This is a genomic window from Bradyrhizobium sp., from assembly GCF_052389815.1.
Classification (GTDB): Bacteria; Pseudomonadota; Alphaproteobacteria; order Rhizobiales; family Xanthobacteraceae; genus Bradyrhizobium.
Window position 1 is genome coordinate 1 of the sequence record NZ_JBQTHN010000006.1, and the last position, 112,772, is coordinate 112,772.

Annotated in this window: 104 protein-coding genes, 2 tRNA genes and 2 pseudogenes (1 of these 108 running past the window's edge); 57 read left to right on the forward strand and 51 right to left on the reverse strand. The window is 64.8% G+C overall.

Annotated features, from left to right (window positions below; translation table 11 throughout):
• Positions 1-148: 148 nt before the first annotated feature.
• Complete coding sequence (gene mutM, locus ACT4OC_RS02145; protein ID WP_444837361.1) at positions 149-1,030, reverse strand: bifunctional DNA-formamidopyrimidine glycosylase/DNA-(apurinic or apyrimidinic site) lyase; 882 nt, start codon at positions 1,028-1,030, stop codon at positions 149-151.
• Positions 1,031-1,120: 90 nt separating this feature from the next.
• On the opposite strand from mutM, the gene ubiE reads away from it, so the two are divergent.
• From ubiE to trxA, 14 genes and pseudogenes are all read left to right on the forward strand, one after another.
• The gene (gene ubiE, locus ACT4OC_RS02150) at positions 1,121-1,882 is read left to right on the forward strand and encodes a bifunctional demethylmenaquinone methyltransferase/2-methoxy-6-polyprenyl-1,4-benzoquinol methylase UbiE (protein ID WP_444837362.1); all 762 of its coding nucleotides are present in this window, start codon (positions 1,121-1,123) and stop codon (positions 1,880-1,882) included.
• Positions 1,879-3,453, forward strand: coding sequence for a 2-polyprenylphenol 6-hydroxylase (ubiB, locus tag ACT4OC_RS02155; RefSeq protein ID WP_444837463.1), 1,575 nt, complete (start codon positions 1,879-1,881; stop codon positions 3,451-3,453). Before ubiE ends, ubiB begins: the two co-directional genes overlap by 4 nt.
• Positions 3,454-3,516: 63 nt before the next feature.
• The gene (gene coaBC / locus ACT4OC_RS02160; RefSeq protein ID WP_444837363.1) at positions 3,517-4,923 is read left to right on the forward strand and encodes a bifunctional phosphopantothenoylcysteine decarboxylase/phosphopantothenate--cysteine ligase CoaBC; all 1,407 of its coding nucleotides are present in this window, start codon (positions 3,517-3,519) and stop codon (positions 4,921-4,923) included.
• A complete protein-coding gene (gene dut, locus ACT4OC_RS02165; RefSeq protein WP_444837364.1) occupies positions 4,920-5,378 on the forward strand; it encodes a dUTP diphosphatase in 459 nt (152 codons plus the stop codon). The genes coaBC and dut overlap by 4 nt, the downstream gene beginning before the upstream one ends.
• A 117-nt stretch (positions 5,379-5,495) precedes the next feature.
• Positions 5,496-5,894 carry an MAPEG family protein gene (locus tag ACT4OC_RS02170; RefSeq protein ID WP_444837365.1) on the forward strand — a complete coding sequence of 133 codons (399 nt, stop codon included), beginning with the start codon at positions 5,496-5,498 and terminating at the stop codon, positions 5,892-5,894.
• A gap of 187 nt (positions 5,895-6,081) precedes the next feature.
• On the forward strand, positions 6,082-6,759 hold the full coding sequence (locus ACT4OC_RS02175; protein WP_444837366.1) for a cupin domain-containing protein: 678 nt from the start codon (positions 6,082-6,084) through the stop codon (positions 6,757-6,759).
• A gap of 10 nt (positions 6,760-6,769) precedes the next feature.
• Positions 6,770-7,366 (forward strand): TetR/AcrR family transcriptional regulator, encoded by a 597-nt coding sequence (locus tag ACT4OC_RS02180; RefSeq protein WP_444837367.1) that lies wholly within the window; start codon positions 6,770-6,772, stop codon positions 7,364-7,366.
• A gap of 212 nt (positions 7,367-7,578) precedes the next feature.
• Positions 7,579-10,095 carry a PAS-domain containing protein gene (locus tag ACT4OC_RS02185; protein ID WP_444837368.1) on the forward strand — a complete coding sequence of 839 codons (2,517 nt, stop codon included), beginning with the start codon at positions 7,579-7,581 and terminating at the stop codon, positions 10,093-10,095.
• Entirely contained in the window at positions 10,092-11,618 is a 1,527-nt protein-coding gene (gene tsaE, locus ACT4OC_RS02190) for a tRNA (adenosine(37)-N6)-threonylcarbamoyltransferase complex ATPase subunit type 1 TsaE (RefSeq protein ID WP_444837369.1), read from the forward strand. The genes ACT4OC_RS02185 and tsaE overlap by 4 nt, the downstream gene beginning before the upstream one ends.
• Positions 11,619-11,704: 86 nt before the next feature.
• On the forward strand, positions 11,705-12,025 hold the full coding sequence (locus ACT4OC_RS02195) for a PilZ domain-containing protein (RefSeq protein WP_444837370.1): 321 nt from the start codon (positions 11,705-11,707) through the stop codon (positions 12,023-12,025).
• Positions 12,026-12,133: 108 nt separating this feature from the next.
• Entirely contained in the window at positions 12,134-12,856 is a 723-nt protein-coding gene (locus ACT4OC_RS02200; RefSeq protein ID WP_444837371.1) for a nucleotidyltransferase family protein, read from the forward strand.
• Between the two features lie 267 nt (positions 12,857-13,123).
• A complete protein-coding gene (gene addB, locus ACT4OC_RS02205; RefSeq protein ID WP_444837372.1) occupies positions 13,124-16,267 on the forward strand; it encodes a double-strand break repair protein AddB in 3,144 nt (1,047 codons plus the stop codon).
• Positions 16,261-19,762, forward strand: a pseudogene (gene addA, locus ACT4OC_RS02210) (double-strand break repair helicase AddA). The gene addB and the pseudogene addA overlap by 7 nt, the downstream one beginning before the upstream one ends.
• Before the next feature lie 65 nt (positions 19,763-19,827).
• Entirely contained in the window at positions 19,828-20,148 is a 321-nt protein-coding gene (gene trxA / locus ACT4OC_RS02215) for a thioredoxin (RefSeq protein ID WP_444837373.1), read from the forward strand.
• Between the two features lie 59 nt (positions 20,149-20,207).
• Here trxA and ACT4OC_RS02220 read toward each other — a convergent pair whose 3' ends face one another.
• The 10 genes from ACT4OC_RS02220 to cmk form a co-directional block, all read right to left on the reverse strand.
• The gene (locus ACT4OC_RS02220) at positions 20,208-21,551 is read right to left on the reverse strand and encodes a bifunctional folylpolyglutamate synthase/dihydrofolate synthase (RefSeq protein ID WP_444837374.1); all 1,344 of its coding nucleotides are present in this window, start codon (positions 21,549-21,551) and stop codon (positions 20,208-20,210) included.
• Complete coding sequence (gene accD, locus ACT4OC_RS02225; protein WP_444837375.1) at positions 21,548-22,489, reverse strand: acetyl-CoA carboxylase, carboxyltransferase subunit beta; 942 nt, start codon at positions 22,487-22,489, stop codon at positions 21,548-21,550. Before accD ends, ACT4OC_RS02220 begins: the two co-directional genes overlap by 4 nt.
• 105 nt (positions 22,490-22,594) lie before the next feature.
• The gene (trpA, locus tag ACT4OC_RS02230; RefSeq protein WP_444837376.1) at positions 22,595-23,431 is read right to left on the reverse strand and encodes a tryptophan synthase subunit alpha; all 837 of its coding nucleotides are present in this window, start codon (positions 23,429-23,431) and stop codon (positions 22,595-22,597) included.
• Positions 23,428-24,645, reverse strand: coding sequence for a tryptophan synthase subunit beta (trpB, locus tag ACT4OC_RS02235; protein ID WP_444837377.1), 1,218 nt, complete (start codon positions 24,643-24,645; stop codon positions 23,428-23,430). Before trpB ends, trpA begins: the two co-directional genes overlap by 4 nt.
• Positions 24,646-24,740: 95 nt before the next feature.
• Entirely contained in the window at positions 24,741-25,487 is a 747-nt protein-coding gene (locus ACT4OC_RS02240) for a phosphoribosylanthranilate isomerase (protein WP_444837378.1), read from the reverse strand.
• 54 nt (positions 25,488-25,541) lie between these two features.
• Positions 25,542-25,922, reverse strand: a complete 381-nt coding sequence (locus ACT4OC_RS02245) for a LapA family protein (protein ID WP_444837379.1) — start codon at positions 25,920-25,922, stop codon at positions 25,542-25,544.
• A gap of 89 nt (positions 25,923-26,011) precedes the next feature.
• Positions 26,012-26,317: an integration host factor subunit beta gene (locus tag ACT4OC_RS02250; protein WP_444837380.1), complete on the reverse strand. Its 306-nt coding sequence runs from the start codon at positions 26,315-26,317 to the stop codon at positions 26,012-26,014.
• A gap of 174 nt (positions 26,318-26,491) precedes the next feature.
• Positions 26,492-27,472, reverse strand: coding sequence for a signal peptide peptidase SppA (gene sppA, locus ACT4OC_RS02255; protein ID WP_444837381.1), 981 nt, complete (start codon positions 27,470-27,472; stop codon positions 26,492-26,494).
• A 307-nt stretch (positions 27,473-27,779) separates the two neighbouring features.
• Positions 27,780-29,489: a 30S ribosomal protein S1 gene (rpsA, locus tag ACT4OC_RS02260; RefSeq protein WP_444837382.1), complete on the reverse strand. Its 1,710-nt coding sequence runs from the start codon at positions 29,487-29,489 to the stop codon at positions 27,780-27,782.
• A 357-nt stretch (positions 29,490-29,846) separates the two neighbouring features.
• Positions 29,847-30,482: a (d)CMP kinase gene (cmk, locus tag ACT4OC_RS02265; protein ID WP_444837383.1), complete on the reverse strand. Its 636-nt coding sequence runs from the start codon at positions 30,480-30,482 to the stop codon at positions 29,847-29,849.
• A 228-nt stretch (positions 30,483-30,710) separates the two neighbouring features.
• Here cmk and ACT4OC_RS02270 point away from each other — a divergent pair, with 228 nt between their 5' ends.
• Positions 30,711-31,700 (forward strand): Bug family tripartite tricarboxylate transporter substrate binding protein, encoded by a 990-nt coding sequence (locus tag ACT4OC_RS02270; protein WP_444837384.1) that lies wholly within the window; start codon positions 30,711-30,713, stop codon positions 31,698-31,700.
• A gap of 13 nt (positions 31,701-31,713) precedes the next feature.
• On the opposite strand, the gene ACT4OC_RS02275 is transcribed toward ACT4OC_RS02270, so the two are convergent.
• Complete coding sequence (locus tag ACT4OC_RS02275) at positions 31,714-32,145, reverse strand: hypothetical protein (RefSeq protein WP_444837385.1); 432 nt, start codon at positions 32,143-32,145, stop codon at positions 31,714-31,716.
• A 19-nt stretch (positions 32,146-32,164) separates the two neighbouring features.
• Complete coding sequence (gene aroA, locus ACT4OC_RS02280; protein WP_444837386.1) at positions 32,165-33,502, reverse strand: 3-phosphoshikimate 1-carboxyvinyltransferase; 1,338 nt, start codon at positions 33,500-33,502, stop codon at positions 32,165-32,167.
• 143 nt (positions 33,503-33,645) lie between these two features.
• Between aroA and ACT4OC_RS02285 the strand changes: the two genes are divergently transcribed.
• Both ACT4OC_RS02285 and ACT4OC_RS02290 read left to right on the forward strand, forming a co-directional pair.
• Positions 33,646-34,056, forward strand: coding sequence for a TIGR02300 family protein (locus tag ACT4OC_RS02285; protein ID WP_444837387.1), 411 nt, complete (start codon positions 33,646-33,648; stop codon positions 34,054-34,056).
• A gap of 65 nt (positions 34,057-34,121) precedes the next feature.
• A tRNA-Ala gene (locus tag ACT4OC_RS02290) sits at positions 34,122-34,197 on the forward strand.
• A gap of 124 nt (positions 34,198-34,321) precedes the next feature.
• Here ACT4OC_RS02290 and ACT4OC_RS02295 read toward each other — a convergent pair.
• Complete coding sequence (locus ACT4OC_RS02295) at positions 34,322-34,792, reverse strand: MarR family winged helix-turn-helix transcriptional regulator (RefSeq protein ID WP_444837388.1); 471 nt, start codon at positions 34,790-34,792, stop codon at positions 34,322-34,324.
• 164 nt (positions 34,793-34,956) lie between these two features.
• On the opposite strand from ACT4OC_RS02295, the gene ACT4OC_RS02300 reads away from it, so the two are divergent.
• From ACT4OC_RS02300 to ACT4OC_RS02325, 6 genes are all read left to right on the forward strand, one after another.
• Entirely contained in the window at positions 34,957-35,385 is a 429-nt protein-coding gene (locus ACT4OC_RS02300; RefSeq protein ID WP_444837389.1) for an organic hydroperoxide resistance protein, read from the forward strand.
• A 149-nt stretch (positions 35,386-35,534) separates the two neighbouring features.
• Positions 35,535-36,737, forward strand: coding sequence for a CaiB/BaiF CoA transferase family protein (locus ACT4OC_RS02305; protein WP_444837390.1), 1,203 nt, complete (start codon positions 35,535-35,537; stop codon positions 36,735-36,737).
• A 446-nt stretch (positions 36,738-37,183) separates the two neighbouring features.
• Complete coding sequence (ugpB, locus tag ACT4OC_RS02310; RefSeq protein WP_444837391.1) at positions 37,184-38,500, forward strand: sn-glycerol-3-phosphate ABC transporter substrate-binding protein UgpB; 1,317 nt, start codon at positions 37,184-37,186, stop codon at positions 38,498-38,500.
• A gap of 148 nt (positions 38,501-38,648) precedes the next feature.
• Positions 38,649-39,530: a sn-glycerol-3-phosphate ABC transporter permease UgpA gene (ugpA, locus tag ACT4OC_RS02315; RefSeq protein WP_444837392.1), complete on the forward strand. Its 882-nt coding sequence runs from the start codon at positions 38,649-38,651 to the stop codon at positions 39,528-39,530.
• Positions 39,530-40,378 carry a sn-glycerol-3-phosphate ABC transporter permease UgpE gene (gene ugpE / locus ACT4OC_RS02320; protein WP_444837393.1) on the forward strand — a complete coding sequence of 283 codons (849 nt, stop codon included), beginning with the start codon at positions 39,530-39,532 and terminating at the stop codon, positions 40,376-40,378. The genes ugpA and ugpE overlap by 1 nt, the downstream gene beginning before the upstream one ends.
• 157 nt (positions 40,379-40,535) lie before the next feature.
• On the forward strand, positions 40,536-41,618 hold the full coding sequence (locus tag ACT4OC_RS02325; RefSeq protein WP_444837394.1) for a sn-glycerol-3-phosphate import ATP-binding protein UgpC: 1,083 nt from the start codon (positions 40,536-40,538) through the stop codon (positions 41,616-41,618).
• Positions 41,619-41,637: 19 nt separating this feature from the next.
• Here ACT4OC_RS02325 and ACT4OC_RS02330 read toward each other — a convergent pair whose 3' ends face one another.
• The 3 genes from ACT4OC_RS02330 to ACT4OC_RS02340 form a co-directional block, all read right to left on the reverse strand.
• Positions 41,638-42,174: a DUF2442 domain-containing protein gene (locus ACT4OC_RS02330; RefSeq protein ID WP_444837395.1), complete on the reverse strand. Its 537-nt coding sequence runs from the start codon at positions 42,172-42,174 to the stop codon at positions 41,638-41,640.
• Positions 42,161-42,403 (reverse strand): DUF4160 domain-containing protein, encoded by a 243-nt coding sequence (locus ACT4OC_RS02335; RefSeq protein ID WP_444837396.1) that lies wholly within the window; start codon positions 42,401-42,403, stop codon positions 42,161-42,163. The genes ACT4OC_RS02330 and ACT4OC_RS02335 overlap by 14 nt, the downstream gene beginning before the upstream one ends.
• A 423-nt stretch (positions 42,404-42,826) precedes the next feature.
• The gene (locus tag ACT4OC_RS02340; protein WP_444837397.1) at positions 42,827-43,891 is read right to left on the reverse strand and encodes a hypothetical protein; all 1,065 of its coding nucleotides are present in this window, start codon (positions 43,889-43,891) and stop codon (positions 42,827-42,829) included.
• A gap of 319 nt (positions 43,892-44,210) precedes the next feature.
• Here ACT4OC_RS02340 and ACT4OC_RS02345 point away from each other — a divergent pair, with 319 nt between their 5' ends.
• Both ACT4OC_RS02345 and ACT4OC_RS02350 read left to right on the forward strand, forming a co-directional pair.
• Entirely contained in the window at positions 44,211-44,636 is a 426-nt protein-coding gene (locus tag ACT4OC_RS02345) for an Hsp20 family protein (protein WP_444837398.1), read from the forward strand.
• 48 nt (positions 44,637-44,684) lie between these two features.
• Positions 44,685-44,945 carry a DUF1150 family protein gene (locus ACT4OC_RS02350; RefSeq protein ID WP_444837399.1) on the forward strand — a complete coding sequence of 87 codons (261 nt, stop codon included), beginning with the start codon at positions 44,685-44,687 and terminating at the stop codon, positions 44,943-44,945.
• Between the two features lie 262 nt (positions 44,946-45,207).
• Here ACT4OC_RS02350 and ACT4OC_RS02355 read toward each other — a convergent pair whose 3' ends face one another.
• The 12 genes from ACT4OC_RS02355 to ACT4OC_RS02410 form a co-directional block, all read right to left on the reverse strand.
• The gene (locus ACT4OC_RS02355) at positions 45,208-45,771 is read right to left on the reverse strand and encodes a hemerythrin domain-containing protein (protein ID WP_444837400.1); all 564 of its coding nucleotides are present in this window, start codon (positions 45,769-45,771) and stop codon (positions 45,208-45,210) included.
• Between the two features lie 144 nt (positions 45,772-45,915).
• Positions 45,916-47,604, reverse strand: coding sequence for a methyl-accepting chemotaxis protein (locus ACT4OC_RS02360; protein ID WP_444837401.1), 1,689 nt, complete (start codon positions 47,602-47,604; stop codon positions 45,916-45,918).
• A 103-nt stretch (positions 47,605-47,707) separates the two neighbouring features.
• Positions 47,708-49,420, reverse strand: coding sequence for a tetratricopeptide repeat protein (locus tag ACT4OC_RS02365; RefSeq protein WP_444837402.1), 1,713 nt, complete (start codon positions 49,418-49,420; stop codon positions 47,708-47,710).
• A 141-nt stretch (positions 49,421-49,561) separates the two neighbouring features.
• Positions 49,562-50,023, reverse strand: a complete 462-nt coding sequence (gene ptsN / locus ACT4OC_RS02370) for a PTS IIA-like nitrogen regulatory protein PtsN (protein ID WP_291611527.1) — start codon at positions 50,021-50,023, stop codon at positions 49,562-49,564.
• 233 nt (positions 50,024-50,256) lie between these two features.
• Positions 50,257-50,856, reverse strand: coding sequence for a ribosome hibernation-promoting factor, HPF/YfiA family (gene hpf / locus ACT4OC_RS02375; RefSeq protein WP_444837403.1), 600 nt, complete (start codon positions 50,854-50,856; stop codon positions 50,257-50,259).
• A gap of 59 nt (positions 50,857-50,915) precedes the next feature.
• The gene (rpoN, locus tag ACT4OC_RS02380; protein WP_444837404.1) at positions 50,916-52,562 is read right to left on the reverse strand and encodes an RNA polymerase factor sigma-54; all 1,647 of its coding nucleotides are present in this window, start codon (positions 52,560-52,562) and stop codon (positions 50,916-50,918) included.
• Between the two features lie 123 nt (positions 52,563-52,685).
• Positions 52,686-53,693 carry an LPS export ABC transporter ATP-binding protein gene (lptB, locus tag ACT4OC_RS02385; protein ID WP_444837405.1) on the reverse strand — a complete coding sequence of 336 codons (1,008 nt, stop codon included), beginning with the start codon at positions 53,691-53,693 and terminating at the stop codon, positions 52,686-52,688.
• 219 nt (positions 53,694-53,912) lie between these two features.
• Positions 53,913-54,623 (reverse strand): LptA/OstA family protein, encoded by a 711-nt coding sequence (locus ACT4OC_RS02390; protein WP_444837406.1) that lies wholly within the window; start codon positions 54,621-54,623, stop codon positions 53,913-53,915.
• Between the two features lie 8 nt (positions 54,624-54,631).
• The gene (lptC, locus tag ACT4OC_RS02395) at positions 54,632-55,360 is read right to left on the reverse strand and encodes an LPS export ABC transporter periplasmic protein LptC (RefSeq protein WP_444837407.1); all 729 of its coding nucleotides are present in this window, start codon (positions 55,358-55,360) and stop codon (positions 54,632-54,634) included.
• 145 nt (positions 55,361-55,505) lie between these two features.
• Positions 55,506-56,120, reverse strand: a complete 615-nt coding sequence (locus tag ACT4OC_RS02400) for a ribonuclease H-like domain-containing protein (protein ID WP_444837408.1) — start codon at positions 56,118-56,120, stop codon at positions 55,506-55,508.
• A 494-nt stretch (positions 56,121-56,614) separates the two neighbouring features.
• The gene (locus ACT4OC_RS02405) at positions 56,615-58,351 is read right to left on the reverse strand and encodes a GNAT family N-acetyltransferase (RefSeq protein WP_444837409.1); all 1,737 of its coding nucleotides are present in this window, start codon (positions 58,349-58,351) and stop codon (positions 56,615-56,617) included.
• 112 nt (positions 58,352-58,463) lie between these two features.
• A complete protein-coding gene (locus tag ACT4OC_RS02410; protein ID WP_444837410.1) occupies positions 58,464-59,531 on the reverse strand; it encodes a DUF2332 domain-containing protein in 1,068 nt (355 codons plus the stop codon).
• A gap of 179 nt (positions 59,532-59,710) precedes the next feature.
• Here ACT4OC_RS02410 and ACT4OC_RS02415 point away from each other — a divergent pair, with 179 nt between their 5' ends.
• The 3 genes and pseudogenes from ACT4OC_RS02415 to ACT4OC_RS02425 all read left to right on the forward strand — a co-directional run.
• Positions 59,711-60,604, forward strand: a complete 894-nt coding sequence (locus ACT4OC_RS02415) for an alpha/beta hydrolase family protein (RefSeq protein WP_444837411.1) — start codon at positions 59,711-59,713, stop codon at positions 60,602-60,604.
• A gap of 263 nt (positions 60,605-60,867) precedes the next feature.
• The gene (locus ACT4OC_RS02420; protein WP_444837412.1) at positions 60,868-61,923 is read left to right on the forward strand and encodes a hypothetical protein; all 1,056 of its coding nucleotides are present in this window, start codon (positions 60,868-60,870) and stop codon (positions 61,921-61,923) included.
• A 186-nt stretch (positions 61,924-62,109) separates the two neighbouring features.
• A pseudogene (locus ACT4OC_RS02425) lies at positions 62,110-62,328 on the forward strand (transposase); the annotation flags it as partial.
• A gap of 113 nt (positions 62,329-62,441) precedes the next feature.
• Here the strand turns inward: ACT4OC_RS02425 and ACT4OC_RS02430 are convergent.
• Positions 62,442-62,528 (reverse strand) — tRNA-Leu (locus ACT4OC_RS02430).
• Positions 62,529-62,674: 146 nt separating this feature from the next.
• On the opposite strand from ACT4OC_RS02430, the gene ACT4OC_RS02435 reads away from it, so the two are divergent.
• Complete coding sequence (locus ACT4OC_RS02435; protein ID WP_444837413.1) at positions 62,675-63,643, forward strand: complex I NDUFA9 subunit family protein; 969 nt, start codon at positions 62,675-62,677, stop codon at positions 63,641-63,643.
• Between the two features lie 140 nt (positions 63,644-63,783).
• Here ACT4OC_RS02435 and ACT4OC_RS02440 read toward each other — a convergent pair whose 3' ends face one another.
• Complete coding sequence (locus ACT4OC_RS02440) at positions 63,784-64,590, reverse strand: undecaprenyl-diphosphate phosphatase (RefSeq protein WP_444837414.1); 807 nt, start codon at positions 64,588-64,590, stop codon at positions 63,784-63,786.
• Between the two features lie 229 nt (positions 64,591-64,819).
• On the opposite strand from ACT4OC_RS02440, the gene ACT4OC_RS02445 reads away from it, so the two are divergent.
• The gene (locus tag ACT4OC_RS02445) at positions 64,820-65,512 is read left to right on the forward strand and encodes a glutathione S-transferase family protein (RefSeq protein ID WP_444837415.1); all 693 of its coding nucleotides are present in this window, start codon (positions 64,820-64,822) and stop codon (positions 65,510-65,512) included.
• On the forward strand, positions 65,461-66,681 hold the full coding sequence (queG, locus tag ACT4OC_RS02450; RefSeq protein ID WP_444837416.1) for a tRNA epoxyqueuosine(34) reductase QueG: 1,221 nt from the start codon (positions 65,461-65,463) through the stop codon (positions 66,679-66,681). The genes ACT4OC_RS02445 and queG overlap by 52 nt, the downstream gene beginning before the upstream one ends.
• 144 nt (positions 66,682-66,825) lie before the next feature.
• Here the strand turns inward: queG and ACT4OC_RS02455 are convergent, their stop codons facing one another.
• Together ACT4OC_RS02455 and ACT4OC_RS02460 are read right to left on the reverse strand one after the other, a co-directional pair.
• Positions 66,826-67,293 carry a nuclear transport factor 2 family protein gene (locus ACT4OC_RS02455; protein WP_444837417.1) on the reverse strand — a complete coding sequence of 156 codons (468 nt, stop codon included), beginning with the start codon at positions 67,291-67,293 and terminating at the stop codon, positions 66,826-66,828.
• A gap of 151 nt (positions 67,294-67,444) precedes the next feature.
• Complete coding sequence (locus ACT4OC_RS02460) at positions 67,445-68,245, reverse strand: alpha/beta hydrolase (RefSeq protein ID WP_444837418.1); 801 nt, start codon at positions 68,243-68,245, stop codon at positions 67,445-67,447.
• Positions 68,246-68,474: 229 nt separating this feature from the next.
• Between ACT4OC_RS02460 and infC the strand changes: the two genes are divergently transcribed.
• Positions 68,475-69,014 (forward strand): translation initiation factor IF-3, encoded by a 540-nt coding sequence (gene infC, locus ACT4OC_RS02465; protein WP_444837464.1) that lies wholly within the window; start codon positions 68,475-68,477, stop codon positions 69,012-69,014.
• A 94-nt stretch (positions 69,015-69,108) separates the two neighbouring features.
• On the opposite strand, the gene ACT4OC_RS02470 is transcribed toward infC, so the two are convergent.
• Positions 69,109-69,525 carry a hypothetical protein gene (locus ACT4OC_RS02470; RefSeq protein ID WP_444837419.1) on the reverse strand — a complete coding sequence of 139 codons (417 nt, stop codon included), beginning with the start codon at positions 69,523-69,525 and terminating at the stop codon, positions 69,109-69,111.
• Between the two features lie 264 nt (positions 69,526-69,789).
• Here ACT4OC_RS02470 and rpmI point away from each other — a divergent pair, with 264 nt between their 5' ends.
• The 6 genes from rpmI to ACT4OC_RS02500 all read left to right on the forward strand — a co-directional run bounded on the left by rpmI (position 69,790) and on the right by ACT4OC_RS02500 (position 75,359).
• Positions 69,790-69,990: a 50S ribosomal protein L35 gene (gene rpmI, locus ACT4OC_RS02475; RefSeq protein WP_008539890.1), complete on the forward strand. Its 201-nt coding sequence runs from the start codon at positions 69,790-69,792 to the stop codon at positions 69,988-69,990.
• Between the two features lie 67 nt (positions 69,991-70,057).
• Entirely contained in the window at positions 70,058-70,417 is a 360-nt protein-coding gene (gene rplT / locus ACT4OC_RS02480; RefSeq protein ID WP_291611553.1) for a 50S ribosomal protein L20, read from the forward strand.
• Positions 70,418-70,615: 198 nt separating this feature from the next.
• On the forward strand, positions 70,616-71,698 hold the full coding sequence (gene pheS, locus ACT4OC_RS02485; protein WP_444837420.1) for a phenylalanine--tRNA ligase subunit alpha: 1,083 nt from the start codon (positions 70,616-70,618) through the stop codon (positions 71,696-71,698).
• Between the two features lie 2 nt (positions 71,699-71,700).
• Complete coding sequence (locus tag ACT4OC_RS02490; protein ID WP_444837465.1) at positions 71,701-72,090, forward strand: ASCH domain-containing protein; 390 nt, start codon at positions 71,701-71,703, stop codon at positions 72,088-72,090.
• Positions 72,091-72,100: 10 nt separating this feature from the next.
• Positions 72,101-74,509, forward strand: coding sequence for a phenylalanine--tRNA ligase subunit beta (gene pheT, locus ACT4OC_RS02495; protein ID WP_444837421.1), 2,409 nt, complete (start codon positions 72,101-72,103; stop codon positions 74,507-74,509).
• Between the two features lie 73 nt (positions 74,510-74,582).
• Positions 74,583-75,359, forward strand: a complete 777-nt coding sequence (locus ACT4OC_RS02500) for a sulfite exporter TauE/SafE family protein (RefSeq protein WP_444837422.1) — start codon at positions 74,583-74,585, stop codon at positions 75,357-75,359.
• On the opposite strand, the gene ACT4OC_RS02505 is transcribed toward ACT4OC_RS02500, so the two are convergent.
• Positions 75,316-76,032: an ATP-binding protein gene (locus ACT4OC_RS02505; protein ID WP_444837423.1), complete on the reverse strand. Its 717-nt coding sequence runs from the start codon at positions 76,030-76,032 to the stop codon at positions 75,316-75,318. The two genes, ACT4OC_RS02500 and ACT4OC_RS02505, sit on opposite strands and share 44 nt — an antisense overlap.
• Positions 76,032-77,453 carry a flavin monoamine oxidase family protein gene (locus ACT4OC_RS02510; protein ID WP_444837424.1) on the reverse strand — a complete coding sequence of 474 codons (1,422 nt, stop codon included), beginning with the start codon at positions 77,451-77,453 and terminating at the stop codon, positions 76,032-76,034. Before ACT4OC_RS02510 ends, ACT4OC_RS02505 begins: the two co-directional genes overlap by 1 nt.
• Positions 77,454-77,642: 189 nt before the next feature.
• Between ACT4OC_RS02510 and ACT4OC_RS02515 the strand changes: the two genes are divergently transcribed.
• Positions 77,643-78,635, forward strand: coding sequence for a YiiX/YebB-like N1pC/P60 family cysteine hydrolase (locus ACT4OC_RS02515; RefSeq protein WP_444837466.1), 993 nt, complete (start codon positions 77,643-77,645; stop codon positions 78,633-78,635).
• Positions 78,636-78,718: 83 nt separating this feature from the next.
• Here ACT4OC_RS02515 and ACT4OC_RS02520 read toward each other — a convergent pair whose 3' ends face one another.
• The gene (locus tag ACT4OC_RS02520) at positions 78,719-78,994 is read right to left on the reverse strand and encodes a metal-sensitive transcriptional regulator (RefSeq protein ID WP_444837425.1); all 276 of its coding nucleotides are present in this window, start codon (positions 78,992-78,994) and stop codon (positions 78,719-78,721) included.
• A gap of 51 nt (positions 78,995-79,045) precedes the next feature.
• Between ACT4OC_RS02520 and ACT4OC_RS02525 the strand changes: the two genes are divergently transcribed.
• A complete protein-coding gene (locus ACT4OC_RS02525) occupies positions 79,046-81,478 on the forward strand; it encodes a heavy metal translocating P-type ATPase (protein ID WP_444837426.1) in 2,433 nt (810 codons plus the stop codon).
• On the opposite strand, the gene ACT4OC_RS02530 is transcribed toward ACT4OC_RS02525, so the two are convergent.
• Positions 81,475-83,688 (reverse strand): TonB-dependent receptor domain-containing protein, encoded by a 2,214-nt coding sequence (locus ACT4OC_RS02530; RefSeq protein WP_444837427.1) that lies wholly within the window; start codon positions 83,686-83,688, stop codon positions 81,475-81,477. The genes ACT4OC_RS02525 and ACT4OC_RS02530 overlap by 4 nt on opposite strands.
• Before the next feature lie 236 nt (positions 83,689-83,924).
• On the opposite strand from ACT4OC_RS02530, the gene ACT4OC_RS02535 reads away from it, so the two are divergent.
• Positions 83,925-84,674, forward strand: a complete 750-nt coding sequence (locus ACT4OC_RS02535) for a sulfate transporter family protein (protein ID WP_444837428.1) — start codon at positions 83,925-83,927, stop codon at positions 84,672-84,674.
• Between the two features lie 179 nt (positions 84,675-84,853).
• On the opposite strand, the gene nth is transcribed toward ACT4OC_RS02535, so the two are convergent.
• Positions 84,854-85,594, reverse strand: coding sequence for an endonuclease III (gene nth, locus ACT4OC_RS02540; protein WP_444837429.1), 741 nt, complete (start codon positions 85,592-85,594; stop codon positions 84,854-84,856).
• A 22-nt stretch (positions 85,595-85,616) separates the two neighbouring features.
• Between nth and ACT4OC_RS02545 the strand changes: the two genes are divergently transcribed.
• Positions 85,617-86,141, forward strand: coding sequence for a DUF2244 domain-containing protein (locus tag ACT4OC_RS02545; protein WP_444837467.1), 525 nt, complete (start codon positions 85,617-85,619; stop codon positions 86,139-86,141).
• A 54-nt stretch (positions 86,142-86,195) separates the two neighbouring features.
• Positions 86,196-87,095, forward strand: a complete 900-nt coding sequence (locus ACT4OC_RS02550) for a methylated-DNA--[protein]-cysteine S-methyltransferase (RefSeq protein WP_444837468.1) — start codon at positions 86,196-86,198, stop codon at positions 87,093-87,095.
• 133 nt (positions 87,096-87,228) lie between these two features.
• On the opposite strand, the gene ACT4OC_RS02555 is transcribed toward ACT4OC_RS02550, so the two are convergent.
• From ACT4OC_RS02555 to ACT4OC_RS02595, 9 genes are all read right to left on the reverse strand, one after another.
• Positions 87,229-87,852, reverse strand: coding sequence for a 2,3-bisphosphoglycerate-dependent phosphoglycerate mutase (locus tag ACT4OC_RS02555; RefSeq protein WP_444837430.1), 624 nt, complete (start codon positions 87,850-87,852; stop codon positions 87,229-87,231).
• Between the two features lie 26 nt (positions 87,853-87,878).
• Complete coding sequence (dapB, locus tag ACT4OC_RS02560) at positions 87,879-88,691, reverse strand: 4-hydroxy-tetrahydrodipicolinate reductase (RefSeq protein WP_444837431.1); 813 nt, start codon at positions 88,689-88,691, stop codon at positions 87,879-87,881.
• A 114-nt stretch (positions 88,692-88,805) separates the two neighbouring features.
• Positions 88,806-89,108, reverse strand: a complete 303-nt coding sequence (locus tag ACT4OC_RS02565; protein ID WP_444837432.1) for a DUF1330 domain-containing protein — start codon at positions 89,106-89,108, stop codon at positions 88,806-88,808.
• Positions 89,109-89,125: 17 nt separating this feature from the next.
• A complete protein-coding gene (gene pyrF, locus ACT4OC_RS02570; protein ID WP_444837433.1) occupies positions 89,126-89,833 on the reverse strand; it encodes an orotidine-5'-phosphate decarboxylase in 708 nt (235 codons plus the stop codon).
• Positions 89,834-89,839: 6 nt separating this feature from the next.
• Entirely contained in the window at positions 89,840-90,418 is a 579-nt protein-coding gene (locus ACT4OC_RS02575) for an NADPH-dependent FMN reductase (RefSeq protein WP_444837434.1), read from the reverse strand.
• A 51-nt stretch (positions 90,419-90,469) separates the two neighbouring features.
• Positions 90,470-91,072, reverse strand: a complete 603-nt coding sequence (locus tag ACT4OC_RS02580; RefSeq protein ID WP_444837435.1) for a class I SAM-dependent methyltransferase — start codon at positions 91,070-91,072, stop codon at positions 90,470-90,472.
• Between the two features lie 98 nt (positions 91,073-91,170).
• On the reverse strand, positions 91,171-92,298 hold the full coding sequence (gene dnaJ / locus ACT4OC_RS02585; RefSeq protein WP_444837436.1) for a molecular chaperone DnaJ: 1,128 nt from the start codon (positions 92,296-92,298) through the stop codon (positions 91,171-91,173).
• A 145-nt stretch (positions 92,299-92,443) separates the two neighbouring features.
• Positions 92,444-94,348 carry a molecular chaperone DnaK gene (gene dnaK, locus ACT4OC_RS02590; RefSeq protein ID WP_444837437.1) on the reverse strand — a complete coding sequence of 635 codons (1,905 nt, stop codon included), beginning with the start codon at positions 94,346-94,348 and terminating at the stop codon, positions 92,444-92,446.
• 143 nt (positions 94,349-94,491) lie between these two features.
• Positions 94,492-94,806 carry a hypothetical protein gene (locus ACT4OC_RS02595; RefSeq protein WP_444837438.1) on the reverse strand — a complete coding sequence of 105 codons (315 nt, stop codon included), beginning with the start codon at positions 94,804-94,806 and terminating at the stop codon, positions 94,492-94,494.
• Here ACT4OC_RS02595 and ACT4OC_RS02600 point away from each other — a divergent pair.
• Together ACT4OC_RS02600 and pncA are read left to right on the forward strand one after the other, a co-directional pair.
• Entirely contained in the window at positions 94,805-95,746 is a 942-nt protein-coding gene (locus ACT4OC_RS02600) for a hypothetical protein (RefSeq protein ID WP_444837439.1), read from the forward strand. The genes ACT4OC_RS02595 and ACT4OC_RS02600 overlap by 2 nt on opposite strands.
• A gap of 94 nt (positions 95,747-95,840) precedes the next feature.
• Complete coding sequence (gene pncA / locus ACT4OC_RS02605; RefSeq protein WP_444837440.1) at positions 95,841-96,557, forward strand: bifunctional nicotinamidase/pyrazinamidase; 717 nt, start codon at positions 95,841-95,843, stop codon at positions 96,555-96,557.
• Between the two features lie 76 nt (positions 96,558-96,633).
• On the opposite strand, the gene grpE is transcribed toward pncA, so the two are convergent.
• A complete protein-coding gene (grpE, locus tag ACT4OC_RS02610; protein WP_444837441.1) occupies positions 96,634-97,236 on the reverse strand; it encodes a nucleotide exchange factor GrpE in 603 nt (200 codons plus the stop codon).
• Between the two features lie 111 nt (positions 97,237-97,347).
• Positions 97,348-98,436 carry a heat-inducible transcriptional repressor HrcA gene (hrcA, locus tag ACT4OC_RS02615; RefSeq protein WP_444837442.1) on the reverse strand — a complete coding sequence of 363 codons (1,089 nt, stop codon included), beginning with the start codon at positions 98,434-98,436 and terminating at the stop codon, positions 97,348-97,350.
• 203 nt (positions 98,437-98,639) lie between these two features.
• Between hrcA and rph the strand changes: the two genes are divergently transcribed.
• The 3 genes from rph to hemW are packed head-to-tail and all read left to right on the forward strand — an operon-like array spanning position 98,640 to position 101,141.
• Complete coding sequence (gene rph / locus ACT4OC_RS02620; RefSeq protein WP_444837443.1) at positions 98,640-99,353, forward strand: ribonuclease PH; 714 nt, start codon at positions 98,640-98,642, stop codon at positions 99,351-99,353.
• Between the two features lie 8 nt (positions 99,354-99,361).
• Positions 99,362-99,997, forward strand: coding sequence for an RdgB/HAM1 family non-canonical purine NTP pyrophosphatase (gene rdgB / locus ACT4OC_RS02625; protein WP_444837444.1), 636 nt, complete (start codon positions 99,362-99,364; stop codon positions 99,995-99,997).
• Positions 99,987-101,141: a radical SAM family heme chaperone HemW gene (hemW, locus tag ACT4OC_RS02630; RefSeq protein ID WP_444837445.1), complete on the forward strand. Its 1,155-nt coding sequence runs from the start codon at positions 99,987-99,989 to the stop codon at positions 101,139-101,141. The genes rdgB and hemW overlap by 11 nt, the downstream gene beginning before the upstream one ends.
• 109 nt (positions 101,142-101,250) lie before the next feature.
• On the opposite strand, the gene ACT4OC_RS02635 is transcribed toward hemW, so the two are convergent.
• The gene (locus tag ACT4OC_RS02635) at positions 101,251-102,471 is read right to left on the reverse strand and encodes a penicillin-binding protein activator (protein WP_444837446.1); all 1,221 of its coding nucleotides are present in this window, start codon (positions 102,469-102,471) and stop codon (positions 101,251-101,253) included.
• Between the two features lie 210 nt (positions 102,472-102,681).
• On the opposite strand from ACT4OC_RS02635, the gene rsmI reads away from it, so the two are divergent.
• The 9 genes from rsmI to ACT4OC_RS02680 all read left to right on the forward strand — a co-directional run.
• Complete coding sequence (gene rsmI, locus ACT4OC_RS02640; protein WP_444837447.1) at positions 102,682-103,635, forward strand: 16S rRNA (cytidine(1402)-2'-O)-methyltransferase; 954 nt, start codon at positions 102,682-102,684, stop codon at positions 103,633-103,635.
• Positions 103,622-104,005: a YraN family protein gene (locus ACT4OC_RS02645; RefSeq protein ID WP_444837448.1), complete on the forward strand. Its 384-nt coding sequence runs from the start codon at positions 103,622-103,624 to the stop codon at positions 104,003-104,005. Before rsmI ends, ACT4OC_RS02645 begins: the two co-directional genes overlap by 14 nt.
• 91 nt (positions 104,006-104,096) lie before the next feature.
• Positions 104,097-105,044 carry a glutathione synthase gene (gene gshB, locus ACT4OC_RS02650; protein ID WP_444837449.1) on the forward strand — a complete coding sequence of 316 codons (948 nt, stop codon included), beginning with the start codon at positions 104,097-104,099 and terminating at the stop codon, positions 105,042-105,044.
• Between the two features lie 162 nt (positions 105,045-105,206).
• A complete protein-coding gene (locus ACT4OC_RS02655; protein WP_444837450.1) occupies positions 105,207-106,178 on the forward strand; it encodes an MBL fold metallo-hydrolase in 972 nt (323 codons plus the stop codon).
• Positions 106,179-106,494: 316 nt separating this feature from the next.
• Positions 106,495-106,692: a hypothetical protein gene (locus tag ACT4OC_RS02660; RefSeq protein ID WP_444837451.1), complete on the forward strand. Its 198-nt coding sequence runs from the start codon at positions 106,495-106,497 to the stop codon at positions 106,690-106,692.
• Positions 106,693-106,772: 80 nt separating this feature from the next.
• On the forward strand, positions 106,773-107,669 hold the full coding sequence (locus tag ACT4OC_RS02665; RefSeq protein ID WP_444837452.1) for a DUF3800 domain-containing protein: 897 nt from the start codon (positions 106,773-106,775) through the stop codon (positions 107,667-107,669).
• Between the two features lie 1,128 nt (positions 107,670-108,797).
• A complete protein-coding gene (locus tag ACT4OC_RS02670) occupies positions 108,798-110,336 on the forward strand; it encodes a YifB family Mg chelatase-like AAA ATPase (RefSeq protein WP_444837453.1) in 1,539 nt (512 codons plus the stop codon).
• 100 nt (positions 110,337-110,436) lie between these two features.
• Positions 110,437-110,901: a hypothetical protein gene (locus ACT4OC_RS02675; RefSeq protein WP_444837454.1), complete on the forward strand. Its 465-nt coding sequence runs from the start codon at positions 110,437-110,439 to the stop codon at positions 110,899-110,901.
• Positions 110,902-111,031: 130 nt separating this feature from the next.
• Positions 111,032-112,772, forward strand: partial view of an ATP-binding protein gene (locus tag ACT4OC_RS02680; protein WP_444837455.1) — the 5' portion only. The gene runs 506 nt beyond the window's last position; only the first 1,741 of its 2,247 coding nucleotides appear in the window; its start codon is at positions 111,032-111,034; its stop codon lies beyond the right edge, outside the window.

Here is a 112,772-nt window from a genome sequence, read left to right on the forward strand (position 1 = left end):
GTCGTCGGGATAGGGCCACGGCACCACCGTGGCGAGCGTCCTGATCACGTTCCAATTGTTGAAGTGACGTTGAATCGCCGCGGCGTCCGACAGCGCAAGCGGCCGCAGGATCAGGCGCCGCGTCTCGATGCGTGGCGTCTCGAACATGTTACTTCTGGCACTTCGGGCACCAGAACGTGGAGCGGCCGTTCTGGGTGAAGCGCTTGACGATGCCCCCGCAACCCGATGTGCGGCAAGTCTCGCCTTCGCGGTCGTAGACCTGGAACGAATGCTGGAAGTAACCGAGATCGCCGTTGGTCAATCGATGGTCGCTGATCGAGGAGCCGCCGGCTTTGATCGCCTTGTTGAGCACCGAATGGATCGCATCGAAGAGACGTTTGGCGTGGTCGGTGGGCTCGGCTTTCTTCGTCGCAAGCGTCGCGGCCAATCGCCGCGGCGACAGATGCGAGCGAAACAGCGCCTCGCAGACATAGATGTTGCCAAGTCCCGCCACCACGCGCTGATCGAGCAGCGCGGCTTTGAGACTGGTCTTCTTGTTGTGGCAGGCGCGCGCCAGCATCCCCGCGTCGAACTCATTGCCGAGCGGCTCGGGGCCGAGCCCGGCCAGCAGCGGCTCTTCTTCCAGGTCGCCCCGGGCGATGATCTTCATGTAGCCGAAGCGGCGCGGATCGTTGAATACGACGGAAGCGCCCGAGGACATGTGAAACACGACATGGTCGTGGGCGCGGTCCTCGCTGCGGGGGTAGTGGAATTCGCCGGGCACCGAGCTCCCCTCGCCCTTCAGCACGCGGAACGAGCCGGACATGCCGAGATGCATCAGCAGCACGTCGCCGGAGGTGAGGTCCGCCATCAGATATTTGGCGCGGCGGCCGAGCCCGGTGACGATCTGGCCGGTCAGGCGGGCGGTAAAATCCTTCTGGAAGGGGAAGCGCAAATCCTTGCGGCGGGCCTCCGCTTTAAGGATTTTCGCGCCTTCCATGACCGGTTGCAGGCCGCGACGGACGGTCTCGACTTCGGGTAATTCGGGCATGGAGGTCATTCACCTTATGGAGGGCGTGTGATAGCCCCATTGCGGCCGGCGCGCTATGGTCCGCCGGGTGAGGTTTAAGTGAGTACCGTGATGGCTCGGCCGGACCAAACCACGCATTTCGGCTTCAGGGACGTGCCCCTGGGCGACAAGCAGACGCTGGTGAACGAGGTGTTTCACAGCGTGGCTTCGCGCTACGACCTGATGAACGACCTGATGTCCGCGGGCCTGCACCGGGCCTGGAAGGAGGTCATGGTCACCACCCTCAATCCACCGAAGGACGACGCGCCCTTCCGCCTGCTCGACGTCGCCGGCGGCACCGGCGACGTATCCTTCCGCGCGGCGAAGGCCTCGGGCGCGGGCTTCCGCGCCACCGTGTGCGACATCAACGTCGACATGCTCGAGGTCGGCCGCAACCGCGCCGCCGCACAGCATCTCGACGACCGCGTCAGCTTTGTCGAGGGCAACGCCGAGACCTTGCCTTTTCCCGATCGCGGCTTTGACGCCTACACCATCGCCTTCGGCATCCGTAACGTGCCGCGGATCGATCTCGCACTGAAGGAAGCCCACCGCGTGCTGCGCCCAGGCAGCCGATTCCTCTGCCTCGAATTCTCGACCGTCGACGTGCCCGGCCTCGACAGGCTCTACGACATGTTCTCGTTCCGCGTCATCCCGCAGCTCGGCGGCGCGGTGACCGGCGATGCCGAGTCCTACCGGTATCTCGTCGAATCCATCCGCAAGTTTCCCAAGCCCAATGCATTTGCCGACATGATCCGCGCCGCCGGCTTCGCGCGCGTCAAATGGCAGAGCATGTCGGGCGGCATCGTGGCGCTGCATTCGGGCTGGCGTTTGTGATCTCCGCAGTCACTCACATCGCACGGCTTGCCCGCGCCGGTTTCGTGTTCGCGCGCGAAGGCGTGTTCGGCGTCATCGATCCCGGCCTGGTGCCGCCGCCGGCACAGCTTCTGATGAAGCTGGCGCGGCTGGTCGAGCGGCCCGGCGCCAAGTCCGGCCCGCGGCTGTCGCGCGCGCTGACGCGGCTGGGGCCCGCCTATCTCAAGCTCGGACAATTCCTGGCGACGCGGCCCGACGTCGTCGGCGTCGTGATGGCGCGGGACCTCGAGAACCTGCAGGACCGCCTGCCGCCGTTCTCGCAAGTGGAAGCCGAGGCTGCCGTCGCACAATCGCTGGAAAAGCCCATATCGCAGGCCTATGCGAGCTTCGGCCCGTCGGTCGCCGCCGCTTCCATCGCGCAGGTGCATCGCGGCGAGGTGATGCGCGACGGCGCGCGTCAGCCGGTGGCGGTCAAGGTGCTGCGCCCCAACGTCGCCTCGCGTTTCCGCCGCGACCTCGGCGATTTCTTCTTCGTCGCGCGCAAGGCCGAGCAGCATTCGGCGGAAGCGCGCCGGCTGCGCCTGATCGAAGTGATCAACACCATGTCGCGCTCGGTCGCGATGGAGATGGACCTGCGGCTGGAGGCAGCCGCGATGTCCGAGATGGCGGAGAACACCCGGAACGATCCGGACTTCCGCGTGCCGGTCATCGACTGGGACCGCACCACGCATAACGTGCTGACCATGGAGTGGATCGACGGCATCGCGCTGAACGATCATGCCCGGCTGGCGCAGGCCCATGTCGACCTGCCCGATCTCGGCCGCAAGGTGATCCAGAGCTTTCTGCGCCACGCGCTGCGCGACGGCTTCTTCCATGCCGACATGCACCCCGGCAATCTCTTCCTCGACGACGCCGGCCGCCTCGTCGCGGTCGATTTCGGCATCATGGGCCGGCTGGGATTGAAGGAGCGGCGCTTCCTCGCCGAGATCCTGCTCGGCTTCATCACCCGCGACTATCGCCGCGTCGCGGAAGTGCATTTCGAGGCCGGCTACGTGCCGGGCCATCACTCGGTGGAGAATTTTGCGCAGGCCATCCGCGCCATCGGCGAGCCGATCCACAACCGCACCGCCGAAGAAATCTCGATGGCCAAGCTGCTGACGCTGCTGCTCGAGGTCACCGGCCTGTTCGACATGCAGACGCGGCCGGAGCTGATCCTGCTGCAGAAGACCATGGTGGTGGTGGAAGGCGTGGCGCGCGGCTTCGACCCCAAGCTCGATATCTGGAAGGTCGCCGATCCCGTGGTGCGCGAATGGATCGAGCGCAATCTCGGCCCGATCGGCCGTATCCAGGGCGCGATGGCCGGCGCCGGCGAGCTCGGCAAGGTCGCCGCCAGCCTGCCGCTGATGGCCGGCCGGGCGGTGGCCGTGCTGGAGCACCTGGAGAAGATGGTGCGCGAGGGCGTGACGCTGTCGCCCGAAACCATCGCCGCCTTCAGCCGTGCCGAGGCGCGCAAGGACCGCTGGCGGACCGTGGCGGTCTGGATCATCGCGGTGACCTTCATCGGAATTCTCTGGGCCGTACGCCAACTGTGATTGCAGCGCAGTCATAGGTATGCTAGCATTGCTAGCATACCTGTTCAATTCTGAGGGCCGCCCATGGCCAATCTCACCATCCGAAAGCTCGACGACGCCATCCGCGACGAATTGCGGCTGCGCGCCGCCCGCAACGGCCGCTCGGTCGAGGACGAGGTGCGGGTGATCCTGCGCGAGGCCGCGCAGCATCAGGCGCCTGCGCCCGCCCTGCCCGCTCCCGTCGAAAGTCTGGCCGCTGATGCCGGCAAGCGCCTGGCGCGGGTCACCCTGATCATCGGCGGCGGCATCGCCGCCTTCAAGTCGCTCGAGCTGATCCGCCGGCTCAAGGAGCGCCGGATCGAGGTGCGCTGCGTGCTGACCAGGGCCGCGCAGCAATTCGTCACGCCGCTGTCCGCCAGCGCGCTGGCGCATGAGCGCGCCTACACCGACCTGTTCGACCCCCAGAGCGAGTTCGATGCCGGCCACATTCGCCTCGCGCGCGACTGCGATTTGATTGTGGTGGCGCCGGCCACCGCCGATCTGATGGCAAAGATGGCGCACGGCCTTGCCGACGATCTCGCCAGCGCCATCCTGCTCGCCGCCAACAAGCCGATCCTGCTGGCGCCGGCGATGAATCCGCTGATGTGGAACAACGCCGCGACACGCCGCAACGTCATGCAGCTGCGCCGCGACGGCATCCACACCGTCGGACCCAATGCCGGCGAGATGGCGGAAGCCGGCGAAGCCGGCGTCGGGCGGATGTCGGAGGCCACTGAGATTGCCGCCGCCGCGGAGCATCTGCTGCGGCCGCCGCGACCGCAGCCGCTTGCGGGCAAGCGCGTACTGATCACCGCAGGGCCCACGCACGAGCCGATCGATCCCGTGCGCTACATCGCCAACCGCTCCTCCGGCAAGCAGGGTTTTGCCATCGCCGCTGCGGCGCAGGCGGCCGGCGCGGATGTCGTGCTGGTGACGGGCCCGGTCGACTTGCGCGATCCTGCCGGCGTCACGGTGATCCATGTCGAATCCGCACGCGACATGCTGCACAAGGTGGAAGCGGCGCTGCCGGCGGATATCGCGATCTTCGCCGCCGCCGTCGCCGACTGGCGCGTCGTCAGCGAAGGCGCGCAGAAGCTGAAGAAGACGCCCGCCGGCATGCCGACGCTGCAGCTCGTGGAGAATCCCGACATCCTCGCCACGGTATCGAAGCTCAGGGATAGGCGCCCGCCGCTCGTCATCGGCTTTGCGGCGGAGACGGAACATCTGATCGACAACGCCAAGGCCAAGATCAAGCGCAAGGGCTGCGACTGGATCGTCGCCAATGACGTATCGCCCGCGACGGGGGTGATGGGCGGCGACCGCAACACCGTGCATCTCTTGACGCGCGACGGCGCCGGGATCGAGGTCGATTCCTGGCCGGTCATGAGCAAGGAACAGGTCGCGACCAAGCTGGTAGCGCGGATCGCGCAGCAAGTCGGAGCAGAATCGTGAGCGGCAGCGTCAGGGTCGACATTCGCCAGTTGCCGCACGGCGAAGGGCTTTCGCTGCCGGCCTATCAGAGCGCGGATGCCGCCGGGCTCGACCTGCTCGCCGCGGTGCCGGAGGACGCGCCGCTGATCCTGGCTCCCGGCAAACACGCGATGGTGCCGACGGGATTTGCGATCGGATTGCCGCCGGGATTTGAAGCGCAGGTGCGCCCGCGCTCGGGGCTCGCGGCGAAACACGGCGTCACCGTGCTCAACTCGCCCGGCACGATCGATGCGGATTACCGCGGCGAGATCAACGTCATCCTCATCAACCACGGCGAGGCGCCGTTCGCGATCCGCCGCGGCGAGCGAATCGCGCAGATGGTGATCGCGCCTGTGGTGCAGGCGCAGCTTATGCCCGTCGTCGCACTAACCTCCACCGAGCGGGGAAGCGGCGGGTTCGGCTCGACTGGACGTTAAACCGCTATTCCTACGCACATTTTTGGCTTGGCCCGCGGAACACGAATCGTGACCATTGACTCTACCTACTAATAGGTAGATAGACGATGCTTTCTTCCCAGCGCGAGGATCACTGCTGTGACAACCGAACTCTTTTGGCTGACGCTGACTGCCCTGATGACCGCCCTGTTCTGGATGCCCTACGTACTCAACCGCATCGCGGTGAGTGGACTGGGCGGCGCGCTTGCCGGCACGTCGCCGACCGACAAAAGCCATTCCGCCTGGGCCAACCGCGCTATCAGGGCCCACACCAACGCGATCGAGAATCTCGCGATCTTCGCGCCGATCGTGCTCACGGCCCATGCGCTGAACATTTCCAACGGCGCCACCAAGGCGGCGGTCGTGGTCTTTTTCTTCGCGCGTCTCGGGCACTTCGTCGTCTATTCGGCAGGGATCCCCGCCGCGCGCACGCTCGCCTTCACCGCCGGCTGGCTAGCGCAGATCGCCATCATCGCCAGCATCCTGCGCTGGATCTGACCTTGCGATCGTGAGCGGCATTGTCGAAGCCAGGTGCACGGCAATCGCCGGTGGCGCGGGCGGGCCGTGACATCGCGCTCGACGGCCCGCTCGGCGAGGCGCAGACTTAGCAACGACTTGGCGTCTCGTCCGTGGTCACATGAGATGGACCTGCGCCCGTTCTCCAAGCGCTTTTGAGGAGGGCATCATGTCGAACGAACTCGTCAACGCCGACTTCACCCGGCGCATCGTGGTCGCGACCGACACGCTGCCCTGGATGCCCTCGCCGCAGCCCGGCGTGGAGCGGCGCCTGCTCGACCGCATCGGCGGCGAGGTCGCGCGCGCCACCTCGCTGGTCCGCTACGCCAGGGCTTCCGCGTTCCCCGCCCATCAACACGGGCTGGGCGAGGAATTCCTGGTGCTCGATGGCGTGTTCTCCGATGAGCACGGCGACTACCCAAAGGGTACCTATGTCCGCAATCCGCCCGGCAGCCGACATACGCCGCGGACGGAACCGGGCTGCATCATCCTGGTCAAGCTTCGGCAGATGGAGCCGACCGAGACGGCGCGTGTCGTAATCGACACATCGGCCGCCAGGTGGCCGGAAACCGACTCCCCCGGCCTCCTCCGGCTGCCGCTGCACGAGGCGGCCGATACCGGCGAACGGGTGGCGCTGGAACGGCTCGGCCCCGGCGCCTGTCCTCCCGGCTTGGATTGTCCCGGCGGTGAGGAGATTTTCCTGTTGTCCGGCGTGCTCCGGGACGAATATGGACATTACGGCTCGGGCACCTGGATCAGGAACCCGGCCGGATTCCGGCGCAGCCTCCAGTCGCCCGAGGGAGCAACCTATTGGGTGAAGCGAGGTCATCTGCGCGCGATGCCATGATGGGAACGCGATGACGGCGGCGACCAAGCAGCGATCGGAGACCGCCGAACAGATTCTCGATCTCGCCGAGACGCTGATCCAAACCCGCGGCTACAGCGCGTTCTCCTACCAGGACATCGCCGACGCGCTCGGCATCCGCAAGGCCAGCATCCACTACCATTTCCCGTCCAAGACCGATCTCGGCGTCGCCGTGGTCAACCGCTACATCGAGCGCTTCGACGCCGCCCTGACCAAGGTCGCCGGCGACGAGCGGCTGTCGTCGATGGCCATGCTGGATCACTACACCCAGCCCTACCTCGCATTCGCCCGAGCCCCGGACCGGGTCTGCCTGTGCGGCGCGCTGGCCGGCGAGATGCTGGCGCTGCCGGCCGGCATGCGCGAGCGGGTCGACCATTTCTTCAGGAGTCATCAGGCCTGGCTCGCCAAACTCCTGGCGCGCGGCGTCGAGCGCGGCGAGTTCCACTTGCCGGCACCGACGGCAAAGATCGCGCGATCGATTTTTGCCGCCCTGCAGGGCGCGCTGCTGGTCAAGCGTGCGACCGGCGATGTCTCGCAGATCGACGACGTCATCGCGGTCATCAAGCTGCAGCTGGCTCGCCCGGGTTGAGCTCACAACAGTTCGATTACGGACAGTTTAGACTGCGACGCAATTTTCCACGGCCGGATTCACGTTCACGGTCTGGACTCTTACCCCCCGAGTCACGTTGGGACTATTCTCTTTTGATTCGGCACGGCGGGGAGAGCGCCGGGCCTGAAATCCTGCGTTCCGGTCTGGCGTTCGAGTTTGGCGTTCGAGTTTGGCGTTCCTTGGGGCAATTCATGTCGGGCGTAGTCGCGACAATGCGTCGAACCCTGCTGTCGTGCACCTCACTGGCGCGCAACGGCCTGACGGGACTCGCCTTTTCGGTCCTGCTGCCCGCAGCCTCCGCCTCTGCCGCCGAGATCGCGATCTCTGAAGCCATCGCCGACTGGCTCGATCTCAATCACCAGGAATTCGCCGTTCTCGCCACCGCGATGGCGCTGCTCGGCTTCTCCGTGGTCTCGGCGATCCTGTTGATGCGCAACCGCACCCGCGCGGCGCGGAACGAGAGCAAGCTGCGCGCCGAGATCAACGAGCTCGCCTCGCAGACCGACCGGCTGAGCGCGCTGCTGTTCGCCGAGCCCCAGGTGCTGATCTCGTGGCCCGCCGGCGACGACCGGCCGCGGATCAGCGGCGACATCTCGCTGCTGGTGCCGGAAGGCCTGCAGCAATCGCCGCAGCGCATCCTCGCCTTCGGCGCCTGGCTCCCGCCGGAGCCGGCGCTGCAGATGGACCGCGCGGTCGATGCGCTCCGCGAAAAAGGCGAGGGTTTTCTGCTCAACCTCGCCACGTCAGCCGGACGCGCGGTGGAGGCGATGGGCCGCGCCATCGGAGGCCAGGCCATTGTACGGATTCGCGAGCTTTCCGGCGTGCGCCGGGAACTCGCCGAATCCAGTACGCGTTACAAGACGCTGCTGGAGGAGACCGAGCTGCTCCGCGACTTCGCGGGCGCTGCGCCCTGGCCGATCTGGGCCAAGGACTCCCGGGGCATGCTGCGCTACGCCAACGCGGCCTATGCCAGGGCGACAGAAGCCAGGAGCGTCGCCGACGCCATCCATCGCAATCTCGAATTGCTGGAAAGCGACCAGTGCGCCGATATGAGCCGCGCGCTCAACGACAATGCCGCCTATTCGGCGCGGCTGCCGGTCGTGCTGAGCGGCGAGCGGCGCACCTATGACGTGCAGGCGATGCGATTCGACAGCGGCAGCGCGGCGATTGCCGTCGATGCCAGCGAGGTGGCCCAGCTGAAGGCCGCGCTGATCCGGATGGCGGAAGCGCACCGCCGCACCCTCGACCAGCTCTCCTCGGGCGTGGCGGTATTCGATGCCGACCGGCGGCTTTCCTTCTACAACGAGTCGTACCGCAAGCTATGGGGCCTCGACCAGGCCTTCCTCGACGGCCATCCCGACGATTCGAGCGTGCTCGATCGGCTCCGTGCCAACCGCAAGCTGCCGGAACAACCGGACTTCCGCGCCTGGAAGGCCAAGCTGCACGAAGCCTATCGCGCCGTCGAATCGGAGACCTACACCTGGTTCCTGCCCGACGGCCGCGCCGTCGCTGTCGTGACCACGCCCAATCTCGAAGGCGGCGTCACCTATCTCTTCGACAACGTCACCGAGAGCCTGGACATGGCGCGCCGCTTCGACGGCCTGATCCGGGTGCAGCGCGAGACGCTCGACAATCTCACCGAAGCCGTCGCCGTGTTCGGCAGCAACGGCCGCGCGCAGTTGTTCAATCCGGCCTTCGCCAGGATGTGGAAGCTGTCGCCGGACGTGATGCGCGAGCAGCCGCATATCGAGACGGTCGAGGAGCTGTGCAGGCCATTGTTCGACGATGCGTTGACCTGGCGTGCGCTGCGCGAGGCCATCACCGCGATCGAGAACCGCGCCCAGGTCGCACAGAAGATCGAGCGCCGCGACGGCAGCGTTCTGGAATGCATGACCATCCCGCTGCCGGACGGCGCGACCATGCTGACCTTCCAGGACATCACCGACACCGAGAATGTCGAGCGGGCGCTGCGCGAGCGCAACGAAGCCCTGGAGGCCGCCGACCAGATGAAGGTGGATTTCGTCCACCACGTCTCCTACGAGCTGCGCTCCCCGCTCACCACCATCATCGGCTTTGCGCATCTGCTCAGCGACCCCTCGACCGGCCCGATGACGCCGAAGCAGGCCGAGTATGTCGACTACATCACCAAGTCGACCGACGCGCTGCTGGCGCTGACCAACAACATCCTCGATCTGGCTACCATCGACGCCGGCGCCATGAAGCTCGAGCTCGGCCCTGTCGACGTCCGCAAGGCAATCGCGGCCGCCGCGCAAGGCATCCAGGATCGCCTCGCCACCGACCGCATCACGCTCAACATCGACGTCGGCAGCGACATCGGCAGCTTTACCGCCGATTGGTCGCGGGTCGTCCAGGTTCTCTATAACCTGCTGGCGAATGCCGTCGGCGTCGCGCCGCACGATTCGGTCGTCGTCATCAGCGCGCGGCGAACCGATACCCATGTCGTGTTCAAGGTGGCGGATTCCGGGCCGGGCATTCCGCCGGAAGCCAAGGACAAGGTGTTCAACTGGTTCGAGACCTACGCCAGCGGCTCGCGGCACCGCGGTGCGGGCCTCGGCCTGTCGCTGGTGCGCTCATTTGTCGAACTGCATGGCGGTGAGGTACGCTTCGATCCTGCTGTCACCAAGGGCACGACCGTGATCTGTGAGTTCCCGCTCGACCGAGCCGCCCAGCGCCACGCCGCGGAATGACTTCGTCAGCCATCTTCTCCCTCGCACTGCCGAACGAGACCGCGACCGCCCATCTGATGGCGGACCTGGCGCTGCTGACCGGCCCCGGCGACGTCATCACCCTGTCGGGCGACCTCGGCGCCGGCAAGACCGCAGCGGCCCGCGCCATGATCCGCTATCTCGCCGATGACGACGAGCTGGAAGTGCCGAGCCCGACCTTCACGCTGGCGCAGACCTACGAGCTGCCGTCGTTCCCGCTGATCCACGCCGACCTCTATCGGATCAACGACGCCTCCGAGCTGGAAGAGATCGGCCTTTCGCCGTTGCCGGAAGGCAATGTCGCGCTGGTCGAATGGCCGGAACGCGCCACCGGGGCGCTGCCGGCCGACCGCATCGACATCGCGCTCAGCCATCGTCCCGCGCTGGGCTCGACCGCGCGCGCGGCCGAGATCACCGGCCATGGCAAATGCGCCGCGACGGTCGAGCGGCTGCAGGCGCTGCGCGCTTTCCTCGAAGGCGCGCGGTTCGGCGAGGCGAAGCGCAAGCGCATGGCGGGCGATGCCTCAATCCGATCCTATGCGCGCCTGGTCCGCGACGACGGCGTGTTCATCCTGATGAACTCGCCGAAGCGGCCGGATGGACCTGCGATCTACAACGGAAAGTCCTACAGCGCTGCGGTGCATCTGGCCGAGGACGTCAAGCCGTTCGTCGCCATCGACAACGGACTGCGCGCGCAACAGCTTTCGGCGCCGGCAATCCACCACGCCGACCTCGACGCCGGCTTCCTCATCACCGAGGATTTCGGCACCGAGGGCGTGATCGAGGGCGATCCGCCCGCGCCGATCGCCGAGCGCTACGAGGCGGCGGCCGACATGCTGGCGGCGCTGCACCGCGAGGCTTTGCCGGACACGCTGCCGCTCGCCCCGCACATCACCTACACCATTCCGCCCTTCGACACCGAGGCGATGCTGGTCGAGATCGGCCTGATGGTGGAGTGGTACATGCCCGACCGCGGCGCCGGGCTCTCCGCCGATCTGCGCACGCAGTTTACCGGCATGTGGCGCGAGCTGCTCGACAGAACGCTGGCATCGGCGCCGAAGACCTGGGTGATGCGCGACTTCCATTCGCCCAACATCATCTGGCTGGCGGAGCGCGAGGGCATCAAGCGGATCGGCATCATCGATTTTCAGGACACGGTGCTGGGGCCCGGCGCCTACGACCTGGTGTCGTTGCTGCAGGATGCCCGCATCGACGTACCCGAGCAGCTCGAGCTCGCCTTGCTCTCGCGCTACATCAAGGCGCGGCGCGCCGGCGACGACAATTTCGACGCCGCCGGCTTTGCCGAGCTCTATGCCGTGATGTCGGCGCAGCGCAATACCCGGCTGCTCGGCACCTTTGCCCGGCTCAACCGCCGCGACGGCAAGCCGCATTATCTGCGCCACCAGCCGCGGATCTGGACCTATCTCAACCGCTCGCTGGCGCACCCGGCGCTGGCCGATTTCCACGCGTGGTATGCGGCCAACGTGCCGCCGCCGGGTTCCTGATTTACGGCTTGTTAGCCCAATCCCCTTAATCTGGCGGCTGGTGCCGCATGCCGGCGTGCGGCCTTTCCGAGAGCGGGAAACAAGTCATGGCGGTGACGGTCGAGCGACGCAAGGGCGAACGGGTCGTATTCGAGCGGGGCATCCCGGCCCACATGATGGCCATCGACGGCACCTGGCGCCGCGACTGCACGATGGAGGACGTCTCCGAAACCGGCGCCAAGCTGACGGTCGAAGGTTCCGTCGAAGGCCTGCATCTGAAGGAATTCTTCCTGCTGCTGTCGTCCACTGGGCTGGCCTATCGCCGTTGCGAGCTGGCCTGGGTCAATGGCGACCAGATCGGCGTCAATTTCCTCAAGCAGGGCGACAAGAAGAAGGCTGCGCGGCGCGGCGCCCCGGCAGAGGCCTGAAACGCCGTCGCACGGCCGTCATATCCGGCCACTATGGCCTGACGACCACACTTGGCGCCGAATCCACGTGATATGATCCGGCCAGCGAATTCGAGACCTTTCCGACCGATGTCCGTCCGTCCCACCAAGGCCATGGTCCTCGCCGCCGGTTTCGGCGTGCGCATGCGCCCGCTCACCGACAAGATGCCGAAGCCGCTCGTGCGCGTGGCCGGCCAGCCGCTGCTCGACCATGTGCTGGACAAGCTCGCCGGCGCCGGTGTTTCCGAAGCCGTCGTCAACGTTCACTACCTGCCCGACCAGATCATCGAGCACACGAAGTCGCGCAAGAAACCCCGCGTCATCATCTCCGACGAGCGCGACCAGGTGCTGGGCACCGGCGGTGCCGTCGTGAAGGCGCTGCCGCTGCTCGGCGATGCGCCCTTCTTCCACGTCAACGCCGACACCATGTGGATCGACGGTGTGCGGCCGAACCTGACGCGGCTTGCCGAGGCATTCGATCCGGCACGGATGGACATCCTCCTGCTGATGGCGCCGACCACCAGCAGCATCGGCTATTCCGGCCGCGGCGACTATTCGATGCTGCCCGACGGCGCGCTGCGCAAGCGGCGCGAGCTGCAGGTGGTGCCGTTCGTCTATGCGGGCGCTGCGATCATGTCGCCGTCGCTGTTTGCCGACGCGCCGAAGGGCGAGTTCTCGCTGACGAAGATGTTCGACCGCGCCAACGAGCAGGAGCGGCTGTTCGGCCTCCGCCTCGACGGCGTCTGGATGCATGTCGGCACCCCCGACGCCGTGCAGGCCGCGGAAGAGGCGGTTCTGGAGAGCGTGGCTTAGCTGTCACCGCAAACCCGCCTGTCGTCCCGGCGAAACCCGGGACCCATAACCACAAATGCGCGTTGCTGGAAAGCGCTGGAGCTCCAGCGCGTATCAAAACTCAATCCTGTGGTTATGGGTCCCGGATCGCGCTTCCGCCTTCGCTCTTCGAGCTTCGGCGGACAGGCGCTACGCTCGCTTGTCCGGGACGACGATGGCTGAGTTCGCCCCATGACCAACCCGAATTAGCTCCCTATATTGGGCCCCCGATCGCGAATCAGGAAGCCCATGCGCGTTTTCAGCGTTCCCCTTTCCGTGCCGTTCCTGCGCTCCGTCATCGCGGCGCTGGTCGACGGCGCCCTGATCGAGGGCTTCGAGGCGCGCACGCGGCCGGAACGGCTGGCAAGCGCAACGCTGTATCTGCCGACGCGCCGCGCCGGGCGCCTGGCGCACGGCATCTTCCTCGACGTGCTCGGCGCCGATGCCGTGATCCTGCCGCGCATCGTCGCCCTCGGCGACATCGACGAGGACGAGCTTGCCTTCTCGGAAGAAGCCGAACCCGGCGGCATCGCCCCGCTCGACATTCCGCCGAAGCTCGGCGAGCTGGAGCGCCGGCTGGTATTGGCCCATCTGGTGGCGGCGTGGGCAAAGATGCCCGCGACGTCGCCGCTGGTCGTCGGCGGTCCGGCTTCGACGCTCGCGCTCGCCACTGACCTGGCGCGGCTGATCGACGACATGGTGACGCGCGGCGTCGACTGGAACGCGCTCGACAGCCTGGTCCCGACCGAGCTCGATGAATACTGGCAGCATTCACTGAAATTCCTGCGCATTGCGCGCGAGACCTGGCCCGCCTTTTTGGCGGAGCAAAACAGGATCGAGCCGGCCGCACGCCGCGACAAGCTGATCGACGCGGAGGCCACGCGGCTCGCGCGGCAGCATGACGGGCCAGTGATCGCGGCAGGCTCCACCGGTTCGATGCCGGCCACAGCCAGATTCTTGCATGCAGTGGCGAAACTTCCGCACGGCGCCGTCGTGCTGCCGGGCCTAGACACCGACCTCGATGACGGGGCGTGGGACCTGATCGGCGGCATCAGAAGCGGGCAAGGTGGATTCCTGACGCCGCCGGCGTCGAACCATCCGCAATACGCCATGCACGCACTGCTCGACCGCCTCGGCATCAGGCGGCGCGACGTCGAGATTCTCGGCGCGCCTGCGCAAGGCGGCCGCGAAGTCCTGATGTCGGAGGCGATGCGGCCGTCGGGCGCCACTGCGCAATGGCACGATCGCCTGCGCGAGCCCGCGATCGCGGCGCGCATCGCCGCCGGCATGCGGGATCTTGCCGTGGTCGAGGCGACCAATACCGAAATGGAGGCGCTTGCGATTGCGATTGCGATGCGTGAGGCGCGGCATCTCGGCAAGTCGGCGGCGCTGGTAACGCCGGATCGCGCGCTGGCGCGGCGGGTGGGTGCGGCGCTCGATCGCTGGAAGCTCGAATTCGACGATTCCGGCGGTGACGCGCTGACGGAAACGTCCGCCGGCATCTTCGCCCGGCTGGCGGCGGAGGCAGCGACAAGGGGGCTGGAGCCGCCGACCTTGCTGGCGCTGCTCAAGCATCCCCTGATCCGGCTCGGCGGCACGCATGGCGCGCACAAGCGCGGCATCGAGGTGCTGGAGCTGGCGCTGTTGCGTGGCACCCGTCCTCAGGCCGGCACCGGCGGCCTTGCGCGCGACTTCGCGCGTTTCCGCGACGAGCTTCGCAAATATCGCGCAGGCGAGGTGTCGTCGCTGCATAGGCGAGAGCCGCGTGCGAAACTACACGACGGCGAGCTCGATCGGGCGGAAGCGCTGATCAGGGCGTTGCAGGCAGCGCTCGCGCCGCTGGAAAGCATCGCGCCGTCCGAGCCCCATGACTTCGCCGAACTGGCGCAGCGCCATCGCGAGATCATCGGCAATCTGTCGGCCGACGAGAACGGCGTAGTCGTCGCCTTCGACGGTCAGCAGGGATCGGCGCTGGCCTCGGCTTTCGACGACCTGCTGGCGAGCCAGAGACAGAACGGGCTCACGGTCCGGCTCGGCGACTATCCGGAGGTGTTCCAGACTGCGTTCGCCGACCGCATGGTGCGGCGTCCGGAAGCCGGCGGCGCGCCGCTTCATATCTACGGCCAACTCGAAGCGCGCCTGACCGAGGCCGACCTCGTCATCCTGGGCGGCCTCGTCGAAGGCGTCTGGCCGCCGGCGCCCCGGCCCGATCCCTGGCTGAGCCGGCCGATGCGGCATCAACTCGGCCTTGATTTGCCGGAGCGCCGCATCGGCCTCTCCGCGCACGATTTCGCACAATTGCTCGGCCATCGCGAGGTCATCCTCACCCATTCGACCAAGGTCGGCGGCGCACCTGCAGTCGCCTCGCGCTTCCTGCATCGACTGGAGGCCGTCGCAGGCGAAGCGCGATGGGACGCCGCGAAAGCGGCCGGCGGAAGGTACGTCGCCTTTGCCGGAGAACTCGACCAGCCCGACGAAGTCAAGCCGATCCCGCAACCGGCGCCGAGGCCGCCGCGCGCGATGCGGCCGACGCGGCTTTCAGTCACCGCGGTCGAGGATTGGTTGCGCGATCCCTACACGATCTATGCGCGCTACATCCTCAGGCTCGCGCCGCTCGATCCCGTCGACATGCCGCTGTCCGCCGCCGATCGCGGTTCGGCCATCCACGCCGCGCTCGGTGAATTCACGCAAACCTATGCAAAGCAGCTGCCCGCCGATCCCGCCATCGCGCTGCGCGAGATTGGCCGCAAATTCTTTGAGCCATTGATGGAGCGGCCGGAAGCCCGCGCGCTGTGGTGGCCGCGCTTCCAGCGCATCGCCAAATGGTTTTCCGAGTGGGAGATCGCCCGCCGCAGCAATGTCAGCGCGATCGAGGCCGAGATCGAGGGCGACATCAAGATTCCGCTCGACAATGAGCGCATCTTCACCCTCTCCGCCCGCGCCGACCGCATCGAGCGCCGCAGCGACGGCAGCTATGCGATCCTCGACTACAAGACCGGCCTGCCGCCGACCGGCAAGCAGGTGCGCATGGGCCTGTCGCCGCAGCTGACGCTGGAGGCCGCCATCCTGCGCGAGGGCGGCTTCAAGGATATCCATGCCGGCTCGTCGGTGAGCCAGCTCGTCTATGTCAGGCTCAGCGGCAACAATCCGCCGGGCGAACAGAAGACCGTGGAGCTGAAGATGCGGCCGAGCGAGACGCCGCAACATCCCGACGTCGCCGCAGATTACGCCCGCGCGGAGCTGGAGAAACTGATCCGCAAGTTCGAGGACGAGGGTCAGGCCTACACCTCGCTGAACCTCTCGATGTGGGCCGCCCGCTACGGCGACTACGACAACCTGGCGCGCATCAAGGAGTGGTCGGCGGCCGGCGGGCTGGAGATCCCGGAATGGTGAAGGCGCCGCGGCCCATTCCCGACGCCGTTCGCGCCACGCAGGCGCGCGCGTCCGATCCGACCGGCTCGGCTTTCGTCTCGGCAAATGCCGGTTCCGGCAAGACGCATGTGCTCGTGCAGCGGGTGATCCGCCTGCTGCTGTCGGACGTGCCGCCGGAAAAAATCCTCTGCATCACCTTCACCAAGGCGGCCGCCGCCAACATGGCCGAGCGCGTGTTCACCACGCTCGGTCACTGGGTGACGCTCGGCGACGACGCCCTGAATGAGGCGATCCGCGAGGCCGGCATCGCACAGCCGACCGTAAAATTGCGCAAGACGGCCCGCGAACTGTTTGCGAGCGCGCTGGAGACCCCGGGCGGCCTGAAGGTGCAGACCATCCACGCGCTCTGTACGCGGCTGCTGCAGCAGTTCCCGTTCGAGGCCAATGTGCCGGCGCGCTTTGCCGTGCTCGACGACCGCGACCAGAACGAGATGATGGAGCGCGCCAATCTCGCGGTGCTGCTGGAGGCCTCGCGCGATCCCGAGAGCGTCGCGGGCCGCGCGCTCAACACCGCGATGGCAAATGCCGCCGACGTGACCTTCAAGGACGTCGTTCGCGAGGCCTGCCTCAGCCGCGATCAGTTCCTGGCATGGACCAGGGCGGCGGGCGGCGCCGCGGCCGCCGCCAGCCAGATGTCCGCGGCGCTCGGCGTCGATGCGAGCGACCGCATCGAGGACATCGAGCGCGACATGGTAGACGGCCCCTATCTGAAGCGTGCGGGATGGGCCGACATCGCGAGCGCCCTGGATACGGGCAGCAAGTCGGATCAGGACCAGTCGGCGCAGCTCCGCGAAGCGCTATCTTCGACGGGTACCGACCAGGTCGAAAAATATCTCGATGTATTCCTGACCACCGACAGGACCCTTCGCAAAATGGTGGTGACCAAGGGTTTTGGCCGCGACAATCCAGCCATCGGCCGGCTGTTCGAAGCGGAAGTCAAGCGCATCTGGCCTTTGATAGAGAAGCGCCGCGCCGTCATCATCCGCGACCGCACCGAGGCCCTGCTGCATATCGCGACCGCGGCGGCGGAGAACTATCACCGCGAGAAGCTGGAGCGCGGCCTACTCGACTATGACGACCTGATCGACAAGACGCTGGCCATGCTCGACAAGGTTTCCGCCGGCTGGGTGCATTACAAGCTCGACCGCGGCGTCGATCACGTGCTGATCGACGAGGCGCAGGATACGAGCCCCCGGCAATGGGACATCGTCGAGCACCTCATCGCCGAATTCACGACCGGCGCCGGCGCACGCGACGGGGTGGTGCGCACCATGTTTGCAGTCGGCGACGAAAAGCAGTCGATCTTCTCCTTCCAGGGCGCTGACCCCCACGAGTTCGACAAGCGCCGCAAGGCGCTGCAGAAGAAATTCGAGGACGCGAAGCTGAAATTCGACCGCGTCCCCTTCACGACCTCGTTCCGTTCGGGGCCGGCGATCCTGCAATCGGTCGACTATGTGTTCCGCGACGAGGTGATCTACGGCAGCATTCACGCCGAAAACGCCTACCCCGTGCACGAATCGCTCGCCGATGCCGGCCCCGGGGTGATCGATCTCTGGGAGCTGGCCGAGCATGACGACAAGCAGGACATCGAAGGCTGGCGCGCGCCGTTCGACGGCGTCTCGGTGACCAGCCCCGAGGTAAAGCTCGCAAAACGCGTCCAGGCCGAGATCAGGTCATTGATCCAGTCCGGCACCATGACCGGACGCAGCGGCGACCGCAGGCGCCTTACCTATGGCGACGTGCTGGTGCTGGTGCGCCGCCGCGGCAACCTGTTCGACGCCGTTATCCAGGCACTGAAGCACGCCGGCATTCCCGTTGCGGGCGCCGACCGGTTGAAACTCACCGAGCACATCGCGATCATCGACCTGATGAACCTCGCGGACGCGCTGCTGCTGCCGCAGGACGATCTGGCGCTCGCGGTGGCCTTGAAGAGCCCGCTGTTCGGCCTCGATGACGACGACCTGTTCCGCCTGGCGCGTGACCGCAAGGGTTGCTTGCGCGACCAGCTCAACGCGCGGGCGGTGGGCGATGCAAGGCTCGCACACGTTCTTGCACGCCTCGACCAATGCGAACGTCGCTTCCTGAACGAGACGCCATTCGCCTTTTTTGCCTGGCTGCTCGGCGGCGACGGCGGACGGGCGCGCATCCTGAAGCGGCTCGGACACGAGGCGAACGACGCGCTCGACGAGTTCCTCGAGCTCGCGCTGTCCTACGAGCGCAAGGCACCGGCCTCGCCGCAGGGATTCATGGCATGGCTGCGCACCGCCGACCTCGAGGTGAAGCGCGACATGGAAATCTCGCGCGACGAGGTCCGGGTCATGACCGTGCATGGCGCCAAGGGGTTGGAAGCCCCGGTGGTGTTCCTGACGGACACCACGACATCGCCGCAGGACACGCAACGGCTTCGATTGATCGATCTGCCCGACGGCAAGGGCGGCGAGGTCATGGTGTGGGCCGTGAGAAAGAACGAGGATCCGCCGGCGGTGGGCAATGCGCGCCAGGCAATGCTCGACGAGATCGAGGATGAATATCGCCGCCTGCTCTATGTCGCGATGACACGCGCCGCCGACCGCCTGATCATCGGCGGCTGCATGCCCGGCAACATGAACCGCGTGCGCACCAATTCCTGGTATGACCTCGTCGGCAAGGGCCTTGCCAATTCCGGCTTGCAGCTCGAGGAGATTCCGACGCCGGCGAACGGCATCATCAAGCGCTACACCCGTCCGCAGGACGGGCCGTCGGCCAAAGCCGCCGCCGAAGCGGCAAAACCGGTCGCGCCGATGCAACTGCCGGACTGGCTGCTCACCAGGGCCGCCCCCGAAGCGGCTGCCGTGGGCCGGCTGCGTCCCTCCGATCCCGGCAAGGACGAGGGCAAGGTTTTTCGCAGCGGCGAATCGATGGCGCTACGCGCCCGGGCCCTGCAGCGCGGCGTGCTGGTGCATCGCCTGCTGCAATCGCTGCCCGACGTCGCCGCCGAGCGCCGCCGCGAGCTTGCGATCGGCTATCTCGCCCGCAACGCCGAGGCCTGGACCGAAGCCGAGCGCGAGGCGCTGGCGGAAAAGGCGCTGGCGTTGATCTGCAACCCGCGCTTCGCTCCGGTGTTCGCAGCCGGCAGCCGCGCCGAGGTGCCGATCGTCGGCCGGCTGGAGGGACGACTGGTGTCGGGCCAGATCGACCGGCTGGTGGTTACCCCGGCCGAAGTCCTGATCCTGGACTACAAGACCAACCACATGCCGCCGGCGACGGCGGCAGAAGCCCCAGAAGGTTATGTCCGGCAGCTCGCTCTGTATCGGGCCGTTCTTGCCAGGCTTTATCCCCAGCGCCCCATCCGGGCTGCGCTGCTATGGACCGAAACGACTGATTTGATGGAGATTTCGGCTCCCGCGCTGGACGCGGCCCTGGCATCCCAATCATCTCGACGTGAGCCTGCTTGACCCGGCGGGGGCGCGTTCATAGGTTCAGCCCATGCTGTTTGGGCGCGATTCCCGCGCCCTTTATCATGTAACCGAACGAGGTATCTCATGGCCGTTGGCAAGGTTTCTGACACCGATTTCGAAGCCGAAGTGCTCAAGGCGAGCGGCCCGGTCGTGGTCGACTTCTGGGCCGAATGGTGCGGCCCCTGTCGCATGATCGCCCCCGCGCTCGACGAGATCGCCGGCTCCATGGGCGACAAGGTCAAGATCGTGAAGCTCAATGTCGACGAGAGCCCGAAGACGGCGTCGAAGTACGGCGTGATGTCGATCCCGACCCTGATGATCTTCAAGGGCGGCGAGATGGCCTCCCGCCAGGTCGGCGCCGCGCCGAAGGCCAAGCTGCAGCAGTGGATCTCCGCTGCCGTCTGACCGGCTTCGATGTATGAATGACGAGGCGGCCGGCGATCAGCCGGCCGTTTTTGTTTTGCTCAGCCCGGCGGCGTGCCGTTGAGCGCCAGCACGTGGCCGGCGAGATAAAGCGAGCCGGCGATCAGGATACGCGGCGGCGTCTCATAGGCGAGCTTCGCCAGCGAGCGCAGCGCGGCCTCGACGCCGTCGGCGATCTCGACGCGCATGCCAAGCTGGCGCGCGGCGTCCGCCAGGCGATCCGGCGGCATCGCGTTGTCCATATCCGGGATCGGCACCGCGATGATGTGACGGGTCTGGCCGGCGAAATTGGCGAGGAACCCGCCGGCATCCTTGTTGCCCATCATGCCCGCGATGATGACGAGCTGGCGCGGCACGCGCTCTTCGAGGTCGCCGAGCGCCGCCGCGACGACGCGGCCGCCTTCGGCATTGTGGCCGCCGTCGAGCCAGATTTCCGAGCCGGCCGGCGCCTGCTCGATCAGGCGGCCCGACGACAGCCGCTGCATCCGCGCCGGCCATTCGGCACCGAGGATGCCGGCCTCGAAGGCGGAGTGGCCGATCTTGAACGCATCGGTCGCGCGAAGCGTCGCGATGGCAAGGCCGGCATTATCGAACTGGTGGCGGCCGAACAGTCTTGGCGCAGCGAGGTCCATCAATCCGCGGTCGTCCTGATAAACGAGGCTCCCGCGCTCGACGCCGGCATGCCATTGCTGGCCCGCGGCAAACAGCGGCGCGCGCATCCGCTGCGCCTGCGATTCGATCGCCGCCATCGCCTCGTCGGCCTGTTCCGCGCAGACCACGGGCACGCCGCGCTTGATGATACCGGCCTTCTCGCCGGCGATCGAGGCGAGCGTGCTGCCGAGAAAATCCGTGTGATCCATGCTGACCGGCGCGATCACGCTCGCCAGCGGCTGCTCGATGACGTTGGTGGAATCCAGCCGCCCGCCGAGACCGACCTCGAGCAGCAATGCGTCGGCGGGGTTTTCCGCAAACAGGCAGAAGGCCGCCGCCGTCTTGCTCTCGAACACCGTGAGCGGCGCGCCGGCATTGGCCGCCTCGCAGCGCTCCAGCGCGCCCGTCAGCTCATCGTCGCCCACGAGCACGCCGCCTCCGGCGCGGCCGAGGCGGAAGCATTCGTTGACCCGCACCAGATAGGGCGAGGTGAAGGTGTGGACCCGAAGGTTCGCGGCCTCCAGGATCGCGCGCAGGTAGGCGATCGTCGAGCCCTTGCCATTGGTGCCGGCGACGTGGATCACCGGCGGCAGCTTGCGCTCGGGATGATCGAGCCGATCCAGCACGCGGTGCATGCGCTCGAGGCCGAGGTCGATCTTGACCGGGTGCAGCGCGGACAGGCGCGCGATCACCTCGCCAAGGGGCGCCGACGGTGTGGCCGCAGGCGCGTTCACGCGTGCGGCGCGGCCGGCACCGATTCCGGAGCCGTTACGATTTGCGTGGGGTCGGTGACCTCGGGCGCCGGTTTCGACTCGGTCTCCGGCGCAGGCGACTTCATCAGGAGGCGGCAAAGCCGCGCCAGCGTCGGACGCATCTCATGGCGATGCACCACCATGTCGACCATGCCGTGGTCGCGCAGATATTCGGCGCGCTGGAAGCCCTCCGGCAGCTTCTCGCGGATGGTCTGCTCGATCACGCGCGCGCCGGCGAAGCCGATCAGCGCGCCGGGCTCGGCAATGTGGACGTCGCCGAGCATGGCATAGGAGGCAGTGACGCCGCCGGTAGTCGGATTGGTCAGCACCACGATGTAGGGCAGCGTTGCCTCGCGCAGCATCTGCACCGCCACGGTGGTACGCGGCATCTGCATCAGCGAGAGGATCCCTTCCTGCATGCGCGCGCCTCCGGAGGCGGCGAACACGATGAACGGCGATTTCTTCTCCAGCGCCAGCTCCATGCCGCGCACCATGGCTTCCCCCGCGGCCATGCCGAGCGAGCCGCCCATGAAATCGAAATCCTGCACGGCGACGACGACGGCCGCGCCCTCGAGCTTGCCGTAGCCGACCTTGACCGCGTCGTTCAGCCCGGTCTTGGCGCGGGCATCCTTGAGGCGGTCGACATATTTGCGCTCGTCGCGGAACTTCAGGGGATCGGCGGTCACCTCGGGCAGCGCGATGTCGTACCAGGTCTCGTTGTCGAAGATCGACTTCAGCCGCGCCACCGCGCCCATGCGCATGTGGTAGTTGGAGCCGGGGATGACGAACTGGTTGGCCTCGACGTCCTTGTAGAACACGAGTTGCCCGGAATCCGGACACTTGATCCACAGGTTCTCCGGCGTCTCACGCCGCAGCATGTTGCGGATCTTCGGCCGGACGACATTGGTGAGCCAGTTCATGGTTCGCTCCGAAATGCGGGTGGTTACGCACTCGCCTGGATTATATGGCGGCCCGAATCACGCCGGGCAAGCCGCCTTTCAGCTCAATTGGCAGCCAATTGTGACCTATTCTGCCGCCTGCCTGGCGCCGCGGACACCCTGCGCCAGCGACGCCACGAGATCGGCTACGGCGGCCACGGTCTTGGTGGTGGCCTGCCCCTGCGTATCCAGGCTGTCGCGCAGCGCATCGACCAGCGCCGTGCCGACCACGGCGCCGTTGGCCTTTTCGGCAATGGCGCGCGCCGCCTGCGGCGTGCGGATGCCGAAACCGACGCAGACCGGCAGCTTGGTGTGCCGCTTGATGCGTGCCACCGCATCGCCGACGGCCTTGGAGTCGGCCGCGGCCGCGCCGGTAATGCCGGTGATGGAGACGTAATAGACAAAGCCCGACGTGTTCGCGAGCACCGCCGGCAGGCGCTTGTCGTCGGTGGTCGGCGTTGCGAGGCGGATGAAGTTGAGCCCGGCCTTCAGCGCGGGGATGCACAGCTCATCGTCTTCCTCCGGCGGCAGGTCGACGATGATCAGGCCGTCGACGCCAGCAGTCTTGGCGTCGGCCAAAAACCTGTCGACGCCATAGATGTAGATCGGATTGTAGTAGCCCATCAGCACCAGCGGCGTGGCGTCGTCGTCCTTGCGGAAGCCGCGCACCATCTCCAGCGTCTTCGTGAGCGTCATGCCGCCCTTGAGCGCGCGCAGGCCGGCGGCCTGGATCGACGGGCCGTCCGCCATCGGATCGGTGAAGGGCATGCCGATCTCGATGATGTCGGCGCCCGCCTTGGGCAGCGCCTTGATGATGTTCAGCGAGGTCTGGGGATCGGGATCGCCGGCCATCAGGAAGGTGACGAATGCCGAGCGGCCTTCTTTCGCAAGTTCGGCAAAGCGTGCGTCAATGCGGGTGGTCACTGCTTCCTGCCCTTCAGAATTTCCGTGATCTGCGGGATGTCCTTGTCGCCGCGGCCGGAGAGATTGACGACCATCAGATGGTCCTTCGGACGCTTCGGCGCGAGCTCCGTCACCTTGGCGATCGCATGTGCGCTTTCCAGCGCCGGCGGGATGCCCTCCAGCCGCGACAGCAGCATGAAGGCATCGAGCGCTTCGTTGTCGGTCGCCGAGAGATAAGTGACGCGGCCGGTCTCGTGCAGCCAGGAGTGCTCGGGGCCGATGCCGGGATAATCGAGGCCCGCGGAGATCGAATGCGCGTCCTGGATCTGGCCGTCGGCATCCATCAGGAGATACGTGCGGTTGCCGTGCAGCACGCCGGGACGGCCGCCGGCGATCGAGGCCGCGTGCAGCTGCGTCAGCCCGTGGCCGGCCGCCTCGACGCCGAAGATTTCGACCGAGGGATCGTCGAGGAAGGGATGGAACAGGCCCATCGCATTTGAGCCGCCACCGATGCAGGCGACCAGCGAATCCGGCAGGCGGCCTTCGGCCTCCATCATCTGCTTGCGCGTCTCATCGCCGATCACGGACTGGAAGTCGCGCACCATCATCGGATAGGGATGCGGGCCCGCCACCGTGCCGATGCAATAGAAGGTGTTGTGCACATTGGTGACCCAGTCGCGCAGCGCCTCGTTCATGGCGTCCTTCAGCGTGCGCGTGCCCGACTGCACCGGCACGACCTTGGCGCCCAGCATCTCCATGCGGAACACGTTCGGCGCCTGCCGCGCGACGTCGACCGCGCCCATATAGACGACGCATTCGAGGCCGAAGCGCGCGCACAGCGTGGCGGTAGCGACGCCATGCTGGCCGGCGCCGGTCTCGGCAATGATGCGCTTCTTGCCCATGCGCCGCGCGACCATGATCTGGCCGAGCACGTTGTTCACCTTGTGCGAGCCGGTGTGGTTGAGCTCTTCGCGCTTCAGATAAATCTTCGCGCCGCCGAGATGCTCGGTGAGACGCTCCGCGAAATAGAGCGGCGACGGCCGGCCGACATAGTCCTTGAGGTAACCGTTCATCTCGGCATGAAAGGCCGGATCGGCCTTGGCCACGGCATAGGCCTTTTCCAGATCGAGGATCAGCGGCATCAGCGTTTCCGCGACAAAGCGGCCGCCGAAATTGCCAAAATGCCCGCGCTCGTCGGGGCCGCTGCGGAAAGAATTTGGAAGTCTTGGATTCATCGAACCGTCAATTCTTGTTCTGCCGTTTTACTTCCTCCCCGCTCTCTTGTCCGCCGAAGCCTTGGCGAAGGCGGGGAGAGGGTTGGGGTGAGGGGCTAGCCCCGCAAATTCGTCGAGTGTTGAGTGCGTGGAGACTCCCCCTCACCCGGATCGCTGACGCGATCCGACCTCTCCCCGTAAACGGGGAGAGGTGAGGAAAGTTGTGTCGCGCGCGCGGCGCGGATGAAGTCGCGGATCATGTCGGGGTCCTTGACGCCGGGCGTGCGCTCGACTCCCGAGGAGACGTCGACGCCGCCGCATCGCGTGACACGGACGGCTTCGGCGACGTTGCCGGCATGCAGCCCGCCCGAAACCATGAAGGGCAGATTGAGATCGAGACTTTCCAGCACATGCCAGTCGAAGGTTGCACCCAACCCGCCCGGACGCGTGGCGCCCCTGGGCGCGCGGGCGTCGAACAGGATGCGGTCGGCTACTGCGGCGTAGCCGGGCAGCGCCGCCAGATCGGCCGCCGTCTCCACCGGCAACGCCTTCATCACGGGCAGGGCGAATTTCTGCCTGATGTCGCGCACCCGGGCGGTGGTCTCCTTGCCATGGATCTGCAGAATGTCGGGCTTCAGCGTCTCGATGATGTTCTCGAAGGTCGCATCGTCGGCATCGACGGTCAGCGCCACCTTGGTCGCACGGTCCTTCGCCGCGCGGCCGAGCTCGCGCGCCGTCTCCAGCGACAGGTGCCGCGGCGAGGGCGGGAAGAACACGAAGCCGACCATGTCTGCGCCAGCCGCCAGCGCGACGTCGAGAGTCTCGCGCGTGGACAGGCCGCAAATCTTGACGAGCAGGGACATGGTTCCTTCGGACCGCAACAAAGACCGAAATTTGGCCGGCAGACGGGGCGGGTTCTACAACGTCGCGCTCTGCTTGTCTCGCCCGGCGGACCCGTAAATGCCACCCTGCGGAAGCGCGGGATAGCGCTGTTCCCGGGCGTTCTGGGTGCGCAGGTCGGCCAGCTGGGCCCGCATCTGGCGGGCTTCGGCCTCATGCTGGCGGGCCGAGCGGCGCCAGCGGCCCTGGCGGAACCAGGTCGCCATGCCCCCGGCGAGAACGCCGAGCATGGTGAAGGCGATGATCACCACGAACAGCGGCAGCGTCACCGCAACCGTCGGCGTCACCGAATTGAAGGGGTCGAACGAAACCGTGACCAGGTGTCGGTTGGCGACCGCGAAGATGACGAAGAAGACGCCAAGGGGAATGACGACCAGCGCGGTAAGGAATTTTCGCATGACCATCTTCCGTCTGAATCGAGGCCGGGAATCGCGCTTTTCCCTGCGGGTCCGGCGTAACCGCCGGCAGGCTTACCGGCTGAAAACGCTCAATTGCCGCTCTCGGGCGTCACGGGCTCGCGGTTCAGCCGCTCGCGCATTTCCTTGCCGGTCTTGAAGAACGGCACGCTCTTCTGGTCGACCGGCACATGGGCGCCGGTGCGCGGATTACGCCCCGCACGGGCCGGACGGTGCTTGACCGAGAAGGCGCCGAAGCCGCGCAGCTCGACCCGGTCGCCACGTGCCAGCGCGGCCACGATTTCGTCGAGGATCGCATTGACGATGTTCTCGACATCCCGCTGGTAGAGGTGCGGGTTGTGCTCGGCGATGCGCTGAACGAGTTCGGATTTGATCATCGAGGAATACGTCCGGGACCGTTTAACTGAGCCATTTCCGTGAAAATGCCTTGAACTGTCAAGACGCTAAATCAATTTTGGGCGGCGCGAAAAGGCGTGACAAACGGCCCGGGGCCGGTCTGTCACGATGCAAGCAATGCGAGTGCGGCGCGGGAGAGGGGCGGATTCCGCCCCTCAGTTGGCGGTGGCCGGCTGCCAGAGCGCCAGCATGCCGTCCATCGACAGGCGATCCACCGCCTGGCCGACGCCGGACTGCTCGACATGGCGCGCGATCGTGGAAAGGCCGACCGCATCCAGGGTGATCGAGGCCGCCGCGCGCAGGAAGGTCAGGTCGCCGAAGCGCGGCTGCAGCTTGTAGTCGCGCACGGGAAGGCCCTTCTTGACGTTCTTGTTGGCCTCGAGCCAGGCCACCGCCGTCTTCTCGTCGCCGAGCGCGTCGATCAGCTTCAATTCGACCGCCTGGCGGCCGGTGAAGACGCGGCCATCGGCCACCTTTTCGATCTGCCCGTCATCCATGCCGCGGCGCTCTTTCACGAGGCCGCGGAACCAGGCGTAGGAATCCTTCACCAGCGCGTCGATGGCGGCGCGCGCCTCGGGGCTGGTCGGCTCGAAGCCGTTGGGCGCGGCCTTCAGAGGCGAGGACTTTATTTCCTCGACCTTGACGCCGACCGTCTTCATCAGCTCGGTGAAATTGGGAAACTGGAACAGCACACCGATCGAGCCGACCAGCGAGCTCTGCTGCGCGACGATATGGTCTGCGGCAATCGCAGTGATGTAGCCGCCGGAAGCGGCGAGCCCCTCGACCACGACCACGAGCGGCTTCTTCGCCTTCAGCCGCATCAGCGAGTCGTAGAGCTGCTCGGAGCCGGCGGTGGTTCCGCCGGGCGAATTGATGTGCACGATGACGGCAGCGGTCTGCGACTTCTCCAGCCGCTCCAGCGCCTCGACGCGGTCATGGTCGCTGCGGATCAGGCCGTCGATTTTCACGCGCGCAATCGAGCTCGTGACGGCAAGCGAGCCGCGGCCGCCCGGCGTTGCGATAATGCCAACGACGACGACAGCAAGGATCACCACCAGCGCGGCGGCGACGCGCCAGAAGGTCAGCTTGCGGCGAATCCTGCGGCGATCGACGATGATGTCCGAATCCAGCGACATCGAAAGCTCCTGAAGACGTGGCGGCGTTTTGCCTGCGATAACGTAATTATCGGCTTATCTGATTACATCAATTGCGGCCTATTTTGAAGAAAACAAGGCCCGGCTGCCGTCGTCCCTGCGAAAGCAGGGACCCATAACCACCGGGTATAGTCGTTGGAGCGAGCTGTAGCCCCAGTCTTCGCAAAACCACGCCCTGTGGTTATGGGTCCCGGCTCGCGCTTCGCTTGGCCGGGACGACTGAAAATAAAAAAAGCCCCGGTCGAAACCGGGGCCTTCTGTTCGCTGCGATGCAGATACCCCGCGCCGCTTACTTGTTCTCGCCGCGATTCTTCAGCGCGGTGCCGAGGATGTCGCCGAGCGTGGCGCCCGAATCGGAGGAGCCGTACTGCGCGATGGCTTCCTTCTCCTCGGCCACTTCCAGCGCCTTGATCGACACCTGGACCTTGCGGGCCTTCTTGTCGAACTGGATGACGCGGGCATCGACCTTCTCGCCGACAGCGAAGCGCTCGGGGCGCTGGTCGTTGCGGTCGCGCGCCAGCTCCGAGCGCTTGATGAAGGTGGTGAAGTCGGTGCCGGCGATCTTCACGTCGAGGCCGCCTTCCTTCACGTCGGTGATTTCGCAGGTCACCACCGCGCCCTTCTTGACATCGCCCGGCTCTGCGAAGGGGTCGCCTTCGAGCTGCTTGATGCCGAGAGAGATGCGCTCCTTCTCGACATCCACGTCGAGCACCACGGCCTTCACCATGTCGCCCTTCTTGTAGTTGTCGATCACCTGCTCACCCGGCTGCTTCCAGTCGAGATCGGACAGATGCACCATGCCGTCGACGTCGCCGTCGAGGCCCAGGAACAGGCCGAACTCGGTCTTGTTCTTGACCTCGCCCTCGACGGTCGAACCGACCGGGAACTTCTCGACGAAGACTTCCCAGGGGTTGCGCATGGTCTGCTTGAGACCGAGCGAGATGCGGCGCTTGACGGAATCCACTTCCAGCACCTGCACCTCGACTTCCTGCGAGGTCGAGACGATCTTGCCGGGGTGCATGTTCTTCTTGGTCCACGACATCTCCGAGACGTGGATCAGGCCTTCGATGCCCGGCTCCAGCTCGACGAAGGCGCCGTAGTCCGTGATGTTGGTGACGCGGCCGGTGAAGCGCGCGTTCAGCGGATACTTCGCCTCGATGCCCTGCCACGGATCGTCCAGCAGCTGCTTCATGCCGAGCGAAATGCGGTGGGTCTCATGGTTGATCTTGATGATCTTGACCTTCACCGTCTGGCCGATGGTCAGCACCTCGGTCGGGTGATTGACGCGGCGCCAGGCGATATCGGTGACGTGCAAGAGGCCGTCAATGCCGCCGAGGTCGACGAACGCACCGTAGTCGGTGATGTTCTTGACGACGCCGTCGATCACCTGACCCTCTTCGAGGTTCTGCACCAGTTCCTGGCGCTGCTCGGCGCGGGTCTCTTCAAGCACCGTGCGGCGCGACACCACGATGTTGCCGCGGCGGCGATCCATCTTGAGGATCTGGAACGGCTGGGTGTTGTTCATCAGCGGCGCGACGTCGCGGATCGGACGGATGTCGACCTGCGAGCGCGGCAGGAAGGCCACGGCGCCGTCGAGGTCGACGGTGAAGCCGCCCTTGACCTGGTTGAAGATGATGCCGCTGACCTTCTCGTTGTTCTGGAAGGCCTTCTCCAGCTTGCCCCAGCTCTCTTCGCGGCGCGCCTTGTCGCGCGACAGCACGGCTTCGCCGAGGGCGTTTTCGATGCGGTCGAGGAACACCTCGACTTCGTCGCCGATCTTGAGATCGCTTTCGCGGCCGGGGCCGGAAAATTCGCGCAGCGCCACGCGGCCTTCGGTCTTCAGGCCGACGTCGATGACGGCCATGTCCTTTTCAATTGCGACGACCTTGCCCTTGACGACGGAGCTTTCCTGCAGGTTTCCGCCGCCGAAGGATTCGTCGAGCATCGCCGCGAAATCGTCGCGGGTGGGAGTGAGGGAAGAAGCGGTATTCGAAGCCATATGTTCTCCAGATGCGGGGTACTTGCCGGCCGTTCGGGTTGATGGGCGCATCGGATGGACAGTGACGGGCTCCGCAAAACCCGACGACCGCTGGTCGCTAGAGGCGCAACAGCGGGCCGGCAGCATGGCTGCCCAAACGATACGTGATGTTTCCGGGGCCCTGGACGTGCCGGCCTATCGTGCCGGCGTGCAAGACGGGGAGCGGGCTTTCCTCCAATGACGGCAGGGTGTCGAAATCCCTGAACCGGCCCGCTCGGACGGCCCTGATCGCATCGGGGGCAGCCCGGACGGCGGTGGTATAGCCCTCACCACCCCTGCGGGCAAGCGGGAAATGGCCCGTTTTCGGCCGTTAAGGCCTCACTTCCGGCGCGCTGCGCGGACCGCCTCGACGATATCGATGGCGGCACGGACACCGGCCTCGATGTCGAGGTTGGAATTGTCCAGCGTGTGCGCGTCCGCAGCGGCCTTCAAGGGAGCGACGGCCCTGTTGCGGTCACGCTCGTCCCGCTTGAGGATATCAGCCAGCACGGCGGCTTCATCGGCCGCTTCGCCGCGCGCGCGGGCTTCCAGCGTACGCCGCCGCGCCCGCACCTGCGGATCGGCCACCACGAAGATCTTCACGTCGGCATGCGGGCAGATCACCGTGCCGATGTCGCGGCCATCGAGCACCGCACCGGGCGGATCGGCGGCGAACTGCCGCTGAAAATTGACCAGCACCTCGCGCACCTTGGGAATGGCCGAGACCACCGAGGCGGCTTCGCCAACCTTTTGCGTCTTCAGGACGGGATTGCCGAATTTTTCCGGATCGAGTTCGAGCGCCGCGGCGACCGCCAGCAGCTCGTCGCCGGGATCGGCGCCGGCCTCGATCAGCGAGAAGGCCACCGCGCGATAGATCACGCCGGTGTCGAGATGGCGATAGCCGTAGTGATGGGCGAGGCGCTTGCCCAATGTGCCCTTGCCCGAGGCGGCCGGTCCGTCGATGGCGATGATCATGAGCAGCCATGTGCGACACAGCGGCCATCACGGTCAAGGCCGTTATTTCGGCTCCCGGAATGGCAACGCCGCCATCGAGCTGACGCGCGCCAGGCAAACGCGACCGATGCGTCCAAATGTCCAAGCGCGAGGCCCCGGACCGCCTCTATTCTGCGGTCAGTCCTGAGAATGCCATCCATTGATCTGCAAAACGCCCGTTCGAATGCGAACGGCGAATGGGGAGAAAAGATGAGCGCCATTTCACGACGTCGTTTCATCGGCAGCGCTGCGGCCGTTTCCGCAATTCCGCTGATCGGCTCTTCGGCCCGCGCGCAAGCCGACTGGCCCAGCAAGCCGATCAAGATCATCGCCGGCTATCCGGCCGGCGGTCAGACGGATCTGTTTTCGCGCACCTATGGCGAGTACATCCGGGCCGAGACGGGCCAGAGCGTGACCGTCGAAAACAAGGCCGGCGCCTCGGGATCGGTGGCGGCGGCCGAAGCCAAGCGCGCCGCGCCCGACGGCCATACGCTGATGTTCACCATCACCACGACGATGATCATGAACCGCGTCCTGATCAAGGACATCCCCTACGACGCCGAGAAGGATTTCGTCATCGTCTCGATCATGCCGGCGGGCAGCCTGCCCTTCGTGGTCGGCGAGAAGACCGGCGCCAAGACCTTCGCCCAGTTTATCGAGTACGCGAAGAAGGCGGACAAGGTGAACATCGGCACCTATGGCGCGGGCTCCTACGCGCACATGGCGATCGCCGAGATGAACAAGGCCTATGGTCTCAAGATGGAGGCTGTCCATTATCGCGGCGAGGCGCCGATGTGGACCGATCTTGCCGGCGGCTTCATCGACGGCGCCCATGGCAGCTACGGCGCGGCGCTGTCGGTCCTGCAAAGCGGCCGCGGCACCGCGGTCGCCGTCTCGCGCAAGCGCATGTCGACGTTGCCGGATGTTCCCTCCTTCGCAGAGCTCGGCGCCAAGCCGCGCCTGTTCCAGCTGACCGGCTTCCAGTGCTGCGTCGTGCCTTCGGGCACGCCGCCGGAGGTCATCCAGAAGCTGTCGAAGCTCCTGGTCGCCGCCGGCAAGACGGAGAAGATCCAGAAGCTCATGAAATCATTCGGCATCGACGATACGGCGATGACTTTCGAAGAGACGCAGAAGCTCTACAAGGAAGAAGCGCCGGTCTGGCTCGAGGCGGTGTCGAGCCTCGGGCTGGCGCCGTCGTGAGCGGCGGTCGGGTCTATGATTGAGCCGAACGTGGACCGCGCGCCCGCCGCAGCGACGCCGCGTCGGTGAAGATATTGTGCGAGGCGAATTCGGCGGGACTTGCAAAGGTCAGGTACTCGCGCATGCCATCCGTCAAAAGCTCACGCTTCCAATCAATGAACATTGAACTCGTGTGCCACGGATGATCAAGGTAGCGAGCCGACCCGGAGACCCATGCAGGCACGCGGCCAAGCTTGTACTGTTTGGCTAGGTATTCCGCCAATGCGCCAACCATTGCGTTGAATCGCTCGTCTTTCGACAACGCCGGCTCCTCTTCAATAAGAGCGAATCGAGCTTCGTCGTTGAGCGCGACGTCAAACGCACGGACGAACGCGGCGAGCAGATCATGCGAAGAGGCCCCGTCCTGAATTTCACAAATGGCTTCAGAGAGCTTAGCGGATCGCATCGAAATTTCCCGAGAGACGCTACGAAAACTCCGCGCCGAGCGAGCGCATCATCGGGATGAAGTCCGGAAAGCTCGTGGCGATGAAGGCGGTGTCGTCGACCTTGACCGGCTTGTCGGCGGCGCAGCCCATCACCAGCGCGGACATCGCGATGCGGTGATCCATGTGGGTGGCGACCGTGCCGCCGCCGGGGACATGGCCGCGGCCCTCGACGATCAGGTCGTCGCCGGAAATCTCCACCTTGACGCCGTTGACGCGCAGCATGTCGGCGGTCGCGGCGAGGCGGTCGGATTCCTTCACGCGCAATTCCTGCAGGCCGCGCATCACCGTCGTGCCTTCGGCGAAGGCGGCGGCCACCGCCAGCACCAGATATTCGTCGATCATCGAGGGCGCGCGCTCCGGCGGCACTTCGACGCCGCGCAGTTTCGAGGCGCGCACGCGAAGTTGCGCCATCGGCTCGCCGGCATCGCCGCGCACGTCGCTCTCTTCGATGGAAGCGCCCATCGCGCGCAGGGTCGTCAACAGGCCGGTGCGCAGCGGATTGGTCATGACGTCCGAGAGCACGATGTCGGAGCCGGGGACGACCAGCGCCGCCACGATCGGGAATGCCGCCGAGGAGGGATCGGCTGGCACGATCACCTCTGCGCCGTGCAGCTCCGGCTCGCCGGTCAGCGCAATCCTGCGGCCGTGGGCGCCTTCCCCGGTCGAGACGATGTCGGCGCCAAAATGCTTCAGCATCAATTCGGTGTGGTCGCGGCTGGCTTCAGCCTCGATCACGGTGGTGACGCCGGGTGCGGCGAGGCCCGCCAGCAGCACCGCGGACTTGATCTGCGCCGAGGCCACCGGCGTACGATAGGTGATCGGAACCGGATCGCGTGCGCCGTGCAGAGTCAGCGGCAGGCGGCCGCCCTCGCGGGCCTCGCCGGCTTTCGCGCCCATCAGTTCCAGGGGATCGAGGATGCGCCGCATCGGCCGCGAGCGCAGCGAGGCGTCGCCATCGAAGGTCGCCGTCACCGGGCAACCCGCGACCGCGCCCATCACGAGGCGACAGCCGGTGCCGGAATTGCCAAAATCGAGGGCTGCGGCCGGTTCCGCAAAGCCGCCGACGCCGACGCCGTTGACCTTCCAGGCAAACGGGCCCGTCCGTTCCACCCTGGCGCCGAGCGCGCGCATGGACTTGGCGGTGTTGAGGACGTCCTCGCCCTCCAGGAGACCCGAAATCCGGGTTTCCCCTACCGCCAGTGCGCCCAGGATCAGCGCCCGGTGCGAGATCGACTTGTCGCCGGGCACGCGCACCTTGCCGGAAAGGGGGCCGCCGGCGCGGGACTCAAGGGGGGTGGCGGGTCCGGAATGGGTCAAGTTTGTGTCCTTTCGCGCAGGGGCAGTAACACATGCGCCGGATGGCGTCACGGTGCCCAAAATTGCCTGCAAACCGCTATTGACAGCAGCCCCCCAACTAGCCAAGTGAAGCTCCGTTTTTCAGACATTCCCAGGATCCGCACGTGGCCAAATCCGACCTCGGAACCAAGCGCATTTGCCCGACGACGGGTAAGAAATTCTACGACCTGAACAAGAGCCCGGTGATCTCGCCCTATACGGGCGAGGTGGTGCCGATCGCGCCGGTGGCACCGCCGCGGGCGACGCGCGGCGCTGCCGCTGCTGCGCCCAGCATGGCGGCCGATATGCCGGAGCCCGCGGAGACCGAAAACCTGGTTTCGCTCGAGGAAGCCGACGCCGAGGAGAACACCGGCAAGGTCAAGACCGCCGTTCCCGAGTCGGAGGACGATATCGAGGTCGACGAGACCATCGAAGGCGACGATGACGATGATTCGACCTTCATCGCCGACGAAGAGGAAGGCGACGAGGACGTCACCGACATCATCGGCGACGTCGGCAACGACGAAGAGACTTGAGATAAACCCCGAACTGTGTTTTGGGGTTCTGTCGCGCGTCGCCCAAGGCGCGCAGATTCGGCTACGGGGCCATAGCTCAGCTGGGAGAGCGCTTGCATGGCATGCAAGAGGTCGGCGGTTCGATCCCGCCTGGCTCCACCAGCCTTCGCTCGCTTCGCGAGCTACGGCTCGGCAGGCCCGGTCCCCTCTCACGTAGCGAAGTGAGCGAAGGCTGTCGCGCCGGAGTCCGACAGGGCGGAGGCGGACTGGTAGTCCCGTCGCGAGCTTACACTTCTACCTTCTCCGCCAACGCCGCGTTCAGCTTGTCGCGCAGTGCTTCCACTTCCTTCTTCAGCGCCGCGAGCTCCGCCACCGAACATTCCGACGCGGCGAGTATCGACAGCGGCAGGCTGCGCGCTTTCTCCTTCAAGCCCTCGCCCTGCGGCGTCAGCGCGATGATCACCTGGCGCTCGTCTTCGGTCGAGCGGGAGCGCTTCACCAGGCCTGCCGTCTCCATCCGCTTCAAGAGCGGCGTCAGCGTGCCCGAGTCGAGAAACAGCCGCTCGCCGATCTCCTTCACCGACAGGCCGTCCTGCTCCCACAGCACCATCATCACGAGGTACTGCGGATAGGTCAGGCCGAGCCGGTCCAGCAGCGGCTTGTAGAAGCGATTGAAGGCATGCGCGGTGGAATAGATCGCAAAACAGAGCTGGTTGCCGAGCAAGAGCGGCTGATCGCTAGCGGATTTGCGGACCATGAACTTTCTCATCCCCATGGAATTGGTTGGACATTCTGGGGCGCGTCGCGCCGGAATTCAATTGCGCACAATTAAATGTGACCCGCTATTTTTTCTATTGTGTACAATTCGATTGTGTGCAATTTATCTGCCGCAACCTGTAAACCCCCTGAAGGGAGACCACCATGTCCGTGAAAGTGCTCTACAAGACCACAGCCAAGGCCACCGGCGGCCGCGATGGCGCCGCCGAAACGCTGGACGGCGCGCTCAGCGTCAAGCTGGCGACCCCCAAGGAGCTCGGCGGCGCAGGCGGCCCAGGAAACAACCCCGAGCAGCTGTTCGCGGCCGGCTATGCCGCCTGCTTCATCGGCGCGATGAAAGCGGTGGCGGCCCAGGGCGGCGGCGTGAAGGTCCCGGCCGACGTTTCCGTGACCTCGACGGTCGGCATCGGTCCGCGCTCGGAAGGCGGATTCGGCCTCGACATCGACCTTGCGGTATCGCTGCCGGGCCTCGCCAAGGCTGATGCCGAGGCGCTGGTCGCAAAGGCCCACCATGTCTGCCCCTACTCCAACGCCACCCGCGGCAATGTCGACGTCCGCCTGACCGTCGTCTGACGAACGCGCATCCGGAAGCCGACGGCCCGTCGCATCCCACGCGGCGGGCCGTTTTCGCGTGTGGCATACGCCCGTGCGCCGGGAGGCATTGCTGCCTTGCGCGAAGCCCGTTAGCTCTGGCTCGTCCCATCCAAGCCAAGGTTGACTTCATGAATGCCCCATCCACCGGCGCGATGACGGGCCTGCGCGTGATCGATCTCACGCGCGTGCTCGGCGGCCCCTATTGCACGCAGATCCTCGCCGACCACGGCGCCGACGTGATCAAGGTCGAGCCGCCCGCGGGCGACGAGGTGCGCGACTGGGGCCCGCCCTTCCACGAGGAAGACGCGGCCTATTTCGTCGGCATCAACCGCAACAAGCGCTCGATCGGTCTCGACCTTGCTTCCGAGGGCGGGCGCGAGGTGCTGATGAAGCTGCTCGAAACCGCCGACGTGCTGATCGAGAATTTCAAGCCGGGCACGCTCGACAAATGGGGCATCGGCAACGACGTGCTGCGCCAAAGATTTCCACGTCTCGTGCATGCCCGCATCTCCGGCTTCGGCGCCGACGGCCCGCGCGGCGGCAATCCCGGCTACGACGCCATCATCCAGGCCATGACCGGCATGATCGCGGCCACCGGCTCGCCCGAGAGCGGCCCGATGCGGATCGGCGTGCCGCTGGTCGACATCACCACCGGGCTTTATGCGGCGATTGGCATTTTGATGGCGCTCTCCGAGCGGCATCGCTCGGGACTCGGCCAGTTCCTGGAAACGACGCTGTACGAGACCGGCCTCGCCATCATGCACCCGCACACCGCGAATTACTTCATGCACGGCAAGCCGCCCTCGCTCACCGGCAACGAGCATCCCAATCTCGTTCCTTACGCGATCTTCCCGACCAGGACCGACAACATCTTCATCGGCGTCGGCAATGACGGCACCTTCCGCAAGCTCGCCAAGGAAATCGGCAAGCCCGAGCTCGGCACCGACCCGCGCTTTGCCCGCAACAAGGACCGCATCGCCAACCGCGAGGCGCTGCGTGCGGAGCTCGCCGCCGTCTTCAGCCAGCACGAGGCCGAACCGCTCTGCAACCGCCTGCTCGCCGCCGGCCTTCCCGCAGGTCCCGTGCAGAAGATCGACCAGGCGCTGACCAATCCGCACACCCTCCACCGCGGCGACGTCATCGCGAAAGACTGGTACAAGGGGGTCGCTTCCCCGATCCGGCTGGAGCGGACCAAACCCAGCCTGCGCCGCACGCCGCCGAAATTTTCGCAGCACACCGCCGAGGTACTCGGCGAGTTCGGCTACTCCAGAAGCGAAATCGAGGCGCTGGTCGCCAAAGGCATGGTCTGCGGGACGGAGCGGAAGCGCTGAGACCTGCGGCTAGCGGCAACCGCATCATTCTGCCTGCGAATTCACGGTGATCACCCTCTCCCCTTGTGGGTCCCCTTGTGGGAGAGGGTCGCTTCGCGCAGCGAAGCGGGGTGAGGGGTCTCTCTCCGCGAGCGCATCTTTCTCGTTCTGTGCCTGCGGATAGAACCCCTCATCCGGCGCTTCGCGCCACCTTCTCCCACAAGGGGAGAAGGGAAGCACGTCGGTCGGCTAGTCCAAAAAATCCGGCCCTAGGAGGCGTCCGCGGCGGCAGTCTGTCCGCGACCACCCCGGATAGCGTTGCGGTGCACATCACGCCCGCGTCGAAATTTCCCTTCCCCTAAGGTTCACTTCCCCCCTACGATTGGCTCGCTTATACGGTCATTTACACGTCATACGCGGCTGGTAGCGCAACCGAGATGATGACGGTTCCAACCGGGAGGAATTTGATGGCTCTTCGACAATTCGGCACGGCTGCGGCCGTTGCGGGCTCGCTGGCAAACGCCGCCACGCCCGCGCACGCGGCGACCGAGATCCAGTGGTGGCACGCCATGACCGGCGCCAATAACGACGTCGTCAACAGGCTAGCCACGGAATTCAACGCCAGCCAATCCGACTACAAGGTCGTGCCCTCCTACAAGGGCAACTACCCCGACACGATGAATGCCGGCATCGCCGCGTTCCGCGCCGGCAACGCGCCGCACATCATGCAGGTGTTCGAGGTCGGCACCGCGACCATGATGGGCGCCACCGGCGCCATCAAGCCGGTCTATCAGCTGATGAAGGACGCCGGCGAGCCGTTCGACCCCAAGGCTTACCTGCCGACCATCACCGGCTACTACTCGACGTCGAAGGGCGAGATGCTGTCGTTCCCCTTCAACTCGTCGTCCGCTGTCATGTGGATCAACAAGGACGAATTGAAGAAGGCCGGCATCACGGATATCCCGAAGACGTGGCCGCAAGTGTTCGATGCCGCCAAGAAGCTGAAGGCGGCCGGCCACAACACCTGCGGTTTCTCCAATTCGTGGGCGTCCTGGATCCATATCGAGCAGTTCTCAGCCTGGCACAACGCGCCGATCGGCACCAAGGCCAACGGCCTCGACGGCTTCGACACCGTGCTGAAGTTCAATTCGCCGCTGCATGTGAAGCATCTGCAGAACCTCGTCGACCTGCAGAAGGACAAGACCTACGACTATGGCGGGCGCACCTCCACCAACGAGGCCCGTTTCGGCTCCGGCGAATGCGCGATCTTCCTGACCTCGTCGGGCTATTACGGCACGGCGAAGGCCACTGCCAAGTTCGACTTCACCTCGGTGCCGATGCCGTATTATCCGGACGTGGCCGGCGCACCGCAGAACTCGATCATCGGCGGCGCCTCGCTGTGGGTGATGGGCGGCAAGAAGCCGGAAGAGTACAAGGGCGTCGCAAAATTCTTCACCTTCCTGTCGGATACCGGCCGCCAGGCCAGGCTGCATCAGGAGTCCGGCTATCTGCCGATCACCAAGGCGGCCTACGAGAAGACCATCAAGGATGGCTTCTATGAGAAGAACCCGGTCCTGCAGACGCCCCTGAAGGAGCTGACCAACAAGGAGCCGACCGAGAATTCGCGCGGCCTGCGCTTCGGCAACATGGTGCAGATGCGCGACGTCTGGGCCGAGGAGATGGAAGCGGCGCTGGCCGGCAAGAAGACCGCCCAGCAGGCCCTCGATGACGCCGTCGCCAAGGGCAACGCCATGTTGCGGACTTTCGAGAAGACTGCAAAATAGGGCGGACATCTCGGGGGACGTCATTGCGAGCCAACCGGTCGGCGCGAAGCGCCGCCGGATGGCAGGCGCCGCGAAGCAATCCATAGTCCGGCATCCGGGCAGGTGGATTGCTTCGTCGCTTCGCTCCTCGCAATGACGGCAGGGTTGCATGGAAAAGTCGACCGTATTCAACAACAGGCTGCTGCCCTATTTCCTGCTGTTCCCGCAGCTCGTCATCACCATCGTGTTCTTCTATTGGCCGGCCAGCCAGGCAGTCTGGCAATCCTTCCTGCGCGAGGATGCGTTCGGCCTCGTCTCCGAGTTCGTCGGCCTCGAGAACTACCAGGCGCTGTTCGTCCAGCCCGCCTATTATGCATCGATGCTGACGACCGCGATCTTCTCGACGCTGGTCGCCGTGCTGTCGCTTTCCATTGCGCTGTTGTTCGCAACGCAGGCCGACAAGAGCCTCAAGGCCGCCGGCGGCTACAAGACGCTGCTGATCTGGCCCTATGCGGTCGCCCCCGCAGTGGCCGGCGTGCTCTGGTTCTTCATGTTCCAGCCCTCGCTGGGCCTGCTGTCGCGCCCGCTGCGCGGCATGGGCGTCGACTGGAATCCCCTGCTCAACGCCGACCACGCCATGATCCTGGTGGTGATGGCCTCGGTGTGGAAGCAGATCTCCTACAATTTCCTGTTCTTCCTCGCCGGCCTGCAATCGATCCCGAAAAGCGTGATCGAGGCCAGCGCGATCGACGGCGCCCGGCCGATGCGGCGCTTCTGGACCATCGTGTTCCCGCTGCTGTCGCCGACCACCTTCTTCCTGCTGGTCGTCAACGTCGTCTACGTCTTCTTCGACACGTTCGGCATCATCGACGCCGTCACCGGCGGCGGGCCTGCCGGCGCCACCACCACCATGGTCTACAAGGTCTATGCCGACGGCCGGCTCGGCGGCGACCTCGGCGGCTCGGCGGCGCAGTCTGTCGTGCTGATGGTCATCGTGATCGCGCTGACCGCGATCCAGTTCCGCTACGTCGAACGCAAGGTACAGTACTGATGGTCGAGCACCGCCCGCTCAGCGATTTCATCGCCTACGCCATCCTGACGCTTGGCATATTCATCGTCGTCTTCCCGGTCTGGCTCGCCTTCGTCGCCTCGACCCACGATGCCGCGACCGTGGTCGGCGGCAACATGCCGGCAACGCCGGGCACGCAGGCGCTGGAGAACTACTACCGCGCCATCTTCATCGGCGGCTCGCGCACCAGCCGCGAGCCGGTCGCCAACATGCTGATCAACTCGTTCGTTTCGGCGATTGGCATTGCGCTCGGCAAGATCTTCATCTCGATCCTGTCGGCCTATGCGGTGGTCTATTTCCGCTTTCCGTTCCGCAAGACCGCGTTCTGGATCATCTTCATCACGTTGATGCTGCCGGTCGAGGTGCGCATCTATCCGACCTACAAGGTGGTCGCCGACCTCAAGATGCTAGACAGCTATGCCGGCCTGATCCTGCCGCTGATTGCCTCGGCCACCGGCACGCTGCTGTTCCGCCAGTTCTTCATGACCGTTCCGGACGAGCTGTTGGAAGCCTCGCGCATCGACGGCGCCGGCCCGTTCCGCTTCTTCAAGGATACGCTGCTGCCGCTGTCGGTCACGACCATGGCGGCGCTGTTCGTGATCCAGTTCATCTATGGCTGGAACCAGTATCTCTGGCCGCTGCTGATCACCACGCAGGATTCGATGCAGACCATCGTGATCGGCATCAAGAAGATGCTGGTGGCGCAGGACGAACTCGCCGAATGGCAGCTCGCGATGGCGACCGCCGTGCTCGCCATGCTGCCGCCGGTCGCGGTGGTCATCTTCATGCAGCGGCTGTTCGTGCGCGGCCTGGTCCAGACGGAAAAATGAGAGAGGCGAATGGCGAGTAGCGAATGGCGAATCGGGATTTCTCCGTCATTGCGAGCGAAGCGAAGCAAACCATCTCTCCGCGCAAGGAAAGCTGGATTGCTTCGTCGCTTCGCTCCTCGCAATGACGTCACCCAACGATTTGGGGTTTGGTGAGACGATGGCCAACGTAACCCTACGCGACGTCCGCAAGACCTATGCCGGCGGCTTCGAGGCCATCAAGGGCATCGACTTCGAGGTCGGCGACGGCCAGTTCTGCGTGCTGGTCGGCCCCTCCGGCTGCGGCAAGTCCACGCTGCTGCGCATGGTGGCGGGGCTGGAGACCATCACGGGAGGGCAGATCGACATCGGCGGGCGCGTCGTCAACGACGTCGAGCCGGCCGACCGCGACATCGCCATGGTGTTCCAGAATTACGCGCTCTACCCGCACATGAGCGTCTACAACAACATGGCCTATGGTCTGCGCAACCGCGGCATGCCGGAAGCCGAGATCAAGACGCGCGTAGGCGAAGCCGCGCGCATCCTCGAGCTCTCCACCATGCTCGAGCGCAAGCCGCGCCAGCTCTCCGGCGGCCAGCGCCAGCGCGTCGCCATGGGCCGCGCCATCGTGCGCCAGCCGAAGGCGTTCCTGTTCGACGAGCCGCTGTCCAATCTCGACGCCAAGCTGCGCATCGCCATGCGCGTCGAAATCCGGAAATTACAGCGCCGGCTCTCCACGACGTCGATCTACGTCACCCACGACCAGCTGGAAGCGATGACCCTTGCCGACATCCTGGTGGTAATGAACGTCGGCCGCGTCGAGCAGATCGGCAACCCCCTCGATATCTACCAGAAGCCCGCGACCACCTTCGTCGCCTCCTTCATCGGCGCCCCGCCGATGAACCTGATGCCGCTGCAATCGGACGAGCTGAAATCGCAGCTTCCCGCGAGCGAAGCCGGCATCCTCGGCATCCGCCCCGAGGACTTCGTCATCACCAGCGAGAACGTTTCCGGCGGTGTCGCCCTCGGCCTCACGGTGGAGGCTATCGAAAAGGTCGGCGCCGAAACCTTCGTCTACGGCTCGCGCCAGGACGTCACGCAAGGCGTTGCCGCCAACCCCGGCGACCTGCCGCCCGGCGAAGTCATCGTCCGCATCCCCGGCGCCGTCGGCCCCGCCATCGGCGAGCGGATTCGGGCGGTCGCCACGAGGGACAAGCTGCATTTGTTCAGCGCGGATGGGCGGAGACGACTGGAAATCGTGTGACATCAAGTAGCATGGCCAGTCAGCTGTCGGCCGACGCTCGGCGACGGACTGGGGCGGGTTGCGGGTTGATGCCGTCGGAGCCTTTCAAGAACTTATCTCGCCGCAGAGATTCGAATCCATAACAGGCGAGCGCAACAACGCGTGGGATAGGGCCTCTTGTCACGTAATTCGCAATTTGTCGTCGACTTCTGCCGAGGAGCGCGGCTGCAGCTAACTGAGTGAGTTTATTCCGCTCTAAGAATGCTACGAATTCCGACGGCGTCCAACTTTCCTGCGCGAGAGATTGAATCGCATCGGCGGACATTGTGAGATCATCGCTACCCCACGTCACGGCATCACCGTCTTCGGCAATGGTGCATTTCAAGAAGAGGTGCTCGTCTCTCAAAGGACGATAAATTTTGTAGCTGAAGATTGCGGGACTAACGTCAACCAAGTCTTCGCGGCCTTTACGAGGGCCCTCTGCCCATCTAACCCGAAGCACAAAGTCATCGAGCGGTTGGACATTCGCCATCCGCGGAAGCTCAATTCCGCTGTCAACGATGTCATTCACGCTCATTGAGCCTTCTCCACTCCGATACTAAGACAGCCAAGTTTTCTGGCTTTGCGGCCCATTCTTTGACTTCGGCCAAATCCGCCCGCGATGCCTTTCCAGCAATAATTTCCAAAGTCACCAAATCGATCGAAGCCCGAGAATTGGGCCCTTTCAGATGAAAGTGCGGAGGATTGTGGTCCCCCGGATAAATGTAGATCTTACAGTTGCTTAGGGGAGCATTTATGCTCGCCATACTGGCCTACAATAGGCTCTTAGTGCAATAGTTGCACACATTCAACAAAAAAGTGTGAAATAGTTGCACTGGTGTGAATTTTCGGAGATCGCAGCCTGACGCTCTGGAATTTCACTTCTTAAGAGTGAGTACTGGCCACTAAAGTCCCCAACTGGACGTAAGTGTGTGATTCTGATATATAAAAAGCGTGGACCGGTTGGGGATTGGACCCAAGCCCGCGCAGGTGGAAATCCGGCGAGCGTCTCCAGACCCGGCCCCCCATGTTGAAGCGACCAGCCCCGCTGCAACGGGACCGATTGCCTCAACGGTGGCTCGATAGCTTTATGTTGTCATGTACCACCTACCTTTCGACCCGCCTTCAACGGGTGCCATACTTGGTTCGAGAGACCGGGGCCGAAAGGCCCCGGATTCGTTTTGAGACCATCACCCAAAAACGTCGGACGATCTCTGATTTGGCGAGAGTGAATCTTGAGCCCGGCCGCTTTCCGCATTCTTCACGGCCTTTGGCACACCAGCCGCGTCCGCAACTTGCCGCCACTTCCTACGGAATTCTGAGCCAATCCAAGGTAGGCGAGTTTTCTCGTTGACGATCATTGGGCCAAGACGATTCCAAGGAGGGATTCTGTTCAATTCCTCCATGATCATCGGACAGTCCTTTAGATCGACTACAAGTTCTCTTTGCTGGTTCTGCCGGCCGCTAGTCTGCATTCTTCGGAGAGTCATTTGCTCTTGATTGATCTCGGACCACCTGAGACCACGTAGCCACTTTTCCTTCCCCTTAGTGATGTCTGAGGTGCCTGGTTCGCTGAGCGGGACCCACTCCCCAATTACATCCATCTGTCGCAGTTGCTGGATATCGAACTGGAAGGCTTGAGCCAGCGCTATTGAACCCAGTTGACTTGCGTGAGCTTTCTCCCGAATTGCTCGTGCATGTTCGGCCGTAAGCGGCTCAGCGCTCGACCTTGGAATCTGGAACCTCATGTTGCCCAAAATCGCACTAAGACGAATACAGGCATCGTTATTGAGCGTGGTTGAACCGTACGTGCAAAGCAGGCGTAGCTTCCCGACCATGCTGTGGCCCATATGGAGTTTGCCATTTGCTGCCCAACTACTGTCGTAGACATTCCTGATACGCTGAGCATTCCAGTCACCCACCAACTCATCGCCCACATCCTCAATGAGACGATTGAACAGCGCATCGTAGTTGTTGCGCACGTTGTGTTTGAGTTGGCGATACGGCGACCGTTCATCGGTGCGATAGCAATGAACGAGGCCCGCGAAGGTCCCGTCAAATTCGAAACTGAGCGGCTTGGCATCAACAACAGCAGAAGTGGTTGGGAGCGGGCCGGTTGAGTTGGCTGGGACGGATAGAGGAATCTGAAGTTCCTGAGCGAGTTGCTTAAAGACAGCAAGTTTCGCCAGTCGCTCGCGCAGACGAGCCTCCTCCAGCTCGATCGCTTCCAGATTGAGGTTGGGTTCTTGGTTCAAAGGATCTTTCCGGTCCCATGTCGATTTAGGGCGGGAACCATATACCGATTCCGCGTTCTCAACAAGAATGCAAAATTCGCGTTCTTGCGCACTCTTTCAGGAGTGAGGGCAGTTTCTACTCATCCCATTGGTATTATTAGCAATTTGTCATTTTCGCGGAGTAACTTGCGCCCGATGTGGGGGCTCCAGAGCCACTTGAACCCCCACCCCACCAACGCCATATTGTTCCTGTCCGGCGGCGAATGAATCGCCTCCCGGACATGCGCCGAGGGTGCCGCAAGGGCCCGAGGCGTCAAAGTCGCTTCGAGAGGACTTTGTAATGTCACGTGTTCCTTCGCTCTCCAGCCCGTTTCTGCTTGGATTCGACGAAATCGAGCGGGCGCTTGATCGCGTCGTGAAGGGCGCCGACGGCTATCCTCCGTACAACATCGAGCGGTTCGAGCGCACCAACGGCCAGCCCGAACGGTTGCGCATCACGCTGGCGGTGGCGGGTTTTACCCGCGACCAACTCGATGTGACTACTGAGGAAAACCAGCTCGTCATCCGCGGCCGCCAGCAGGACGACAAGACCCGGCAGTACATCCATCGCGGCATTGCCGCGCGCCACTTCCAGCGCACCTTCGTGCTGGCGGAGGGGATGATGGTGCTGGGTGCGGACCTGAAGAACGGGCTGTTGTCCATCGACCTCGCCAGGCCGGAACCTGAAAGGGTAATTAAGACAATAGCCATCAATGAGCACGAATAATGGAACGAGGAGCGGACTCGACCGCTTGTCTCATAAGGAGTCGAGACCATGAGTGATGTGAGTGCGACGACCGAAAGGGTGTCATTGGAGGCGCTGGCCCATCTTGGCGAAGGCCATATCGCCTATGTGAAGCAGGTTCGTTCCGAGGACGTGCCTGATCTCTTCCCCCAGGCCCCGAAGATCGCGCCGGGCCTCAAGCTCTTTGCGCTGCATGCCGCCGACGGCACGCCGATCATGCTGACCGACAGCCGGGAAGCAGCGGTGGCGAATGCGTGGAGCAACGAGCTGCAGGCCGTCAGCGTGCACTGATCCCGCGTTTGCGGTGTCATTGACGCGGCTGGCTGCGCTCAAGCCAAGCAGGTTTCTCGCGGCAGAAAGTCGCCGCTGGATAGATTCAACCATACGCGGGTGCGTTTTCCGGATGCGGAGAACCGCCCGCGTATTTTCTGAAGTTGGCGCTGCCGGAAAAACAAGATTTCGCTAACGGTCAATCCGATGCCCATCGTTGCGCGCGCTGGACGTCCTCGCCAATAAGGTTTGGCACTCAAAATCGAGCGGGAAAGAATCTCCACTATTTTCGCTGATCTTCTGCCTCTTGCTCGAGCCGCTGGATATGCGCGCGGACCTTATCGAACCGCTCTTCGGCGGCATCGCTGAACAGCGGATCCTTGCGACTGGTCAAGGCCGAAGCGATCTCTGTCCAGTCTTGGGGCTCTAGCGCCTTGAGGGCCGCGGGAAAGAAGTTGCGATCTTCCATCATCATGTGGCGCCGCTCGTGCTCGACGAAATCGCGAATGATGGCATCGACATCTTGCCTAAGGATTTCGCGATCAGCGAGAACGTTGTCGACAGCGTGGGCGACGCGGCGCAGGCGTTCGGCCCCTTTTTGGTGTTCAAGAGCGAGATCGCCGACCTTCGCGGCTGCGGCAGGATCACGCATTCTCAGTTTTGCAAAGACCAAGTCTTCCTGGGGATGATGGTACACCTCCGGGTAGACTTCGAAATAGCTGAGAATCGCGCGAATGACCTCGTAGTCAGGGCGGTCCCCGCGGTCGAAAACCTCAAGTTCGCTCTCGAGGATGGCGAGCAGCCTCTCGATATTTCGATGTTCTTGGGATAAGCGCTCAATGATCATGGCAGCGCTCCACAGAGTAGATCGTAAAAAACCTACTCTCTGGCGCGGTACTTTTTTTGCGCCAGATCAACCGCCTCATATGCTACCGGTCAGATTCGCTGACGTGTTCGGGGCCGGCGTGACGACGAGTCGTGAGGGTCGCGCTCAAGCCGCGCGCACGGTGGAGAGGAATTTCTCGACCTCGCCCTTCAGATGATTGCTCTGTCCCAAGAGCGATTGCGCCAGCCCGTGGACGTGCGTTGACGCGGCCCCGGTGTCGGCGGCGCCGCGGTTGACGTCGGTGATGCTGCCCGCCACCTCCGAAGCGCCCTGCGCCACGCGCTGCACGTTGCGCGAGATCTCCTGGGTTGCGGCGCCCTGCTCCTCGACGGCCGCCGCGATCGCCTGCGAGATTTCCGCGATGCGGCCGATCGTGCTGCCGATCCCGCGGATTGCCGCCACCGATTGATCGGTCGCCGCCTGCATCTGGCTGACCTGCTCGCTGATTTCCTCGGTCGCCTTCGCGGTCTGCGTGGCGAGCGCCTTGACTTCGGAGGCAACGACCGCAAAGCCGCGTCCCGCTTCGCCGGCACGGGCCGCCTCGATGGTGGCGTTGAGCGCCAGCAGATTGGTCTGCTCGGCCACCGCGCTGATCATCTTCACGACCTCGCCGATCCTACCTGCGGACTGCGCCAGATCGGCGACGCGCGCATTGGTCTCTTCGACCTGGCCGACCGCTTCGCGCGAAATTCGGTGCGAATCGTTGACCTGGCGGCCGATCTCCGACACCGACGAGGCCATCTCTTCGGCGGCGGCCGCCGCCGACTGCGCGTTGACGGAGGATTGCTCCGATGCGGCCGCGACCGTGGCCGAGAGCGACTGCGTCACTTCCGCGGTCTTGGTCAACCTTCCGGCCGAGGATTCCAGTTCCGAGGACGCCGTCGAGACGGCCTGGACGATCCTTCCGATCACGGAATCGAATCCGTTCGCCATCGCCAGCATGGCGGCCTTGCGGTCCTCGTCGGCCCTTCGCTTCAGTCCCGTCTGTTCGGTTTCCATCGACCGGACGCGCTGCGCGTTTTCCTTGAAGACCTGGACCGCGCGGGCCATCGCGCCGACCTCGTCGTCACGGCTCAACGCCGGAACGGCGACGCCGAGATCGCCGCCGGCGAGACCCTTCATCACCCCGGTCATTTGGGCGATGGGGCGGATGACGCCGAATGCAACGCCGAAGATGCCGGCGCCGATCACGAGGAACACCACGGCGGAAACGCTCCATAGCAATAGCGTGAACGTGGAGACGCGCCCGGTCGCAGCGACTTCCGTCGCCGCATTCCGATCGTTGGTCTGCTTGACGATGTCGTCGATAATGGCGCGGTGCGCCGTATAGCGTGCCGAGATTTCCGCATAGGCCCTTGCCGCCGCGGCGGCATCGCCCTTGGCCAGCGCCGGCAGCATGCCGTCCTGCAGCGCCGACCAGAACCGCCGCACCTCGGAATCGGACTTGTCGACCAGCTTGGCCTTGAGCACGGGATCGAGGTCGGACTTGATCCAGAACTCGCGCCGCTCATCATACTCCTTCTTGAGCTGCGCCAGCCGGTCGCGATGCACGGAAAGCCGCGACGGATCTCGCAGGGCGAGGGTCGCCTCGAGATAGGATTCGATGATGTATTCCGGCGGCGGCAGGATGTCGGCGATCAGGTCGTTGCCGAGCTTGATCTGGTTGTAGAGCGGGCCGCCGACCTTGAGCTGGGCGATGCCATAGACGCTGGTGGCGATGACGGCGCCGAGGCCGGCTGCGGTGATCAGGCCGAAAATCAGTATCGCGCGAGAAATCGTCAAACGCAGCGTCATCGCAATCTTCTCCAGACGCGGAAAATCAAGCGCCTGAAAATAGCGGTGATTTAGCTTAAGATTGCGTTTATCCCGGCGTAACTATCTAACGTTGCCTATTATTTCATCTTGTGGCGACGAAGTAGAAGTCCTGCCGGCCCGAGATCGATCCGTAGCTGAACGGTTTTTGTGCACGATTGGTCGCTTCCATGACGTCGTCGCGCACCACGTCGAACAGCCGGCGCACTTCGAGACCGGGCTTGCGCATGTTGGTCACGAACGCCGTGGCGAACGGGCTGTTGCTGCCCTGTCCGTCGAGCGCCATTTCGCCGTCCTTGGCGGCATACACCACCAGCGTGCCCGCCTCGGGCTCGATGGCCGCAAGACCGCGAGACACCGAGCGCGACGCCAGCGTCATGGTGCGCTTCATCTGGTTGGCGAAGGGATTGTCGCGGCATGCATCGAGGATGACGAGGCGGAGCCTTTTGGCGCGTTCGGCCGCGTTCATCACCTGCTCGAGCGCCACCGCTTCGAAGCTGACGTCGCGATCGGAGACGATCCTCGCGTCGATCGGAATCAGATAGTTCACGCCGCCGACCTCCATGCCGTGACCGGCGTAGTATACCATGGCCCAGTCGGCGGTTTCCGCCTGTCGTGCAAAGTCGCGCAGCGCCGCCGTCAATGCATCCTTTCGCAGATCCGTCTGCAGCGTGACGGAATCGAAGCCCGTGACCTTCAGCGCCTCGGCTACCAGCGCCGCGTCGCGCGCGGGGTTGGCAAGCGCTGCGACATTCTCGTAGGCGGAGTTTCCGATGACGAGCGCTATGCGCTTGTCGTTGCTGCCTGATGGCCCGGGGAGCGTGATGACCGCCGTTGAGGTGGTTGCCGGCGGCTTTGCGGAAGTGTCGGAGAGCGCGGCGACCCGTTCCCTGGCCTTGTCCTGCGCCTGTTTCGCGCCGTCAAGTTTCTGCGGGCCGGAAAGCGCTGCGTCAAAATCGGCACGCGCCCTGGCAAGATCTGCGGTCCTCTCATACGTCAGCCCACGATTGACGAGCGCCGCCGTGTATTGCGGTTCGATGCGCAGCGCCTCGTTGTAATCGGCAAGGGCACGATCGGACCTGCCTTGCTGACGATAGACATTGCCACGGTTGACATAGGCAACCGCGAGCCTGGGACTGATCCGGATCGCTTCGCTGAAATCAGCTACGGCGCGCTCGGTATTGCCGTTCTGTTGCAGGGCCACTCCACGATAATTGTAGGCCATCGCAAATTCCGGATCGATGCGGATGGTTTCGGAGAAATCTTCGATCGCCCGGCTGAAATATCCCTTGTTGCCGAACAGGCGCCCACGATTGTAATAGGCGAACTTGAATTTCGGATTGACGCGGATCGCCGTGTTGAAATCGGCAAGCGCGCGCTCGGCGTCGCCGGTGGCGACATAGGCCATGCCGCGCTCGTTGTAGGCGTCCAGATTCTTCGGATCGAGCCGGATGGCTTCGCTGAGGTCGGCGATGCCGCGTTCGAATTCGTTCTTGCGAACGAGAACGAGGCCGCGGTCCCTGTGAGCCAGCGAGAATTTCGGATTGATGCGGATGGCTTCATTGAAGTCGGCAAGCGCCCGATCGTAGTCACCCTTGTTACCGTATTCGGCCCCGCGGTTGTCATAGGCCCAGGCGTCGCGCCTGCCGCTCTTTTCGATCACCCGCGAGCAGGCCGCGATCCGGTCGTCGCTGCCGCGCTGCGCGCAGGTCGATCGGTCGTCCGCGGCCGCAGGCCCGGCCGACGCGAGACTGATGAAGGAGAAGAAACTGAAAGCCAGTGCAATCCGATTCCGCATGGTCGCCACCCTGCTTGCCGGTCCGGCCCTCTTGGCCAATGGTATGGCCGCCAGTATGGACGGAGAGACCGGCCGGACCTGTGACTTCCGTCACGGAGCCCGTTGTCAGGGGTGCGGCTTCTTGCCTTGGTGGTGGACCGTTCAGGCCGCGCTGGCCGGCGGCAGCGCCAGCACCGAGTAGATCGCCTGCGCATCGCGCGAGGCACGCAACTTCTTGGCGACGTCCTGGTCGCGCAAGAGGCGCGCGATCCGGGCCAGCGCCTTCAGGTGATCGGCGCCGGCGCCCTCCGGCGCCAGCAGCAGGAAGATCAGGTCGACCGGCTGGCTGTCCATCGCCTCGAAGTCGATCGGCCGTTCCAGCCGCGCGAACAGTCCGAACAGCTTCTCCAGCTTCGGCAGCTTGCCGTGCGGGATGGCGACACCATAGCCGACCGCGGTGGTGCCGAGCTTCTCGCGCTGCAGCAGCACCTCGAACACCGAACGCTCGTTCTGCCCGGTGAGGCTGGCTGCCTTCGCCGCCAGCTCCTGCAGCGCCTGCTTCTTGCTCGAAACCTTCAATGCCGGGAGAATCGCCTCTGGCGCGACCAGATCGGTAATCGTCATAGGGGCGTCCGGGGATGAATTGAGCCGTCAGGTTGCGAGATAGTCTTAAGGCGCGTGGCGTCAAGAAGTTGAGGCGGGAGGCGGGCTTAGGCCCGGGTCCCGATTCCGGGGGCTTCTACTCCAAAGCATTTTCGGTGCCAACTCTTAAGCGCCGGTTCCGTAGTCCTACCCCCTTAAGGGCGGCGGACCATAAGGGCGGGCAATGTCGGGCGTCAATGTGCCGCGGCATATGGTCAGGGGGTAACCGCGGGCGGATCGACCCAGCCGACATTGCCGTCGGCGCGGCGGTAGATCACGTTCACCCGGCCGCTGGAGCCATGCTGGAACACCAGACAGGTGGCGCCGGTGAGATCGAGTTCCTGGACCGCCTCGCTGACCGAGAGCCGTTTCAGCGATTTGGTGGTCTCGGCGATGATCACCGGGTTGTAGGTGGCGTTCTCCTCGTCATGGGCCGGCGCCTCGATGACGTAAGCCGGCGCGTCCAGCACGGGCGCTTCCATCTCGGCAAAGGCGGCGTTGGCGGCGTGCGCCTTGCGCGCCGAGCGGTCCTTGAGCCGGCTCTTGTAGCGGCGCAGCCGCTTTTCGATCATCAGCAGGGCCTGGTCGGCGCTGGCATAGGCGTCCGCCGCGCTCGAATCGGCCTCCAGCACGACGCCGGAATCCAGATGCAGCGCGCAGTCGGTGCGGAAGCCGAAGCCATCCTTCGACAGTGTGATGTGCCCCGAGTAATTCCCGTCGAAATACTTGCGCAGGACTTCATCGGTCCGGTCGTTGACGCGGCTGCGCAGCGCCTCGCCGACGCTGATGCTTTTTCCCGAGATGCGAAGAGTCATGGACGATGCCTCGGATATGTCAGGGGGATTGAGCCTATTACGATTTGGCGCCGATGCAATCAGGCCGGCGCGGTATCGCGGGACCGGTCGGAGTTGGCGGCGGAAGCCGAGAGGGCGTGTCCGATCATGCTCTGCTTGTCGCGGCGGCGCTGCACCGAGGAGGGAATCCGCATCGCCTCGCGGTACTTTGCGACGGTGCGGCGTGCGATATCAATGCCGGAGGCGCGCAAGCGTTCCACGATGGTGTCGTCGGAGAGGATCGCAGCCGGGCTCTCGGCGTCGATCAGCTGCTTGATGTGGTGGCGCACGGCTTCGGCCGAATGCGCTTCGCCGCCGTCGGCCGAAGCGATCGAGGCGGTGAAGAAGTATTTCAGCTCGAACACGCCGCGATTGGTCGCCATGTATTTGTTGGCGGTGACGCGCGACACCGTGGACTCGTGCATCTGGATCGCATCGGCCACGGCCTTCAGGTTCAACGGCCGCAAATGCGCCACGCCATGGGTGAAGAAGCCGTCCTGCTGGCGCACGATCTCGCTCGCCACCTTCAGGATGGTGCGGGCGCGCTGGTCGAGCGCACGCACCAGCCAGGTCGCATTCTGCAGGCAATCGGTGAAATAGGACTTGTCGCCGTCCTTGCGGATCGTCTTCGACAGCTCGGTGTAGTAGGTCTGGTTGACCAGCACCTTCGGCAGCGTGTCGCTGTTCAGCTCGACGTGCCAGCCGCCGTCGGGACCGGGCCGCACATAGACATCGGGCACCACGGTCTGCGTGCGAGCGGAACCGAACTTCAGGCCCGGCTTGGGATCGAGACGGCGGATCTCGCCGATCATGTCGGTGATGTCCTCGTCGTCGACGCCGCAGAGCTTGCGAAGTGCGGTGACGTCGCGCTTCGCCAGCAGGTCGAGATTCTCCACCAGCGCCTGCATGGCGGGGTCGTAGCGGTTGAGCTCGCGCAGCTGGATGGCGAGGCACTCGCTCAGGGTTCGCGCGCACACGCCGGGCGGATCGAATTTCTGCAAGACGGCGAGGACTTCCTCGACCGCCTGTCCGGATGCCCCGAGCCGCTCCGCGGCCTGTCCGAGATCCTGCGGCAAATAGCCCGCCTCGTCGACGAGATCGATCAGGTACTGCCCGATCATGCGCTGGGCCGGCGCCGACACGGCGACCGCAAGCTGCTCGGCGAGATGGTCTGATAGCGTCACCTCGGCGGCGACGAAGGCTTCCAGATTGTAGTCCTCGTCGCTGGAAGCACCGCCGCCCCATTCGGTGTAGGCGGTGGGCGCGGCATCCTGGGCGGCGCGCGCGGCGGCTTCCGCCGGCTCCTCGGTGAAGACGTTGTCGAGACGGGTGTCCAGCGTCTGCTCGATCTCGGCGCGGCTGCCGAGGTCGCGGTTCATCCATTCTTCCTGGCCGGGCTCGAAACCCTCCGACGAACCGGCGGAATACTCGCCAGCGGAATACTCGCCGCTCGCGTCCTCGGCGCCGCCCGTATCGGCAAACGGGGCCGGCTCGATCGCCTCGCCCGCCACCGGCGGCTCGGGGCCGTCATTAGCGCGCTCCAGCAGAGGATTGCGCTCCAGTTCCTCCTCGACGAAGGTCGACAGGTCGAGATTGGACAGCTGCAGCAGCTTGATCGCCTGCATCAGCTGCGGCGTCATCACCAGCGACTGCGACTGGCGGAACTCTAATCTCTGTGTCAGCGCCATAGGGGCAAGAAATCGTCCAGAACTTGGTCCGATTCTTGCTTAAACTAGTCCAGAGCCCTTGTACACGGCTTGACGTAAGCAAAATTTGGGCTAACGGCGCGATGGTTACCGCACCGCAACAGGCTAGAGCCGAAATTCCTCGCCCAGATACAACCGACGCACGTCCGGGTTGCTGACGATCTCGTCGGGGCTGCCTTCGGTGAGAATCTCGCCGGCATAGACGATGTAGGCGCGGTCGGTCAGGCCGAGGGTTTCCCGCACATTGTGGTCGGTGATCAGGACGCCGATGCCGCGATTGGTCAGATGGCGGACCAGGTCCTGGATGTCGCCCACCGCAATGGGATCGATGCCGGCAAACGGCTCGTCGAGCAGCATGTAGTTCGGACGCGTGGCGAGTGCGCGCGCGATCTCGACCCGGCGGCGCTCGCCGCCGGACAATGCGATCGACGGCGACTTGCGCAGCCGCGTGATGTTGAACTCGTCGAGCAGCGCGTCGAGCTCGCGCTCGCGCTTCTTGCGACTGGACTCGACGACCTCGAGCACGGCGCGGATGTTCTGCTCCACGGTGAGGCCGCGGAAGATCGAGGCTTCCTGCGGCAAATAGCCGATGCCGAGCCGGGCGCGCTGATACATCGGCAGCTGGGTGACGTCGTGGCCGTCGAGCTCGATGGCGCCGCGATCAGCCTTGATGAGTCCGGTGATCATGTAGAACACGGTGGTCTTGCCGGCACCGTTGGGGCCGAGCAGGCCGACCGCCTCGCCGCGGCGGACATAGATGGAAACGCCGCGCACCACCTGGCGGCTGCCGAAACTCTTTTCCACGCTATGCACCGCCAGGAACCCGGGCCGCCGCAGCAATTGCGGGCCGCCGCCATTGCTCTTCCTGGGTTTGGCGGCCGGCTTCGATTTGTTCGGCGCCAGCGGGTGCGGCGCGCGCGCCGGTTCCGCCAACGGCAGGCCGACGGCGGGCGCCGAGCCGTCGCGGGCGATCGGCGGGGCGTCGCGCACCGGGTTCGAGAGCAGGTCGCCGAAGGAGTCGCCGAGCGCGGTGATGTCCTCGCGCGAGCGGGCAAAGCCGGTGGGCTTCCCCTTCGCCGGGCGACGCCGGAACATGCCGAGTAAATCCACCATCGCCGCTTCGCTCAGCCTTTCACGGTGACGCCAGCGCAAACGCCCGCGGCGAGATTCGATTCGCCCTCATGCGAACCATGAATGAATGGATGCCCCTTGCCCAGCGGATCGCGCCCCTAACAGGCGCTTCCCCGTCCGCCAGCCGCCGCCACGCTAGATACAGGCTGAAGCCGCCCGCTTCAACCTCGCGTGCCCTAGCGAATTCACAAGTGATTGATTCTACTTCTGTTTGCCCGGGATTAGCGAAGGAATCCCGGGCGGCGGGGCTGGCGCTCCGCCCTTGGACGGCCCTCCGCAGCCCTCGGAGCCCTGAATGAACAGGGCCTGCACACGGGTGTCGGATTCCACCCGCGACACGCCGGTGGTCATGTCCACCACGAGGCGGTCGCCGCGCAGCACGTTCTTGCACTGGGTGAGCACCACGCCGCCGGACATGGTGATCGAATTGGCCCTGGTGTCGAACACCGCCAGATCGCCGGTGACGACCTGTTCTTTTTGCGTGACCACCACGCTGCCGCGCGCCTCCAGCCGCTTGATGGAGGAGCTGCCGCCGGGCCCGGGGGTCGCCGACTGCATCGGCGCGCTGGCCGCGGCCTTCGCGCCCTTTTTGGGCGCGGCCGGCTGCTGCTCGGGCGGCGGGCCCTGGTCGTAGAACACCACCAGCGACCTCGAGCTCATGGTGGTGTCGCCCTGCACCACCTTCACATTGCCGGAGAAGGTCGCTTCCTTTTTCTTGTCGCGCACCTCGAGCGAAGCCGCCTCGATCTGGATCGGCTTGTCGCGGTTCTGCGAAAAACCCTGCATCGCATTGGGTACGCCCTGCATCGAATTCTGCGCGCGCGCCTCCAGCGGCGCCAACGCAGCCAGCAGAAGCGCCGCGCACAAGCCGCGCACAAGCCATCGATCGAAGCTGAGGGAGAAAAGCTGCATCGCAGGAATCACTTCGCGCCGGCCGGCCTGGCGCTACTGCCGAGCGAGCGCGTCTTCGGCGGCTCGGCGGGCTCGGCCGGCGGGGCCTCCGGCTGGTCCATCATCAGGTTCATCCTGACATTGCCCTCGAAACGCACGATCTCGCCGCTGTTGACGATCTTCAGCCCGTCGGCCAACAGCGTGCCGTTGAGCAGCTTGACGTCGACCGGCTCGTTCGACGTCACCAGGCCCTTGTTGATGTCGAGCGTCGCCTGGGAAAGCCTGGCTTCATAGCCGGTGGAGGACTGCAGGAAGATGTCCTTCTTCAGCTCGAGCAATTGCTGCCTGTTGTCGAACAAGCCGGTGCGCGCATCGAGCGTCACGGTCGAGCGGTCTTCCATCATCACCTTGGCGCGCAGCGTGCGCAGCTCGACATTGTCGGGCTTGGCGAGATCCTGGATCGCCGCCTTGGCCCGCACTTCATAGGGACGCCGGTCGGCGGAGAAGCCGGCGAGATGCGGATTTTCCATGGTGATCTTGCTGCCGGAGACGACGAGGTTGTCGATCTGGACCGGCAGCTTCGGCATCAGGATGCGGAACGGGTTGAAGATCGACACGGCGACCACGCCCGTCATCGCCAGGATCACCGCCGCCGGCACGGCGATGCGCAGGACGCGCACCATGCGGCTGTGACGCGCCGCGGCCGCAAAGCGCGCCTCCAGCGTCGCATCGAAGGTCTGGTTCTGGACGAAGTTCACCGCGGCTCCAGGGGCGGCCCATTGCCCGCCCAAAACATGGCTCGAATATCCGGGTCATTGTACCCGTATTCGCCGGCCATTGCAGCCCGCCTTCATTCACCACTGTGACCGAAACAGGGCCGATCTACCGCTGCGACGCCTCACCTCACGAATGCGCAAAGATGTCCTCGGCCTCCCACCCCTGCAAATCGAGGATGGCGCGGGCCGGCAGGAACCCGAAGCAGGCCTTGGCGAGCTCGGTGCGCCCCTCGCGCGCCAGCATCGGATCGAGCCTTTCGCGCAAGGCATGCAGATGCAGCACGTCGGAGGCGGCGTAGGCGAGCTGCGCTTCGCTCAGATTGTCCGAGCCCCAGTCGCTCGACTGCTGCTGCTTGGACAGATCGACGTTCAACACCTCGCGCACGAGGTCCTTCAGCCCGTGCCGGTCGGTATAGGTGCGCGACAGCCGCGAGGCGATCTTGGTGCAATAGACCGGCTGGGGCATCACGCCGAAAGTGTTGTAGAGCGCGGCGAGATCGAAGCGCGCGAAGTGAAATATCTTCGTGACGTTCGGGTCCGCCAGCAGCTTCTTCAGGTTCGGCGCGTCGCGATGGCCCTTCGGCACCTGGACGATGTCCGCCGAGCCGTCGCCATTCGACATCTGCACCACGCAGAGCCGGTCGCGATGCGGATTGAGCCCCATGGTCTCGGTGTCGATCGCCACCGAGTTGGTATAGCGCGAAAGATCGGGCAGGTCGCCGCGATGCAGGCGGATGGTCATGTTTTCCAAAAACCTCTCGAATCGATCGTCACCAAACTATCGCCCAATGCCGGTCCGGGCGAGCGCTCGCAGGGCATTTACATCAAATCGGGACCGGCGGGACAAAGCTCCACGTGCCAGCTTTGCTGGTTTGTCCGGCTTTTGAACTTTCCCGGTGACAGGTTGTGTACCGGCTTTTGTGCCCCCGAAACAACCCTGGCCGCAGCCGTGATATGCTGTTCCCATGTCTGGAATCCGAACGGGCTACTGGCTCAAGGGCGCTGCGCTTGCTCTCCTGGTCATTGCCGGGTCGGAGTACTTTGGCCTGGGTCCCTGGATCCCCGTGCTCTTAGTGGGCTTGTTGCCCGTCCTCTTCGTTCTGAGGTGCTGCTATGGGCACTTGAACCGATTGCCTGAAAGCGCGGTTGGGGCAGCGAGGGACGCCTCACTCGCTATCTAACCCGCCCGCGTTTCGAGGACGAGAGCCGCCGTACGAGTCAGTAACCGCTTCGGTGTCAAACCTGAGCGTTCTTCAGGATGTTGTCCCGTTGTGTGATCGCGAAAGCATAATCGGGCTTGAGCGCGATGGCCGAGTCGAAGCTGGCCAACGCTTCCTCCCGCCGGCCGAGGTGCATCAAGGCAAGTCCTCGATTGTAGTGGGATGCGGCAACATTCGGCTGAAGGCGGATCGCCAATCCAATCTGCCTTTCCGCCGATTCGAATTTGTGCTGCTGCAGGAAAACCAGGCCCAACAGATAGGAAGCTTCGAAGTGGTTCGGATTTGCCTTCAGGATCGCGCGATACGCGTTCTCCGCCTCGGCGATCTGACCCCGTTGATGAAACTGCTTGGCCGAGGAAAGAGCGGCCGGCAGCGCCCGCTGCATCTCGGCCTCAAGTTCATTCAGCAGCCGCCGCGCATCGGCGTGGCCCGGATCGACCTCCAGAATCTGACGGCAAGCCTGAGCAGCGTCGGCAAGTTTGCCATCCCACCGCAGTCCTAGAGCACGATTTGCCGCGGCGGTCTCTACCTGCCGCAGGAGAGCCTCGGCCTCGGCGTTATCAGGCGCTGCCGCAAGGACCTGCTTGCACCCTATTGCGGCGAGATAGAACCTGCGCTCGGCCAGCAACCTTCGTATCCAGGAAAGCGCGGCAGGCAAGGATCGCCGATCGAGGCGCCCGCCCAGATTGGTTCCATCTTTCGTGAGAACGCGTACTCCCTCGACCAGCCGCTCCCTGGAGCCGAAACGGTACTTGTAGGAGAAGTCCCCGGTACCGAGGTCGTAAGTTCTGAAGCCGTTCTCGATGGCCCACCGAATGCTGAAGGCATGCAAGACGAGGCCGGGCGGCGGCTTTTTCACCGAGGTATCGCGACCGACCAGGAAGCAGACAAGCGAGCGCTTTTCCCGGTCTATGAAGGCGACATGCACGCCAATGGGGACATCGCCCTGCCAGAGAACGGGGACGAAAAGCCGGCCAGCCTGAGCGCAAGGGGGAAGCATGTTCCGGCAGTTGCCGAGTATAGAGCGAGCGTACCCTGGCGCCTTGGCTTCCCACTGAGCGGTCCAGAAACGGACGAACGTATCGAGGGCGTGCTCTGTGGTCGAGGAATCGGCGACCGTGATCCGGAAGTCGTCAGCCGCGTCCGCTTTGCGCAAGAAGTTGCGCACATCCCGTCGCGTCCTGGGGCCCAGCTGGCTGTCGAGATATTCTTCCCAGCTGTCCGGGAGGTCGACGTAAATATAGACGTCGTGATCTATGTCTTCTCCGATGGACGTGAAGTGCCTATGCCTGACGATCTTCTCGGCAACGAAGCCATCCGCTGCAAATGCATCAAGAAACAGCTTTCGTCGACGCTCCGCCGCAAACAGATCATCGAGATGCAGCCGAGTCCAATTCAGCGTTTCCTGTATTCGGCTGGCAAAAGCAGGCAGTGCCTCTGCCTCGTTCTCCGGTAGGCAGAGGAATCCCGTGTACACGGCGAAATAAGAGGCGCCCATGCGAATGCTGTTGTAGAGGCCTCTCTTTTCGTCGAGCTCGGTTCGCAGGTGCAGCGGAAGAAAGGCTACGAAGGGACCCTCCTCGTCCTCCCTGGCGGCCAGCACCACCCAGGGAAAGAGAGCCCGATGCAGCCAGTTCGATATCCAGATCCAACTGAGAAAGAACTGCCCTTCAGGGTCAGCGCCATAAACGCGCTCCCAGTCGTCCTTGAGCCGCGACAGGTCTTCGCGACGCTCGATGACATCGACTTGCATGGGCGCTCTTTCCAGAGACACTCATTCCGCACGGGCCCACCATGCCGGAGAATTACGGATTTGCCCGCTTACCGCCGTATCCCGCCCGCGTGCTGTCCTGGTCCCGCCCGAGTTACCCCTTCCACTCCATCGAAAGTCCGTGAGGGTCACAAACGGCCAGCGTTTTGACCTGTCGCTCGCCCTTGAAATACCTGCTGACTTTCAGAGGGTTGAATGTTTCGGTCGGGTTGGGCTGCGCGACTTCCCCTTCCACCGTTACGCGCCAGACAGGCGCCGTCTTGCTCGCCTCAAACAATATCTCGTGGATACGCTTGTGTTGCTCGCCGGAGAGTTGATAGGCCATTACCGTGTGATACACGCACCGCACGTGACCGGACGGAATCTCTGCCAGAGCAGCGGTCAAGTTCGACACGGCGTCACCACCTCTGGCAGGCGGCGGCGGGTGCAGGGCGGCGACCTTCAGCGCACCATCCAGTTTCGCAAGTCGATCGAGTCGCTCCGGCCAAACAAGTGCCTTGAGCCAACGCCGCTCGTTCGGATCGCTGACATCGGTTGGATAGAGTTCGAGGCCAATTCGCGATCCAACGGCAGGCGGCCGCTCTCCCAATTGGGGAGCGCCCGCTCCCTCCAGGACGCAGGAGAGGAGAAAGGGTGCGTCGGTCCACCGCTCGAGCTTGGCGGCACCCTGCGCGTCCGTGTATCGATAGCCGTAACGGTCGAAATTCAAATTGAGGCCGGCGCTGGATCCGATCTCCACGATACCAAGCGGGGCGCCGGTTCCCCGCGCGAGGAAGTCGAATGCCGGTAGCAGCAGTGCGCTGCGGCCAACCTCGTTGGTGTTGGTGGCACGCCGCGAGATTATGTTCACGATTTCCGCTTCGTGGGCGATGCAGAAAGCGGCGAACAGCCCAAACGCCCGATCGTCAACCGGGCGCGTGCCACCAAGGCTCGGATAGTAGTCCTTGAGGGGATCATCGATATCGCCAAGCAGGAGATATTGTACCGCGCCGAAAAGGAGATTGGCCGACGGTTGACCTCTCCTGCGCCGCGCCGTCAGGCTCTGAAGCGCCGGACTGTCCGCGATCCCAAGCGACAGCTTTTCATAGAGAGGCGATCCGCCTCGACGCGACTCGTTGGCAAAGAAGCGGTAATAATGAGCGGTTGTCTCAAAGACCACCACGGTACGCCCCCGCAAACAACGCAAACAACAGATGTCTTGGCAGTGGCTCGCAATCTCGTTTTTTTAGAGCTTGCGGCCTGTTCGGTCAAGGAAGCAGGCGCGGTGGGCTCTTTCAGAGGCGAATTTGCCCCCCGACCGACAGACGAAGTGAAGCCATGGATCAAGCCTCAGGACACACCATGACCGAGGGCGTGCTGCGCGACGAAAACCGCGACCGCACAGTGCCTTACCGGCTTTATGCCCCTGCTTCTGTCGAGGGAACCTACCCGGTGATCGTCGTCTCGCACGGCGTCGGCGGATCGCGCGAGTCGATGCCCTACCTTGGGCGGCGCCTGGCCGAAAGCGGGTACGTGGCGCTGCACTTGCAGCATCCGGGCACAGACAGCTCAGTCTGGCAAAGCGCGACTTCTCTCCCCGAGGTTTACCGCTCGCTTCGCCAAGCCATGTGGAATGCCGAAGCAGCGCGGCTACGGGCGCAAGATGTACCTTTCGCGCTGGACGAGATCGCACGCATGAATCGTGAAGGCCCACTGGCCGGGCACCTCGATCTGGTCCGGATCGGAATGGCCGGGCACTCTTATGGCGGCGTTTCAACGATGGTTGCCGCAGGTCAAAGGATGGGACCGGGCGGACGATGGTCGTTCAGGGAGCCCAGAATCAAGGCGGGCTTGGTGATGAGCCCGAACGTGCCCATTCAAGGCGGCGACCTGGCGGCGCTTTATCGCGATATCGAGATCCCGCTTTTTCACATCACCGGTACGGCGGACGGCAACGCCGTCCCCGGCAACAAGGAGTTCGATCCCATACAAAGAACCGTTCCGTACGAAACCCTGGCGATCCCGCATCAATACCTGCTGGTGCTTGACGGCGCCGGCCACAACGCATTCTCGGGCCTGGCGCACGGACCGCACGCACATGGTCCGGAACGGCTCACCCGTTACACGCGCATAGTGGAGGAGGGAGCCGTGTTGTTCTTCGATGCTTATCTGAAGGGCGAGAAGGAGGCCCTGGCAGGCCTGCGCGGAGAGTTTCGGTCCAAGCTGGAGTCAGCTGACCGATTTGAGTGGAAGTAGCACCCGGTAAAGGGTGCGGCCCGCGCTTTATACCTACGCCGGACCGGCGGCCTGTCGTTCCGTCCGCGGACCTGAAGGCCGAATATGCGGATATCACGCCGCAGTAACCGCCGTGTCACTTCAGCGGAGGATGGCGCGCGGCACCTAACGGTGCTAGCCTATTTTCAATGGAGAGGGGGCAATTGGCAGCAATGGCTGTTACCCCAGCCTGATGCCCCCGGGAAGATCCCTTCGCTTTTTAAAAGCGGAACCAGGGGGCCGAAATGCAGATCTCGAATTACCTGCTGAGCCCTAGTCGGGAAGAACGGGCCGAAACGCATGTTCTGTTTCTCGCGAAACATGCGCTCGATTCGAGCCCGGAACGCAGGGCGAAATATGGTTATCACGTCGTCTATCATGCCTTGCTGCTCAAGGCTCTCCGTGACCTTGGTTTCAGGGTTACGCCTGCGGCTGAGCACAAGGTGCTGTTTGGACCGCTCGGCTTCGATTTCCTCTACGCGATCCATTCTCACGCGATATTCGACGGGCACGAACTCCTCGCGCCCGCGATTGCGGCCTATCACGGTGTCCCCTGCCTTGGATCATCGGCGACGACGCGGGCGCTGTCTGAAGACAAGGTGCTCGCCAAGCACGTGGCTGCTTCACTCGGCATCGCGGTCGCCAAACACAAGGTGATAAGCCGCTCCGACCTTCAGAACAGAGATTTCAGCCTGCCTGGCTCATGGATCGTCAAGCCGAGAGGCGGTATCGCCTCCGATGCGGTCATGAAAGTAGACAATGACGCCGATTGGCGGAACGCGCTCGCAGCGATTGCGGATCCGCGCCATGAAGGGCGCCAATTCATTGCCGAAGAGTTCGTGCCGGGCCTCAATCTGACGGTTCCGGCCGTGGAGGGCTTTCCAGTAGGCTCGTTTCCGCCCTTCGAGGAGCACGGGCGCCCGGGCGACAATGTGCTGACCAACGAGGGGAAGCGCGGTCTCGACAATACCTACAAATCTGGCCCCTATCAGGGACCCGGCGCCCAGGAGGTCCTGCAGGCGACAGCTCGGATGGCGGCGGCGATATCTCCGTTCGACTATGGGCGGTTCGATTTCCGCTATGATCCCGAAACTCGCCGGGCAGTCTTCATCGAGGTCAATATCGCCTGCAACATGGCTCCGGCGTCAACGATCTACCGTTCGGCTGCATTGCACGGGATCAAATATGAAGAGCTGGTGGGGCATGTATTGACGTACAGCCTGAGGCGGCAGAACGCCAATCGGCGCGGAATGGGTACCCCGGATCAGCGTGCAAAAGGAGTTCTAACGCACTCTCAATAGAGGTCGGGCTCGGCTGAGAAAGGTCCACGTGGTCGTGTCCCCAGTGAGGGTGTAGCTCGGTAGATCAAAGCCGTCCGCACGCGCGCCCCCAACAGCGCCGTAGCGGGCGGGCGGCTTTGCGGTGGTCACCGATGATTCGTCGGTAAGGTTTGGGTTGCGACACCAACCTGATTCGAGGAACCACCGATGACCGACGATATGATGAACCTGCGCACGCTCGTGGAGAAGACCCCTGATGCCGATCTGTTGCGCGAGATGATCGGCTTTGCGGCCCCGCGCCTGATGGAGCTGGAAGTGGAAAGCCAGACCGGGGCAACCTATGGCGAGAAGAGCCCCGAGCGTCTGGCCCAACGCAACGGCTACCGCGACCGGACCTGGGAGACCCGCGCTGGCGCGGTCGAACTCGAGCATTGCTGAGCTCGATGCAGGCCGTGTGAAGTCCCAGTCCATCCGCTGAAGTTTGGCCGCGAGCTTGGGAGTTGCTTCTTTGAGCCGGTCGCACCTCGGGGCAAGGGCAATGGTGCCCAGGAAAGGACTCGAACCTTCACGGCCGTGAAGCCACTGGCACCTGAAGCCAGCGCGTCTACCAATTCCGCCACCTGGGCCCGGGCGGGTTACTAAGGATCGGTCGCAGGATTGTCAAATCGCAAGATGGGCTCGCCAAATCCGCTGTACAGGACCGGCATGATGGCGTATCGCGAATCCGCTAAATATCCGCCATTGCGCAACTTTTGACCGCAGGAATACCCCCATGGCATCGAACCTGGAAACGCTCGTCACGGTTTTCGGCGGATCGGGCTTCTTGGGACGGAACGTGGTCCGGGCGCTCTGCAAGCGCGACTACCGCATCCGTGTCGCGGTGCGCCGGCCGGAACTGGCATTCTACCTGCAACCGGCCGGCAAGGTCGGCCAGATCCACCCCGTGCAGGCCAATGTGCGCAATGCCGCCTCGGTCCAGGCGGCGATGCGCGGTTCCGACATCGTCGTCAACCTGACCGGCATCCTCAATCCCGCGGGCGCACAATCGTTCGAGGCGGTTCACGCCCGCGCCTCCGGGACGGTGGCCAAGGCGGCAGCCGAGATCGGCGCCCGGGTCGTGCACGTCTCGGCCATCGGTGCCGATGAGAATTCGGCCTCCGTTTACGCCCGCACCAAGGCTGCCGGCGAGAAGGCGACGCTGGAGGCCGTGCCGTCGGCCACCATCATCCGCCCCGCCGTGGTGTTCGGCCCCGAGGACCAGTTCACCAACCGCTTTGCCGCGCTGGCGCAGGTCTCGCCGGCGCTGCCCCTGATCGGCGGCGGCCTCACCCGCATGCAGCCGGTCTATGTCGGCGACGTCGCCAGCGCGATTGCGGATGCCGTCGACGGCAAGACCAAAGCGGGCGCGACCTACGAGCTGGGCGGCCCCGACGTGCTGACCATGCGCGAGATCATGCAAATGATCTGCGACATCACCGACCGCGACCGCATGCTGCTGTCGCTGCCGTTCGGCCTCGCCAAGTTGCAGGCGCTGTTCCTGCAATTCGCGCCGGGCGCGCTGAAGCTGACGCCCGACCAGGTCGAACTGCTGAAGACCGACAAGGTGGTGTCGGATGCGGCGAAGGCCGCTGGCCTCACCTTGCAGGGCCTCGGCATCGCGCCGGAGCCGATGGCCGCCATCGCCCCGCAATATCTCTGGCGCTTCCGCCCCATGGGTCAGTTCCAGCGCAAGGACGCGTGAGCGGGCCTACCGACGCTCTCTCAGCTCGTCATGCCCGGGCTTGTCCCGGGCATCCACGTCTTCCTACCTGCGGTGACAAAGACGTGGATGGCCGGGTCAAGCCCGGCCATGACGACGGATGTGTCGTGATGCCGAACGCCTCACATCCCCACCGCCAGCGCGATCAGGCCTACCGTGCCGACGATGACGCGCCACCAGGCGAACAGGACGAAGCCGTGGCGCTGCACGTAGGTGAGGAACGTCTTCACCACGATCATCGCCGTGATGAACGACACCACGAAGCCGATGGCGACGATGCCGAGATTGCCCGTCGTCATCTCGCCGTGGCTCTTGTAGAAGTCGTAGGCGAAGGCACCGATCATGGTCGGGATGGCGAGGAAGAAGGAGAATTCCGCGGCCGAGCGCTTGTCGGCGCCGAGCAGCATCGCCGCCACGATCGAGGCGCCCGAGCGCGATACTCCGGGGATCATCGCGACGCACTGCGCGATACCGATCCACAGATACATCGGCAGCGGAAAAAGCGTGGCATCGTACTCGACGGGCTTGAGATCCAGCTGGTCGACCCAGAGCAGGATGGCGCCGCCGACGATCAGCGTGAAGCAGATGACCCACGGATTGAACAGATAGCCCTTGATGAACTTGCCCGCGAGCAGCCCGACAATCACCGCCGGCAGGAACGCGATCAGCACGCCGATCACGAAACGCCGCGCGTCGGGATCGCTGAACATGTTGACCGCAACGTTCCAGAGCTTGACGAAATAAAGCGCGACGATGGCGAGGATCGCGCCGAGCTGGATCAGGATCGTGAAACTGTTCCAGAACTCGCCTTCGCCGAGATCGAAGAATCGTTCTGCCAGCAGCATGTGGCCGGTCGAGGACACCGGCAGGAACTCGGTGACCCCTTCGATGATGCCGAGAATGATTGCCCTGATCGTATCAGACATCATGCCGAGGCCTGCTTTCGTGTTATGATCGGTGACCGCCGTGGGGCGAAAAGCCGTGTCCTTCTGGCCTATTCGCATCCCAGCCGCAATCGCAAAAAGGCGTAAAATCACCGGTTGCCTCAAACGTGTGCTCAGGTACCCTCCCGGCCTGCGGCGATTGAGGAATTGTTAAATCGCTTCCGTCTAGTCAAATCACTTCCGTCGAGACCCGGAACCTCATTGCAAGAGCTGCATGTTCACGCTGTTTCATCATGCCTTCTGTCCGCATTCGCGCTTCGTCCGGCTGATCCTCGGCGAATATGGGTTCGACGTGCGGCTGGTCGAGGAGCGGGTATGGGAACGGCGCGAGGCCTTTCTGGCGCTCAATCCCGCGGCCGCCACGCCGGTGCTGTTCGCCGAAGGCATGCCTGCCGTTCCGGGCGCCGGCATCATCGCCGAATTCATCGACGAGGCCTACGGCGCCGAGATGGATCAAAAGCGGCTGATGCCCGTTGCCATGGGCGAGCGCATCGAGGTGCGGCGGCTGATGGCCTGGTTCAATGACAAGTTCTTCGAGGAGGCTTCCGGCCCGCTGGTCACCGAGCGCATCTACAAGCGCTTCATGAGCGGGCAGGACGGCGGCGGCGCGCCGGCTGCGGAAGCGATCCGCGCAGCCAAGGCCAACGTGCGCTATCATCTGGCCTATATCGGCTGGCTGGCGCGGACGCGAAACTATCTCGCCGGCGACCGGCCGACCTACGCGGATCTCGCCGCCGCGGCGCATCTGTCGGCGATCGACTATCTGGGCGACGTGCCATGGTCGGAGGACGACGCGGCAAAGGCGTGGTACGCGCGGGTGAAGTCCCGCCCGTCGTTCCGTCCGCTGCTCAGCGAGTGGCTGGCGGGCGTGCCGGCCTCGCGCACCTATGTGGACCTCGACTTCTGAGCACGACCGCAAAACTCGCGCCCGCCGAAATCAAGACTGCGCTCGCGCGCGAGGCCGCCGCGCTCGGCTTCGACTGCATCGGCGTGACCGGTCCGGACTCGGTCGGCGAAGCCGGGCTGCGCTTCCGCGAATTCCTCGAGGCCGGCGGCCATGGCGACATGGACTGGCTCGCCGCCAATCCGGAACGGCGCATGCACCCGCGTGCATTGTGGCCGGGCGTGCGCTCCATCGTCATGCTCGGCTTCAACTATGGGCCGGATGAAGATCCGCTGCTCGCCTTGCAGAAGCGCACGCGCGGCACGATCTCGGCCTATGCGCAGGGCGACGATTATCACGACGTCATCAAGAAGCGGCTGAAGACGCTGGCGCGCTGGCTCGCGACGACCACCGGCGACGACGTCAAGGTGTTCATCGACACCGCCGCCGTGACGGAGAAGCCGCTCGCGCAAGCGGCCGGCCTCGGCTGGCAGGGCAAGCACACCAATCTCGTCTCGCGCGAGTTCGGCTCGTGGTTGTTCCTGGGCGCGATCTTCAGCGCATCCGACCTGCCGCGCGACGAGCCCGATGTCGATCATTGCGGCTCCTGCACCGCGTGTCAGGAAATCTGCCCGACCGCGGCTTTCCCCGCGCCCTACAAGCTCGATGCGCGGCGCTGCATCTCGTATCTGACCATCGAGAACAAGGGCCCGATCCCGCACGAATTCCGCAAAGCGATGGGCAACCGCATCTATGGCTGCGACGATTGCCTCGCGGTGTGCCCCTGGAACAAGTTCGCGCAGGTCGGCCGCGAGGCAAAGCTTGCAGCACGCGCGGAATTGCGCGAGCCGCAACTCGCCGAGCTCGCCCGCCTCGATGATCCTGCCTTTCGCGCTCTGTTTTCGAAGTCGCCGGTCAAGCGCATCGGCCGTGACCGCTTCATCCGCAACGTGCTGATCGCGATCGGCAACTCCGGCAATGCGGCGCTGGCCGCGGAAGCGGCGCGATTGCTTGGCGACGCGAGTCCGTTGGTGCGGGGTGCCGCGGTGTGGGCGCTGGGCCAATTGATGACGGCGGAAGAATTCAGTGCATCGGCAAGAAATGCGCTCGGCAACGAAACGAACGAAGATGTTCAAGCCGAATGGCGCAATGCTTCGCAGTGCAAGCCGACGACGAGCGTACCGCCGTCGTAAGTCACACCGCCGTCATTGCGAGCCAACGGGTCGCGCGAATGCGCGCCCGATGACAGGCTCCGCGAAGCAACCCAGCTTCCTTCGCCGCAACAAGAAAGCTGGATTGCTTCCGCCTTCGCTCCTCGCAATGACGGGAGGTGCGATTCAGGCCAGATGCCGCCGCATCTCGGGCCGCGCCTTCAGCGCCGCGCCCTGCTTGGCGAAAATCTTCGCAATCCGCTCCGGCGCGAAGTTCATGTCGACGAACGCGGGCGCCGTGTTGGCGACCTCGTGATACTCCAGGATATTCCCATCGCGCAGCTTCATCATCGCCACGCCCTCGAACATCACCCGCGCGCCCTTGGCTTCCGGCAGCGTCGAGCGGTAGCTGAAGGTGTAATGCGCATAGAGCGTCTTGCCGTCGCTGACCGGCGAATGCATGTCCCAGCGGAAGTCGGTCGCGGTGCGATAGAAGACGTCGTCGATCATCTCGGCGATTTTCGACCGTCCCTTGAACGCGCCGTAGAACACGTCGTGATAGACGCCATCCTCGGCAAAGAGCTCGGCAAACGCCTTGCCATTGTGCCTTTCGACAGCGTCGCAAAAGGCGCACAGCAATTGTTCCGTGTTCATCGGCGTCTCCCCGATTTTTTCTTGTCATGCCCCGCGCAGGCGGGGCATCCAGTATTCCAGAGCCGGTGCGATAAATCGATAGGCCGCGGCGTACTGGATCGCCCGGTCAAACCAGGTCAAACCGGGCGATGACAATCGGGAGTGTGCAGCGTCAGCCGATCTCGGCCACGGCGGCCATGATGCGCGCGATGTCCTGCGGGCGGGACAGGCGATGGTCGCCGTCCTGGATCATGGTGAGCACGACGTCTTCGCTTGGCAGCCGCTGCGCCAGCGCAAACGCGTGCTGCCAGGGGACGTCCGGATCCTGCGCGCCCTGCAGGATGCGAACGGGACATCCGACCTCGATGGCGCTGCCGAGCAGAAGATGATTGCGCCCTTCCTCGATCAGCGCGCGGGTGATCGGATAGGGATCGCCATATTGCGAGGGCCGGTGCCAGACGCCCCTGGTCATGATCTCTTCGCGCACATCGGCCGGGAAGCCCTTCCACATCAGCGCTTCCGTGAAATCCGGCGCCGGCGCGATCAGCACGAGGCCGGCGAGCGAGGCGCTCGCGATACCGCGCCTGCGAATCTCCCGCGCCAGCAAGAGCGCTATCCAGCCGCCCATCGACGAGCCGATCACCACCTGCGGTCCGGAACAATATTGCTCGAACACGGCAACGGCCTCTTCCAGCCAGCGGCCGATGGTCCCCTCGGCAAAAGTGCCGCCCGATTCGCCGTGACCGGAATAGTCGAAGCGCACGCAGGCGCGGCCGTGCTCCGCGGCCCAGGCATCCAGCGCCAGCGCCTTGGTGCCGCGCATGTCGGAATTGAACCCGCCAAGCCAGAACAGTCCAGGTGGCTTTCCATTGCGCGCGCGCACCGCGATCCGGCGATGGGTGGCGCCCTCGCCGACATCGAGGAAGGCGGGTTCCCGCGCGGTGGTGTCGGGCTCGGCAATGGCTTGGTTCATGGGCCTGTCACTCGCAATCGACGCCCCTTTTCCGCTGATGGGGATGATCCGTCAACGATACCTGCGCAAAGGCGCTTGCGGAGGAAGGGGCGGTTCTCTATCTGCCGTGCGTGGGCAAAATGCCGCGCGTTCGGCGGTTTTAGCCCGCGAGCGGTACGAGTTCGCTTGCCCGTAGCCTCTTCTTGCTTCAAAGTAACGGCTTCCCTTTCACAACCTCGGAGAACTACCCATTCGCCGTCCCAATAGAGCCCCGCCCCAAGTCGCCAAAGACGGGCCGCGCATCAATGATGACATCCGCAATGCACAGATCCAGCTGATCGACGCCGACGGCGCCAACAAGGGCACCGTCGAAACAGTGACGGCCATCCGGATGGCCGTGGAAGCGGGCATGGATCTCGTCGAGATTTCGCCGAACAACAATCCCCCCGTCTGCAAGATCATGGACTACGGGAAGTACAAATATTCGGCGCAGAAGAAAGCCGCGGAAGCCCGCAAGAAACAAAAGGTCGTGGAGATCAAGGAGATCAAGCTGCGGCCGATGATCGACGATCACGACTACGACGTGAAGATGCGCGCGATGCAGCGCTTCTTCGAGGAAGGCGACAAGGTGAAGATCACCCTGCGCTACCGTGGCCGTGAAATGGCGCACCAGGAGATCGGCACTAAACTGCTCGACAAGGTGAAGGCCGACGTCGCCGAGATCGCCAAGGTCGAGCAGGACGCGAAGTTCGAGGGCCGCCAGGTCGTGATGGTGCTGGCGCCGCGCTGATTCGGCCGCGCCGACAGCTTCGAATGCAAACGGCCCGCCGGGCGATCCGGCGGGCCGTTTGATTTCGGTGCCTGATTTCCTGTCGTTTCGCGCTTCAACTCCGTGTCGCCTGCCACGTCCCGCTGCAGCGATCGCCGGTGATGATGCCGCTCCAGCGGCCGGAACCGGAATTGCCGACCAGCCGCCCGCCGCCCGAGGCGCGGGAGGCGCCGACCGATACCGCCACGGCAACGCTGCCGGAGCGGGTGACGGAGCCGGAGACGCGGCCGCCGCCGGCCGAGGCCACCCGGCTTCCAATCACCAGGAAGGGCACGCTGTAGCCTGAGGAGCAATTGCCGCGCGTGGTGGCAAACACCGTGGTCCAGGTGCCGTCATAACGGCCGGCGGCCTGGGCCGGCGCGGCGTCGGCGACGGTGAGCGCCGCCAGTGCGGCGACGGCGAGCAGCGATTCGAAGGCGCGAACGCGCGGAAAAGCGGTGAAATATCGAGAAATCATGGGAAATGCGGTCATTTGCTTCCTGCCCTTGCGAACTTGTCATGTGATGATGACAGCCCTTCGTCCGGCCAGACCCATCCGCGGTTCATCGTTGCAAAATGGCTTTTCGTCTGCCATAAGCCCGACCTTCATCGCCCGGCTGATCAAGGGCTGCCGTGGCGATGTCCGTGCAAGGTTGCCTGTTTGGCAAAACCTTAGCACTTTCAACGCTCTAACGAGCATTTCAGCCGGCCTTGCCCCTTCGCGGGCGCATTTGTGCTGGCGCAACAGGAGAGCCAAATGCCCAAGCTGAAGACCAAGTCCGGCGCTAAAAAGCGCTTCAAGGTGACTGCCACCGGCAAAGTCATGCATGCCCAGCGCGGCAAGCGCCACGGCATGATCAAGCGGACCAAGAAGCAGATTCGTCAGCTGCGCGGCACCCGCGTGCTGTTCAAGACCGACGGCGACAACGTCAAGAAGTATTTCCTGCCGAACGCCTGATCGCTTCCCGCTTAGCCGGGCCGCGTGCGCGCGGCCAACCGTCATCTCTGAAGTAAGGATTTTTGTCATGTCTCGCGTCAAACGCGGTGTGACCTCTCACGCCAAGCACAAGAAAGTCTACAAGGCCGCCAAGGGCTATTACGGCCGCCGCAAGAACACGATCCGCGCCGCCAAGCAGGCGGTGGAGAAGGCCGGCCAGTACGCCTTCCGCGACCGCAAGCGCAAGAAGCGCACCTTCCGCGCGCTCTGGATCCAGCGCCTCAACGCCGCGGTGCGCCCGTTCGGCATGACCTACAGCCGGTTTATCGACGGCCTGTCGAAGTCGGGCATCGTGGTCGACCGCAAGGTTCTGTCCGATCTCGCCATCAACGAGCCGGCGGCGTTCCAGGCGATCGCCGAGAAGGCGAAGGCGGCGCTGGCGGCCTGATCCGTCCCGCTCGGGATCTCGCGGCCTTCGCATTTCACGCAATGACGCCGGGCGGCCTCCGCCCGGGAGGACGCGGTGAACCAGCAATGGACGTCGTGCCGGCTGGCCTGCTTCCTCGGCAGGTCGCGCCGAACGCGGAATTCACTCCCGTGGGCCTCGTGACCACGGCAGCGGCCTCCTTCCGGAAGGGACTGAACCGTGTCCGACCTCGCAACGCTTGAAAAAACCATCCTCGAGCAGATCGCCGCCGCAGGCGACGAGGCGGCGCTGGAAGCCGTCCGCGTCGCTTCGCTCGGCAAGAAGGGCTCGATCTCCGCGCTGCTCGCCACCCTCGGCAAGATGTCGCCCGACGAGCGCAAGACGCAGGGTGCCGCGATCAACCTCGCCAAGGACAAGGTGACCGAGGCGCTCGCCGCACGGCGCGATGTCCTGAAATCGGCGGCGCTCGAGGCACGGCTGGCTTCGGAGACCATCGACGTCACGCTGCCGCTGCGCGATGCGCCGGCGGAGACCGGCCGCATCCATCCGCTGAGCCAGGTCTGGGACGAGCTGACGACTATCTTCGCCGACATGGGATTTTCCGTCGCCGAAGGCCCCGACATCGAGACCGACGACTACAACTTCACCAAGCTGAATTTCCCGGAAGGCCATCCGGCGCGGGAGATGCACGACACCTTCTTCTTCAATCCGAAGGATGATGGTTCGCGCATGCTGCTGCGCACCCACACCTCGCCGGTGCAGGTGCGCACCATGCTGAGCCAGCAGCCGCCGATCCGAGTGATCTGCCCGGGGCGCACCTACCGCATCGACTCGGATGCGACCCACACGCCGCAGTTCCACCAGGTCGAAGGCCTCGTCATCGACAAGGAATCGCATCTCGGCCACCTCAAATGGATCCTGCACGAGTTCTGCAAGGCGTTCTTCGAGGTCGACCACATCAACATGCGCTTCCGCCCCTCGTTCTTTCCCTTCACCGAGCCGTCGCTGGAAGTCGACATCCAGTGCCGGCGCGACAAGGGCGAGATCCGCTTTGGCGAAGGCGAGGATTGGCTGGAAATCCTCGGCTGCGGCATGGTGCATCCCAACGTGCTGCGCGCCTGCGGCATCGATCCCGACGTCTATCAGGGCTTTGCCTGGGGCATGGGCATCGACCGCATCGCGATGCTGAAGTACGGCATGAGCGACCTGCGCCAGCTGTTCGACAGCGACGTGCGCTGGCTGTCGCATTACGGCTTCAGGCCGCACGACGTGCCGACGCTTGCAGGAGGCCTCAGCTCGTGAACATGAGCGCCGTCCCGGAGAAGTATCAGAGCCTGCGGTCGTTCGCGTTCGGCGACGGGCCTGCGCTGGCCGACGAGCTGCTCGATCTCGTCATCCGGGGCGTCAAGACCGCTACTTGCAGCACCGAGGACGAGCCGAACACATCGACCCCCGGCGAGCGCTGGATCGTGCTCGACGGACGCGGCGAACCGCGTTGCGTGATCGAATCGACCGAGGTGACCTATCGCCGCTTCGGCGAGGTCGATGCCGCCTTTGCCTACGAAGAAGGCGAAGGCGACCGCAGCCTCGACTACTGGCGCGATGCGCACCGCAATTATTTCGGCCGGCAGGGCAAGTTTCGCGACGACATGATGCTGATGTGCGAACGCTTCCGCCTGGTCGAGGTCTTCTAGGAATTACGCCATGAAATTCACGCTCTCCTGGCTGAAGGAACATCTCGACACCGACGAGCCGCTGGACAAGCTCGCCGACAAGCTCACCATGATCGGCCTCGAGGTCGAGAGCATCGAGGACAAGGCGAAGGCATTGGCGCCGTTCACGATCGCGCGCGTCGTCACCGCCGAGCAGCATCCGAATGCCGACCGGCTGCGCGTCTGCACCGTCGATACCGGCGACGGCGGCGCGCCGGTACAGGTGGTGTGCGGCGCGCCGAATGCGCGCGCAGGCCTGATCAGCGTATTCTCGCCGCCCGGAACGTATATTCCCGGCAAGAACATCACGCTCGGCGTCGGCACCATCCGCGGCGTCGAGAGCCGCGGCATGCTGTGCTCGGCGGCCGAGCTGCAGATTTCCGACGACCATGACGGCATCATGGAGCTGCCGGCGGACGCGCCGGTCGGCAAGGGCTATGCCGAATGGGCCGGCCTCGGCGATCCCGTGATCGAGATCAATTTGACGCCGAACCGGCAGGACTGCACCGGCGTGCATGGCATCGCGCGCGACCTGTTCGCCGCCGACATGGGCAAGTTCATCGATCCCGCGATCAAGCCGGTCAAGGGAGAATTCCCCTGCCCTGTGCAGGTGACGGTCGAGGACGCGACACTCTGCCCGGGTTTCGCGCTGCGGCTGGTGCGCGGCGTCAGGAACGGCGCCTCGCCGGATTGGCTGCAGAAGCGCCTCACCTCGATCGGCCTTCGGCCCATCAACGCGCTGGTCGATATCACCAACTACATGACCTACGACCGCGCGCGTCCGCTGCACGTGTTCGACGCGAGGAAGGTGACGGGGAATCTCACCGTGCGCCGCGCGCGCGAGGGCGAGAGCCTGCTGGCGCTCGACGGCCGCACCTATGATCTCGATCCTTCGATCTGCGTCATCGCCGACGCGCATGGCGTCGAGTCGCTGGCCGGCATCATGGGCGGCGAAACCTCGGGCTGCGACGAGAACACCACCGACGTGCTGATCGAATCGGCGCTGTGGAACGAGATCAACATCGCCCAGACCGGCCGCAAGCTCGGCATCAACTCCGACGCGCGCTACCGCTTCGAGCGCGGCGTCGATCCCGCCTTCATGGTGCCCGGGCTCGAGCTGGCTACGCAGCTGGTGCTCGACATGTGCGGCGGCACGCCGTCGGACACTGTCGTGGTCGGCAACCGCTTCGGCGAGGATCGCCTGATCGATTTCCCGGTCAGCGAGGTCAAGCGCCTCGCCGGCCTCGATGTCCCGGTCGCCGAGATGAAGCGCATCCTCGCGCGGCTCGGTTTCATGGTGGCCGGCAGCGGACCGGTGGTGAAAGTCGCCGTGCCCTCCTGGCGCACCGACGCACATGGCAAGGCGGACATCGTCGAGGAAGTGGTACGCATCTTCGGAGTCGACAAGGTACCGGAGACGCCGTTCGGCCGCGGCGAGGAGCCGCGCAAGTCGGTGCTGACGTCGATGCAGCAGCGCACCGCCCGCAGCAAGCGCGCATTGGCGGCGCGCGGCATGGTCGAGGCGGTGACATGGTCCTTCATCTCGAAACCTGCCGCTGAACTGTTCGGCGGCGGTCAGGCCGAGCTTGCGCTCGCCAATCCGATCGCCTCCGATCTCTCCGACATGCGGCCGAGCCTGCTGCCCGGCCTGATCGCGGCCTCGCAGGCCAATATCAATCGCGGCTGCTCCGACGTCGCGCTGTTCGAGGTCGGCCAAGTCTTCAAGGGCGACAGGCCGGAAAACCAGCTGATGGCGGCCTCCGGCGTGCGCCACGGTTTCGCGTCGTCCGCGGGACTGGGGCGTCACTGGGCGGGCTCCGCCGCGGCCGATGCGCTCGATGCCAAGGCCGATGCGTTCGCCGTGCTGGCGGCTGCCGGCGCGCCGATGCAGGCGCTGCAGATCGTGTCGGGCGGGCCGAAATGGCTGCACCCCGGCCGCTCCGGCACCATCCAGATCGGCCCGCAGAACGTGCTCGGCTATTTCGGCGAGATGCATCCCCGCGCGCTGGAGGCACTCGGCGCCGACGGCCCGCTGATGGCATTCGAGGTGATCCTCGATCGCATCCCCGAGGCCAAGCAGAAGGCGACGCGCGCCAAGCCGGTACTGGAACTCTCTGCGTTCCAGCCGGTGTCGCGCGACTTCGCCTTCATCGTCGACCGCAAGATCAAGGCCGGCGATCTCGTGCGCGCGGCGCAAGGCGTCGACAAGAAGTTGATCACTGATGTAACCGTGTTCGACCTCTATGAGGGCAAGGGCATCGATCCCGACAAGAAGTCGCTGGCGATCGCCGTGACCATCCAGCCGCGCGAGAAAACGATGACCGATCAGGAGATCGACGCGGTGGCGGCCAGGATCGTGGCCGAAGTCACCAGGAAGACCGGCGGCACGTTGCGCGCATGATCCCGACCCGGAGGGCCGCGTTAGCGCAAAGTGTGGAGCGGTATTCGGTTAGATCATGCGCAAGAAGTAGCGCATGAGCTTGTCGGGCCTCATCCCGGCCGACCTCACGACGTCAGCGGCGATCGCAATCTGCGCGATCGCCTTCGTCTCCGGCACGGCGCGCGGTGTCTCCGGCTTCGGTTCCGCGCTGATCTTCATGCCGCTCGCGAGCAGCATGGCCGCGCCAAAGCTCGTCGCCGCACTCCTGCTGATCATCGATTTCGTGGCGGCACTGCCGCTCTTGCCCAACGCCTGGAAGCAAGCCGACCGCAAGGCCACCGCCGTGATGGTCGCCGGCGCGCTGATCGGTGTACCCATCGGCACTTATTTCCTCACCCGGCTCGAGCCGGTCACGACACGCTGGATCATCTCCGGCTTCGTTGCCGCCCTGCTCGTGCTGCTGCTTTCCGGTTGGCGTTACCGCGGCAAGGAGCACGCCTCGATCTCCGTCGGCGTCGGCGGGCTCGCCGGCTTTTGCAGTGGCCTCGCGCAGACCGGCGGCCCGCCCATCGTCGGCTACTGGCTGGGCCGGCCGATCGCTTCGGTGATCGCGCGCGCCAACATCGTGCTGTTCTTCGGGGCTTCCGATTTCTTCTCCGCGGTGGCCTATGCCGTGAGCGGACTGATCAACGCAGACGCGATCAAGTTTTCCCTGCTTGTCGGGCCGGTCTATGCGGTCGGCGTCTGGTTCGGCGCTTCGCTGTTCGGCCGGGCCAGCGAGGCCGTGTTCCGCGCGATCTGCTACGCCCTGATCGCGGCCGCCGTCGTCATCGGGCTGCCTGCGCTCGACGGCGTTTTGCGCCCGTCGTGAGCGCGAGATCGCAATAGGCATAGCCGTCGCGGACGACACGCTCTCCGGTCTCGACCGGCAGCCTTCGCGTGAACATCGGGCCGGCCACGACGCAGGTGTGGAATTCACCGTTCTCGCCGCAGGGATCGATGCCGTCAGGCAGGTCGGCAAGCAGCTGCGCATCGAACCTGCGGCCGGCGAACTCCGCCGGCAGCTTCATCAGGTCGACGGTCGCAAGGTAGGCCTCCAGCCCGCTTGCGATCATCGCCTGCGCCAACGCCGGCGTCGGGCGATCCCACAGCGGGAAGATCGGCGTGATGCCGGTGCCTGCCAGTTTCTGCTCGCGGTAGGCGCGAATGTCGGCGAGGAACAAATCGCCAAAGATCATGTGGGTGACGCCTTCGCGCACCGCGCTTGCCACCGCCTCACCCATTCGCGCTTCGTAGACTTCGTTTGGACAGGGGTAGGGAATCGGCACGATGCGTTGCGGCAAACTCGCCGCTTCGCACTGCGCATGCAGGATTTCCCGGCGTACGCCGTGGATCGAGACCCGCTCGAACGTTTCCGTCACGGTAGTGAGTGCGCCGATCACGTCGAACTCGCCGGCGCGGCGCACTTCATGAAGCGCGAACGCGCTGTCCTTGCCGCTGGACCAGGAGATCAGCGCCCTGGGTTTGCCTTTGGGCTGTTGCATCAGTTGACCGCCGTCCCCGGCAATCCGGCACGCGGCAAGTCGCCCGACTTCCGCCGCTTCACGGGCGGCGCCTGCTTTGCAGGCTCGTTGCGCAGGGCGCCGATCCGGCGCAGTGCAGCCTCGGCGGCGCGCTCGCCGCTCTCCCAGGCGCCGTCCACCGTGCCCCACAGCGTTTCGTGCGTGGCCTCGCCTGCAAAATACATGCAGCCGACCGGCTCGCCGAGAAGCTTGCGTGAGGATTGCGCGCCCGGCGGCGCCACCGACATCGCGCCCTGCACGTGGGGAGACGCGTTCCAGCGGGTTGCGCCCGACCTGGTCACGGCCTTGGCGACGTCGCTGCCGAACATCCTGGTCAGCCACTCGATCGCGAACGCGACCATGGCGGCCTCGCCTTGCGCCGAGAGATCGCGGCCAAAGGAGCCGCCGACATCGATCGAGCACAGCGAGCTGCCGCCCATATTGGCGTAGAGAAGCGCCGTGCGCGTCGAGTTGCTCTGTTCGATCAGAATATCGTCGCGCGCCAGTCCAAGCGGATTGCCCTGCATCTGCAGCGCGATGTGGTCGTAGCTGCCGAGCCCGAGCTTCGCGGCCGCATCGAGCGTGCGCTTCGGCAGGTCGGGCGCGAACTTGATGTTGCCGCCGGCGAGCACATTGCTCGACACCGTGATGATGGCGGCGCGCGCCGTGAGCCGGCCGGCCGGCGTCTGCACGACGGCATCGCGGTTGCCCCATTCGATGCGGCTGGCGGGCGTCGACAGCGCCAGCGGCAGCTGCTCGGCGAGTCTTGCGATCAGCGTTCCCAATCCCTGCCGGCAGGCGATCGCCGAGTTGCGATCCTGCGCGCGGATCTTGTCGACGACGGAAATATCCTTGAGATCCTTGCCGGCGAAACCCGCCCCCAACACGAACTCGGCCGTGCCGGCCCAGTCGCCGAGCTCCTTCGGCATCACGGATGCGCAGGAAACGTCGAACCTGCGCGAGGCTTCATCGATGGCGCGGTTGGCCTTGACCAGCGCGGCCAGGAATTCCTCCGTCTCGCCCGCCCGCGCATTGCGGCGGCCGATGCGGATCTTCTGCCCCGAAGGGGCCGGCATGATCTCGAGCCCGGCGGCGCGGCCGAGCCGGATCATCGGATTGGTCTCGGGATTATGGATCCAGCGGGCGCCGCGGTCGAACGGCTCGCCGAAGGTCGAGCTATCCGTGATGCAGCGGCCGCCGGGCTGGTTCGCAGCCTCCAGCACGATCGCCTTGCGGCCCGCCGCAGCAATTCGCCGCGCTGCAGCGATGCCGGCTGCGCCGGCACCGATCACGACAATGTCCGCTTCCCGCGGCAGGGGCGCGCCCCGGGCCGGCCAGCCGAACGCCGGAGCCATAGCCAGGGCCGCGGACGCCGACAGGAAATCGCGGCGCGTCATTGTCATGTCATGGTTTCCGGGCGCTTGATACGGCTGAGAACATGTTGCGAACTTTGCCGCATTCGTACGGAAGCGGCAACACTCATGGTGAATCAATCATGATTGAACGCCGCAGATGATGAACTGAATTGCAACGGCTTTCGACCATGATATGGAATGAAAAAAGCGGTTCCAAAGCCGCTTGTGGGGAAGTTTATGGGCGTAATGCTCGATACCGTCGGTCAGTGGATCGCGAGCTACCTGCAAAAGGAAGTTCCGGGATACGAGCCGTTTACGCCGAGCGACCCGGAGCATCTTCGCGGCGTCATCCAGGCGGGCGACGTGCTGTTGGTGGAAGGCAACAACCGGATTTCCGGCATCATCAAATATCTGACCCAGTCGACCTGGTCGCATGCCGCGCTTTACGTGGGCCCCGTTGACGGCGCTTTCGAGCCGGACGGCGAACAGCATGTGCTGATCGAGGCAAATATCGGCGAGGGCGTCACCTCCGCTCCACTGTCGAAGTATTTTTCATACCACACCCGCATGTGCCGCCCGGTCGGCCTGTCCTATGAGGACCGCCACACGGTTTGCCGCTATGCCATCAACCGGATCGGTTTTGGCTACGACACCAAGAATGTCGTCGATCTGATGCGGTTCCTGATCCCGCTGCCGGTGCCGCAGCGCTGGCGTCGGCGCATGATCGCGTTCGGGTCGGGCGATCCCACCAAGATCATCTGTTCAGCGCTGATTGCGCAGGCGTTCGACGCCGTGCGCTATCCGATCCTGCCCAAGATCACGAAGGCAGGCTCGCGGCGCGCCCGCAAGGAAATCCTGCACATCCGCGATTCCTCGCTCTACATGCCGCGCGACTTCGACATCTCGCCCTATTTCGAAGTCGTCAAACCCACCATCGTGCAGGGGTTCGACTACACTGCGCTTCACTGGGCCGACAAGCAGAAACCGCTCGAGGAGGTAGCGGGCGAATTCGGTGTGTTTCAGGAATCGCCGCCGCTCGTTCCTGAAGAGATTGACGAAGAAGCGACGGTTTCGGCTGCGGAAGTGACCGTGGCCGCGACGGCGACCGGGGAGACCGTGGTCGAACGTGTCCGGGTCACCGAACACTTCCTCGCCGTCGAATATATTCCGGTACGCGTGCCGGAGCGCCGCTCGCGGCGGCGTTACACCGAGGCCGCGCTCGCGCCCTAGGCAAACAGCCCGCCATACCTTGACGGCAATCAAGGACCACAAGCCTTGACCTGCTATCTTCGCGCGCGCGGAGTTGCGGCTGATTATCGGCCCGAACGGCCGACAACGTCCATCAATTCCGCGATCTTCTGGCGCTGATCGGCCTTGTTGCCGCTCGCGATCGCATGCTCGACGCAATGGGCGACGTGGTCGCGCAGGATCTCCTCCTCGACCCGCCGCAGTGCGGCGCGCACCGCCGAGATCTGCGTGACGACGTCGATGCAGTAGCGGTCCTCCTCGACCATCTTCGCGAGGCCGCGGACCTGGCCCTCGATCCGGCTCAGCCGTTTTTGGCAGGAAGTCTTGATGTCGTTTCGCATACCGCCTATATACCCCTACTGGGTATAGGTTTCAAGGCCGGAGATTTCAGGATGACCGGGAACGGTGACGGCGGAGCCGGGGCGGGCTGCGGCTGCGCGGCGAAAGCGGCAGAAAAGACCAAGGCTGGATGCTGCGGCGGGCATGGCCATGCCGGCCACGATCATCATCACGACCATCGCGCCGGGACCAAGACGGGCGTGCTCGATCCCGTCTGCGGCATGACGGTCGATCCGGCAACGTCAAAGCACCGCTTTGACCATGCCGGCACGACCTATCATTTCTGCTCGGCGGGCTGCCGTACCAAATTCGCCGCCGATCCCGCCAAATATCTGGAGAAGAAATCCGCCCCGCCGGCCGACGTGCCCGAGGGCACGATCTACACCTGCCCGATGCATCCCGAGATCCGCCAGGTCGGCCCGGGAAGCTGCCCGATCTGCGGCATGGCGCTGGAGCCGGAGGTGGCAAGCCTCGATACGGGGCCCAATCCCGAACTCGCGGACATGACGCGGCGCTTCTGGATCGGCGCAGCGCTCTCGTTGCCGGCAGTCGTGCTGGAGATGGGTGGACATATCGTCGGCGGACACGGATGGGTCGATCCGACGCTTTCCAACTGGATACAGTTTGCGTTCTCGACGCCGGTCGTGCTGTGGGCGGGCTGGCCGTTCTTCGTGCGCGGCTGGCAATCGCTGCAAACCCGCAATCTCAACATGTTCACGCTGATTGCGATGGGCACCGGCGTTGCGTACCTCTACAGCGTGATCGGCACGCTGGCGCCCCAGCTGTTTCCGGCGACCTTCCGTGGCCATGGCGGTGCGGTCGCGGTGTATTTCGAGGCGGCCGCCGTGATCACGGTGCTGGTGCTGCTCGGCCAGGTGCTGGAGCTGCGCGCGCGCGAGGCCACCTCGGGCGCGATCAAGGCGCTGCTGCAGCTCGCGCCGAAGACCGCACGGCGGATCGGCGACGACGGCCAGGAGCACGAGGTGGAAATCGACAGCCTCGCCGTCGGCGACCGCTTGCGCGTGCGGCCCGGCGAGAAAGTACCGGTGGATGGCGTCATCCTGGAAGGACGTTCGTCGCTCGACGAATCGCTGGTGACAGGCGAATCCATGCCCGTCACCAAGGAACCCGGAGCGCGCGTCATTGCCGGGACCCTCAATCAATCCGGCGGATTCGTGATGCGCGCCGACAAGGTCGGCCGCGATACGCTGCTGTCGCAAATCGTGCAGATGGTGGCGGACGCACAGCGCTCGCGGGCGCCGATCCAGCGGCTTGCCGACCAGGTCTCGGGCTGGTTCGTACCGATGGTGATCGCGGTGGCCATTGCCGCCTTCGCCGCCTGGGCGTGGTTCGGGCCCGAACCGCGGATGGCGTTCGGGCTTGTGGCCGCCGTGAGCGTGCTCATCATCGCCTGCCCCTGCGCGCTTGGGCTGGCGACGCCGATGTCGATCATGGTCGGCGTCGGCCGCGGTGCGCAGGGCGGCGTCCTGATCAAGAACGCCGAGGCGCTGGAGCGCATGGAACGGATCGACACGCTGGTGGTCGACAAGACCGGCACCCTGACCGAGGGCAAGCCGAAAGTGGTCGGCATCGTTGCGGCGGACGGCTTCGAGGAGAGCGAGCTGCTGCGCCTTGCCGCCAGCGTCGAGCAGGCGAGCGAGCATCCGCTGGCGGACGCGATCGTGCGGGCGGCCAGGGAGCGCGCCCTCACCCTGGGCAAGGTCGAAGAATTCGATTCGCCGACCGGCCAGGGGGCGATCGGCAAGGTCGACGGCAAGAGCGTCGCTCTCGGCAATGCGAGGTACCTGGCCTCGATCGGCGTGACGACGGACGCGCTCGATGCCTCGAGCGAGCGGCTGCGCGGCGACGGCGCGACGGTCATCAACATGGCCATCGACGGCAAGCCCGCTGGTCTGTTCGCCATCGCCGATCCCGTGAAGGCATCGACGCCGGATGCGCTGAAGGCGCTGGCCCGCGAGGGCATCGAGGTGATCATGCTGACCGGCGACAACCGGACCACCGCGCAAGCCGTGGCGCGCAAGCTCGGCATCGCCGACGTGGAAGCAGAGGTGCTGCCGGATCAGAAGAGCGCGGTGGTCGCCAGGCTGCAGAAGGCGGGAAGGATCGTCGCCATGGCCGGCGACGGCGTCAACGACGCACCGGCACTTGCCGCTGCCGAAGTCGGCATCGCCATGGGCACCGGCACGGATGTCGCGATGGAAAGCGCCGGTGTCACGCTGCTCAAGGGCGACCTCGTCGGCATCGTGCGGGCGCGGAAGCTGTCGCAGGCGACGATGCGCAACATCCGCCAGAACCTGTTCTTTGCCTTCATCTACAACGCAGGCGGCATCCCGATCGCGGCGGGCATTCTCTATCCGGCATTCGGCCTGTTGCTGTCGCCGATCATCGCGGCAGCCGCGATGGCGCTGTCGTCAGTGAGCGTGGTCGGCAATGCGCTGCGATTGCGCGTGACGCGACTGGACTAGAAGCGCGCGGCCAAGGTCAGCCGCACCGCGCGCGGCTCGGCCGGATGAACATGACGGTCGGCGACGCCGCCGATCGGCTCGCCCGGCAGTCGTGACACATAGTAGTATTCGATCTGGTTGGTCTGGGCGTCGAAGAGATTGAGCACGTCGAGTTGCACGCGCAAGCCATTGTCGAAGCGGTAACCGGCGCGAGCATTGAAGATCAACGAGGACAGCGAGCGCACGCTATCGTCCTCGATCAGCGGTCGTGGTCCGAAATAGCGCGCCTTCAGCGCCCCAAACCAGCCGGTCTCGTTGCCGAAGGTGACGGCGGCGCTTCCCACCCAAGCCGGCCCACCGGGGATGCGGTCGCCGGCGGGGTCGAAATCGGTGAAGCGGGCACGCGTATAGGCGACATCGAGATCGAACGACAGCCACGGTACCGGCTTGTACCGATTGACCCACTCCACGCCGATGCGACGGCTCGGCCGACTCGGCTCGGTGGTGCCGGCGTCGCCGACGAACAGCAGCTCCGAGTCGAAATCGAGCACGAACAGTGCGACCGAACTGGTGAGCCCCTCGATCGCCTTGGTGCGAACGCCGATCTCCGCGCCGCGCGAGCGCACCAGCAGCGGCACGCGATCCAGCGGCGTTACCTTGCCGTTGGGATCGACGGTGATGGTCGCGCCGCGGATGTCGTTGCTGTGCAGCCCGTAGCCTGTATTGCCGTAAAATTCGGTCTTGAACCAGGGGCCAAGCACGAAGCCAGCCTTGGGGCTCGTCATCGCCGCCTCGGCATTGCCGGAATTTTGCGGCGTGTCGCTCAGCACGCGTCCGGCAAGGAAATCCTCGCGGATGCCGACGGTGGTGCGCAGCCAGTCGGTCCAGCGCGTGGTGGTATCGGTCCAGATGCCGACGCTGCGCTCCTGCACGCGATCCTCGCGCACCGTCGACAGCCAATGGCGCCGCTCGGTCTTGAACAGGCCGACATGGATCTCATCGTAACGGCTCTGCACGCCGACACGGGTTTGCGTCTCGAGGCCAGCAAGGCGCCAATCGAAGGCGTGCCGGGCATCGAACCCGCCGAGGGTACGGCGATCGAGCTGATTGAACTGATCGCCATTGACGGGATTGTCGAGGAAGTGGGTGAAATTGTTGTAGAGCTGCAGGTCGGAGCGGACGACATAGGCGCTCATCCTGCTCTGGCCGTATGCACTCGAATGCGCGAGATTGCCGGACAGGCTGAAGCGGCTGGAGACGCCGCCGTCGGTGGAATCGAGCGCGCCGAAGCGGCCGATGATGCCCTGATCGATCGCGCGACGAGCGACCTGATCCGTCGAATTCCAGGCGCTGGAATAGGCCATGCCGGTGACCGTGAAGCCGTCGGTCGCGGTGCCCTGGCTATAGCGCATCACGCCGTTGATCTTGCGCACATCGTCCGGCACGTCCCACGGGCCGTTGTATTTGGTGCCCTCGATCGCAGCGAGCAGCGTGCCGTCACCGACAGGTGCCGACCCGGCCGCGAGGCTTCGACGATAGCCGAAGCTGCCGAAGGTCATCTCCGCGATGTTCTTCGGCAACTTGCTGACATAGTCGATCCCGACGGCCCCGGCGGAACCGAAGTCGCCGACGTCGGCGAAATACGGCCCCTTGCGGACATTGATCGCCTCGATCAGCTCGGGGATCAGGAAGTTGATGTCGGCATAGCCCTGCCCATGGCCGTGGGTCGGCATGTTGACGGGCATGCCGTCCACGGTGATGGCAAGATCGGTGCCGTGATCGAGGTTGAAGCCGCGGAGAAAATACTGGTTGGCTTTGCCCTCGCCGGAGTGCTGGGTGACGATCAAGCCGGGCACGGCTTCCAGCGCCTCGCCCGGCCGCGCGAACGGCACGGCGTTGACCTGCTCGCCACTTATGCGCATGGCGCCGGCGGCGGTTCGCTGCAGCACGCCGGCACTGTCGAGTGAAGCCGCAGATGTAGCGCCACGGGGACCTGACAACGCCGGCTGCGGCTGTTGAGGGCCAACGACGGTGCTGCTTCGGCTGCCCGGATTCCGCGGCGATTTCGGCCGGGCGACCTGCTTGCGGGGCGTGGCATCGGGAGCCGTGACGGTGACCGTCGGAAGGTGATTGTGCGGCACGGCGCTTTCGTGTGCTGTTGCCGCGAACGCGCAGGCGACCGTCGAAGCAGTGGCGGAAAATATCCGCAACAAGATTCCACGCACCGCCATGCCCCTGCACGATACCTGCTTACGGTCGAGACCGACTGCGCTACACCCAACCCGGCTTTCTCACGCTAGCCGAAGAGCCGCAGGCACGTCCACGGCCACCGGCCGCCGCTTCGGCGCGCGCCGTTCAGCCAGCGCTCATCGGGGCCAGCAATACCTTCCCGAGTGAAACGTGCCCTTGCCGATTGGCCAAGCCATCTCTACTTCTCGCGAGGGCTTTTCCTGGAGGTCGAACTGCCATGTTGGACGCCGCCGTCAAGGCGCTATCGCAAATCCTGTCGCCGCCGATGCGCTCGATCCTGTGGCGCTCGGTCGGACTCGCGCTGGCGCTGATCACCGTGCTCGCGGTCGGCTTGCAGCGGCTGCTCGCCTGGTTTGCCGCCAACGGCGAGGTCTGGCTGGAGGCCATGCTGGGCCCCGGCTTTGATACCTCGATCAACATCCTGGCCTGGATCGTCTCGATCGCTGCAGGCCTCGGCATCGTGCTCGGCGGCATCTTCCTGATGCCGGCGATCACCTCGCTGGTCGCAAGCCTCTTCGTCGACGAGATCGCCGACCATGTCGAGCGCGAGCACTATCCGGCGGAACAGCCGGGCACGGCGCTGCCGCTCGGCGTCGCCATTCCGGACGGCATCAGGACGGCGCTGCTCACGATGCTGGTCTACGTCATTGCGCTGCCCTTCGTGCTGTTCCTGGGCGCCGGCTTCCTGATCTTCTTCATTGCGACCGCATGGCTGCTCGGCCGCGAATACTTCCAGCTGGCGGCGATGCGTTTCCGCTCGCCCGCGGAAGCAAGGGCGATGCGCAAGCACCATGCGGCGGCGGTGTTCACCGCGGGCCTCTTCATCGCGGCGTTCGTCTCGATCCCGATCGTCAACCTGGCGACGCCGCTGTTCGGGATGGCCTTCATGGTCCACATGCACAAGCGCCTGTCGGGGCCGCGGCCGGAACTGATCGAGCCGGCGCGGAAGACGAACGTGCCGGTGTGAGGCACGACTGCATCCCGTCATTGCGAGGAGCAGAGCGACGACCCTTCTCCGCTTGCTCCGCAAGCTTCGCAGGGCTGGGAGTCCGCCGAAGCTCGGAGAGCGAAGGCGGAAGCAATCCATCTTTCCTCGTCGAGAGAGATGGATTGCTTCGCTTCGCTCGCAATGACGATGCAGCTTAGCTACACCGTCTTCTCCGGCCAGCGGCAGAGATCGTTGATCAGGCACACATCGCAGCGTGGACCGCGGGCGAGGCAGGTGTAGCGGCCGTGCAGGATCAGCCAGTGATGCGCGTGCAGCATGAATTCGGACGGGATCGCCTTCTGCAGCCCGAGCTCGACCTCCAGCGGCGTCTTGCCGGGCGCAAGGCCGGTGCGATTGCCGACGCGGAAGACGTGCGTATCGACGGCCATGGTGTGCTCGCCATAGGCCATGTTGAGCACGACGTTGGCGGTCTTGCGGCCCGCACCCGGCAATGACTCGATCTCGGCGCGGGTGCGCGGCACCTCGCCGCCGAATTCGGCGAGCAGCTTTTCCGACAGCGCGATGACGTTCTTCGCCTTGTTGCGATAGAGGCCGATGGTCTTGATGTAGTCGCGCAAGCGCTCCTCGCCGAGCTCGAGCATCTTCCGCGGCGTGTCGGCAACCGCAAACAGCGCCCGCGTCGCCTTGTTGACGCCCGCATCGGTGGCCTGCGCGGACAGCACGACGGCAACCAGCAGCGTGTAGGGATTGAGGTGCTCGAGCTCGCCTTTGGGCTTGGGATTCGCCTTGCGGAACCGGCTGAAGGCCTCGTGCACCTCGGCCGGCGTCCACGGCTTCGGCCTTGATGCCTTCAAGGGCGGTTTCGGCTTCACAGCCCTCTTCACGGGCATCCTTGCAGCAGGCTTTGGCGCCTTCGCCTTGTGGGTGATTTTGGCCATGATCGGCGTATACTGGCAGGCCATGGACGCACGCGGCAATGCAATTGGGCAGGTCGTTCCACAGCCGGAATTGTTTTCCGCGCTGCTGACGCCGCACCGCTCGCTCGGTCGCACCGGCTTTCTGGTGCTGATGGGGTTCCTGTGCGCGATCAGCTTCATCGCCGGAATGGTGTTCCTGATGATGGGCGCCTGGCCGGTGCTCGGCTTTTTCGCCCTCGACGCGCTCGCGATCTGGTGGGCATTCCGGATCAACAACCGCACCGCGCGGGCATTTGAGGAGATCACCGTCACGCCGTCGGAATTGCGGGTACGCCGGACCAGCCATCGCGGCCATGTCGTGGAATGGGTGCTCAATCCGCTCTGGGTGCAGCTCGACCGGACGGAAGACCCCGAATTCGGCATCGAGCGGCTTTACCTGGTCTCCCGCGGCCGGCGGGTATCGATCGGCAGCTTCCTGGGCCCGGACGAGAAAGCTAGTTTTGCCAAAGCCTTACTGGCCGCACTGCAGGCCGCCAGGCGCGGCCCGACCTACAATCCCATTGCGTAAAGCCTGTCGGAAATCGGGTGGTTGGAACGTCACATGCGTCCTAAATCAGAGAGCATGATGACACTCGCCATACACGACCAGCGCCTGGCCAGGCCGGGCCCGCAAAACACCGCCGCGATGCGCGACTACGATTCGGTGCGCCGCGCCATCGCCTTCATCAGCGAGCATTGGCGCACGCAGCCGACCATCGAGGCAATGGCAGACGCGGCCGCCGTGACGCCGGACGAGCTGCACCATCTGTTCCGCCGCTGGGCCGGGCTGACGCCGAAGGCGTTCATGCAGGCGCTCACTCTCGACCATGCCAAGAGCCTGCTGCGCGACTCCGCGAGCGTGCTCGACGCCGCGCTCGACTCCGGCCTCTCCGGGCCGGGCCGGCTGCACGACCTGTTCGTGACGCACGAGGCGATGTCGCCGGGCGAATGGAAGAACGGCGGGGCCGGGCTGACGCTGCGCTACGGTTTTCATCCCTCCCCGTTCGGCACGGCGATCGTGATCGCCACCGAACGCGGCCTGTCGGGACTTGCCTTCGCCGATCCCGGCGAGGAACAAACCGCCTTCGCCGACATGACCCGGCGCTGGCCCAACGCCACCTATGTGAACGACAACGAAGGCACCGCCGAGCTCGCCAGCCGCATCTTCAACACCAAGCTGTGGCGGCCGGACCAGCCGTTGCGCGTGGTGCTGATCGGCACCGACTTCGAGGTGCGGGTGTGGGAGACGCTGCTGAAGATCCCGATGGGCCGCGCGGTGTCGTATTCCGACATCGCCTGCAAGATCAAAAGCCCGAAGGCCTCGCGCGCGGTGGGCGCCGCGGTCGGTCGCAATCCCGTGTCGTTCGTGGTGCCGTGCCACCGCGCCCTCGGCAAGAGCGGCGCGCTGACCGGCTATCACTGGGGCATCACCCGCAAGCAGGCGATGCTCGGCTGGGAAGCGGGACAGGTTGGGTTGAATTGAAAGAAAATGTAGGGTGGGCAAAGCCACCGGGTCGCGCGAACGCGCGTCCGACGGCGTGCCCACCTTCGAGAGCACAGACCGTGGAGGTGGGCACGGCGCAAGAGCGCCTTTGCCCACCCGACAGATCTACAGATCACGCCGCCAGATCGAGCTTCGCCGCGACCGTCGAATCCGCGTTGAGCCGGTAGATCACCGGCACGCCGGTGGCGAGCTCGCGCTTGATGATCTGCTCCGGCGTCAGCTTCTCCAGCACCATGATCAGCGCGCGCAGCGAGTTGCCGTGGGCGGCGACCAGCACGCGCTGGCCGCGCAGCACGCAGGGCAGGATCTCCTGCACGTAATAGGGCAGCGCGCGGGCGAGCGTGTCCTTCAGGCTCTCGCCGCCGGGCGGCGGCACGTCATAGGAGCGGCGCCAGATCAGCACCTGGTCCTCGCCCCATTTCTTGCGAGCGTCGTCCTTGTTCAGCCCTGAGAGATCGCCGTAATCGCGCTCGTTCAGCGCCAGGTTCTTCTGCGTCGGCAATCCGGTCTGGCCGATCTCGGCCAGCATCAGGTCCAGCGTATGCTGGGCGCGGGTGAGAACGGAGGTGAAGGCGAGGTCGAACGACAGGCCCTGCGCCTTCAGCTTGCGGCCGGCGGCTTTCGCCTCGGCAACGCCCTGCTCGCTGAGATCGGGGTCTTTCCACCCGGTGAAGAGGTTCTTCAGATTCCAGTCGCTCTGGCCGTGGCGCACGAGCACGAGAAGACGGTCGCTCATTCCAGTTGTCCGTATCTTGGTTTGAATTAGTCGGCGAGCCCCAGCACGTCGGCCATGGTGTAGAAGCCGGGCTTCTTGCCATGCGCCCACAACGCCGCCTTCACCGCGCCATGGGCGAAGATCATGCGGTCCTCGGCGTGATGCGACAGCGTCAGCCGCTCGGAAGGGCCGGCGAAGATGACACTGTGATCCCCCGCCGCGGTGCCGCCGCGCAGCGACGCAAAGCCGATGTCGCCGGGCCGGCGCGCGCCGGTATGGCCGTCGCGGCCGCGCGCCGAATGTTCTTCCAGCTTGATGCCGCGCCCGCTGGCAGCGGCCTCGCCGAGCATGAGCGCGGTGCCCGAGGGAGCATCGATCTTGGCGCTGTGATGCATCTCGAGGATTTCGATGTCGAAACTCTGGTCGAGCGACTTTGCGACGCGCTTGACCAGCGCGGCGAGCAGATTGACCCCGAGGCTCATGTTGCCCGACTTCACGACGACGGCGCGCCGGGTGACGCTCTTGATCACGGCCTCGTCCGAGACCGAAAGGCCGGTGGTGCCGATGACATGGACGAGCCCGCGCTCGGCGGCGATCGCCACATTGGCGATGGTGGCGCCGGGGACGGTGAAGTCGAGAATGCCGTCGGCATTGGCTGTGAGCGACCACAGATCGGCAGACAATTTGACGCCGTTCTCGGGCAGGCCTGCCAGCACACCGGCATCCTTGCCGAGGAGCGGCGAGGCTGGGGCTTCCAGCGCCCCGGTCAGCACCGCGCCCGGCGTTTCCGAAATGACGCGTGTCAGCGCGCGGCCCATCCGGCCGCCGGCTCCCGCAACGATCAAACGCATGTCGGCCATGGCAATACCTCTCCCCGCCCTATAGCGGGCGCAGGCTGTTCCGGCAACCAAGGGAGCCCCGCGAAGTCGTCATGCCCGGGCTTGCTGGCCATGACGAAAGCACCCGTCCCCGCCTCAGGGCTGCGGGCCGTCATAGCCCTCGATGATGATGAGATCGGCAATCGAATGCGGCTGCCGAACCCTGATGTTGGCCTGGTACTCCGGCGAATTGTAGCAGGCGAGCGCGGTGTCGTAGTCCTTGAACTCGATGACGACGTTGCGCGAGCGGCTCTGTCCCTCGACCGCGGCAAACTGACCGCCGCGTACGACATAGCGTCCGCCGAATTTCTTGAAGATCGCGAGATTGGCCGCCGCGTAGGGCTTGTAGCCCTCGTCGTTGTGAACGTCGACGCGACCGATCCAGTAGCCGTTAGCCATCTTGTTTTCCTTCCTTTTCAAACCAGTGATTGCGCGATCTCGGCATGGATCGCTTCCGCCGCCACCTTGGGATCGGCGGCTTCGACGATGGGCCGGCCGACCACGAGATAATCGGCACCGGCGGCAATGGCGCGGCCGGGCGTCATGATGCGTTTCTGGTCGCCGGTCGCAGCCCCTGCGGGGCGGATGCCCGGCGTCACCAGGTACATCTGGTGCCCGACGATCCTGTGCAGATGGGCCGCCTCTTCCGGCGAGCAGACGAGGCCGTCGACGCCGAGCACCTGCGCCTGCTGCGCGCGCGCCTCGACGAGATCGGAGACGTTGAGCCGATAGCCCGCGGCATGCAGGTCGCCGTCGTCATAGGAAGTCAGCACGGTGACGGCGAGAATCTTGAGGTTCGGCCCGCGCGCCTCGACCGCCGCCTTCATGGTCTGCGGATAGGCGTGCACGGTGAGGAACGTCGCGCCCGACTTCGCAATGCTTTCCACGCCGCGCGCCACGGTGTTGCCGATGTCGTGCAGCTTCAAATCGGCAAACACCTTCTTGCCGCGGTCGGCGAGCCGGCCGATCAGCGGCAATCCACCGGCATAGGCGAGCTGATAGCCGATCTTGTAGAAGGTGACGCTATCTCCGAGCTTGCCGATCATGGCTTCGGCCGCCTCGACGCCGGGCAGGTCGAGCGCCACGATCAGGCGGTCCCGGGGAGCGATCTTCGCGGGCTGCATGTCACCTCACATCATGCGTTGGGAGAATTCGATCAGCTGCCGCACCATGGCATCGAGCGCCTCGATATCGGCAGCGTGCTTCAAACGATCCTTGTCGTCATAGGCCTGCTCCGCAAACGACAGGGCAAGCTGGTTCGGCACCACGGTGGCGTGGCAGGCCGTCAGGATCAGCCGCAGCGCCGAAAGCGCGCGCGTGCCGCCGAGCCGATTGCCGGAGGCGGCGGCGATGGCAAAGGCGCGCTCACGAAACACCTGGCCGCGCGTCTCGTGCGGGTCCTGCACGCGGCTGATCCAGTCGATGGTGTTCTTCACCAGCGCGGGAACGGACGAGTTGTACTCCGGCGTCACGATCAGCACGCCGTGATGCGAACCCATCATGCGCTTGAGATTGACGGCGTTCTTCGGGACGCCGGACTTGGCCTGCAGGTCGCCGTCATAGATCGGCATGGGAAAATCCGACAGCGAGACGCGCGTCACTTCCGCGCCGGCCTGCACCAGCCGATGCGCAATCGTGGCGGCCAGCTTCGCATTGAGCGAGCCGGTTCGCAGCGATCCCGGGATCACGAGGATTTTCAGCGCAGGCATCTCTTGAAATCACGATCGGGACAAAACCCGTCGCGAGGAGCGCCGGGCGGATTAGCGCTTGCGATACACCCAGACCCGGGCGGGCGGAAGGTTCATCCAGATCCGCTCGGAGGCCTCTGTGGACACGCCGGGCAGCGATTTCGGGATCGGCGGGACCACGGAGTAGGTGAACTGCACGAAGGGCGCGCCCGGCGACAGGGCCGCAAAGGCGTCGCGGATCAGTTTCAGCCGGATCATCATCGGTTTTGTGACCAGCGGCAGGCCCGAGACCACGGCAGAGGCCGGCGCTTTCAGCACGTCTTTCAGCGAGGCGCGCAGCGTATAGGCATCGCCCTGCACGACGGTCGCCTGCGGATAGCGGTCGCGCAGCAGCGAGCAAAAGGAGGGATTGTATTCGACCAGCACGAGGCGCTTCTGGTCGACGCCCTGCTCGATCAACGCGCTGGTGATCGCGCCGGTGCCGGGGCCGAGCTCGACCACCGGGCCATCGGAATCGGCGTCGACATATTGCGCCATGGTGCGGGCGAGCAGCTTGCCTGAGGGCATGACTGCGCCCATGTGCAGCGGCTTCTCAATCCAGGATCGAAGAAAACGAACCTCGTCGTCGAGACGGATAGGCTTCTTCAACGCACGCGCGGACGACTGCAATGGCATTTCGCTACCAGGCGGGACCGCGATTAAGCGGGGGAATGTCAGAAAACAGTCATAAAGACGTATAGGTGGAAGGCCTTACGGTCAAGCGGGCGGATCGGTCAGGGACTGGCGCGATTGCCGAAGAAGTCCTTGACCTTGGAGAAGAATCCGACGGATTCCGGTTGCGTCGCGCCGGACGACAATTTTTCGAACTCCGCCAGCAGCTCCTGCTGCTTTTTGGTGAGATTTTGCGGGGTTTCGACCACGACCTGCACGTACATGTCGCCGGTCTGGCGCGAGCGCAGCACCGGCATGCCCTTGGATGCGATGCGGAATCGCCGGTTGGATTGCGTGCCGGCCGGGACTTTCACCCGCGTCTTGCCCTTGTCGATGGTGGGAACCTCGAATTCGCCGCCGAGCGCCGCCGTCACCATCGAGATCGGTACGCGGCAGTGCAGGTCGGCGCCATCGCGCTGGAAGAATTCGTGCGGGGCGAGCGAGAGGAAGATGTAGAGGTCGCCGGGCGGGCCACCGCGGACGCCGGCCTCGCCTTCGCCGGCGAGACGGATGCGGGTGCCGTCCTCGACGCCTTGCGGGATATTGACCGACAGCGTGCGCTCGCGCGAGACGCGGCCCTGGCCGGCGCAGGATGAACAGGCATCCTCGATCATCTGGCCGCGGCCCTGACAGCCCGGACAGGTCCGCTCCAGGGTGAAGAAGCCCTGCGCCTGGCGGATGCGCCCGGCGCCGCCGCAATGCGAGCAGGTCTTCGGCTTGGTGCCGGCCTTGGCACCGGTGCCCGAGCAGGATTCGCAGGTGACGGAAACGGGAATCTCGATCTGCGCGGTCTTGCCCTGGAACGCTTCCTCGAGCGTGATCTCCATGTTGTAGCGCAAGTCGGCGCCGCGCTCGCGGCCGCCGCGGCCGCGCTGGCTCGCCATGCCGAACAGGTCTTCGAAAATATCGGAAAAGGACGACGCAAAACCGGCGCCGAAGCCGGGGCCGCCGCCCGCACCCTGCTCGAAGGCGGCGTGTCCAAAGCGGTCATAGGCCGCGCGCTGCTGGCCGTCGTTGAGGATTTCGTAGGCTTCGTTGATTTCCTTGAAACGGACTTCGCTCTCGGCGTCGCCCGGATTGCGGTCCGGATGCCACTTCATCGCGAGCTTGCGAAAGGCCGATTTCAGCTTGCCCTCGTCGGCGTTACGCTCGACTTCCAAGGTCTCGTAATAGCAGCGCTTGGCAGACATCGGTCCGGTTCCGAATTCGCTAGCCCTCCCCCTCAGGGGATGCGTTTCAAAAGATGCAGCGATCGGCTTAACGAAAAATGACCCCCACCCTTCGAGACGCGGCGCGCACTCTCAGGCATGGGGGCCATGATCGCAAACCCGCTCGTTAAGCGGACTTCTTGTTGTTCTTGTCGTCGTCGACCTCGGTGAACTCCGCGTCGACGACGTCGTCCTTGGCGGCAGACTTGGCCGCGGCTTCGCCCTCGGCCTGCTGCTTGTACATGGCCTCGCCCAGCTTCATGGAAGCCTGCGCCAGCGTGTTGGTCTTGGCCTTGATGCCTTCCGCATCGTCGCCCTTCAGCGCTTCCTTGAGGTCGCTGACGGCATCCTCGATGGCCCGGCGCTCGCCCTCGGCGATCTTCGAGCCGTGCTCGGCCAGCGCCTTCTCGGTGGAATGCACCAGCGCGTCGGCGTGGTTCTTGGCGTCGACCGCCTCGCGGCGCTTCTTGTCCTCGGCCGCGTTGGCCTCGGCGTCCTTGACCATCTTCTCGATGTCGGCTTCGGACAGGCCGCCGGACGCCTGGATCCGGATCTGCTGCTCCTTGCCGGTCGCCTTGTCCTTGGCCGAGACGTTGACGATGCCGTTGGCGTCGATGTCGAAGGTGACCTCGATCTGCGGCATGCCGCGCGGCGCAGGCGGGATGCCCATCAGGTCGAACTGACCGAGCATCTTGTTGTCGGCCGCCATCTCGCGCTCGCCCTGGAAGACGCGGATGGTGACCGCGTTCTGGTTATCCTCGGCGGTCGAGAACACCTGGCTCTTCTTGGTCGGGATCGTGGTGTTGCGGTCGATGATGCGGGTGAACACGCCGCCCAGCGTCTCGATGCCCAGCGACAGCGGGGTCACGTCGAGCAGCAGCACGTCCTTGACGTCGCCCTGCAGCACGCCGGCCTGGATCGCCGCGCCGATCGCCACGACCTCGTCGGGGTTGACGCCCTTGTGCGGCTCCTTGCCGAACAGCTGCTTCACCACTTCCTGGACCTTCGGCATGCGGGTCATGCCGCCGACCAGCACCACTTCGCCGATCTCGCCGGCGGTGAGGCCGGCATCCTTCAGCGCCTTGCGGCAGGGCTCGATGGTCTTCTGCACGAGGTCGTCGACCAGCGCCTCGAACTTGGCGCGGGTGAGCTTCATGGTCAGATGCTTCGGCCCGGTCTGGTCCGCCGTGATGAACGGCAGGTTGATCTCGGTTTGCGTGGTCGACGACAACTCGATCTTGGCCTTTTCAGCGGCTTCCTTCAGGCGCTGCAGCGCGAGCTTGTCGTTGCGCAGGTTGATGCCCTGCTCCTTCTGGAACTCGTCGGCGAGATAGCCGACCAGGCGCATGTCGAAGTCTTCACCGCCGAGGAAGGTATCGCCGTTGGTGGACTTCACCTCGAACACGCCGTCGCCGATCTCGAGAATGGAGATATCGAAGGTGCCGCCGCCGAGGTCGTACACCGCTATGGTGCCGGTCTTGGTCTGGTCGAGGCCGTAGGCGAGCGCCGCCGCGGTCGGCTCGTTGATGATGCGCAGCTCTTCGAGGCCGGCGATCTTGCCGGCGTCCTTGGTGGCCTGACGCTGGGCGTCGTTGAAGTAGGCGGGCACCGTGATGACGGCCTGCTCGACCTTCTGGCCGAGATGGGCTTCAGCGGTCTCCTTCATCTTCTGCAGGATGAAGGCGGAAATCTGCGAAGGCGAATAGGTCTTGCCGTCGGCTTCGACCCAGGCGTCGCCGTTGGAAGCCTTGACGATCTTGTAGGGAACGAGCTTCTTGTCCTTCTCGACCATCGGGTCGTCGTAGCGGCGGCCGATCAGGCGTTTCACTGCGAAGAAGGTGCGCTCGGGATTGGTGACCGCCTGGCGCTTGGCCGGCTGGCCGACGAGGCGTTCGCCGTCGTCCGTGAAAGCGACGATCGAGGGCGTCGTCCGCATGCCCTCCGCGTTCTCAATGACTTTGGAAGTCTTGCCGTCCATGACGGCGACGCACGAATTGGTCGTGCCGAGGTCGATACCGATGACCTTGCCCATGATGCTATCCTCTTTTCTGCGGCAGGCTGGTCGGGCCCTGACGGCGCCCAAGACCGAACCCCCAGGAGTTCAAATACGCGCGATTGCGACGTTGAGCCTCATATAGGAGGGGGGGTTGTGCCCGCAAGGACCGTAAAGAACCTTTAGTCCATGAAAAGCCTGACCTTTGAAAGATCGTGTCGGGGTGGCAGGGCAAGATACCTCGGGCCGCGGCGGACTTTCCGATTGACGAATGGCTCGGCCATCCCGCCGATGGTGAGAACATTGCCTGAACTTCCCTCGCCCGAGCCGGACAAGCCCGCGCGACAAAGCGCTCGGGAACGAAATCGGGAGCGCCCTGTTGCCGGGGCGGCAAAAACGCTAAAAGCGGCCCGACCGAACGGGACGTCCCAGGCCGAGGGGGCCACGGCCGGCACGTCACCGAACGGCTTCATGCAAACCCGGTAGAAGATATCCATGACCCTGATCCGACGCCTGTTCGCGGCCGCGCTCCTCATGATCGCCGCGACAAACCCCGCCTCCGCCGCCGACCCCGTGTTTCCGCCGGGCGCGCGGGTGGGCCTGGTGCCTCTGGTCGGGCTCAACCGGGCAAAGTCCTTCATCGGCTTCGAAACCGAGGACAAGGGCGTCAAGGTCGTGATCGCCGACCTGCCGGCCGAGGCCTATAACGAGGTGTCCAACGCCTTCAAGGGCAACCCCAGCGGCGTCAGCGGCATCAAGCCGGAGAGCATCGAGACCGCTGCCGGCCTTGGCTATTACACGGTCGAGACGGCGAAGGACGGCGCCATCAATGTGCGGCGCTATTCGATGATGGTTCCGGGCATCGGCTTCTCCGGCTATGTCGCGGTGCAAGTCCCGGAAAATGTCTGGAAGATCTACAGCGACGATGCGGTGCGCCAGATGTTTGCCTCCGCCGTCGTTCGCAAGGAGGTGCCCGCCGACGAGCAGCTCGCGCTGCTGTCGTTCAAGGTCAGCGAGCGCAGCGAATTCAAGAATGTCCGCACGCTGGCGCCCGGAGCTGCCATCGTGCTTGCCGATGGCGACGAGACCACGGGATTTGAAGTCGCGCCCTTCATGATCATCGGCATCATCGGCCAAACCGCCGCCACACCCGACGATCGCGGCCGCTTTGCGCGGCAGATCGCATCGACGATCCCCGGCGTGCGCGAGGGTCGCATCACCATGTCCGAGCCGGTCCGCATCGACGGCCAGCCGGGTTACGAGACGCGGATCGAGGCGACCAGCGGCAAGGACAATACGCCCGTCACCATCGTGCAATGGCTGCGCTTCGGCTCGCAGACGGCGCTGCGCATCGTCGGCTCTTCGCCGCGCGAGGAATGGACCAAGGCGTTTCCGCGCTTCCGCGCCGTGCGCGATGGAATCCAGCCGCGCGGCTGACGGCGAAATTCGCAGGCGTGCCGAGAAATCTTGCTTTCGTCTGTACGCCAGCGGAACTAACCTCTCCTTGCATGCTCATCCCGGGAGAGTCACAATGTTGGATCGCCGACGGATTGTTGCAGGTCTCGGCGCGACAGCGATTGCAACCATGGTTTCCGACAAGCTCCGCGCGGCGGCTTCGATCAAGCCCGATGAAGGCTCCGCGCTTCTGGTGATCGACGTACAGAACTGCTTCCTGCCTGGCGGCAGTCTCGCCGTGAAGGACGGCGAGCAGGTGGTTCCCGTCATCAACAAGCTCGCGAAAGCATTCTCCAACGTGGTCCTGACGCAGGACTGGCACACCGGCGGCCATATCTCGTTTGCCTCCAGCCATGCCGGCAAGAAGCCGTTCGAAACCGTCAATCTCGACTACGGCAAGCAGGTGCTGTGGCCCGACCATTGCGTGCAGGGGACCGAGAGCGCGGCGCTGTCGAAGGACTTGCAGGTCCCGCATGCCGGTCTCGTCATCCGCAAGGGATTCCGCAAGAACGTCGACAGCTATTCCGCCTTCACCGAGGCCGACGGCAAGACCACGACGGGGCTCGCCGCGTATCTGAAGGCACGTAGCATCCACAAAGTATTTCTGGCCGGGCTTGCGACGGACTTCTGCGTCGCCTGGAGCGCGCTCGACGCGCGCAAGGCAGGCTTCGAGACCTATGTGATCGAGGACGCCTGCCGCGGCATCGACACGCAGGGTTCGCTTGCCAAAGCCTGGGCCGACATGACCCAGGCCGGCGTCAAACGCATTCAGTCCGCGGATATTGCCGCTTAGGCTGGGTCCCGAAAAGCTTGCCCCGCACTCGATGCGGGGTGGGCCACCGGTTTTTGGATCGGACCAAGCCCAAACATCAGGCTTCGGTCGAGACCGGGGCAGCCTTGGCGCCGCCCTTGGCAACGCCGACCAGCGCCGGCCGCAGCACGCGCTCGCCGATCGTGTAGCCGGCCTGCACGACCTGGACCACGGTGCCTGCGGGCACGGAAGGGTCGGGCACCTCGTACATCGCCTGCTGGAAGTTCGGATCGAACCGCTCTCCCGAGGGATCGAACTTCTTGACGCCGTTCTTCTCCAGCGCATTGAGCAGCGAGCGCTCGGTGAGCTCGACGCCCTCGATCAGCGCCTTCAGGCCGGGATCGGCGTTGGCCTTGGCTTCCGCCGGCACCGCATCGAGCGCGCGCTGCAGATTGTCGGCGATCTCGAGCACGTCGCGGGCAAAGCCGGTGATGCCGTAGGTCTTGGCGTCGGCGACCTCGCGCTTGGTGCGCGTGCGCAGATTCTCCATCTCCGCCAGCGTGCGCAACATCTTGTCGCGCGCCTCGGCAACTTCCTTCTCCAGGAGCTCCACCGAACCCGGTTCGGGATCGTCGGGCATCACATAGGGTTTCGAGACCACGGGCTCGCCGGCCTGCGCCGGATTTGCCGGATCATCGTTGGGCCGGTTGGGGTCGGTCATGGGTCGCCTTCTCGAAAAATCGCTTCGATCTTGAATTATCGGGGTTTCAGGCCCGCATATCGTGCTTTGGGAGCCGAAAATCAAGCGCAACTGGCCCGATTTCAGGGCAGATCAGCCACCCAGCATGCGGCTGACGATCCGCGCGGCATAGTCCACGGTCGGAATCACCCGGGCGTAGTTGAGCCGGGTCGGCCCGATCACGCCGAGCACGCCGACGATGCGTCCCCCCGCATCGGTATAGGGCGCGATGATGGTCGAGGAACCCGACAGCGAGAACAGCTTGCTCTCCGAGCCAATGAAGATGCGCACCCCCTCGGCGCTCTCGGCGCGGCCCAGGAGATCGATGACGCCGCGCTTGGTCTCGAGATCGTCGAACAGCGAGCGCACGCGCTCGAGATCTTCCAGCGCGTGCAAGTCCTCCAGCAGATTGGCGTGCCCGCGCACGATCAGCTGGCGTGCGTCGTTGTCGCCGCCGGACCAGCTGGCGATGCCGGCGGCAACAACCTTCTGCGCCAGCTGATCGAGCTCGGCGCGATCCTGCGCCAGCGCCGTCTCCAGTTCGAGCCGCGATTCCGCCAGCGTCCGGCCGCGGATCCGCGCATTGAGGAAATTGCCGGCTTCGGTAAGCGCCGAGGAGGGCACGCCCGGCGGCAGTGTCAGCACGCGATTCTCGACCTGGCCGTCCTCGCCGACCATCACCACCAGCGCCCGTTCCGGCTCCAGCCGCACGAATTCGATGTGCTTCAGCCGCGGGTTCGATTTGGGCGTCAGGACTACCGCGGCGGCGCGGGTCAGGCCCGACAGGCGCGTCAGCGCCTCGCCCAGCACGCCTTCGACCGATTGGGCCCGGCCGATGGAGGACAATTGCGACTGGATCGAGGCCCGCTCGGCCTCGGTGAGGTCGCCGACCTGCATAAGGGCATCGACGAAGAAGCGCAGGCCCCGCTCGGTCGGCAGCCGCCCGGCCGAGGTATGCGGCGCGTAGATCAGGCCGAGCTGCTCCAGGTCCGACATCACGTTGCGGACGGAGGCCGGCGACAGCGGAACCGCAATCAGGCGCGAGATGTTGCGCGAGCCGACGGGCTCGCCGGTCGCAAGGTAACTCTCGACGATCTGCCGGAAAATGTCCCGCGACCGCTCGTTGAGCTGGGCAAGCCCGGCATGCGGCGAGATCAGGCCGATCGGATCGTGGTGCGCCACGGTTAACTCCTCACAATCGCTCCTAATTTGGCCATCCGGCAGGCCGCTGACAAGCGTGCTTTCGGTGGGATCAAACAAGACTTGCCGGTAACCTTTCGCACACCTACAAGCACACCTTGTTTAAGCATGACCTATCCGGAAAACCGGTACCCACTTTTCCGGGTCATGCTTGCGGTTTTGCCCCAATTTCCGGAGGATTTCCCATGCGGCCCAGCCGCCGTGCCCCCGACCAACTGCGCCCCGTCAGCCTGGAACGCGGCGTCGTCAAATATGCGGAAGGCTCCTGCATGGTGAAATTCGGCGACACCCATGTGCTGGTCACCGCCACGCTGGAGGAGCGGTTGCCGCCCTGGCTGAAGGGCCAGGGCCGCGGCTGGGTCACCGCCGAATACGGCATGCTGCCGCGGGCGACGCTGGAACGCACCCGCCGCGAGGCCGCCGCCGGCAAGCAGGGCGGGCGAACCGTGGAAATCCAGCGCCTGATCGGCCGCTCGCTGCGCGCAGCCGTCGACCTGCAAGCGCTCGGCGAGCGCCAGATCACCATCGACTGCGACGTGATCCAGGCCGATGGCGGCACCCGCACCGCCTCCATCACCGGCGCCTGGGTCGCGCTCGCCGACTGCCTCGGCTGGATGAAGGCGCGCAACATGCTGAAGGCGAACGTGTTGCGCGACAATGTCGCGGCGATCTCCTGCGGCATCTATCAGGGCACGCCGGTGCTCGATCTCGACTATGCCGAGGATTCGGAGGCCGAGACCGACGCCAACTTCGTGATGACCGGGGACGGCCGCATCATCGAGGTGCAGGGCACCGCCGAGAAGACGCCGTTCTCCGAGACCGAGTTCCTGGCGCTGATGACCCTGGCCAAGAAGGGCGTGGCGCGGCTGGTCGACCTGCAGAAGATCGCGGTGGCCTGAGCTTTCGCATGCACCGACAGATCACCGGCAAGCTGGTCATCGCGACCCACAATCCCGGCAAGCTCGCCGAGATGCGCGAATTGCTGGCGCCGCATGGCGTGGAAGCGGTCTCCGCCGGCGAGCTTGGGCTCGGCGAGCCCGAGGAGACCGGACCGACGTTCCGCAGCAACGCCGCCATCAAGGCGATGGCGGCGGCAAAGGCCGCGCAGCTTCCCGCCTTTGCCGACGATTCCGGCCTTGCGGTCGACGCGCTCGACGGCGCGCCCGGCATCCATTCGGCGCGGTGGGCCGGCGACGGCAAGGATTTTGCGGGCGCCATGTCGCGGATCGAACGTCTACTGCAGGAGCGCGGCGCCGCCACGCCCGACAAGCGCAAGGCGCATTTCGTCTCGGCGCTGTGCGTCGCCTGGCCCGACGGCCATATCGAGGAAGTCGAGGCCAGGGCCGATGGAACGCTGGTCTGGCCGCCGCGCGGCACGGCCGGCTTCGGCTACGATCCGGTCTTTCTTCCCGACGGCCACGCGCGTACCTTCGGCGAGATGACCAGCGTCGAGAAACACGGCCTGCCTCCGCTCGGGCTCGGCCTCTCCCATCGCGCCCGCGCTTTCGTCAAGCTCGCGGAGATCTGCCTCAATGGCCGCTGAGCGACCCGCTTTCGGCGTCTATGTGCACTGGCCGTTCTGCCTGTCGAAATGTCCCTATTGCGACTTCAACAGCCATGTCCGCCACGCGCCGGTCGACGAGCCGCGCTTCGTCCAAGCGTTCGCCCGCGAGATCGAGACGACGGCGCAGCGGGCAGGAAGGCGCGAAGTCTCCTCGATCTTCCTCGGCGGCGGCACGCCGTCGCTGATGCGGCCCGAGACCGTCGGCGCCATCCTCGATGCGATCGGCAAGCACTGGCGCGTGCTTGATGATGTCGAGGTGACGCTGGAGGCAAATCCGACCAGCGTGGAAGCGACGCGCTTCCGCGGTTATCGCGCCGCCGGCGTCAACCGCGTGTCGCTCGGCGTGCAAGCCATGGACGACGCTTCGCTGAAGGCGCTGGGGCGGCTGCACACGGCGCGCGAGGCGCTCGATGCGGTTGCCATCGCGCGAGGCGCGTTCGACCGCTACTCGTTCGATTTGATCTATGCCCGGCCGGACCAGACGCCGGCGATGTGGGCCGCCGAGCTGAAGCTTGCGATCGGCGAAGCGGCCGAGCATTTTTCGCTCTACCAGCTCACCATCGAGCAAGGCACGCCGTTTTTCGGCCTCCACGCGGCCGGCAAATTGCAGATCCCGGATGAGGCGACCGCACGCGCGCTCTACGATGTGACGCAGGATGTCTGTGCCAAGCACGGCCTGCCCGCCTACGAGATTTCCAATCACGCGCGGCAAGGGGCCGAGTGCCGGCACAACCTGGTCTACTGGCGCGGCGAGGAATATGCCGGCGTCGGCCCCGGCGCCCACGGCCGCCTCGACATCAACGGCGTCAGGCACGCCATCGCCACCGAGAAGCGCCCTGAGTCGTGGCTGATGCGGGTCGAGGCGAGCGGCCATGGCGTCGTCACCGACGACATCCTCAACAGCGAGGAGCGCGCCGACGAATTTTTGCTGATGGGGCTGCGCCTGACGGAAGGCATCGATCCGCGCCGCTATCAGGCGCTGTCGGGCCGCCCGCTCGACCCGAGCCGCATCGCGCTACTCCGCGAGGAAGGCGCCATCTCGGTCGACGCCGACGGCAGGCTGCGGGTGACGCAGGCCGGATTTCCGGTGCTCGATGCCGTCGTGGCGGACCTGGCGGCGTAGCCCTCCCGGTGCATGATCGGTGCACCGCCCGCTGGATCAAAAATCGCGAAAACAACCCCATGCAAAGTAGGAAGGTGGCCAGCGCCCCCATTCGCCAGGGCGATAAATGTTACGCGCCAAAGCTCTTCGGCGAGCCCGCAACGGTTACGCCGCCGTTGGGCGTCACCTTCATCACCGCAAGGCCGCGTTCGTTGGTGCCGTCCGAGCGGAAGCGGAACAGCCCGTCGATGCCGGCAAAGCCGGACGGGTTGGTCAGCGTTTCCGGCGCAAAGCGCTGCGCGCCTTGCGTGCGCGCCAGTGCCGCCATCAGAGCGACCGCGTCATAGGCGAGCGTCGCGGTGCGAACCGGCTCGGCGCCGAAGCGCTGACGGTAGCGGCCGGAGAAGGCGCGGAAGCCGGACGGATCCGGCGCGGCGTAGAGGCCGCCCTGCAGCGACTGGCTGGCGAACACGCGCGGATTGTCCCACAGGCCCGTGCCGAGCATCTGGATGTTGCGCAGGTTCGAGCCTGCCGCGGTGAGCGCGTCGGCGGTCGCCACGACGGAATCGCCGTCATCGGCGATCATCAGCGCATCGGCCGAGCCGAGCATCTGCGCCACCGCGCGCGCAGGCGTGGCGCGATCGCCGCTGTACTTTTCGAATGCAATGACGCGGCCCCTGCGGCCCGCCGCCTGCTTGAAGGCGGCTTCGACCACGTTGCCATAGGCGTTGTCGGGCACCAGCGCCGCAAAGGAACGCTTGCCGGTGCCGGCCGCGTAATCGACGATGCGGCTGACGTCGGACTCGGGAAGGAAGCTCAGGAGATACACGCCGCGCCCGGCAACGCTCGAATCGGTCGAGAACGCGATCACCGAAATGCCGCGTGTGCGCGCGACCTGCGCCACGGCCGGCACGGAGGCGGCAAACAGCGGCCCCAGGATGACTTCGGCGCCTTCGCCGAGCGCCTGCTGTGCGGCAGCATTGGCGCCTTGCGGGGTGGCGCCGTCATCCTTGATCAGCAGCTGGATGTTCGGATTCTGGAATTCGGACAGCGCCATTTCGGCGGCGTTCTTCATCGACTGCGCCGCCGTGCCGGCATTGCCGGCTGCCGAAAGCGGCAGGATCAGCCCGACCCTGACCTGTCCGCTGCCGACCGCGGTCGGCTCCTGCGGCGGGCCGGCCGGCGCCTCCGAACCGCCGAACGGGCTGGAGAACTGGCTGAAACTCTGCTGCACGCTGGCGCAGGCCCCGAGCAACGGCGCGCCGAGGATCAAACCAATTGCGCTCCGCCGGGTCGCGCCCGAGGGCGGACTACCCGAAGATTGGGGTTTGCGGTCGAGCGGGCCCACCATGTCTCTCTTCTCTAGACCGACCAAAATCGGCCAGACTCCCTCCCTAAGTGGGGCGTGGATTCAGGCATATTGTCGACGAAAAGTTAACCAAAACAAAAGGTTTATGGTCGTGTGGCGCCACTGCCAGCCAGTTCGACCCCTCTTGCATCGCCGCCGCGCTGCCCGCATCCCCGGATGGCGTAAACGCCATGCTCCCTCTAGATTGATATTATGCGCGCAAAAGCCAGTTCAATATACGGGTCTGACGCCGAAACGGGTTCTGGCTCACGGACTTTTTCGGTTGGCGGCCACGTCCTGCCCGCGCCAAGGCCGGTTCCCGGCCTTTATCTGGTGGCGACGCCGATCGGCAACCTTGCCGATATCACGCTGCGCGCGCTGGAGACATTGGCCGGCGCCGACCTCATCGCCTGCGAAGACACCCGCATCACCCATCGCCTGATCGACCGCTACCTGATCTCGGCGCAGCTGACACCCTATCACGAGCACAATGCGGCCGCCGCGCGGCCGAAGATCCTGGAGAAGCTCGCGCAGGGCGCATCCGTCGCGCTGGTATCCGACGCCGGCACGCCGCTGATTTCCGATCCCGGCTTCAAGCTGGTGCGCGAGGCCTGCGCGGCTGGCCATGCCGTCGTTGCGATCCCCGGTCCCTCCTCGGTATTGACCGCGCTTTCGGTCGCGGCGCTGCCGACCGACCGCTTCTTCTTCGAGGGTTTCCTGCCGTCGCGGCAGACGGCGCGCCGCACGCGGCTGGCCGAGCTTGCGCGCATCGATGCGACGCTGGTCATGTTCGAATCCGGCAACCGCGTCCAGGACACGCTGGCCGATCTCGCCGAAATCATGGGCGCGCGCGAGGCTGCGATCTGCCGCGAGCTGACCAAGCTGCATGAGGAGGTGACACGCGCTTCCCTTGCCGAGCTGGCCGCGAAGGCGGACGAACTGGAAACGCGCGGCGAGTTCGTGCTCGTGATCGGTCCGCCCGCGGCGGGCAGCACGATCATGGCGGAGAACCAGCTCGACGATGTGCTGCGCGCTTCACTGAGCCGCGACAGCGTCAAGGATGCGGTCGCGCACGCGGTCGAGGTATCGGGGCGGCCGCGCCGCGAGGTCTATGCCCGCGCCCTGGAGCTGGCGAAGCAAATCCGGGGCGGGCATGGCGAAGACTGAGAACGCCTCGCCCGAACGCGTCGCGGCCTTCCGCACCGGCCTGTCAGCCGAAAGCCGGGCTGCGGCCTATCTCATGGCGAAAGGCTACCGCATCCTGGCAAAACGCTTCCGCACGCCCTATGGCGAGATCGATCTCGTCGTGCGCAAGCGCAATCTGCTCGCCTTCGTTGAGGTCAAGGCCAGAGCCAGCCTCGACGACGCCGCCTGGGCCGTGACGCCGCGCCAGCAGCAGCGCATCATCAATGCGGCGCAAGCCTGGCTGATGGCGCATCCCGAGCATGCAGAATTCGAGATGCGTTTCGACGCCATGCTGATTGCGCCGCGCAGCCTGCCACGCCATCTCCTGGCGGCATTCGACGCCAGCCCTTAGTTGTTTGAGCATGATCTTTTCGGAAAACCGCTTCACACTTTTCCGGATCATGCTCTAAAGAGCATCACAAGAAGGACCGGATACCCCGAAGATGAAACTGAACGTCGCCGTCCAGATGGACCCCATCGCGCGCATCAACATCCGCGGCGATTCCACCTTTGCGCTGCTGCTGGAGGCGCAGAAGCGCGGCCATGGCCTTTCCTACTACACCCCCGACAAGATTTCGCTGCGCGGCGGCGAACTGGTGGCGCCGGTGCAGAAGCTGAGCGTGCGCGACGAGGAAGGCAGCCATTTCACGCTGGCCGAGGCCAAGCGCGAACCGCTCAACGGTTTTGACGTCATCCTGTTGCGGCAGGACCCGCCCTTCGACCTCGCCTACATCACCTCGACGCATCTGCTCGAAGGCATCCACCCCAAGACGCTGGTCGTGAACAATCCGGCCTCGGTGCGCAACGCGCCGGAAAAGCTGTTCGTGATGAACTTTACGCAGCTGATGCCGCCGACGCTGATCTCGCGCGACCTCGACGAGATCAACTCCTTCCGCAAGGAACATGGCGCCGTCGTGATGAAGCCGCTGCACGGCCATGGCGGCGCGGCGGTGTTCCGCGTGATGCCGCAGGACATGAATTTCGGCTCGCTGTTCGACATGTTCTCGGTCACCTTCCGCGAGCCCTGGGTGATCCAGCGCTTCCTCCCCGAGGTGAAGAACGGCGACAAGCGCATCATCCTGGTCGACGGCGAGTTTGCCGGCGCCGTCAACCGCGTGCCGGCGGCCGACGACCTGCGTTCCAACATGGTGCGCGGCGGTGCCGCGCAGGCGACCGATCTGTCGCCGCGCGAGCGCGAAATCTGCGCCGCGCTTGGACCGGCGCTGCGCGAGCGCGGGCTGTTGTTCGTCGGCATCGACGTGATCGACGGCAATCTGACCGAGATCAACGTCACCTCGCCGACGGGCATCCGCGCCATCGCGCGGCTCGGCGGGCTCGATGTCGCCGGGAAGATCTGGGATACGATCGAAGCGAGGCGCGGCGGGAAATAGAACTTCCTCCAACGCCTCCGCGGCAGCGGCGCTGTACCACTCTGCTCTTTTCGCAGACCTGATGCCTATTGCCACGTTGCCGGGGCAGGCGCAGCATGTTCGTGCGCGGGTCACCGTGGGGCTGGTCGGCCTTCGCTACAAAACAGAAGTGTGGAGGAACGAATGACGACCCAACTATCGCGACGGTCTCTCCTTGCCCTTGGCGCCGGCTTCGGCGCATCGGCCATGCTCGGTAGCACCGCGCTCGCCAAGGCGCCGAAGCTCAATACCCAAACGCCCTACTGGCACCGCTTCGTGGTTGGCGATGCCGAGATCACCGTCGTCTCCGACGGCCCGCTTCCGCTCGGCGATCCCTCCGGCACCTTCACCGGCGTGCCGAAGGAAGAAGTGAAGAAGATGCTGGTCGACAACTTCATGAATCCCGACAACGTCGTGCTCGAGCAGAACTCCCCGGTGGTCAATATCGGCGACAAGCTCGTGCTGTTCGACACCGGCATGGGCACCTCCAAGATGTTCGGACCCACCACGGGCCAGCAGCAGAAGAACCTCGCGGCGTCAGGCATCAAGGCTGCCGACATCGACGCTGTCGTCTGCACGCACGCCCATATCGACCATATCGGCGGCCTCGTCGGCGCCGACGACAAGCCGCTGTTCCCCAACGCGCAGGTCTACATCACACAGGCCGATTACGATTTCTGGACCGACGAGGGCAAGCTCGGCAGTCCGTTGAAGGACTTCGTCCTCCACGCCCGCAAGAACCTGCTGCCGGTGAAGGATCGCCTGGTCTTCATCAAGGACGGCCAGGAGTTCCTGCCCGGCATCCAGGCGATCGCGGCGCCCGGGCACACCGTCGGCCACACCATTTTCATGGTGACCTCGAAGGGCAAGTCCTTCTCCTTCCTCGGCGACCTCACCCACCATTCGGTGCTGCTGATGGAAAAGCCGCGGATGGAATTCTCCTACGACACCGATCCGAAGCAGTCGGCCGCGACGCGGGTGAAGCTGCTGGACATGCTGGCCGCGCAGAAGATTCCCGTGATGGCCTATCATTTCGCCTGGCCGGGATATGGTCATGTTGCGAAGGCAGGCGAGGGATTCCGGTTTTATCCGGAGCCGATGAATATGCAGCTGTGACTCGGAAGGGCCCGGACGGCCGAAAAACCGTCCGGCCCTTGTTTTGTGCCTGTAATGTTCTCATTGCCGTCACCGGATCGTGTGCTTTCCACACCCAAAGCGGTGGATAGCTGCCGGTTAATAGAGGGTTAAGTCGAGTTTTACTTTCGCTCCCTAATCTCCGGGCTAATGAGTCATCAGGGTTGTGCCCCGATTCTCATCAACCGGAGATTCCCCTGTGACGAACGAAAACCAAGAACCGCCTACCGTAGACCCTGACGATATCCCAGAGACCCTTTGCATTGGTCGCTGCAATCTCTCTGCCGGACCGGGGCCATTGGCTACCCTGATCTTCACCACGGTTCGCGCTAAGGCCGGGCCGCTCGTCAATGCTGGCGTTTTCGAACACGAGAACGTAGTGCGCGCCCGCATAGTCACACCGCTGGAGCAGCTGGTCGCGCTCAGGGACATGCTGAACAAAGCAATTCAAGAATCCCCTGCTCGGGGTGGAGTAGGTTCATACACCTTGAATTGACCCTTCGCTGTCGTCCGTTTTCGAGGTTTACGAGCGGCGTCACGGAATTTTTGAACCTGAGACTTTGACTTGGGCATGTGATGTCCGATCTGACGAAGCCGCCGGCATACTACTACATCGCCTGCATTGATGAAGCGGGCGACCCGGGGATTCGTCGCGTGCGACCGATCGATCCTACGGGCGCCAGTGAGTGGTTGGTTCTTGGTTGCTCTCTTATCCAAGTTAGAAGCGAAGGTGACCAAGTGCTATGGGTACGCCAAATCCTCGATAAGTTGGAGATGAAACAGCAAACCGTGCTGCATTTCCGCGAGCTGGACGATTGGCGAAAGCCGCTCGCCTGCCAGTTCCTCGGGAGCATCAAGGATGTCCGATGTTTTGCGATGCTTTCTAACAAAAAGAACATGAAGGGACACGGCAACATAAGGGCAGCGTCGAGAAGCGAGGGCATTGGAATCGATCAAGTCTTCTACAATTGGTGCTTGCGCATCATCCTAGAACGGGTGACCGATTTCGTTTACCGCCATTCGATCCGGGCCTACGGAGTGCCGCGTCACGTCAAGATAATCCTAGGTGAGCGCGGCACCCACAGCTACGCGCGCGCGACGTGGTACGCTCAAATGTTGAAAGATCAAAGCAAGGCGGGAACGACCTATCTCTCCAAAAGAACCATCAAATGGGAGGTCTTCGACTCTCGCCTGATTCAGGTGTCGCAGCCCCAAGTGAATGCCGGGCTTCAATTAGCTGATGTCGTCGCTAGTTCGTTCTTTCAGGGCGTAGATATTCTCCCGCCTACGAATTTCGACACAAACAACGCGCGCCTACTGAAACCTCGAATAGCCGAGAAGGATGGTGTGTTTGAAAACTTCGGCGTGACGTTCCTGCCCTTCAAATATTACGAGTCGGACCTCCGACCGGAGCAAATAGATCTGCTCGAATTCTACGGCTTCGACCGCTTCCGTTTTCATGCCCGACGGTGAAAAAAAGCGGCAGGCCCCGGCCTTGTTGCCACCAACGGAGAGATGTAGGTCGCTACCGCGAGCGGCCTTGTCCGCAAGTTGCCTCCGACGCGCGTGTCTTCGGCCCAAGGTGGTTCCGGCGTATCCTGCCAGAATCAATCTATAGCTGATTCAGCATTATGAATCAAGCAGTTAGCTAACCCATTGGCGCGAATCATTTTTTGCGCTGCATGAAATCGAACGTTAGCGGATGCCCATAGGTCAGGCCCTTGCCTGTGGCACCCTTGATCGCCTTCTCCGCTCGATCCTGATCGTCAGCGCCAAGCGTGACGCGGTTGCTGGGAGGTACTTTTCCCTGCCGTTTTATGCGCCGGCGGGTCCGCCAATTGGCGCAAGCTGTTGTTTCCCGTAAGGACTCGGAAGAATCCGACTCCCTTCTGAAGGGCGTCGTTCAGATCAGCGAACGACAGCTTGGTGGCATATCCACCGTTCCGATTGCGTAGTCGGATGCCGTCGTCCCAGATCACATAATCTGCATGAGACACACCATTTCGCAGATCGTCCCGAAATGCACCCTCAAGAAGTTCTGAAAGCCTTGAATGACCAACCGCCTTGGCGGTTATCGCCAAATCTCGGAACGTCGCGTTGGCGTTGGGACCGATTATTCTCCGCGAAGATTGGCGCACCCCTCACAAGATCCTTGAAGGGCCAAAGCAGATAGGGCTTCAGCGTGATAACGCCAAAGACGTTCTTCAGAGTTTCGTATACCCCTCCCGCTTCTGCCAGCTGACAGTAAAGCATTAGTACTACGCGTAGCTCAGCTTTGGATAAGGGCCGCTTCTTGTCGGTGCATCCTCGGATTTCTTCGAAGACCTCGTACGCAGTAATTGTTGTTGTCCACCCAGCATCTTGCATGCCTCGAAACTCGCCGCTCAGTGACATAGCGAAGTCGAGTTCATTCATCTGCCGCGCAAATGCGAAGAGGTGCGAGAGATGCCGATTTAGCTCAGTGAGGTAATCTTTCGAATTCAACTGCTATGGCTCCGACGTTGGGACGAAAGGCAGGTCGATCATGCGTCTCGTTTGTTCCTGTAATGTTCTTGCACATCAGACTATCTTCCGCTACCTTCGATTGCGGCAGGGAGCGGCATGGTTCAGCGGGTTTCCACGGTAGCTTTTGAGGGGATCGAGGCCCGCGCGGTCGACGTGCAGGTGCAGATCGTGCCCGGGCTGCCGGCGTTTGCCATCGTCGGCCTGCCGGACAAGGCGGTGTCGGAGGCGCGCGAGCGGGTACGCTCGGCGCTGATCGCCTCGGGGCTGGCGCTGCCGGCGCGGCGAATCATCGTCAACCTCGCGCCCGCCGACCTGCCCAAGGAAGGCAGCCATTACGACCTGCCGATCGCGCTCGGCCTGATGGCGGCGATCGGCGCCATACCGCCGGATGCACTCAGCGGCTACACGGTGCTTGGCGAGCTCGGGCTCGACGGATCGATCGCGCCCGTCGCGGGCGTGCTGCCGGCCGCCATCGGCGCCAATGCGCGCGAGGAGGGGCTGATCTGCCCCGCCGCCTGCGGCTCGGAGGCGGCATGGGCGAGCCCGGACATCCAGATCGTCGCGGCGAAATCGCTGATCCAGATCGCCAACCATTTCAAGGGCACGCAGGTGCTGTCGCGGCCGCAGCCGAAGGTGCACGAGGTCGCCGAGACCCAGCTCGACCTGCGCGACATCAAGGGCCAAGAGAGCGCCAAGCGGGCGCTGGAGATCGCCGCGGCCGGCGGTCATCACCTCCTGATGATCGGCTCGCCCGGCGCCGGCAAGTCGATGCTGGCGGCGCGGCTGCCCTCGATCCTGCCGCCGCTGTCGCCGGCGGAGCTGCTGGAAGTCTCGATGATCGCTTCCGTCGCCGGCGAAATCCGCGACGGCGCGCTGACCGCGCGGCGGCCGTTCCGCTCGCCGCACCATTCCGCCAGCATGGCCGCGCTCACCGGTGGCGGCGTCCGCGCGCGGCCCGGCGAGATATCGCTGGCGCATCAGGGCGTGCTGTTCCTCGACGAATTGCCGGAGTTCGATGCGCGCGTTCTGGATTCGCTGCGCCAGCCGCTGGAGAACGGCGAGGTTTCGGTGTCGCGCGCCAATCACCGCGTCACCTATCCGGCGCGCTTCATGCTGGTGGCGGCGATGAACCCCTGCCGCTGCGGCCACGCCTATGAGCCCGGCTATGCCTGCAAGCGCGGCAGCAATGACCGCTGCACATCGGACTACCAGATGCGGATATCAGGCCCGCTGATGGACCGCATCGACCTGCGCATCGAAGTGCCGGCGGTAACCGCGGCCGATCTGATTCTGCCGCCGCCTGCCGAAGGCTCCGCCGAAGTCGCCGCCCGCGTTGCCGCCGCGCGCGATATCCAGCTGAAACGGTTTGCGGCGGCCGGCATGCCGAACATCCGCACCAATGCCGAGGCGCCGGCCTCGCTGCTCGAGACGATCGCGCAGCCAGATGCGGCCGGACAGAAGCTGCTGCGCGATGCGGCCGAGACCATGCGTCTGACCGCACGCGGCTATCACCGGGTGCTGCGGGTGGCGCGCACGCTTGCCGACCTCGACGGCACCGAGAAGATCGGCCGGCTGCACCTCGCCGAAGCGCTGTCCTATCGTGCATTGGCCGACGACCTGCGCCGGGCGGCGTGAACCTGCCGCGCGTCAACGCGGCAGTAACCACTCTTCTTTACACTCCACCAACCATAAGCCCGCGCGTGTTGCCGGGCCTGGTGAGTGAAGTGAGTGTTCCATGTTGCGTTTCCGGATTCTGGCTTCGGTCGTTCCCCTGGCGGTTACCGCCTTCCTCGCCCGCGGCGAGCTGTTTGCCGACACGCATCCCTGCATCGCGGTGGCCGATACCTCGGTGCAGCTGACGTCCCTGCCCTGGCAGTCCAGCCTGCAAGTCAGCTTCACGACCAATCCGGCAAAGGCGACCGTCCGGGTGCAGGTGATCGACCAGGCCGAGGCCGCCGACTTCGCCGTGATCGACGACGCCACCGCCGAAGGCAGCGGCTGCCAGTCCAGCCGGCCACCGCAACTGGTGTCGATCTCCAAGAGCTTTTCGGCAGCCGATCCCGTGATCTACCTGACCAAGGATGGTCCGGCCGACTACCGGATCTTCGTGCAGTCGAAGACATTCTCGATGCTCGATGCCGCGGCCCTGATCGTCGGCGCACGCGGCGGGCGCCTGCACGGCCGGTCCGCCTCGCTTTAACCACTCATCAACCCTGTTTGTATCGCGCCCTGAGGGCGCGATACCGCCTCAAGCACTTTGCAACGGAGCCAACGCATCGTGGCGGCGCGGGCCGCGGGCGATTTTCGAACAATCCTGGAGCAGATCGGCGATGGGACGGACCTTCCGGATCAAGTTGCACATGCGCCGCTTCGCGCGCCGGCACCCGTGGCTCACCTCCATCGCCCGCTCCTTCATGATCTTCTCCGCCGCGTTCGGCGGCGCATATGGTTTCATCGCCGGCAGCACCTCGCCCGTCTCCGGCTACGATCCCCACGCCTTTGCGATCGGCGCGAGCTTTCTGTTCGCGCTCGCCTGCCTATGGATCGTCACGCAGGGCATCCGCCTGCGGCTGATGCGCCGCAAGCTGCGCAAGATCGTGGCGCACAACGAGACGATGGCCGATCGCAATTGGGAATTGCAGGAAGCCGAATCGCGCGCCCGCAGCCTGTTCGAATCGCAGGGCGATCTGATCGTGCTGCGCGATGCGGAAGGCCGCATCACCTTCGCCAATGACGCCTATTGCGAGCTTGCGCGGCAACCGCGCGAAACGTTGATCGGCAGCATGGCGACGCTCGAGGTGATCGAGCAGGGCGACACCGCGCTGGAGCCGAACGGCACTCGTGTGCACGACCAGAGGATCGAGACCGCGTTCGGTCCGCGCTGGATCGCCTGGCGCGAGGGCCTGGTACGCAACGATGCCGGCGGGCCGGCGGAGATGCAGGGCGTCGGCCGCGACGTCACCGACCGCACCGAGAGCGAGCGGGCGCTCGCCGAAGCGCGCGACCTTGCGGATGCGGCCAACCGCGCCAAATCGCGCTTCCTGGCGATGGCCTCCCACGAAATCCGCACGCCGCTGAACGGCATCATCGGCATGAGCGGCCTGTTGCTCGACACCCAGCTGACGCCGGAACAGGCGACCTATGCGCGCGCGGTGAGGACCTCGGGCGACGCGCTGCTCGCCCTGATCGAGGAGTTGCTCGATTATTCCAAGATCGAGGCCGGCAAGATCGATCTGGAAGCGCGGCCATTCGCGCTGGCAACGCTGATCGAGGACGTCACCGAGCTGCTGGCGCCGCGCGCCCAGGCGAAGCAGATCGAGATCGCCGCCTATGTCGACGAGAGACTGCCGAGAGAGGTGGTCGGCGACGCCGCGCGGCTCCGCCAGGTGCTGCTCAACCTCGCCGGCAACGCCATCAAGTTCACGCAGGAAGGCGGCGTGGCGCTGATCGTCGAGCCCGGCATCTGGCCCAACGAAATCTCCTTCCTGGTGCGCGACACCGGCATCGGCATCGCGCCGGAAGCGCAGAGCCGCATCTTCCGCGAGTTCGAGCAGGCCGACGACAAGATCGCGCGCAGCTATGGCGGCACCGGCCTCGGCCTTTCCATCAGCGAGCGGATCGTGCGCCGCATGGGTGGGCGGATCGCGCTGGACAGCAAGCCGGGCGAAGGCTCGACCTTCGAACTGTCGATCCCGCTCAGTGCGGCCGACTGGAGCCGGCAGCCGGCCTTCGCCGCGCCCGATCTTTCCGGCCAGTCGATCATGCTGGTGGCGCCGTCCGGCGTCGGCGTCTCCCTGATCGAGCGGCGGCTGCAGCGCTGGGGCGGACAGGTCTGCACGATCTCGGATGTCGCGGTAGCGGAAGTGCTGTTGCCGGAACGCCCCTGGCACGCCGTGCTGGTCGATCATGCCTTCGGCGCGGCAACGATCGAAAAGTTCGGTGAGCGTGCGCGCGCGCACGCCGCCCATCGCATCGTGATGTTCACGCCCTCGACGCGGCAGGAGCTGCAGGAGACGGTCGGCTCGGCCTTCACCGGCTATCTGGTCAAGCCGCTGCGCGCCGCCTCGCTTG

Excerpts from the sequence above, each read along its gene's own strand:
- coaBC (WP_444837363.1), top strand. The coding sequence starts at position 3,517 with ATGGCCAATCTCACCATCCGAAAGCTCGACGACGCCATCCGCGACGAA.
- pheT (WP_444837421.1), top strand. The coding sequence starts at position 72,101 with ATGAAATTCACGCTCTCCTGGCTGAAGGAACATCTCGACACCGACGAG.
- ACT4OC_RS02655 (WP_444837450.1), top strand. The coding sequence starts at position 105,207 with ATGACGACCCAACTATCGCGACGGTCTCTCCTTGCCCTTGGCGCCGGC.
- ACT4OC_RS02535 (WP_444837428.1), top strand. The coding sequence starts at position 83,925 with ATGTTGGACGCCGCCGTCAAGGCGCTATCGCAAATCCTGTCGCCGCCG.
- ACT4OC_RS02635 (WP_444837446.1), bottom strand. The coding sequence starts at position 102,471 with ATGGTGGGCCCGCTCGACCGCAAACCCCAATCTTCGGGTAGTCCGCCC.
- ACT4OC_RS02675 (WP_444837454.1), top strand. The coding sequence starts at position 110,437 with ATGTTGCGTTTCCGGATTCTGGCTTCGGTCGTTCCCCTGGCGGTTACC.
- pyrF (WP_444837433.1), bottom strand. The coding sequence starts at position 89,833 with ATGCAGCCCGCGAAGATCGCTCCCCGGGACCGCCTGATCGTGGCGCTC.
- ubiE (WP_444837362.1), top strand. The coding sequence starts at position 1,121 with ATGGCTCGGCCGGACCAAACCACGCATTTCGGCTTCAGGGACGTGCCC.
- ACT4OC_RS02515 (WP_444837466.1), top strand. The coding sequence starts at position 77,643 with ATGGGCGTAATGCTCGATACCGTCGGTCAGTGGATCGCGAGCTACCTG.
- ACT4OC_RS02435 (WP_444837413.1), top strand. The coding sequence starts at position 62,675 with ATGGCATCGAACCTGGAAACGCTCGTCACGGTTTTCGGCGGATCGGGC.
- ACT4OC_RS02305 (WP_444837390.1), top strand. The coding sequence starts at position 35,535 with ATGAATGCCCCATCCACCGGCGCGATGACGGGCCTGCGCGTGATCGAT.
- ACT4OC_RS02295 (WP_444837388.1), bottom strand. The coding sequence starts at position 34,792 with ATGGTCCGCAAATCCGCTAGCGATCAGCCGCTCTTGCTCGGCAACCAG.
- hpf (WP_444837403.1), bottom strand. The coding sequence starts at position 50,856 with ATGACTCTTCGCATCTCGGGAAAAAGCATCAGCGTCGGCGAGGCGCTG.
- ACT4OC_RS02580 (WP_444837435.1), bottom strand. The coding sequence starts at position 91,072 with ATGCCATTGCAGTCGTCCGCGCGTGCGTTGAAGAAGCCTATCCGTCTC.
- ACT4OC_RS02575 (WP_444837434.1), bottom strand. The coding sequence starts at position 90,418 with ATGCCTGCGCTGAAAATCCTCGTGATCCCGGGATCGCTGCGAACCGGC.
- ACT4OC_RS02545 (WP_444837467.1), top strand. The coding sequence starts at position 85,617 with ATGGACGCACGCGGCAATGCAATTGGGCAGGTCGTTCCACAGCCGGAA.
- dnaJ (WP_444837436.1), bottom strand. The coding sequence starts at position 92,298 with ATGTCTGCCAAGCGCTGCTATTACGAGACCTTGGAAGTCGAGCGTAAC.
- accD (WP_444837375.1), bottom strand. The coding sequence starts at position 22,489 with ATGAACTGGCTCACCAATGTCGTCCGGCCGAAGATCCGCAACATGCTG.
- ACT4OC_RS02360 (WP_444837401.1), bottom strand. The coding sequence starts at position 47,604 with ATGACGCTGCGTTTGACGATTTCTCGCGCGATACTGATTTTCGGCCTG.
- rdgB (WP_444837444.1), top strand. The coding sequence starts at position 99,362 with ATGCACCGACAGATCACCGGCAAGCTGGTCATCGCGACCCACAATCCC.
- ACT4OC_RS02185 (WP_444837368.1), top strand. The coding sequence starts at position 7,579 with ATGTCGGGCGTAGTCGCGACAATGCGTCGAACCCTGCTGTCGTGCACC.
- ACT4OC_RS02390 (WP_444837406.1), bottom strand. The coding sequence starts at position 54,623 with ATGCAGCTTTTCTCCCTCAGCTTCGATCGATGGCTTGTGCGCGGCTTG.
- rpoN (WP_444837404.1), bottom strand. The coding sequence starts at position 52,562 with ATGGCGCTGACACAGAGATTAGAGTTCCGCCAGTCGCAGTCGCTGGTG.
- ugpB (WP_444837391.1), top strand. The coding sequence starts at position 37,184 with ATGGCTCTTCGACAATTCGGCACGGCTGCGGCCGTTGCGGGCTCGCTG.
- ACT4OC_RS02440 (WP_444837414.1), bottom strand. The coding sequence starts at position 64,590 with ATGATGTCTGATACGATCAGGGCAATCATTCTCGGCATCATCGAAGGG.
- ACT4OC_RS02470 (WP_444837419.1), bottom strand. The coding sequence starts at position 69,525 with ATGACCGCATTTCCCATGATTTCTCGATATTTCACCGCTTTTCCGCGC.
- ACT4OC_RS02530 (WP_444837427.1), bottom strand. The coding sequence starts at position 83,688 with ATGGCGGTGCGTGGAATCTTGTTGCGGATATTTTCCGCCACTGCTTCG.
- ACT4OC_RS02665 (WP_444837452.1), top strand. The coding sequence starts at position 106,773 with ATGTCCGATCTGACGAAGCCGCCGGCATACTACTACATCGCCTGCATT.
- ACT4OC_RS02240 (WP_444837378.1), bottom strand. The coding sequence starts at position 25,487 with ATGTCCCTGCTCGTCAAGATTTGCGGCCTGTCCACGCGCGAGACTCTC.
- trpB (WP_444837377.1), bottom strand. The coding sequence starts at position 24,645 with ATGAATCCAAGACTTCCAAATTCTTTCCGCAGCGGCCCCGACGAGCGC.
- ptsN (WP_291611527.1), bottom strand. The coding sequence starts at position 50,023 with ATGACGATTACCGATCTGGTCGCGCCAGAGGCGATTCTCCCGGCATTG.
- lptB (WP_444837405.1), bottom strand. The coding sequence starts at position 53,693 with ATGGTGGATTTACTCGGCATGTTCCGGCGTCGCCCGGCGAAGGGGAAG.
- ACT4OC_RS02565 (WP_444837432.1), bottom strand. The coding sequence starts at position 89,108 with ATGGCTAACGGCTACTGGATCGGTCGCGTCGACGTTCACAACGACGAG.
- ACT4OC_RS02525 (WP_444837426.1), top strand. The coding sequence starts at position 79,046 with ATGACCGGGAACGGTGACGGCGGAGCCGGGGCGGGCTGCGGCTGCGCG.
- trxA (WP_444837373.1), top strand. The coding sequence starts at position 19,828 with ATGGCCGTTGGCAAGGTTTCTGACACCGATTTCGAAGCCGAAGTGCTC.
- ugpE (WP_444837393.1), top strand. The coding sequence starts at position 39,530 with ATGGTCGAGCACCGCCCGCTCAGCGATTTCATCGCCTACGCCATCCTG.
- ACT4OC_RS02645 (WP_444837448.1), top strand. The coding sequence starts at position 103,622 with ATGGCGAAGACTGAGAACGCCTCGCCCGAACGCGTCGCGGCCTTCCGC.
- pncA (WP_444837440.1), top strand. The coding sequence starts at position 95,841 with ATGTTGGATCGCCGACGGATTGTTGCAGGTCTCGGCGCGACAGCGATT.
- ACT4OC_RS02600 (WP_444837439.1), top strand. The coding sequence starts at position 94,805 with ATGACCCTGATCCGACGCCTGTTCGCGGCCGCGCTCCTCATGATCGCC.
- ACT4OC_RS02445 (WP_444837415.1), top strand. The coding sequence starts at position 64,820 with ATGTTCACGCTGTTTCATCATGCCTTCTGTCCGCATTCGCGCTTCGTC.
- ACT4OC_RS02405 (WP_444837409.1), bottom strand. The coding sequence starts at position 58,351 with ATGCAAGTCGATGTCATCGAGCGTCGCGAAGACCTGTCGCGGCTCAAG.
- rpmI (WP_008539890.1), top strand. The coding sequence starts at position 69,790 with ATGCCCAAGCTGAAGACCAAGTCCGGCGCTAAAAAGCGCTTCAAGGTG.
- ACT4OC_RS02355 (WP_444837400.1), bottom strand. The coding sequence starts at position 45,771 with ATGATCATTGAGCGCTTATCCCAAGAACATCGAAATATCGAGAGGCTG.
- ACT4OC_RS02510 (WP_444837424.1), bottom strand. The coding sequence starts at position 77,453 with ATGACAATGACGCGCCGCGATTTCCTGTCGGCGTCCGCGGCCCTGGCT.
- ACT4OC_RS02195 (WP_444837370.1), top strand. The coding sequence starts at position 11,705 with ATGGCGGTGACGGTCGAGCGACGCAAGGGCGAACGGGTCGTATTCGAG.
- ACT4OC_RS02175 (WP_444837366.1), top strand. The coding sequence starts at position 6,082 with ATGTCGAACGAACTCGTCAACGCCGACTTCACCCGGCGCATCGTGGTC.
- rsmI (WP_444837447.1), top strand. The coding sequence starts at position 102,682 with ATGCGCGCAAAAGCCAGTTCAATATACGGGTCTGACGCCGAAACGGGT.
- ACT4OC_RS02400 (WP_444837408.1), bottom strand. The coding sequence starts at position 56,120 with ATGACCATCCGCCTGCATCGCGGCGACCTGCCCGATCTTTCGCGCTAT.
- ACT4OC_RS02200 (WP_444837371.1), top strand. The coding sequence starts at position 12,134 with ATGTCCGTCCGTCCCACCAAGGCCATGGTCCTCGCCGCCGGTTTCGGC.
- ACT4OC_RS02460 (WP_444837418.1), bottom strand. The coding sequence starts at position 68,245 with ATGAACCAAGCCATTGCCGAGCCCGACACCACCGCGCGGGAACCCGCC.
- grpE (WP_444837441.1), bottom strand. The coding sequence starts at position 97,236 with ATGACCGACCCCAACCGGCCCAACGATGATCCGGCAAATCCGGCGCAG.
- rplT (WP_291611553.1), top strand. The coding sequence starts at position 70,058 with ATGTCTCGCGTCAAACGCGGTGTGACCTCTCACGCCAAGCACAAGAAA.
- sppA (WP_444837381.1), bottom strand. The coding sequence starts at position 27,472 with ATGTCGCTGGATTCGGACATCATCGTCGATCGCCGCAGGATTCGCCGC.
- ACT4OC_RS02270 (WP_444837384.1), top strand. The coding sequence starts at position 30,711 with ATGAGCGCCATTTCACGACGTCGTTTCATCGGCAGCGCTGCGGCCGTT.
- ACT4OC_RS02275 (WP_444837385.1), bottom strand. The coding sequence starts at position 32,145 with ATGCGATCCGCTAAGCTCTCTGAAGCCATTTGTGAAATTCAGGACGGG.
- ACT4OC_RS02350 (WP_444837399.1), top strand. The coding sequence starts at position 44,685 with ATGAGTGATGTGAGTGCGACGACCGAAAGGGTGTCATTGGAGGCGCTG.
- tsaE (WP_444837369.1), top strand. The coding sequence starts at position 10,092 with ATGACTTCGTCAGCCATCTTCTCCCTCGCACTGCCGAACGAGACCGCG.
- rpsA (WP_444837382.1), bottom strand. The coding sequence starts at position 29,489 with ATGGCTTCGAATACCGCTTCTTCCCTCACTCCCACCCGCGACGATTTC.
- mutM (WP_444837361.1), bottom strand. The coding sequence starts at position 1,030 with ATGCCCGAATTACCCGAAGTCGAGACCGTCCGTCGCGGCCTGCAACCG.
- rph (WP_444837443.1), top strand. The coding sequence starts at position 98,640 with ATGCGGCCCAGCCGCCGTGCCCCCGACCAACTGCGCCCCGTCAGCCTG.
- ACT4OC_RS02325 (WP_444837394.1), top strand. The coding sequence starts at position 40,536 with ATGGCCAACGTAACCCTACGCGACGTCCGCAAGACCTATGCCGGCGGC.
- ACT4OC_RS02505 (WP_444837423.1), bottom strand. The coding sequence starts at position 76,032 with ATGCAACAGCCCAAAGGCAAACCCAGGGCGCTGATCTCCTGGTCCAGC.
- ACT4OC_RS02415 (WP_444837411.1), top strand. The coding sequence starts at position 59,711 with ATGACCGAGGGCGTGCTGCGCGACGAAAACCGCGACCGCACAGTGCCT.
- ACT4OC_RS02500 (WP_444837422.1), top strand. The coding sequence starts at position 74,583 with ATGAGCTTGTCGGGCCTCATCCCGGCCGACCTCACGACGTCAGCGGCG.
- ACT4OC_RS02250 (WP_444837380.1), bottom strand. The coding sequence starts at position 26,317 with ATGATCAAATCCGAACTCGTTCAGCGCATCGCCGAGCACAACCCGCAC.
- ACT4OC_RS02455 (WP_444837417.1), bottom strand. The coding sequence starts at position 67,293 with ATGAACACGGAACAATTGCTGTGCGCCTTTTGCGACGCTGTCGAAAGG.
- ACT4OC_RS02420 (WP_444837412.1), top strand. The coding sequence starts at position 60,868 with ATGCAGATCTCGAATTACCTGCTGAGCCCTAGTCGGGAAGAACGGGCC.
- ACT4OC_RS02245 (WP_444837379.1), bottom strand. The coding sequence starts at position 25,922 with ATGCGAAAATTCCTTACCGCGCTGGTCGTCATTCCCCTTGGCGTCTTC.
- ACT4OC_RS02520 (WP_444837425.1), bottom strand. The coding sequence starts at position 78,994 with ATGCGAAACGACATCAAGACTTCCTGCCAAAAACGGCTGAGCCGGATC.
- hemW (WP_444837445.1), top strand. The coding sequence starts at position 99,987 with ATGGCCGCTGAGCGACCCGCTTTCGGCGTCTATGTGCACTGGCCGTTC.
- ACT4OC_RS02490 (WP_444837465.1), top strand. The coding sequence starts at position 71,701 with ATGAGCGCCGTCCCGGAGAAGTATCAGAGCCTGCGGTCGTTCGCGTTC.
- ACT4OC_RS02180 (WP_444837367.1), top strand. The coding sequence starts at position 6,770 with ATGACGGCGGCGACCAAGCAGCGATCGGAGACCGCCGAACAGATTCTC.
- ACT4OC_RS02330 (WP_444837395.1), bottom strand. The coding sequence starts at position 42,174 with ATGAGCGTGAATGACATCGTTGACAGCGGAATTGAGCTTCCGCGGATG.
- ACT4OC_RS02670 (WP_444837453.1), top strand. The coding sequence starts at position 108,798 with ATGGTTCAGCGGGTTTCCACGGTAGCTTTTGAGGGGATCGAGGCCCGC.
- ACT4OC_RS02365 (WP_444837402.1), bottom strand. The coding sequence starts at position 49,420 with ATGCGGAATCGGATTGCACTGGCTTTCAGTTTCTTCTCCTTCATCAGT.
- addB (WP_444837372.1), top strand. The coding sequence starts at position 13,124 with ATGCGCGTTTTCAGCGTTCCCCTTTCCGTGCCGTTCCTGCGCTCCGTC.
- ugpA (WP_444837392.1), top strand. The coding sequence starts at position 38,649 with ATGGAAAAGTCGACCGTATTCAACAACAGGCTGCTGCCCTATTTCCTG.
- cmk (WP_444837383.1), bottom strand. The coding sequence starts at position 30,482 with ATGATCATCGCCATCGACGGACCGGCCGCCTCGGGCAAGGGCACATTG.
- ACT4OC_RS02335 (WP_444837396.1), bottom strand. The coding sequence starts at position 42,403 with ATGGCGAGCATAAATGCTCCCCTAAGCAACTGTAAGATCTACATTTAT.
- ACT4OC_RS02550 (WP_444837468.1), top strand. The coding sequence starts at position 86,196 with ATGATGACACTCGCCATACACGACCAGCGCCTGGCCAGGCCGGGCCCG.
- dapB (WP_444837431.1), bottom strand. The coding sequence starts at position 88,691 with ATGGCCGACATGCGTTTGATCGTTGCGGGAGCCGGCGGCCGGATGGGC.
- ACT4OC_RS02345 (WP_444837398.1), top strand. The coding sequence starts at position 44,211 with ATGTCACGTGTTCCTTCGCTCTCCAGCCCGTTTCTGCTTGGATTCGAC.
- gshB (WP_444837449.1), top strand. The coding sequence starts at position 104,097 with ATGAAACTGAACGTCGCCGTCCAGATGGACCCCATCGCGCGCATCAAC.
- dnaK (WP_444837437.1), bottom strand. The coding sequence starts at position 94,348 with ATGGGCAAGGTCATCGGTATCGACCTCGGCACGACCAATTCGTGCGTC.
- ACT4OC_RS02595 (WP_444837438.1), bottom strand. The coding sequence starts at position 94,806 with ATGGATATCTTCTACCGGGTTTGCATGAAGCCGTTCGGTGACGTGCCG.
- ACT4OC_RS02300 (WP_444837389.1), top strand. The coding sequence starts at position 34,957 with ATGTCCGTGAAAGTGCTCTACAAGACCACAGCCAAGGCCACCGGCGGC.
- nth (WP_444837429.1), bottom strand. The coding sequence starts at position 85,594 with ATGGCCAAAATCACCCACAAGGCGAAGGCGCCAAAGCCTGCTGCAAGG.
- ACT4OC_RS02555 (WP_444837430.1), bottom strand. The coding sequence starts at position 87,852 with ATGAGCGACCGTCTTCTCGTGCTCGTGCGCCACGGCCAGAGCGACTGG.